This is a genomic window from Mesoterricola sp. JemC181, from assembly GCF_055384585.1.
Genome location: NZ_AP045076.1, coordinates 1901152 through 2014615, shown reverse-complemented (window position 1 = coordinate 2014615; position 113464 = coordinate 1901152). Strand labels below are relative to the sequence as shown.

The 113464-nt window shown below is 70.1% G+C and carries 96 protein-coding genes and 1 tRNA gene (2 of these 97 running past the window's edge); 63 read left to right on the top strand and 34 right to left on the bottom strand.

Annotated features, from left to right (window positions below):
* The 5 genes in view from ACZ5MC_RS08770 to ACZ5MC_RS08750 are tightly spaced (each overlapping or abutting the next) and all read left to right on the top strand, a layout consistent with a single transcriptional unit that may run on beyond the window.
* Positions 1 to 1166: the 3' portion of an amino acid permease gene (locus tag ACZ5MC_RS08770; protein WP_464517547.1), read on the top strand. The gene continues 406 nt to the left of window position 1, outside the view; only the last 1166 of its 1572 coding nucleotides appear in the window; its start codon lies off the left edge, out of view; its stop codon occupies positions 1164 to 1166.
* A complete protein-coding gene (locus ACZ5MC_RS08765; RefSeq protein ID WP_306599950.1) occupies positions 1159 to 1860 on the top strand; it encodes a 2OG-Fe dioxygenase family protein in 702 nt (233 codons plus the stop codon). The genes ACZ5MC_RS08770 and ACZ5MC_RS08765 overlap by 8 nt, the downstream gene beginning before the upstream one ends.
* Positions 1844 to 2905: an aminotransferase class I/II-fold pyridoxal phosphate-dependent enzyme gene (locus ACZ5MC_RS08760; protein WP_306599949.1), complete on the top strand. Its 1062-nt coding sequence runs from the start codon at positions 1844 to 1846 to the stop codon at positions 2903 to 2905. Before ACZ5MC_RS08765 ends, ACZ5MC_RS08760 begins: the two co-directional genes overlap by 17 nt.
* Entirely contained in the window at positions 2823 to 3593 is a 771-nt protein-coding gene (locus ACZ5MC_RS08755) for an AzlC family ABC transporter permease (protein ID WP_306599948.1), read from the top strand. The genes ACZ5MC_RS08760 and ACZ5MC_RS08755 overlap by 83 nt, the downstream gene beginning before the upstream one ends.
* On the top strand, positions 3581 to 3916 hold the full coding sequence (locus ACZ5MC_RS08750; RefSeq protein WP_306599947.1) for a branched-chain amino acid transporter permease: 336 nt from the start codon (positions 3581 to 3583) through the stop codon (positions 3914 to 3916). The genes ACZ5MC_RS08755 and ACZ5MC_RS08750 overlap by 13 nt, the downstream gene beginning before the upstream one ends.
* Positions 3917 to 3966: 50 nt before the next feature.
* Here ACZ5MC_RS08750 and ACZ5MC_RS08745 read toward each other — a convergent pair whose 3' ends face one another.
* Positions 3967 to 6033 carry a hypothetical protein gene (locus ACZ5MC_RS08745; RefSeq protein ID WP_464517546.1) on the bottom strand — a complete coding sequence of 689 codons (2067 nt, stop codon included), beginning with the start codon at positions 6031 to 6033 and terminating at the stop codon, positions 3967 to 3969.
* A 35-nt stretch (positions 6034 to 6068) separates the two neighbouring features.
* Positions 6069 to 6584, bottom strand: coding sequence for a hypothetical protein (locus ACZ5MC_RS08740; RefSeq protein ID WP_306599945.1), 516 nt, complete (start codon positions 6582 to 6584; stop codon positions 6069 to 6071).
* Positions 6585 to 6931: 347 nt separating this feature from the next.
* On the opposite strand from ACZ5MC_RS08740, the gene ACZ5MC_RS08735 reads away from it, so the two are divergent.
* Entirely contained in the window at positions 6932 to 7921 is a 990-nt protein-coding gene (locus tag ACZ5MC_RS08735; RefSeq protein WP_464517545.1) for a cation diffusion facilitator family transporter, read from the top strand.
* Here ACZ5MC_RS08735 and ACZ5MC_RS08730 read toward each other — a convergent pair.
* The gene (locus tag ACZ5MC_RS08730; protein ID WP_306599943.1) at positions 7918 to 8985 is read right to left on the bottom strand and encodes a hypothetical protein; all 1068 of its coding nucleotides are present in this window, start codon (positions 8983 to 8985) and stop codon (positions 7918 to 7920) included. The genes ACZ5MC_RS08735 and ACZ5MC_RS08730 overlap by 4 nt on opposite strands.
* 153 nt (positions 8986 to 9138) lie before the next feature.
* Between ACZ5MC_RS08730 and flhA the strand changes: the two genes are divergently transcribed.
* The 14 genes from flhA (at position 9139) to ACZ5MC_RS08660 (ending at position 27050) form a co-directional block, all read left to right on the top strand.
* Complete coding sequence (flhA, locus tag ACZ5MC_RS08725; protein WP_306599942.1) at positions 9139 to 11223, top strand: flagellar biosynthesis protein FlhA; 2085 nt, start codon at positions 9139 to 9141, stop codon at positions 11221 to 11223.
* A 31-nt stretch (positions 11224 to 11254) separates the two neighbouring features.
* On the top strand, positions 11255 to 12526 hold the full coding sequence (flhF, locus tag ACZ5MC_RS08720) for a flagellar biosynthesis protein FlhF (RefSeq protein ID WP_306599941.1): 1272 nt from the start codon (positions 11255 to 11257) through the stop codon (positions 12524 to 12526).
* A 25-nt stretch (positions 12527 to 12551) separates the two neighbouring features.
* Positions 12552 to 13415, top strand: a complete 864-nt coding sequence (locus tag ACZ5MC_RS08715; protein ID WP_306599940.1) for a MinD/ParA family protein — start codon at positions 12552 to 12554, stop codon at positions 13413 to 13415.
* A gap of 68 nt (positions 13416 to 13483) precedes the next feature.
* Complete coding sequence (locus tag ACZ5MC_RS08710; protein ID WP_306599939.1) at positions 13484 to 14260, top strand: FliA/WhiG family RNA polymerase sigma factor; 777 nt, start codon at positions 13484 to 13486, stop codon at positions 14258 to 14260.
* A gap of 12 nt (positions 14261 to 14272) precedes the next feature.
* A complete protein-coding gene (gene fliM, locus ACZ5MC_RS08705; RefSeq protein ID WP_306599938.1) occupies positions 14273 to 15298 on the top strand; it encodes a flagellar motor switch protein FliM in 1026 nt (341 codons plus the stop codon).
* Position 15299: 1 nt separating this feature from the next.
* Positions 15300 to 16274: a flagellar motor switch protein FliN gene (gene fliN, locus ACZ5MC_RS08700; RefSeq protein ID WP_306599937.1), complete on the top strand. Its 975-nt coding sequence runs from the start codon at positions 15300 to 15302 to the stop codon at positions 16272 to 16274.
* Between the two features lie 126 nt (positions 16275 to 16400).
* Complete coding sequence (gene glmS / locus ACZ5MC_RS08695; RefSeq protein WP_464517544.1) at positions 16401 to 18233, top strand: glutamine--fructose-6-phosphate transaminase (isomerizing); 1833 nt, start codon at positions 16401 to 16403, stop codon at positions 18231 to 18233.
* A gap of 19 nt (positions 18234 to 18252) precedes the next feature.
* Positions 18253 to 18801, top strand: a complete 549-nt coding sequence (locus ACZ5MC_RS08690) for a hypothetical protein (RefSeq protein ID WP_464517543.1) — start codon at positions 18253 to 18255, stop codon at positions 18799 to 18801.
* 13 nt (positions 18802 to 18814) lie between these two features.
* A tRNA-Val gene (locus ACZ5MC_RS08685) sits at positions 18815 to 18890 on the top strand.
* Between the two features lie 429 nt (positions 18891 to 19319).
* Positions 19320 to 20516 carry a diaminopropionate ammonia-lyase gene (locus tag ACZ5MC_RS08680; protein WP_306599933.1) on the top strand — a complete coding sequence of 399 codons (1197 nt, stop codon included), beginning with the start codon at positions 19320 to 19322 and terminating at the stop codon, positions 20514 to 20516.
* Between the two features lie 69 nt (positions 20517 to 20585).
* The gene (locus tag ACZ5MC_RS08675; RefSeq protein ID WP_464517542.1) at positions 20586 to 21074 is read left to right on the top strand and encodes a GreA/GreB family elongation factor; all 489 of its coding nucleotides are present in this window, start codon (positions 20586 to 20588) and stop codon (positions 21072 to 21074) included.
* A 238-nt stretch (positions 21075 to 21312) separates the two neighbouring features.
* Positions 21313 to 24378: a hypothetical protein gene (locus ACZ5MC_RS08670; protein WP_464517541.1), complete on the top strand. Its 3066-nt coding sequence runs from the start codon at positions 21313 to 21315 to the stop codon at positions 24376 to 24378.
* Positions 24379 to 24535: 157 nt separating this feature from the next.
* Positions 24536 to 25564, top strand: coding sequence for a ketopantoate reductase family protein (locus tag ACZ5MC_RS08665; RefSeq protein WP_306599930.1), 1029 nt, complete (start codon positions 24536 to 24538; stop codon positions 25562 to 25564).
* A 34-nt stretch (positions 25565 to 25598) separates the two neighbouring features.
* Entirely contained in the window at positions 25599 to 27050 is a 1452-nt protein-coding gene (locus ACZ5MC_RS08660; protein ID WP_306599929.1) for an NAD-dependent succinate-semialdehyde dehydrogenase, read from the top strand.
* Here ACZ5MC_RS08660 and ACZ5MC_RS08655 read toward each other — a convergent pair.
* Positions 27047 to 29638, bottom strand: coding sequence for a hypothetical protein (locus ACZ5MC_RS08655; protein WP_464517540.1), 2592 nt, complete (start codon positions 29636 to 29638; stop codon positions 27047 to 27049). The genes ACZ5MC_RS08660 and ACZ5MC_RS08655 overlap by 4 nt on opposite strands.
* Before the next feature lie 129 nt (positions 29639 to 29767).
* Between ACZ5MC_RS08655 and ACZ5MC_RS08650 the strand changes: the two genes are divergently transcribed.
* Positions 29768 to 30721: a sensor histidine kinase gene (locus tag ACZ5MC_RS08650; protein ID WP_464517539.1), complete on the top strand. Its 954-nt coding sequence runs from the start codon at positions 29768 to 29770 to the stop codon at positions 30719 to 30721.
* A 43-nt stretch (positions 30722 to 30764) separates the two neighbouring features.
* Here ACZ5MC_RS08650 and ACZ5MC_RS08645 read toward each other — a convergent pair whose 3' ends face one another.
* On the bottom strand, positions 30765 to 33137 hold the full coding sequence (locus tag ACZ5MC_RS08645; RefSeq protein ID WP_464517538.1) for a right-handed parallel beta-helix repeat-containing protein: 2373 nt from the start codon (positions 33135 to 33137) through the stop codon (positions 30765 to 30767).
* Positions 33138 to 33467: 330 nt separating this feature from the next.
* Between ACZ5MC_RS08645 and ACZ5MC_RS08640 the strand changes: the two genes are divergently transcribed.
* The 3 genes from ACZ5MC_RS08640 to ACZ5MC_RS08630 all read left to right on the top strand — a co-directional run bounded on the left by ACZ5MC_RS08640 (position 33468) and on the right by ACZ5MC_RS08630 (position 36156).
* Positions 33468 to 34046, top strand: coding sequence for a hypothetical protein (locus ACZ5MC_RS08640; protein WP_464517537.1), 579 nt, complete (start codon positions 33468 to 33470; stop codon positions 34044 to 34046).
* Between the two features lie 63 nt (positions 34047 to 34109).
* Positions 34110 to 34454: a cystatin family protein gene (locus ACZ5MC_RS08635; protein WP_464517536.1), complete on the top strand. Its 345-nt coding sequence runs from the start codon at positions 34110 to 34112 to the stop codon at positions 34452 to 34454.
* A gap of 277 nt (positions 34455 to 34731) precedes the next feature.
* Positions 34732 to 36156: a type II secretion system protein GspD gene (locus ACZ5MC_RS08630; RefSeq protein WP_464517535.1), complete on the top strand. Its 1425-nt coding sequence runs from the start codon at positions 34732 to 34734 to the stop codon at positions 36154 to 36156.
* Here ACZ5MC_RS08630 and ACZ5MC_RS08625 read toward each other — a convergent pair.
* Entirely contained in the window at positions 36143 to 38206 is a 2064-nt protein-coding gene (locus tag ACZ5MC_RS08625; RefSeq protein WP_464517534.1) for an ATP-binding protein, read from the bottom strand. The two genes, ACZ5MC_RS08630 and ACZ5MC_RS08625, sit on opposite strands and share 14 nt — an antisense overlap.
* 108 nt (positions 38207 to 38314) lie before the next feature.
* On the opposite strand from ACZ5MC_RS08625, the gene ACZ5MC_RS08620 reads away from it, so the two are divergent.
* The 3 genes from ACZ5MC_RS08620 (at position 38315) to ACZ5MC_RS08610 (ending at position 42421) form a co-directional block, all read left to right on the top strand.
* Positions 38315 to 40318, top strand: a complete 2004-nt coding sequence (locus ACZ5MC_RS08620) for a hybrid sensor histidine kinase/response regulator (protein ID WP_464517533.1) — start codon at positions 38315 to 38317, stop codon at positions 40316 to 40318.
* 163 nt (positions 40319 to 40481) lie between these two features.
* On the top strand, positions 40482 to 41531 hold the full coding sequence (locus ACZ5MC_RS08615; RefSeq protein ID WP_464517532.1) for a mechanosensitive ion channel family protein: 1050 nt from the start codon (positions 40482 to 40484) through the stop codon (positions 41529 to 41531).
* Positions 41532 to 41605: 74 nt separating this feature from the next.
* Positions 41606 to 42421 carry an NAD-dependent epimerase/dehydratase family protein gene (locus ACZ5MC_RS08610; RefSeq protein ID WP_464517531.1) on the top strand — a complete coding sequence of 272 codons (816 nt, stop codon included), beginning with the start codon at positions 41606 to 41608 and terminating at the stop codon, positions 42419 to 42421.
* A gap of 3 nt (positions 42422 to 42424) precedes the next feature.
* On the opposite strand, the gene ACZ5MC_RS08605 is transcribed toward ACZ5MC_RS08610, so the two are convergent.
* Positions 42425 to 43657 (bottom strand): hypothetical protein, encoded by a 1233-nt coding sequence (locus ACZ5MC_RS08605; RefSeq protein ID WP_464517530.1) that lies wholly within the window; start codon positions 43655 to 43657, stop codon positions 42425 to 42427.
* Between the two features lie 115 nt (positions 43658 to 43772).
* Between ACZ5MC_RS08605 and ACZ5MC_RS08600 the strand changes: the two genes are divergently transcribed.
* The 3 genes from ACZ5MC_RS08600 to ACZ5MC_RS08590 all read left to right on the top strand — a co-directional run bounded on the left by ACZ5MC_RS08600 (position 43773) and on the right by ACZ5MC_RS08590 (position 47859).
* Positions 43773 to 44198 (top strand): Rrf2 family transcriptional regulator, encoded by a 426-nt coding sequence (locus ACZ5MC_RS08600; protein ID WP_464517529.1) that lies wholly within the window; start codon positions 43773 to 43775, stop codon positions 44196 to 44198.
* Positions 44199 to 44247: 49 nt separating this feature from the next.
* A complete protein-coding gene (locus ACZ5MC_RS08595) occupies positions 44248 to 45093 on the top strand; it encodes an SDR family oxidoreductase (protein WP_464517528.1) in 846 nt (281 codons plus the stop codon).
* Between the two features lie 339 nt (positions 45094 to 45432).
* Positions 45433 to 47859, top strand: a complete 2427-nt coding sequence (locus tag ACZ5MC_RS08590) for a serine/threonine-protein kinase (protein WP_464517527.1) — start codon at positions 45433 to 45435, stop codon at positions 47857 to 47859.
* A gap of 177 nt (positions 47860 to 48036) precedes the next feature.
* On the opposite strand, the gene ACZ5MC_RS08585 is transcribed toward ACZ5MC_RS08590, so the two are convergent.
* The 4 genes from ACZ5MC_RS08585 to ACZ5MC_RS08570 all read right to left on the bottom strand — a co-directional run bounded on the left by ACZ5MC_RS08585 (position 48037) and on the right by ACZ5MC_RS08570 (position 52161).
* A complete protein-coding gene (locus ACZ5MC_RS08585; protein ID WP_464517526.1) occupies positions 48037 to 48828 on the bottom strand; it encodes a response regulator in 792 nt (263 codons plus the stop codon).
* Positions 48829 to 48875: 47 nt separating this feature from the next.
* Positions 48876 to 50537, bottom strand: coding sequence for a hybrid sensor histidine kinase/response regulator (locus tag ACZ5MC_RS08580; protein WP_464517525.1), 1662 nt, complete (start codon positions 50535 to 50537; stop codon positions 48876 to 48878).
* Positions 50537 to 51691 carry an alcohol dehydrogenase-like regulatory protein ErcA gene (gene ercA / locus ACZ5MC_RS08575; RefSeq protein WP_306599911.1) on the bottom strand — a complete coding sequence of 385 codons (1155 nt, stop codon included), beginning with the start codon at positions 51689 to 51691 and terminating at the stop codon, positions 50537 to 50539. Before ercA ends, ACZ5MC_RS08580 begins: the two co-directional genes overlap by 1 nt.
* A gap of 86 nt (positions 51692 to 51777) precedes the next feature.
* Positions 51778 to 52161, bottom strand: a complete 384-nt coding sequence (locus tag ACZ5MC_RS08570) for a hypothetical protein (protein ID WP_306599910.1) — start codon at positions 52159 to 52161, stop codon at positions 51778 to 51780.
* 73 nt (positions 52162 to 52234) lie between these two features.
* Between ACZ5MC_RS08570 and ACZ5MC_RS08565 the strand changes: the two genes are divergently transcribed.
* Positions 52235 to 52615, top strand: a complete 381-nt coding sequence (locus ACZ5MC_RS08565) for a response regulator (protein ID WP_306602320.1) — start codon at positions 52235 to 52237, stop codon at positions 52613 to 52615.
* Here the strand turns inward: ACZ5MC_RS08565 and ACZ5MC_RS08560 are convergent, their stop codons facing one another.
* Positions 52616 to 53671 carry an SEL1-like repeat protein gene (locus ACZ5MC_RS08560; protein ID WP_306599909.1) on the bottom strand — a complete coding sequence of 352 codons (1056 nt, stop codon included), beginning with the start codon at positions 53669 to 53671 and terminating at the stop codon, positions 52616 to 52618. It lies immediately after the preceding gene.
* Between the two features lie 117 nt (positions 53672 to 53788).
* Between ACZ5MC_RS08560 and ACZ5MC_RS08555 the strand changes: the two genes are divergently transcribed.
* From ACZ5MC_RS08555 to ACZ5MC_RS08540, 4 genes are all read left to right on the top strand, one after another.
* A complete protein-coding gene (locus ACZ5MC_RS08555; protein WP_464517524.1) occupies positions 53789 to 55669 on the top strand; it encodes an ATP-binding protein in 1881 nt (626 codons plus the stop codon).
* Positions 55670 to 55730: 61 nt separating this feature from the next.
* Entirely contained in the window at positions 55731 to 57782 is a 2052-nt protein-coding gene (locus ACZ5MC_RS08550) for a M3 family metallopeptidase (RefSeq protein ID WP_306599907.1), read from the top strand.
* Between the two features lie 25 nt (positions 57783 to 57807).
* Entirely contained in the window at positions 57808 to 58179 is a 372-nt protein-coding gene (locus tag ACZ5MC_RS08545; RefSeq protein ID WP_464517523.1) for a nucleotide pyrophosphohydrolase, read from the top strand.
* A gap of 40 nt (positions 58180 to 58219) precedes the next feature.
* Positions 58220 to 58597: a hypothetical protein gene (locus ACZ5MC_RS08540; protein ID WP_306599904.1), complete on the top strand. Its 378-nt coding sequence runs from the start codon at positions 58220 to 58222 to the stop codon at positions 58595 to 58597.
* On the opposite strand, the gene ACZ5MC_RS08535 is transcribed toward ACZ5MC_RS08540, so the two are convergent.
* The 8 genes from ACZ5MC_RS08535 to ACZ5MC_RS08500 form a co-directional block, all read right to left on the bottom strand.
* Positions 58554 to 60569, bottom strand: a complete 2016-nt coding sequence (locus ACZ5MC_RS08535) for a response regulator (protein ID WP_464517522.1) — start codon at positions 60567 to 60569, stop codon at positions 58554 to 58556. The two genes, ACZ5MC_RS08540 and ACZ5MC_RS08535, sit on opposite strands and share 44 nt — an antisense overlap.
* 23 nt (positions 60570 to 60592) lie before the next feature.
* Positions 60593 to 60952: a response regulator gene (locus ACZ5MC_RS08530; protein ID WP_306599902.1), complete on the bottom strand. Its 360-nt coding sequence runs from the start codon at positions 60950 to 60952 to the stop codon at positions 60593 to 60595.
* Between the two features lie 9 nt (positions 60953 to 60961).
* Positions 60962 to 63991 carry an MASE1 domain-containing protein gene (locus ACZ5MC_RS08525; protein ID WP_464517521.1) on the bottom strand — a complete coding sequence of 1010 codons (3030 nt, stop codon included), beginning with the start codon at positions 63989 to 63991 and terminating at the stop codon, positions 60962 to 60964.
* 68 nt (positions 63992 to 64059) lie between these two features.
* Complete coding sequence (locus ACZ5MC_RS08520; protein ID WP_464517520.1) at positions 64060 to 64626, bottom strand: HD domain-containing protein; 567 nt, start codon at positions 64624 to 64626, stop codon at positions 64060 to 64062.
* A gap of 19 nt (positions 64627 to 64645) precedes the next feature.
* Positions 64646 to 67057 (bottom strand): PAS domain S-box protein, encoded by a 2412-nt coding sequence (locus ACZ5MC_RS08515; RefSeq protein WP_464517519.1) that lies wholly within the window; start codon positions 67055 to 67057, stop codon positions 64646 to 64648.
* A gap of 58 nt (positions 67058 to 67115) precedes the next feature.
* Positions 67116 to 69854 (bottom strand): serine/threonine-protein kinase, encoded by a 2739-nt coding sequence (locus ACZ5MC_RS08510; RefSeq protein WP_306599898.1) that lies wholly within the window; start codon positions 69852 to 69854, stop codon positions 67116 to 67118.
* Between the two features lie 24 nt (positions 69855 to 69878).
* Positions 69879 to 70403: a helix-turn-helix domain-containing protein gene (locus tag ACZ5MC_RS08505; RefSeq protein ID WP_306599897.1), complete on the bottom strand. Its 525-nt coding sequence runs from the start codon at positions 70401 to 70403 to the stop codon at positions 69879 to 69881.
* Positions 70400 to 71308 carry a nucleotide-binding protein gene (locus tag ACZ5MC_RS08500; RefSeq protein WP_464517518.1) on the bottom strand — a complete coding sequence of 303 codons (909 nt, stop codon included), beginning with the start codon at positions 71306 to 71308 and terminating at the stop codon, positions 70400 to 70402. The genes ACZ5MC_RS08505 and ACZ5MC_RS08500 overlap by 4 nt, the downstream gene beginning before the upstream one ends.
* Before the next feature lie 156 nt (positions 71309 to 71464).
* Here ACZ5MC_RS08500 and ACZ5MC_RS08495 point away from each other — a divergent pair, with 156 nt between their 5' ends.
* From ACZ5MC_RS08495 to ACZ5MC_RS08485, 3 genes are all read left to right on the top strand, one after another.
* Positions 71465 to 72433 (top strand): sensor domain-containing protein, encoded by a 969-nt coding sequence (locus tag ACZ5MC_RS08495; RefSeq protein ID WP_464517517.1) that lies wholly within the window; start codon positions 71465 to 71467, stop codon positions 72431 to 72433.
* A gap of 102 nt (positions 72434 to 72535) precedes the next feature.
* Positions 72536 to 74881 carry an ATP-dependent DNA helicase gene (locus tag ACZ5MC_RS08490; protein WP_464517516.1) on the top strand — a complete coding sequence of 782 codons (2346 nt, stop codon included), beginning with the start codon at positions 72536 to 72538 and terminating at the stop codon, positions 74879 to 74881.
* A 3-nt stretch (positions 74882 to 74884) separates the two neighbouring features.
* The gene (locus tag ACZ5MC_RS08485; protein ID WP_464517515.1) at positions 74885 to 75916 is read left to right on the top strand and encodes a metallophosphoesterase; all 1032 of its coding nucleotides are present in this window, start codon (positions 74885 to 74887) and stop codon (positions 75914 to 75916) included.
* A 110-nt stretch (positions 75917 to 76026) separates the two neighbouring features.
* Here the strand turns inward: ACZ5MC_RS08485 and tnpA are convergent, their stop codons facing one another.
* On the bottom strand, positions 76027 to 76458 hold the full coding sequence (gene tnpA, locus ACZ5MC_RS08480) for an IS200/IS605 family transposase (protein WP_306600627.1): 432 nt from the start codon (positions 76456 to 76458) through the stop codon (positions 76027 to 76029).
* Between the two features lie 197 nt (positions 76459 to 76655).
* Between tnpA and ACZ5MC_RS08475 the strand changes: the two genes are divergently transcribed.
* Positions 76656 to 77126 carry an FKBP-type peptidyl-prolyl cis-trans isomerase gene (locus ACZ5MC_RS08475; RefSeq protein WP_306599892.1) on the top strand — a complete coding sequence of 157 codons (471 nt, stop codon included), beginning with the start codon at positions 76656 to 76658 and terminating at the stop codon, positions 77124 to 77126.
* On the opposite strand, the gene ACZ5MC_RS08470 is transcribed toward ACZ5MC_RS08475, so the two are convergent.
* Positions 77123 to 80179, bottom strand: coding sequence for a BamA/OMP85 family outer membrane protein (locus tag ACZ5MC_RS08470; RefSeq protein ID WP_464517514.1), 3057 nt, complete (start codon positions 80177 to 80179; stop codon positions 77123 to 77125). The two genes, ACZ5MC_RS08475 and ACZ5MC_RS08470, sit on opposite strands and share 4 nt — an antisense overlap.
* Before the next feature lie 9 nt (positions 80180 to 80188).
* On the bottom strand, positions 80189 to 80524 hold the full coding sequence (locus ACZ5MC_RS08465; RefSeq protein ID WP_306599890.1) for an STAS domain-containing protein: 336 nt from the start codon (positions 80522 to 80524) through the stop codon (positions 80189 to 80191).
* A gap of 145 nt (positions 80525 to 80669) precedes the next feature.
* Here ACZ5MC_RS08465 and flgB point away from each other — a divergent pair, with 145 nt between their 5' ends.
* The 18 genes from flgB (at position 80670) to ACZ5MC_RS08375 (ending at position 95857) form a co-directional block, all read left to right on the top strand.
* A complete protein-coding gene (flgB, locus tag ACZ5MC_RS08460; protein ID WP_306599889.1) occupies positions 80670 to 81080 on the top strand; it encodes a flagellar basal body rod protein FlgB in 411 nt (136 codons plus the stop codon).
* Positions 81080 to 81505 carry a flagellar basal body rod protein FlgC gene (gene flgC / locus ACZ5MC_RS08455; RefSeq protein ID WP_306599888.1) on the top strand — a complete coding sequence of 142 codons (426 nt, stop codon included), beginning with the start codon at positions 81080 to 81082 and terminating at the stop codon, positions 81503 to 81505. Before flgB ends, flgC begins: the two co-directional genes overlap by 1 nt.
* An 88-nt stretch (positions 81506 to 81593) precedes the next feature.
* Positions 81594 to 81908 carry a flagellar hook-basal body complex protein FliE gene (gene fliE / locus ACZ5MC_RS08450; protein WP_306599887.1) on the top strand — a complete coding sequence of 105 codons (315 nt, stop codon included), beginning with the start codon at positions 81594 to 81596 and terminating at the stop codon, positions 81906 to 81908.
* 31 nt (positions 81909 to 81939) lie between these two features.
* Positions 81940 to 83619 (top strand): flagellar basal-body MS-ring/collar protein FliF, encoded by a 1680-nt coding sequence (fliF, locus tag ACZ5MC_RS08445; protein ID WP_306599886.1) that lies wholly within the window; start codon positions 81940 to 81942, stop codon positions 83617 to 83619.
* A 1-nt stretch (position 83620) separates the two neighbouring features.
* Complete coding sequence (gene fliG / locus ACZ5MC_RS08440) at positions 83621 to 84625, top strand: flagellar motor switch protein FliG (RefSeq protein ID WP_306599885.1); 1005 nt, start codon at positions 83621 to 83623, stop codon at positions 84623 to 84625.
* Entirely contained in the window at positions 84615 to 85355 is a 741-nt protein-coding gene (locus ACZ5MC_RS08435; protein WP_306599884.1) for a FliH/SctL family protein, read from the top strand. The genes fliG and ACZ5MC_RS08435 overlap by 11 nt, the downstream gene beginning before the upstream one ends.
* The gene (locus ACZ5MC_RS08430) at positions 85355 to 86692 is read left to right on the top strand and encodes a FliI/YscN family ATPase (RefSeq protein WP_306599883.1); all 1338 of its coding nucleotides are present in this window, start codon (positions 85355 to 85357) and stop codon (positions 86690 to 86692) included. The genes ACZ5MC_RS08435 and ACZ5MC_RS08430 overlap by 1 nt, the downstream gene beginning before the upstream one ends.
* A gap of 1 nt (position 86693) precedes the next feature.
* Positions 86694 to 87158, top strand: coding sequence for a flagellar export protein FliJ (fliJ, locus tag ACZ5MC_RS08425; protein WP_464517513.1), 465 nt, complete (start codon positions 86694 to 86696; stop codon positions 87156 to 87158).
* Between the two features lie 7 nt (positions 87159 to 87165).
* On the top strand, positions 87166 to 87684 hold the full coding sequence (locus tag ACZ5MC_RS08420; RefSeq protein WP_306599881.1) for a MotE family protein: 519 nt from the start codon (positions 87166 to 87168) through the stop codon (positions 87682 to 87684).
* 190 nt (positions 87685 to 87874) lie between these two features.
* Complete coding sequence (locus ACZ5MC_RS08415; RefSeq protein ID WP_306599880.1) at positions 87875 to 88297, top strand: hypothetical protein; 423 nt, start codon at positions 87875 to 87877, stop codon at positions 88295 to 88297.
* Between the two features lie 90 nt (positions 88298 to 88387).
* Entirely contained in the window at positions 88388 to 90112 is a 1725-nt protein-coding gene (locus ACZ5MC_RS08410; RefSeq protein WP_464517512.1) for a flagellar hook-length control protein FliK, read from the top strand.
* A gap of 40 nt (positions 90113 to 90152) precedes the next feature.
* Positions 90153 to 90812: a flagellar hook assembly protein FlgD gene (locus ACZ5MC_RS08405; RefSeq protein ID WP_306599878.1), complete on the top strand. Its 660-nt coding sequence runs from the start codon at positions 90153 to 90155 to the stop codon at positions 90810 to 90812.
* A gap of 9 nt (positions 90813 to 90821) precedes the next feature.
* Positions 90822 to 92117 carry a flagellar hook protein FlgE gene (locus ACZ5MC_RS08400; protein WP_306599877.1) on the top strand — a complete coding sequence of 432 codons (1296 nt, stop codon included), beginning with the start codon at positions 90822 to 90824 and terminating at the stop codon, positions 92115 to 92117.
* Positions 92118 to 92173: 56 nt separating this feature from the next.
* A complete protein-coding gene (locus tag ACZ5MC_RS08395; protein ID WP_306599876.1) occupies positions 92174 to 92899 on the top strand; it encodes a response regulator in 726 nt (241 codons plus the stop codon).
* A gap of 39 nt (positions 92900 to 92938) precedes the next feature.
* Complete coding sequence (ispG, locus tag ACZ5MC_RS08390; RefSeq protein WP_306599875.1) at positions 92939 to 94039, top strand: flavodoxin-dependent (E)-4-hydroxy-3-methylbut-2-enyl-diphosphate synthase; 1101 nt, start codon at positions 92939 to 92941, stop codon at positions 94037 to 94039.
* On the top strand, positions 94036 to 94350 hold the full coding sequence (yidD, locus tag ACZ5MC_RS08385) for a membrane protein insertion efficiency factor YidD (RefSeq protein ID WP_306599874.1): 315 nt from the start codon (positions 94036 to 94038) through the stop codon (positions 94348 to 94350). Before ispG ends, yidD begins: the two co-directional genes overlap by 4 nt.
* A 35-nt stretch (positions 94351 to 94385) precedes the next feature.
* Positions 94386 to 95069, top strand: a complete 684-nt coding sequence (locus ACZ5MC_RS08380) for a hemerythrin domain-containing protein (RefSeq protein WP_306599873.1) — start codon at positions 94386 to 94388, stop codon at positions 95067 to 95069.
* 14 nt (positions 95070 to 95083) lie between these two features.
* Positions 95084 to 95857, top strand: a complete 774-nt coding sequence (locus ACZ5MC_RS08375; RefSeq protein WP_306599872.1) for a lysophospholipid acyltransferase family protein — start codon at positions 95084 to 95086, stop codon at positions 95855 to 95857.
* 33 nt (positions 95858 to 95890) lie between these two features.
* Here the strand turns inward: ACZ5MC_RS08375 and ACZ5MC_RS08370 are convergent, their stop codons facing one another.
* From ACZ5MC_RS08370 to ACZ5MC_RS08350, 5 genes are all read right to left on the bottom strand, one after another.
* On the bottom strand, positions 95891 to 97795 hold the full coding sequence (locus tag ACZ5MC_RS08370; RefSeq protein WP_464517511.1) for a HAMP domain-containing methyl-accepting chemotaxis protein: 1905 nt from the start codon (positions 97793 to 97795) through the stop codon (positions 95891 to 95893).
* 125 nt (positions 97796 to 97920) lie between these two features.
* Positions 97921 to 98796, bottom strand: coding sequence for a tRNA (adenosine(37)-N6)-dimethylallyltransferase MiaA (gene miaA, locus ACZ5MC_RS08365; protein WP_464517510.1), 876 nt, complete (start codon positions 98794 to 98796; stop codon positions 97921 to 97923).
* A complete protein-coding gene (locus ACZ5MC_RS08360) occupies positions 98789 to 99136 on the bottom strand; it encodes a hypothetical protein (RefSeq protein ID WP_306599869.1) in 348 nt (115 codons plus the stop codon). Before ACZ5MC_RS08360 ends, miaA begins: the two co-directional genes overlap by 8 nt.
* Positions 99133 to 100512 carry an amidophosphoribosyltransferase gene (gene purF / locus ACZ5MC_RS08355; protein ID WP_306599868.1) on the bottom strand — a complete coding sequence of 460 codons (1380 nt, stop codon included), beginning with the start codon at positions 100510 to 100512 and terminating at the stop codon, positions 99133 to 99135. Before purF ends, ACZ5MC_RS08360 begins: the two co-directional genes overlap by 4 nt.
* Positions 100513 to 100551: 39 nt before the next feature.
* On the bottom strand, positions 100552 to 101163 hold the full coding sequence (locus tag ACZ5MC_RS08350; protein ID WP_306599867.1) for a hypothetical protein: 612 nt from the start codon (positions 101161 to 101163) through the stop codon (positions 100552 to 100554).
* A gap of 60 nt (positions 101164 to 101223) precedes the next feature.
* Here ACZ5MC_RS08350 and ACZ5MC_RS08345 point away from each other — a divergent pair, with 60 nt between their 5' ends.
* Complete coding sequence (locus ACZ5MC_RS08345; RefSeq protein WP_464517509.1) at positions 101224 to 101874, top strand: HAD family hydrolase; 651 nt, start codon at positions 101224 to 101226, stop codon at positions 101872 to 101874.
* Positions 101875 to 102627: 753 nt separating this feature from the next.
* Here the strand turns inward: ACZ5MC_RS08345 and ACZ5MC_RS08340 are convergent.
* From ACZ5MC_RS08340 to ACZ5MC_RS08325, 4 genes are read right to left on the bottom strand one after another with little or no spacing between them, the layout of a single operon-like run.
* Positions 102628 to 102894 carry a GIY-YIG nuclease family protein gene (locus tag ACZ5MC_RS08340; RefSeq protein ID WP_306599865.1) on the bottom strand — a complete coding sequence of 89 codons (267 nt, stop codon included), beginning with the start codon at positions 102892 to 102894 and terminating at the stop codon, positions 102628 to 102630.
* The gene (locus ACZ5MC_RS08335) at positions 102891 to 104336 is read right to left on the bottom strand and encodes a methyltransferase (RefSeq protein WP_464517508.1); all 1446 of its coding nucleotides are present in this window, start codon (positions 104334 to 104336) and stop codon (positions 102891 to 102893) included. Before ACZ5MC_RS08335 ends, ACZ5MC_RS08340 begins: the two co-directional genes overlap by 4 nt.
* 21 nt (positions 104337 to 104357) lie before the next feature.
* Complete coding sequence (locus tag ACZ5MC_RS08330) at positions 104358 to 105500, bottom strand: hypothetical protein (protein ID WP_464517507.1); 1143 nt, start codon at positions 105498 to 105500, stop codon at positions 104358 to 104360.
* Position 105501: 1 nt separating this feature from the next.
* Complete coding sequence (locus ACZ5MC_RS08325; RefSeq protein WP_464517506.1) at positions 105502 to 107259, bottom strand: two-component system sensor histidine kinase NtrB; 1758 nt, start codon at positions 107257 to 107259, stop codon at positions 105502 to 105504.
* A gap of 122 nt (positions 107260 to 107381) precedes the next feature.
* On the opposite strand from ACZ5MC_RS08325, the gene ACZ5MC_RS08320 reads away from it, so the two are divergent.
* Together ACZ5MC_RS08320 and ACZ5MC_RS08315 are read left to right on the top strand one after the other, a co-directional pair.
* Complete coding sequence (locus tag ACZ5MC_RS08320; RefSeq protein ID WP_306599861.1) at positions 107382 to 108212, top strand: sulfurtransferase; 831 nt, start codon at positions 107382 to 107384, stop codon at positions 108210 to 108212.
* Positions 108213 to 108297: 85 nt separating this feature from the next.
* Positions 108298 to 109467, top strand: a complete 1170-nt coding sequence (locus ACZ5MC_RS08315) for a hypothetical protein (RefSeq protein WP_464517505.1) — start codon at positions 108298 to 108300, stop codon at positions 109465 to 109467.
* A gap of 1 nt (position 109468) precedes the next feature.
* On the opposite strand, the gene ACZ5MC_RS08310 is transcribed toward ACZ5MC_RS08315, so the two are convergent.
* Positions 109469 to 109855 carry a nuclear transport factor 2 family protein gene (locus tag ACZ5MC_RS08310; RefSeq protein WP_306599859.1) on the bottom strand — a complete coding sequence of 129 codons (387 nt, stop codon included), beginning with the start codon at positions 109853 to 109855 and terminating at the stop codon, positions 109469 to 109471.
* 200 nt (positions 109856 to 110055) lie between these two features.
* Here ACZ5MC_RS08310 and ACZ5MC_RS08305 point away from each other — a divergent pair, with 200 nt between their 5' ends.
* Entirely contained in the window at positions 110056 to 110565 is a 510-nt protein-coding gene (locus ACZ5MC_RS08305) for an Rrf2 family transcriptional regulator (protein ID WP_306599858.1), read from the top strand.
* A 6-nt stretch (positions 110566 to 110571) separates the two neighbouring features.
* On the top strand, positions 110572 to 111387 hold the full coding sequence (ttcA, locus tag ACZ5MC_RS08300) for a tRNA 2-thiocytidine(32) synthetase TtcA (RefSeq protein WP_306599857.1): 816 nt from the start codon (positions 110572 to 110574) through the stop codon (positions 111385 to 111387).
* Here the strand turns inward: ttcA and ACZ5MC_RS08295 are convergent.
* Positions 111384 to 112562: a class I SAM-dependent rRNA methyltransferase gene (locus tag ACZ5MC_RS08295; protein WP_464517504.1), complete on the bottom strand. Its 1179-nt coding sequence runs from the start codon at positions 112560 to 112562 to the stop codon at positions 111384 to 111386. The genes ttcA and ACZ5MC_RS08295 overlap by 4 nt on opposite strands.
* An 87-nt stretch (positions 112563 to 112649) precedes the next feature.
* On the opposite strand from ACZ5MC_RS08295, the gene ACZ5MC_RS08290 reads away from it, so the two are divergent.
* Positions 112650 to 113464 carry the 5' portion of a hypothetical protein gene (locus ACZ5MC_RS08290; RefSeq protein WP_464517503.1) on the top strand. Its footprint extends 1294 nt past the window's final position, so the window shows 815 of its 2109 coding nt (coding positions 1–815); its start codon is at positions 112650 to 112652; the stop codon falls past the right edge of the window.

The window sequence follows — 113464 nt, the reverse complement described above, 5'->3', positions numbered from 1 at the left end:
GGTATTTCTTGTCGCTCTTGGAAAAGCAATTCGCCGTGCACCTTTCGGACGGCCTGCTGGCCTTCACCAGGGGGCCCTGGGAGAGTCTCCTCCTTGCCGATGGCTCTACCCTGCACGGCATCTGGAATGCGCCCGGGTCGATCGTCGTCCTGATGGTGGGGGCTGTCGTCTATCGCGGCCTGAAGGAATCCACGTTTGCGAACAACCTGATGGTGTGTACCAAGATTGCGGTGATTCTAGGCTTCGTGTTGACCGGGTGGTCGGTGATGGACGCGACCCTCTGGAAGGCGAATCCCCAAGCGGTTGGCTTCCTCCAGTTCATCCCCCTTGAAGGCTCCATCCTGAAGAACGGCCGGGAAGTGAGCGGCTACGGATGGCCTGGAGTGCTTGCCGGAACGGGAGTCGTCTTCCTCGCATACATCGGCTTCGATATTGTCGCGACCTCCGCCCAGGAATGCAGAAACCCGTCCAGGGATATCCCCCGTGGAATCATCGCGTCCCTGGCCGTGTGCACCGGGCTCTATGTGCTGGTTTCCCTCGTTCTCACAGGCGTGGTGTCCTACAAGCTGCTGGGTATTTCCGACCCCATTGCCCTGGGCATCGACCGCATCGTGGCACTGCACGGCTGGTCCCCGGAGATGCGGAAACTCATCGGTGTCCTGGTGAAATTGGGCGCCCTTGCGGGCCTGACCTCCGTGCTGATCACGTTCATTTATGGACAGAGCCGGATCTTCTACGCGATGGGGAAGGACGGCCTGCTGCCCTGGTTCGACCGCCTTCACACCAGTCATGCAACCCCCCATGTGGCAATCTCCACCGCAACCCTGGCCATTGCTTTGGGAGCCGGCATCCTTCCACTGAGCCTGGTGGGGGAACTCGTTTCCATCGGCACCCTCCTGGCGTTCATGATCGTTTGCCTGGGCATTCCCGTCCTGAGGGTGACCAGCCCTCATGCAGCGCGGCCGTTCCGGACACCCCTGCCCTGGCTTGTGGGCCCCCTCGGGGCGCTGGCCTGCATCTGGGTCATGTCGGCCTTGCCCGTGGACGCCTGGATCCGTTTGGCTCTGTGGCTGGCAATCGGGATCGTCATCTATTTCAGATACGGAATGCGGAACAGCAAACTCCGGAATTCTTCCCGACCAAGCGCCGGAGGCGGCGATGACTGACTGGAACAACACGATATTGCAATGCCTCCAGCTGGATCCCGCAAAAACCCGCTTCCAGGTTTGGCCCGTGGGCGAGGTACCGGAGTCGGTCAAGCGCAGTTTCGACGAGCTTCCCGCGGACGCCTATCTGGATGCCCCGAGGGCTTACCGGTTCAGGAGCTACGGCTGCGGCGAAGTGGAGGATGGCCGGTTTTCATACCTCGGCGCGCCGCCATTCATCCAGGACCCGCGCTACAACGTATTCAAGGGCGGCGTGCACAGAACTTTCGGGCCGCTCTCAAGTCAGGTCAAACGATATTTGGAAACGACCCTGCTGAAGAAGATCTTCCTTCCCATTCTTCCTCCCGCCCCCGGGTACGACGTCGGCATCCATCAGATCAGGGTCATCGCCGGTCCGTCCCTGGTGGGCCTGCCTGCTCCCGAAGGCGTTCACCAGGACGGGTTCGACTTCGTTTCGATCCTGATGGTCGGCGTCGAGAACGGGATGGGCGCCAAATGCATGCTTTACGATCTGCAGGACAACGAGAGGATCGTTCTGGAAGCCACCATCCCGGAAAATACGCTTTTCATCTTCAACGACCGTACCTACAAACACTACACCACGGCCTTGACCCCCATGCGCTCGGGGCCGGCCAGGCGTGACGTGTTCATCTTCACCATTTCCCGAAGGATGCTCCATGGCCAAGCCGTCTGAGTACGCCATTCAGAGCTGGCTGTTTGAAGTGGCCCTGGGCAACTTCGACATCGACCTGGGCGAAAGCGGCATTCAATGTCGCCACCTTGAGGAACTGCGCCAAGCTCCGACGCAGGCCTTGGACTATGCCCCGGACCGGGGCCAGGCCACCTTGAGGGAGGAGGTTGCCCTCCTCTATTCGGTGGATCCGTCCCAGGTCCTCATCACCCACGGTGCCCAGGAGGGGCTCTTCCTTTTCTACTGCAGCCTGCTTGGCTCCGGCGACCACGTGGTGACCACGATGCCAGGTTGGCAGCAGTCCTGGGAAATCCCTCGCTGGCTCGGAGCGGACATCTCCACCCTTCGTTTCGGACGGGACCAGGGGTTCCGCTTCGATTTGGCTCAGCTGCGCAGGAGCATACGCAGGAACACGAATCTCCTCGTGCTGAATTTCCCCAATAACCCTATCGGTTGCGATCTTACGGAGGAGGAGTGGAAGGAGGTGGGAGCGTTGGCAGAGGAGCATGGGCTGAGCGTGATGAATGACGAGGAATACGCTAGCAATTATGCGAAATCCATCATTCACCGGATGCCCCGCGCTTCGGCGGTTTCAGGTCTTTCCAAGATATACGGCTTCCCTGGCCTTCGAATCGGGTGGCTCATTTCGGATTCTGCCACGATTCAGGCCGCCACCAATATGAAGCGGTACACCACGGTGTGCAATGCCTCCCTGTGCGAGCAGCTGGGACTTCAGGTGCTTAAGAAGAGGGCTATGTTTCTGGAGACCTACCAGACCTTGAACCGGGAGGGTCTGGCAATCCTGAAGGATTGGCTTGTGGACCACCCCAACCTCAGGCTTTCCGTTCCTCGAGGCACGCCCTTCGCTTACCTGACGGTCCCCCCGTCTGTGGACAGTGCCTGTCTGGCACGCAGACTCCTATACGAACAACGGACGTTGGTGATGCCAGGTGAAGTGTTCATGGATGAGCATGCCCTTCGCCTTACGTTCGGAAGATCGGCGGCCATTCTCAGGCGGGGGCTTCAGGCCCTGGCAAGGGTACTTTGACGCCATGTGCGGCCTTCGTCCTGTCCTCAAGACTGCTTTCCAGGATTCTGTTCCTGTCTTTTTCGGTTACGTTCCACTTGGCATCGTCTTCGGCCTCCTCCTGGTGGGCCACGGTCATCCCTGGGTGCTGGCCCCCTTGATGAGCACGTTCGCCTACGCTGGCACCACCCAACTCGTGGCCATCGGGATGATCGACCGGAATGCCTCACTATTGGCCCTTTTCTCGGCCATCGCCATCATCGACCTCCGCCATATCTTCTATTCCCTCTCAGTGGCGGAACGCTTTCCTGTCCGGTGGCGCAGAAAGTGGTATCTCACCCATGGCCTCACCGACGAGACCTATTCCATTCTTACCTCCCGTCCGCCTCTGCCCGAAAACGATGCGGAGTATTGCCTGTTCCTTACCCTCCTCAACCACCTCTACTGGATCGGCGGCACGACCCTGGGCGCGCTGTTCGGGACGCTGGTGAAGGTGGAGATCCCTGCCCTCCGGTTTGTGCTGACCGCCCTCTTCCTGGTTCTTACCCTGGAGCAGTGGCAGGCAAGCAGATCCCGGTATCCCTTCCTGGCCGCCCTCCTGGCGGGGGGCCTCGCCTTGGCCATGTGCAGAAAGCAGCTGCTTCTTCTTTCCCTGCTCATCGCGACAATCCTCCTGCTTATGGAAAGGGAAGAACCATGCGCTACCTGATCGGCGGCCTAGGTGTCATGTTCCTCACAACGGCGCTGACCCGGACCCTGCCTTTCCTCCTCGCTGCGCGCCTGGGAGCGAGGCCTCGGCTCAGAAACCTGGGCCGAAAACTCCCGGCGGCCATCATGGTGCTGTTGAGCCTGCAAAGCCTCAGCGAAGTGGACTATTTGAGGTATCCCCATGGGCTGCCCGAAATCCTGGCGTCGGGAGTCGTGCTGGCCGTCCATGGCCTGGGTAGGAACAGTCTCCTGAGTATTTCCGTGGGCACCCTCGCCTATGCCCTTTGTTCACAGTTTGTCTTCGTTCCGCCCATCGCCCCGTGATGACAGATTGAGGGGGTCATGGGCAAGGGCCCCGGAGGCCGCAGGGCCGTTTAGCGCCTGGAGACGGTTCCCGACGCGGTGTTGTTGGCGCACCAGATGTTGGCGCCGTCGAACGCGATGCCCGACACGCCCAGGCCCGCCGGGACGGTGGCCGCCAGACTGGCGTCGGCGACCTTGATCTTGCCCATGGTGTTGCCGCTTGCCACCCAGAGGTGGACGCCGTCGAAGGCCATCGAGGTGGGAGTGTTGATCCCGGTGCAGGTGGCGGCGACGGTGCCGTCGGCGACGTTGAGCTTCTTCACCGAACTCGGCACGGAGCCCGAGCCCAGGAGCGAAACCCAGATGTTGGAGCCGTCGAAGGCCACGGCGACCGGGAAGGCGCCGTTCTCCCAGTCCTGGTCCATGGAGCCCACCGTGTAGGTCGCCACGATGGCCGGATTGGCCACGTTGATCCGCGTGACGGTTATGTCGTTCGAATTGGCGGTCCAGATGCTGGTGCCGTCGAAGGCCATGGAGATGGGCCCCTGGCCCACCAGGTAGGCTCCAAGCTGGCTGCCGTTGGACACATCGACCCGGTAGACGTACCCGTCGATGCTGGCGACCCAAAGGACCGTCCCGTCGAAGGCCACCGCGAAGGCGTTGTCGGTCCCGATCTTGTAGGAGCCGAGCACGGTGCCGTCGACGCCGCTGAATTTCGTCAGGTTGGTGGTGGCGCTCCCCAGCAGGCTGCAGACCCAGACGTTGACGCCGTCGAAGGCCACGCCGGTGGGGCAGTTGCCCGGAATCGCATAGGTGCCGAGCACCGCCCCGGTGGCCGTCAGGATCCGGGTCACGTTGTTGCTGGAGTAGTTCCCGACCCACATGCTCCGGCCATCGAACGCCAGCGCCACGGGATGGGAGCCCACCGCGATCGCGGGAAAGGTGGTGTTGGCGCCGTACCAGGCGAGCGTGGCGATCTGCAGCGGCGACCGCGTGGCCGAGCTACCGCCACCGGAACTGCCCGCCGGCCCCGCAGGCCCCTGGATGCCCTGGGGCCCGGTCGCGCCCGTTGCGCCGGCCGGCCCGGTAAGCCCCTGGGGTCCGATGCTGCCAGGCGCACCGGCCGCACCGGCAGGTCCGGCAGGTCCCTGGAGTCCGGTCGCGCCGGCTGGGCCCGCGGGTCCGGCCGAGCCTGTCAGGCCGATGGGTCCCTGGGGTCCCATCGCCCCCGTCAGACCCGCTGCGCCCTGAGGACCGGCGGCACCGGTTGCGCCCGCGGGCCCGGCCGGACCCGTCAGACCGACGGGCCCCTGTGCGCCGACGGAACCGGTGGCGCCCGTCAGACCGATGGGTCCCTGTGGGCCGACGGAACCGGTGGCGCCCGGCAGGCCAATGGAACCCTGTGGGCCGACGGGACCGGTGGCGCCCGTCAGACCGATGGGCCCCTGCGTGCCGGCGGGGCCGGTGGCGCCCGTCGGACCGATGGGCCCCTGCGCGCCGGTGGGACCGGCGACGCCCGTCAGGCCGATGGGCCCCTGGAGGCCGGTGGGACCCGCCGTGCCCGCGGGGCCCTCGGGCCCCTGGGCTCCGGAGGGGCCGGCGATGCCCGCAAGGCTCGACGGAGCCCAACGGGTGCCGTCGAACACAAGCGACTGGCCGGGGACGGGGGCCGCCGTGGTCAGGTCCAGGGGGTAGCCCTGGAGGCCCGTCACCTGCGTCTGCCCCTGGGTTCCCGTGAGGTCCCCGGCAAAGGCGCCGGTGACTTCCCAGGCGCTGCGCGCCTGGAAGCCGGGGATGATGTCCACGTCGGGGGTGAGGGCCAGGCCGGAGAGGGTGACATGGAGCTTCAGGCCGGCCCGGCCCAGGATCTCGGCGGGCATGGGGGGCATGCCCGCGGAACCCAGCACCGCGGAATAGAGGCCGACGTTCACGGCGAGGGTCTGGGGGCCCGAATGCCACACCGGGCTTCCCGCCGCATCCAGGATGGTGAAGGTGAAGCTCCGGTCCCCGGTCACGGGCGCCGCGCCTTCCAGGAGCCGGCCCTGGTAGGCCAGGGTGGGCGGCGGGGCCGGATCGGCGGCGAGTGCGGGAGCGGCGAGGAGGATGGCGAGGAGGGGGGTTCGGAGGGCGTATCGCAAGGGGGGCACCTTCAAGGGGGAGGTCGGGACGACGTTCAAAGGCCGGGAGGCAGGAAACCGTGGCGCACCTGCACGGCCGGGTCGGCGCTGACGGCGTTGGTGACCGGAACGACTTCGCCCACCAGCGCGGCGTTGGCGGCGCCGGTGCCGGGCTGGGTCTGCCCCTGGCCCGAGGCCTGCTCCTGGCCCGGGGTGGAGGTGGCCGGAGCCGGGGGCGGGAGGATCGTCACGTTGGCCGTGGCGCGGTAGGGGGCCTCCAGGCCGTAGCTGACACGGACGGTGCACGCCCCGGGGGCGCCGGCGGCGGTGAAGGCGCCGGTGGGCGAGATGAGGCCGGCGGACGGAGGCTCCACGGACCAGGTGGCCACGGCTCCCGGCGGCAGGGCGGCGGAGAACTGCACCGACTGGCCCACGGCCAGGATGGGGGAAGACGGCGCCAGGACCAGGGCCGCCGGCGCCTGCGGGGAGCTCCTCCGGGAGCCTCCGCACCCCGCTGCGAGAAGGAGGGCCAGGGCCAGCCAGGAAAGGGAACGGGGACGGCAGGTGGACACGAGGGGGCTCCCTGTGGCTGATCACTCGGCTGACCACGCCGGGACTCCGGCGGGGATGGGGATCCGTCATTCGGGCCCACGAAGGCTGCCCTAGACCGAACCTTGAAAAGCGTATCGGCAATTGAGACTCATTACGTAATGTATTTTCAAAATTCCAGAGAGGCGCCGGAAGGCGGATCGGCCCCTTGAGAAAGGACGGGAAAACCCGTCGCGAGGAATGAGTCTCAACAAGGTTCAATCGCCTGGAAACGAAGCCGGAGCCCCGGCCTGCGGAGGAGACAGTTGCCCCCCCTTCCCCCTGGCTCCATCATGGGAACCAAGGCCCGTTCCAGGGCCGAGAGGCCCGCATGAACGAAGAAGCCCATTCCCAGAGAGCCCGGATCCGCGTCTCGACGCTGTCCATCACCGCGGGTCTCTTCATCCTCGGCCTGAAATACTACGCCTTCCACATCTCCCATTCCGCCGCCCTGAAGTCCGATGCCATCGAGAACGTGGTCAACGTGGTGGCCGCCGTGTTCGCCCTGGGCGCCATCATCTTCGCGGGCAAGCCGGCGGACAGGGAGCACCCCTACGGCCACGGCAAGATCGAGCACTTCTCCGCGGCCTTCGAGGGCGGCATGATCAGCCTCGCGGCGGTGCTCATCGGCTACGAGGCCGTGCACTCCCTGGTGGACCGCCCCCCCCTGGAGCACCTGGGCAAGGGCATGGCCATCAACTTCGCCGCCGGCGTGCTCAACGGGGCGCTGGGGCTGTACCTCATCCACTGCGGCAGGAAGCAGCGCTCCCTGGCCCTGGAGGCCGACGGCCACCACGTCCTTTCCGACTTCTACACCACCGTGGGCCTGGGCATCGGCCTGTTCCTGGTGGCCCTCACGGGCTGGCAGTGGCTGGACGCGGTCATCGCCCTGGGCGTGGGCGGGCTCCTGGCCTGGACCGGCTTCAAGCTGGTGCGCTCCTCCAGCGCGGCCCTGCTCGACACCGAGGACCCCGATCTCCTGGACAAGCTGGTGGCGGCCATCAACCGGATCCGCCCCGACGACATCCTGGCCATCCACGAGCTGCGCACCATGCGCTCGGGCCGCTACATCCACGTGGACATCCACATGGTGGTGCCCGAGTTCTACGGCATCGCCCAGAGCCACGACCTGGCCGACGCCTTCGCGAAGTCCGTGGTGCGCGAGGCTGGCATCGAGGGCGAGCTCCACACCCACGTGGACCCTTGCCAGCGGGCCCTGTGCGACCACTGCTCAGTGGAGCCCTGCCCCATCCGGCAGCACAGCCAGGAGCGGACCCTGCCCATCACGACGGAGGAGGCGGTCGCGGCGGGCCCCGTCTAGCTGACCGGCACCGTGAGCCTGGCCTGGAAGGAATCCCCCGCCTCGTTGGTGATCTCGCACACCAGCTCCAGCTTCGGCCCGTCCCCGGCCTCGAAGACCACCAGGGGCGCGTCGGCTCCCGAGGTGATGGTTCCGCCCGTGACCTTCCACGCATAGCGGCACCCGGCCTGCTCCACGACGCTGGCCCGAAGGGCCTTGGCGCCCGGAGCGACCTTGCCGGGGCCCTTCACGGCGCCTGCGGGGGCGGCCACGACCTTCACGGGCACGGTGGCCTTGATGGCGGGATCGTCCTTGGAGCGCACCTGGACCGTGTAGGCGCCGGGCTTGCCGGGGGCGCGGTACCTGCCCGAGGCGTCCACCGTGCCGCCGCCGGCCTCCAGCACCGACCACTGCACCTCCCCGGTGGCGCCGCCCTCCAGGGTGAACCCGAGCTTCGTGCTGGCCCCGGCGGTCACGGTGACGGAGGCGGGCGTGACCGACAGGTCCACCCCGGGCGACAGGGGCAGTTCCAGGGAGGCCGTGAGCCCCTGGCCGGCGGCGTTGACCACCCGGCAGGAAAGGACGGCCCTGGGCCCGGAGCCGGCGTCGAAGGCCACCGTGGCGCCGCGGGCGCCGCCCTTGAGGACCCCGCCCTCCACCTTCCATTCGTAGGTGGCCCCCTCCTGCGCCGGCACCGAGGCGCGCACGTCGCGGGCGCCGGCCATCACCCTCGCGGGGGCCGTCACGGGGCCCCGGGGGGGAGGCACCACCTTGACCGTGGCCGAGGCCGTGCGGCCCCCGTAGGCCCTGGCCACCACCGTGGCCGTGCCCGGCTCGGCGGGCGCCGTGAAGTGCCCGGAGGCGTCCACGGAGCCGCCCTGGGCCTCCCAGGCCACCGCGGGCCTGGAACCGTCCTGGGCCCGGGCTTTGAAGTCCGTCCCCTGACCCGCGGTCACCGCCACGGAGGCCGGTTCCACCACCAGGGGCGAGGGGGCCATGGGGGACACGGGCGCGATGGCCTTGGGCTCGACGCAGCCCAGGACCAGGAGGAGGCAGGCCGGGATCAGAAGGGTGGAATGAGCCATGTGCGTCTCCCCAGGAATGCCCCCAGTCTACCAAAGCCAAGGTTCCGCACCGGCCCCCGGGGGGCCCCGGGCCGCCCCTGAAGGTCAACACCTTCATTTTCCAACACTTGAACGGTTGGCATCCCTTTCGCTCCCCGGTATCCCGGTGTCAACATGCTGACCTTCCTGGACAGGCTCCTTCCGTATATCACCCGCCTCTCGAAGCGGGCGGACCTGGCCACGCCCGTTTTCGTCCTCATCGTCATGGTCGTCATGATCCTGCCCCTGCCGGCGTTCGTGATCGACATCCTGATCGTCTTCAACATCACCATGTCCCTCCTGATCCTCATGGTGGGCATGTATGTGGCCAAGCCCCAGGAATTCAACGCCTACCCCTCCATCCTGCTGATCATCACCCTGTTCCGGCTGGCCCTGAACGTGGCCACCACGCGGCGGATCCTCCTCTACGGCGGCGAGCAGGGGCCCGAAGCGGCCGGGCACATGGTGCAGGCCTTCGGCCAGTTCGTGGTGGGCGGCAGCTACATCATCGGCCTGGTGGTGTTCCTCATCCTCCTGGCCATCCAGTTCCTGGTCATCAACCACGGCTCCGGCCGCATCGCCGAAGTCACCGCCCGGTTCACCCTGGACGCCATGCCCGGCAAGCAGATGGCCATCGACGCCGACCTGAACGCCGGCTACATCGACGAGGTGGAGGCCCGCAAGCGCCGCAGGGAACTGGGCGAGGAGGCCAACTTCTACGGGGCCATGGACGGCGCCGTGAAGTTCACGCAGCGGGACGCCGTGGCGGCCCTGCTCATCCTGGCGGTGAACATCATCGCCGGCATCCTCATCGGCATCCTCAAGTACAACCTGCCCGTCCTGCAGTCCATGGAGACCTTCACCCTCCTGACCGTGGGCGACGGCCTGGTGACGGCGGTGCCCAGCCTCCTCATCTCCGTGGGCGGCGCCATCCTCACCACCCGCAGCGGCTCCCAGTCCCCCAACCTCGGCACCGAGGTCATGGGCCAGCTGGGCATGGACTACCGGCCCCTGGCCATCGCGGCGTCGGTGCTGTTCCTGTTCGGGGCGGTGCCGGGCCTGCCCCTGGTCCCCTTCTGGATCATGGGGATCATCTTCGGCATCATGGCCTACGCCACCCGGAAGTTCGCCGCCCAGCGCCTGGAGGCCAAGGCCGAACCCAAGGAGAAGGCCAAGGCCGAGGCCCCCGAGCGCGTGGAGTCCCTCCTCAAGGTGGACCCCCTGGGCCTGGAGGTGGGCTACGGCCTCATCAGCCTCCTGGACGTGAACCAGGGCGGCACGGTGCTCGAGCGCATCAAGGCCCTGCGCCGCCAGATGGCCCAGGAACTGGGCATCGTCGTGCCCCCCATCCGCATCCGGGACAACCTCCAGCTCCCCGCCAACACCTACCGGGTCCAGCTGCGGGGCGAGGAGATCGCCCGCAGCGAGGTCACCCCCGGGGCCTTCCTGGCCATGAACCCGGGCACCGCCACCGGCGACGTCCAGGGCACGGCCACCACCGAGCCCGCCTTCGGGCTCCCCGCCTTCTGGATCCAGGAGGCCCAGCGCGACCACGCCCAGCTCATGGGCTACACCGTGGTGGACCCGGCCACCGTCATCACCACCCACCTCTCCGAGCTCATCAAGCAGCAGGCCCCGGAACTGGTGGGACGCCCCGAACTGCAGCAGCTCCTGGACAACCTCAAGGAGACCACCCCCAAGCTCGTGGAGGAGCTGGTGCCCAACGTGGTGCCCGTGGGCGTGCTCCTGAAGGTCGTCCAGAACCTCCTGCGCGAGCGGGTCCCCGTGCGGGACCTGGGCCGGATCCTCGAGGCCTGCGCCGACGCCATCCCCATCACCCGCGACCCCCTGACGCTCACCGAGTACGTGCGCCAGCACCTGGGGCGCTCGCTCACCACGCCCCACATCTCCGAGAACAACGAGCTGGGCGTGCTGATGCTGGACCCCCAGCTGGAGCAGACCATCCAGTCCGGCATCGAGACCACGGACCGGGGCAGCTTCCTCGCCCTGGACCCCGGGCGGCTCCAGGAGATCCTCGGCCGCATCTCCACGGGCATCACCAACCTCCTGCCAGGAGCCCAGCCCGTGCTCCTCACCAATCCCGTCGTGCGGCCCCACCTGCGCCGCCTGCTGGAGCGGGCCCTGCCCCACCTGGTCGTCCTGAGCCACAGCGAGATCCCCATGGACGTGCGCGTGGTCAACCTCGGGACGGTCTCATGACGCCACCCACCCCCCCTCATCGGACGGACCCATGCGTGTGAAGACTTTCGAAGCCGCTTCCATGCAGGAGGCCCTCGCCGTCGTCAAGCGCGACATGGGCGAGGAGGCCTTCATCCTCTCCACCCGCACCAAGCGGCGGAAGTCGCTCATGGGCGAGGAGACTTACATCGAGGTCACCGCCGCCGTGGACGAGCAGCCCGCGGCCGCCAACGGCACCTACGGCCTCCGGGATCCCCTGGCCAGCCGTCCCGCGGAGGCTCCGAAACCCCTCCAGGTGAAGGCCCCGCCCCCCCCGGCCCCCGCGCCCGCCCCGGCCCCCCCGCCCCCCATGGACCTCCAGCCCCTGCGCCGGGAGCTCCTGGAGATCAAGGGCGCCGTGGAGGCCCTCAAGGACGTGGAGAACAGGAACACCTCCATCCTGCGCGAACTGGACCTCATGAAGGCCCAGCTCACCCGCATCCAGAAGCAGGGCATGCCCCAGTCCCAGCTGCAGCTCCCCCAGACCCTGCTGGAACTGTACGGGGACCTGGTGGCCAACGACGTGGACCCCTTCATCGCCCTGCGCCTTTGCGAATACACCCAGCGCACGCTCCTGGACCAGGACGGGGAGAACCCCCTGGACCCCGAGAAGGCGCGGATCTTCATGCGGCGGATCATTTCCGACTTCATCCCGGTGGCCCCGCCCATCCAGCTGGAATCCGGCAAGACCCGCGTGGTGGCCCTGGTGGGGCCCACCGGCGTGGGCAAGACCACCACCATCGCCAAGCTCGCCGCCTACGCCAAGCTCGAGCTCAAGCAGAAGGTGGCCCTGCTCACCCTGGACACCTTCCGCATCGCCGCCGTCGACCAGCTCCACCAGTACGCCGAGATCCTCCAGGTGCCGCTCCACGTGGCGCTCACGGTGGAGGACCTCAAGAGCGCCCTGCGCTTCTACCAGGACCGCACCCTGGTGCTCATCGACACCCCGGGCCACAGCCCCAAGGACGCCGAGATGATGGCCCAGCTGCGCCGCTTCCTGGACGAGCTCCCCGACGTGGAGGTGCACCTGGTCCTGTCGGCCACCACCAAGCCCCGGGACCTGGCCGACATCGCCCAGCGCTTCGAATCCCTCAAGCCCACGCGCCTCGTGTTCACCAAGCTGGACGAGACGAGCACCCTGGGGCCGCTGCTCAGCACCCTGGTGCGGGTCAAGCGCCCCCTGAGCTACCTGGGCACGGGCCAGGAGGTCCCCCAGGACCTCGAGATGGCCACCAGCCGCCGCCTGGCGGACCTGATCCTCCCCCTGCCCCAGCCGGCCTGCTAATCATGTTCGAAATCCTGGCGGTAAAATGAACGATCAAGCCAACCGACTTCGCGCCCTCTCCCGCAACCAGCCCGCAGCCGGCACCCTCTTCGGCTCAAGGGTGATGGCCATCGCCTCCGGCAAGGGCGGCGTGGGCAAGACCAACGTGGTCGCCGGCCTCGCCATGTCCCTGGCCCAGATGGGCCAGCGCGTGGTGGTGCTGGACGCCGACTTCGGCCTGGCCAACCTGGACATCCTGCTGGGGCTCAGTCCCCAGTGGACCCTGGAGCACGTGCTCCGCGGCGAAAAGATCCTGGAGGAGATCCTCCTGGACGGCCCCTTCGGCATCCGCATCATCCCGGCCTCCAGCGGCATCCAGGAACTCACCCGCCTGGACGCGGCGGCCGAGCTGCGCCTGGTGCAGGGCCTCCAGCGGGTGTCCCAGGGCATCGACTGGCTGCTCATCGACACCGCCGCCGGCATTCATGATTCAGTGATAAAGCTCCTCATGGCCGCCCAGGAGGTGCTCCTGGTGACCACCCCCGAACCCACCGCCCTGGTGGACGCCTACGCCATGGTCAAGACCGTCCACCTGCGCGACCCCCACAAGCCCCTCTGGCTCCTGGTGAACAACGCCCAGAACGCCGAGGAGGCCGAGGAAACGATCGAGCAGCTCCAGGCCGCCACCCGCCGTTTCCTGAGCCGGGACCTGCAGGTCCTGGGCATGGTGCCCACCGATCCCTTCATGCTCCAGTCCGTGCGCCAGCAGCGCTGCGTGGCCGACCTCTACCCCCAGGCCCCCTCTTCCCAGGCCTTCCTCGGCGCGGCACAGCAGTTGCAACAGAAGATCCCCTTACAAAAAGAGGGATTTGCTGCATTCTGGAAAGGCCTTAGCGCAGAGGAGCCATGACGGAGGGAAGCCAGGGAGGAAAGGGCCCCGAGGCCAGAAAGCCCCCATCGCCCGTAGCCCGGGCGGCCATGAACGCCTATGGCCGCAACACCCCGCCGCCGCCGCCCAAGCCCGAGCTCCCCGACGCCGAGCCGGACTTCCAGGACCGCGAGTTCCTCATCACGGAATGCCTGCCCCTGGTGAAGTTCGTGGCCCACCGCATCTCCAGCCGCCTGCCCTCCCACGTGGAGATGGACGACCTCATCCACTCCGGCATCCTGGGGCTCATGGACGCCGTGCGCAAGTTCGAGCCCGACCGCAACGTCAAGTTCAAGACCTACGCCGAGCAGCGCATCCGCGGCGCCATCCTGGACGGCCTGCGGGACCTGGACTGGGTTCCGCGCAGCCTTCGCCGGAAGAAGAAGGACATCGAGACCGCCTACCACCTCCTGGAGCAGCAGCACGGCAGGGCCGCCACCGACGAGGAGGTGGCCGCGCACCTGGGCCTGGCCCTGGAGGATCTCCACCACAGCCTGGACGAGCTCAAGGGCGTGACCCTGGGCGCCTTCGTGGACGCCGGCGAGAACGGCGAGGGCGAGAACCTCATCAGCTTCGTGCCCGACCCGGACGGGGAGAACCCCCACATCCTCCTGCAGGCCCGGGAGGTGAGACTGCTTCTCAAGTCCGCCGTGGACCGCCTTCCCACCAAGGAGCGGTTCGTGGTGCAGCTGTACTACTTCGAGGAACTGACGATGAAGGAAATCGGCACGCTCCTCAACATCACCGAGAGTCGGGTATCGCAATTGCATACCAAGTCCATGCTCCGGCTGCGGGGCAAGCTGAAAGAACGGCGCATCGATGGTTGAATGGACTGACAAATGGCCAAGATACTAAGCCAGGAAGAGGTAGATGCCCTCCTGAAGTCCCACGCCAAGGGGGCCAAGGCGCCTGCACCCGCTGCCGCGTCCGCGGAGCGTCCCTCGGCCGGACCCGCCCCCCAGAAGGCAAAAAAAGCCCAGCCCCAGAAGAAGGTCAGCCTCTACAACTTCCGCCGCCCCGACCGGGTGAGCCGGGAGCAGATGCGCAGCCTGCACTTCATGCACGACCGGTTCGCCCGGAACTTCTCCAGCTCCCTTTCCGCCTACCTGCGCACCATCACCGAAGTGAACCTGGTCTCCGTGGAGCAGCTGAGCTACCAGGAGTTCCTCCTCTCGGTGCCCGACCCCACCTGCTTCAACGCCATCTCCATCCGCCCCCTGGAGGGCGCCTTCGCGCTGGAGGTGAACCCCCAGCTGGTCTTCCCCATCATCGACAAGATGCTGGGCGGCCCCGGCGACCCCCTGAAGAACCTGCGCACCATGACCGACATCGAGCAGTCCATCTTCGACGGCGTGCTCAAGCTGGCCCTGGACGACCTGCGCGAGGCCTGGCGGGGCATCATCGACCTGGACTTCAAGATCCAGGCCCGGGAGACCAGCCCCCAGCTCATCCAGATCGTGGCCCCCAACGAGGTCGTGCTGCTGGTGGTCTTCGAGGTGAAGATGGGCACGGTGGTGGGCATGATCAACCTGGCCATCCCCTCCATCATCCTGGAGCCCGTGGCCAACAAGTTCGACCAGGAGATGTACACGGGCTACAAGAAGTCCGGCACCTTCGAGGAGGCCCGCCTCCTCATGGAGAGCATGAAGAAGTGCGACATGGCCGTGGCGGCCGAGATCCGCGGCACCAACCTGCGCCTCTCGGAGATCCTCGCCCTGCAGGAGGGCGACCTCATCCCCCTGACCAAGCGCTTCGACGCCATGCTCGACCTCACCGTGGACGGCATTCCCCGCTTCCACGGCTACGTGGCCCTGAACTCAAACCAGAAGCGGGTGTTCCAAGTGACCGCAAGCAAGGAGGGATGACATGGATCCCGTGATGTCCGACCTCGACCAGAAGATCGGCGGGTGCTTCTCCGAAAGCATGTCGAGCGTGTTCTCCATGCTCACGGGCCGGGAGTTCGCCATCAAGCCGCAGGACGGCAACACCCTGGACCACGTGGGCGTCTCGGTGCTCCACTCGGCCACGGTGGTGTACGTGAAGGCCCACTACACCAAGGGCATGACCGGCACCCTGCTCTTCGCCCTCCCCCTCAAGGAGGGCACCATGCTGGTGGACCTCATGCTGGGCGGGGACGGCACCCCTTCCACCGAGCTCGCCGGCGACAGCCGCGACGCCCTGGCCGAGACCTTCAACCAGATCATGGGCTCGGCCAACCAGGCCCTCTCCGACCTGGCCGGGGAGACGCTCTCCATCTCCAACGTCGAGATCTTCTCCGCCGAGGGCGGCGATTCCTCCGGCCTGGAGGAGATCATGGGCCCCGGCCCCTTCTACGACCTGCCCCTGGAGACGAGCCAGGAGAGCCTGGGCACCGTCATCCACCTCCTGATCCCCGACCTGCTCATCCAGCAGATCAAGCGCAAGCTGGGCATCGGCGAGGCCCCGGCGGCCCCGGCCCCGGCCGCCCCCGAAGCCCCCGCGCCCGCCGCGGCCGCCCCCGCCCCCCGGGCCACCGGCGGCACCGTCCCCGTCGCCGCCCCCGCCGCCGGCCCCCCCCAGCGCCAGGCCTCCACCGTCGACACCGGCAACCTGGACCTGCTCCTGGACATCGAACTGCCCCTCATGGTCCGCATGGGCCAGACCGAGATGCAGCTGGGAGAGCTCCTCAAGCTCACCCCCGGCTCCATCCTCGAGCTGAACCGCGCCGCCGACGCCCCCGTGGAGCTGCTGGTGAACAGCAAGCTCATCGCCCGGGGCGAGGTGGTGGTGGTGGATGGCAACTTCGCGTTCCGGATCACCGAGATCGAGAGCACGGACGCCCGGATCCGGAGCCTGGTCTAGGAAAGGCCGGGTGTGGCGATTCCGCCACACCCTCTGCCACACCCCCCGCCACGCCCTGTGGGCAAACGAACCACATTGGCAAATTCCCGCAAATGGTCTTTACTTGGGTCTGACCCAGGAGCTCCCATGTGCGGAATCGTCGGATACATCGGCAGCGAAGGCGCGGCGCCCATCCTCGTCGAGGGCCTCAAGAGCCTCGAATACCGCGGGTATGACAGCGCCGGCATCGCGCTCGCCCCCGGCGGCGGCGAGTTCCGCATCACCCGGGCCTCGGGCAAATTGCGCAACCTCCAGAACCGGGTCGACATGAAGGACCCCGCCACGACGGGCATCGGCCACACCCGCTGGGCCACCCACGGCCGGCCCACGGAGGAGAACGCCCATCCCCACCGCAGCGCCGACGGCCAGGTGGTGGCGGTGCACAACGGGATCTTCGAGAACTTCCTGGAACTGCGCGCCGAGCTGAAGGCCGCGGGCCAGACCTTCGTCACGGAGACCGACACGGAGTGCTTCCCCGTCATGGTCTCCCAGATCATGAAGACCCAGCCCGAATTCAAGGAGGCCTTCCGCCAGGCGGTGGGGCGCATGCACGGCATCTACGCCATCGCCTGCCTCCACGCCACCGAGCCCGGGCGCATCCTCGTGGCCCGCAGCGGCCCCCCCCTCGTCATCGGCCTGGCCGAGGGCGAGAACTTCATCGCCTCCGACGTCATCCCCCTGCTCCGCCACACCCGCCGGGTGATCTACCTGGAGGACGGCGACCTGGCCGAGGTCACCAAGGACGCCGTCACCGTCTTCCGCCTGGACGGGACCGCCGTGGAGCGCCCCGTCTTCGTGGTGCCCTACGACCCCGTGGCCGCCGAGAAGGGCGGATTCAAGCACTTCATGCAGAAGGAGATCTTCGAGCAGCCCCTGGCCATCTCCAACACCCTCCTGGACCGGCTGCCCCTGGACGGCGGCGGCGTGCCGCTGGACCTGCCCTACTCCGACGAGGAGCTGAAAGGCTTCCAGCGCATCACCATCCTCGCCTGCGGCACCAGCCGCCACGCGGGCCTGGTGGGGCAGTTCTACCTGGAGCAGCTGGCGCGCATCGGCGTCGAGGTGGACTACGGCTCCGAGTACCGCTACCGGGACCCCGTCGTCATGGCCAACACGCTGGCCATCGGCATCACGCAGAGCGGCGAGACCGCCGACACCCTGGCCGCCATGAAGGAGGCGGCCTCGCGCGGCGCCCGCGGCATGGCCATCTGCAACGTCCAGGGCTCCACCGCCGCGCGCCTGGCCGAGGCCACCCTCCTCACCCACGCCGGCCCCGAGATCGGCGTGGCCTCCACCAAGGCCTTCACCACCCAGCTGGTGGTCCTGCTCCTCCTGGCCCTGCGCCTGGGCGAGGCCCGGGGCACCCTGGACCCCGCGGTGCGCGCGGAAATCATCCAGGCCCTCCGCGAACTCCCCGCCCTGCTGGAGCGGGTGGCCTCCACGGAAAAGCAGATCCACCAGTGGGCCCAGAAGTGGCACGAGGCCACCGATTTCCTCTACCTGGGCCGGGGCCCCCTCTACCCCATCGCCCTGGAGGGCGCCCTGAAGCTCAAGGAGCTCTCCTACATCCATGCCGAGGGCTACCCCGCCGGCGAGATGAAGCACGGCCCCATCGCCCTCATCGACCGCCACCTGCCCATCGTGGCCCTCATGCCCCGGGACGCCCACCGGGAGAAGGTCCTCTCCAACCTGCAGGAGGCCGCCGCCCGCGACGGCCGCATCCTGGCCCTGGTGGAGGAGGGCGACACCGGCCTGGACCACATCGCCGAGGACGTGCTGCACCTCCCCAAGGTCAACCCCTGGCTCGCGCCCATCCTCTACGTGGTCCCGCTCCAGCTCCTCAGCTACCACATCGCCGTCATCCGCGGCTGCGACGTGGACCAGCCCCGCAACCTCGCCAAGAGCGTCACGGTGGAGTGATCACCGGGTATCCTGGATCATGCCCGCAGTATCCGCCCCCAAGCGCAACGTGGCCCTGGTCCTCCTCTGGACCGTGGTGCTCCTCATGGGCTGGCTCATGGCCGTGCAACTGGCCCTCATCGCCTTCGCCCACCAGGGCGAGTGGCAGTGGCCCGACGTCTACCAGGCCGAGGTGGTGGAAGTCTTCAAGGACACGTCCAACGCCTTCACCCGGGACGTCTACGTCACCATCGACGGCGAGCTGGAGACCATCACCCTCCCCAAGCCCGACGCCGCCCGCCTCCAGCCCCACGACACCATCCGGGTCCTGGACAACTTCTACGCCACCCCCCTGCGCCCCGCCCAGTTCATCCTCACCCCCGGCCGCGTCCTGAGCGAATACCCCGAGATCCTGCTCCTCCTGGCCCTCCTGGCCATCCAGCTCCTCCGCCGCTCCAAATGGGGCCTCATCCCCGACCCTCCCCCCGTCCCCGAAGCCGACAAGAAAGTCTTCCGCGACACCTTCCACCAGCGCGCCCAGCGCCACGGCGAGAACCCCTCGACAAAAGGCCCGGATGCGCTAGAATGAAGCTTCGTCATTTTGGCGCGTAGCTCAGGGGTTAGAGCACTACCTTGACACGGTAGGGGTCGGTGGTTCGATTCCACTCGCGCCAACCAGCTAACAGAACGACACAGGCCACTTCGGGTGGCCTGTGTTTTTGTCCGCCCCTCGGAAAGGGAATGTCTGCCTGACAGTCCGGCCCTGAAACCGGTCGATACTCCGCGCCGGATCAAGCCGTGGCGTGCCTCAACGGGAACCTGGCATCGGCAGACTCCTGACCGGGATCGAAGTTCCCAACCGGAGGAGCGGCACCTCGCGTGCCTTGTCCTCCTGCGAGCAAACGGACCTTGGGTCGAGGACGTCTGAAAAGGTAAGACCTGATCAAACGCTGGGATCCCCTGCCCCCTCCGGGTCATGCTAGTTCTATATCTAGAAATAATTTGAGTTAAAATTAATGATTAAAAATTTTTACACCTGTGAAATTTTTTGATGATCCTGCTATCCTCTATTGTGCAAACGGCCTTTCACCTTCCAGGGGAGTTCCCATGACGATCGACACCGCACTCGAGGCCACCCTCCTCCAGAACCCGATGTTCGATCCCGACAAGCGCTGGCCGGCGCCGGATCCGTCCGTCTGGGCCTTCCACCGCAGGATGCCGGCCTACATGGCCACGACCCTCTACGACTGTCCGCTGCTGGCGGCCAAGTACGGGGTCGGCCGGGTGCTGGTGAAGGCGGAATCCCACCGCCTCGGCCTCCCCAGCTTCAAGATCCTGGGCGCCTCCTGGGCGACGTACCGCGCCATCTGCGATCATCTCGGCTTCGAACCGGAACCCTGGCCGAACATCAACGATCTGGCCAGGCGGCTGGGCTACCTCAAGCCCTTCAGCCTGGCGGCGGCCACCGACGGCAACCATGGCCGGGCCGTGGCCTTCATGGCGCGCCTGCTGGGGTTCTCCTGCAGGATCTTCGTGCCGGAGGGCACGGTCCCGGCGCGCATCCACGCCATCCAGAACGAAGGCGCCGAGGTGATCGTGGTCCAGGGCGACTACGACGCGGCGGTGGCCCGTTCGGCGAAGGAGGCCTCCGCCAACTGCCTGGTCATTTCGGACACCTCCTGGCCCGGGTACGACACCACGCCCCGCCGGGTGGTGGACGGCTACACGACGATCTTCTCGGAGATCGACCGGACCCTCCTGGCCGCCGGCGCCAGGCAGCCCGACGTGGTCATCGTCCCCGTGGGCGTGGGAGCGTTCATGTCCGCCACGGTGAGCTGGTTCCGGAGCCGCGACTGGAAGGGCGCCATCGTGGGGGTGGAGCCCGCGGACGCCAACTGCGTGCAGGTTTCCGCCAGGGCCGGGAAGATGACGCCCGTCCCCGGACCGCACCGCTCCATCATGGTGGGCCTCAACTGCGGCCTGCCGTCCCAGGTGGCCTGGCCCCGGGTGTCCACGGGGGTGGACTGGATGGTCTCCATCGACGACGAACGCGCCCGCCAGGGCATGCGGGAACTGGCCGAAAGCGGCGTGGTGGCCGGCGAGACGGGCTCGGCCTCCCTGGGCGCCCTGGCGGCCCTCAGCGAGGACGCCTCCACCCAGGCCTTCCGCGCCGCGGGCCTGCTCGGCCCGGACGCCACGGTCCTGCTGCTGGTCACCGAAGGCGCCACGGACCGCGGCAACTACCAGTCCATCGTCGGCAAGGCCCCCGAGGAAGTGGGCACGATCCTTACCGTAGCCCGCTGACAGCGCCCATCAGGGGAACCTGCTTAAATGAATCCGCAGGGCTGGCGTCCCCGGTCCCGGAGGGTGGTTGTGAACCGAGCCTTCATGAAGGATCCCGACGACGCGGCCCGCCCGGAGGTGCTGCCCGAGCGGCCCCAGAGCCCCCACCCCAACTACGTCACGCCCGCGGGACTCCAGCGGCTGCAGGTCCAGGCGGCGGACTTGGCGGCCCGTCTGCAGGAGATCGGCCCTTCCGCGGATCCGCACGAACGGGCGCTCCTGCAGCGGGACCTGCGCTGGGTGGAGGGGCGTCTGCAGCGGGCCATCCTGGTGGATCCCGCGGTCCAGGCGCCGGACCGGGTCCGCTTCGGGATGACCGTGGAGGTCCGCCACGAGGATGGCAGCACCGAAGCGCTCACCATCGTGGGGGAGGACGAGGCCGAGCCGGGCACCGGCCGCATCAGCTGGTTGTCGCCGCTGGCGGTGGCGCTCCTGGATGCCGGGCCCGGCGACGAGGTGACCTGGCAGCGGCCTGCGGGGAGGACCCGCCTGGAGATCCTGGGCGTGCGAAGCTCCTGACCGGCCGTCACCCGCCGACGGCCATGATCCCGGTCGAACGGCCCGCCTGGAGACCACCTGGCCCCGGGCGGGAGGACCTTGAATACAAACCGGCTCCAGCCTGACGGCGGTGTCGGCGCCCCCACCCCATCCCGGTGGAGGACGGACCTATATTCCTTGAAACATCCCAAAAGCGGTCCTACAGTACCCCCGCCCCAACCTACAGTTCGTTGGCTTGCTTGCTTTCTGGGAGGTGCCCATGGCCCTTCAAAGGCTTGGACTCCGGACGCGGTTCGCCCTTCTCGCCCTCCTGACGGCCCTGGCCGCCGGCTGCGGAGGCGGCTCGGGGGGCGCCCCGGCGGCCCCCGCCGACCCCACGATCACGGCCTTCTCCGCCACCCCGGCCATCCTGACCCGGGGCGGCACGGTGGACCTGACCGCCGCCTACCGCGACGGCACCGGCACCGTGGACCACGGCGTGGGCGCCCTGGCCAGCGCCGCGGTGGCCCACGCGACCCCCCTGGAGGCCACCACCTACACGCTGACGGTCACGGGCAACGGCAAATCCGTGACCCGGACCGCGCAGGTGGACGTGGTCGCGCCACCGGTCCTGCCGGTGGTGCAGGCCACGGCCCAGGCCACCGAGGGCCAGACGGCCCTGGCCGCCTCCGTGCCGGCCCAGAGCGGGTGCACGTTCGCCTGGACCCTGACTTCGGGGACCCTCACGGCCGGCCAGGGCACCGCGCAGATCACCTTCACCGCCGGGGCCGCCGGCAGCCTGGGGATCTCCTGCGTGGCCACCAACGCCGCCGGCACCGCCTCCGAGGCGGGGACCGCCACCTGCACCGTGGTCGCCGCGCCCCGCGTGGCCTCCTTCGAGGCGACGCCGGCCATCCTGACCCTGGGCGACACCTGCAGCCTCACCGCCCGGTTCAGTGGCGGCACGGCCGTGCTGCAACCCGGGGCCGTCGCCCTGGTCAGCGGCCTGGCCATCCAGGTGGCACCCGCCGAGGCGACCCACTTCGTGGTCACCGTCACCAACCCGCTCGGCATCAGCACCTCCCTGGGACTGGACGTCCAGGTGGTGGCGCCGCCCGCGATCACCGCCTTCTCGGTGGAGGGGGACTGGCGCCCCATGGCCCAGGGCCTCACGCTCACCGCCACCTTCAGCGGCGGCGCGGGGGTGGTCCGGCCCGGGAACCGGCCGATCCTGAGCGGCACGCCCCTTGCCTGGACGGGCCCGATGCCCGATCGCTTCGAACTGGCCGTCACCAACGCCGCCGGCCGCACCGCAACCAACCGGGTGCAGGCCCGGCCGCGCCGGGCGGTGGCCCTGGCCCGGAACAGCTCCTGGATGCTCAAGGACGACGGGACCCTGTGGGTCTGCGGCCAGAACGCAGCCCAGATCCCCATGGGCTATCCGGACTGGACGCCGGACTCCTCGGTACCCACCCGGAACGCCGCCCTCAGCGGCGTGGTGAGCCTTGCCGGCAGCAGCACCGAGGCCCTGGCCCTGAAGGCCGACGGCACCGTCTGGCATCTTGCGGCCAACGCCACCTTCCCGGCGGCCCAGATCACGGGCCTGCCCTTCATCACCTCCATCGCCGGCTGCAACACGCACAGCCTCGCCCTGGCCGCCAACGGCACGCTCTGGGCATGGGGCTACAACTTCACCGGGCAGCTGGGGGATGGCACCACCACGGACCGCACCACGCCGGCCCAGGTGGCCGGCCTCCCCGCCATCGTGGGCTTCCACGCCGGGGACAACTGCAGCTTCGCCTTCGGGGCGGACGGGTCGGTCTGGGGCTGGGGCAGCAACTACAACGGGCAACTGGCCCGGAATTCGGCGGCCGACGTGCTCGCCCCGGTGCAGCTCCCGGGCCTGCCCTTTCCGGCCTCCCTGGCCTCCACCAGCCAGGGCACCTTCGCCCTGGACTTCGAGGGGCGCCTTTGGGCCTGGGGCAGCTTCCACGGAAACTCCAGCTATGCGACCGTCACCCGGCAGCCGGACCTTCCCGGCGCGGTGCGCCTGATCTCCGCGCCCGGCTCCGTCGCCGCCCTGGCGCTGGACGGCACCCTCTGGACCTGGGGCCGGAACGGCTCGGGCTGCCTCGGCACCGGGGACCTCCTGGAGCGGACGTCCGCGTTCAAGGTCCCTCTGGGTCCGGCGCTGGATCTGGCCACCGACGGCGGATCCACCCTCGCGCTCCTCCAGGACGGCACCTTCTGGACCTGGGGCTCCAACACCTCCGGCCAGCTGGGCGACGCCTTCCCCCTGGACCGCACCAGCCCGGCCGCCCTGGCCGTATCCAGCCCCCTGGTCGCCCTGGCTGCCTCCACCTACGCCACCGCCGCCGTGACGGCCGATGGGGGGCTCTGGCTCTGGGGCCAGGATTCCCGGACCACGGCCTATCCCTACCTGGCCACGCCCACCGCCGCTCCGGGTTTCGCGCCCCTGGCCAGGCTGGCCCTGGGCGATTTCCAGGGTCTGGCCCAGCGCGTGGACGGCAGCCTCTGGCGCTGGGGCTGGACCAATCCGGCCTCCTCGAGGGACGGCGCCTCCGCGCAGGCGCAGGTGACCGGCCTGGGGCCCGTGGCCGGGATCACGGCCGCCGGCTCGTCGGCGTTCTTCGTGCTCCAGGACGGCACCCTCTGGGCCCAGGGCTACAACGGCTCCGGAAACCTGGGCGACGGTTCCACCACCACCCGGGCCACGCCCGTCCAGGTGACGGGGGTGACCGATGTGCGCAAGGTCGCCGCGAGCCCCTGGCACACCCTCGCCCTCGACGGAGCCGGCCGGGTCTGGTCCTGGGGCGACAACAGCTACGCCCAGCTGGGGGACGGCACCCTCACCGGCCGGACCTCCCCGGTCCTCGTCCCCGGCCTCGCCGGGGTGACCGCCCTCGGCGCCGGGGCGACCTTTTCCGCGGCCCTGCTGGCCGACGGCACCGTTTCCACCTGGGGCTGGCTGCCCACCCAGGCCTACCGGGCCCCGCCCGGCGTGCTCCCGGGCTCGGCCAACACGACGGGCCTCGCCGCCGGTCACCAGCACCTGCTGACCCTGCAAAGCGACGGGAGCGTGCGTTCCATCGGGTACGCCACGTACGGACAGACCGGCCAGGGCAACCGCGACGACCTGGCCGTCCTGACCGCGATCCCGGGCCTCACCGGGGTTCAGGGCATCGCGGCCGGGGAGTTCTCCTCCTTCGCCTGGGGCGCCACCTTCGCCAAGGGCTGGGGCGAGGACAGCTGGGGCAACCTGGGCCTGGGCCGCATCGTCCTGAGGGCCACGCCTGCGCGCATCGAGGGACATACGGGCTGGTGATCGCGAGGATCCCGGCAACCGCGGGGGTTCCACCGGAGGGCCGATTTCTCCCTTCCGGCAGGCCAGAGGTCTGCGAAACGCCTCGAACCGGGTTGCCCGGTCCGGCCGGCCACCCCATGCTGGCCTGCCAAGCCCGTCCCGGGCACCGGAGGCATCCATGCGGATCCTGATCGTAGGCCTCGGCGCGCTGGGCGGGGTCATCGCCACGCGCCTGCAGGCCGCCGGAATTCCCGTCCATCTGGCGGTGCGCAGCGCCGAGTCGGCGGCCCGGGTGAAGGCCGCCGGGCTCAGGGTGACGGGCGCGGGCGGGGAGGCCTCGGCCGCCGCGGCGGACGTGGCGCCCCTGGACGCCTATGCCGGCGCCGCGCCCTTCGACCTGATCCTCCTGGCCACCAAGGCCCAGGACGCGCTGGCCGCGGCGCCGGCCCTGCCCGGGCTGCTCGCCGCGGACGGCGCGATCCTGCCCATCCAGAACGGCTTCGTGCCCCAGATGGTCGCGGACCGCCTCGGGGATTCCCGGGTGGTCGGCGGCCTCTCGAACCTCGGCGCCACCATGAGGTCGCCGGGCGTCTACGAGCAGCGCAATGCCGGGCATCTGCTCATCGGCGAACGGGCCGGAGGGGAGGGTGACCGCACCGCGAGGATCGCCAGGACGCTGGGCCCCGGGATCGAGGTCCGCGTGACCCGGAACCTCCGGGGCGCCGTCTGGTCCAAGCTGCTCCTGAACTGTTCCGTGACGACCCTCGGCGCCGTCGCCGGGCTCACGATGCGCCGGTACCTCGCCCTTCCCGGAGGCCGGGACCTGTTCATCCGGACCTACGACGAGGCCCTTTCGGTGGCCCTGGCCAGCGGGGACCGGCCGGAACCGATGGTGGTCGAGCCCGTGCCCCCCGGATGGGACGGACGCAGCCGGCCCGGCCCGGAGTTCGAGGCCTGGCTGGAAGGGATCCTGGGCTTCTACGGGGATATCAAGGCTTCCATGCTCCAGGACTTCGAGCAGGGCAGGCCCACCGAGATCGATTTCATCAACGGCCACGTCGTGGCCGCGGGCCGCCGGCTGGGGCTGGCGACGCCGGTCAACGCGGCGATCACGGAAACGGTCCGCGCCATCACGCGCGGGGAGGCCGTCCCGGGTCCCGGGCTGCTGGCCGGGATCCGGGTCCGGCCCATCGGGACGTTTCCGTGAAGGAACCTCCTAGACTGGAGGCCAGGAGCGCCCCATGATCCCCATCCAGGACCCCTCCCTGTTCCGCGAGACCTGCCTCATCGGCGGCGCCTGGACCGGAGCCGACGACCTCGCCTCCTTTCCGGTGGAGAACCCCGCCACGGGCGAGGTCCTGGGGACGGTGCCGCGCCTGGGCGCCGCCGAGACGCGGCGCGCGGTCCGGGCCGCGCAGGAGGCGCTGCCGGGCTGGAGGGCCCGGGCCGCGGGGGAGCGCGCCGCGCTGCTGCGGCGGTGGTTCGACCTCATCCTGGAGCACCGGGAGGACCTGGCGGCGATCATGACCCTGGAGCAGGGCAAGCCCCTGGCCGAGGCCCGCGGGGAGATCGCCTACGCGGCCTCCTTCATCGAGTGGTTCGCGGAGGAGGCCCGGCGCGTCTACGGGGACGTGATCCCCGGCCACGCCTGCGACCGGCGCATCGTGGTGCTCAAGGAGCCGGTGGGCGTGGTCGCGGCCATCACCCCCTGGAACTTCCCCTCGGCCATGCTCGCCCGCAAGGCCGGGGCGGCCCTGGCCGCGGGCTGCACGATGGTCGCCAAGCCCGCCGGCGCCACCCCCTATTCGGCCCTGGCCCTGGCGGTCCTGGCCGAGCGCGCCGGCATTCCCGCCGGCGTGCTCAACGTCGTCACCGGACCGGCCGCCGTCCTCGGCGGGGTGCTCACGTCCGACCCCGCCGTGCGCAAGCTGAGCTTCACGGGCTCCACCGAGGTGGGCAAGCAGCTCCTGGCGCAGTGCGCGGGCACGGTGAAGAAGGTGTCCATGGAGCTGGGGGGCAACGCGCCCTTCCTCGTCTTCGGCGATGCGGACCTGGACGCCGCGGTGGCGGGGGCCGTGGCCTCCAAGTTCCGGAACTCGGGCCAGACCTGCGTGTGCACCAACCGCTTCCTGGTGCAGGAGGGCGTCCATGACGCCTTCGCCGCGAAGCTCGCCGCGGCCGTTGCCCGGCTCAAGGTGGGGAACGGAATGGAGCCCGGGGTCGAGCAGGGCCCGCTCATCGACGCCGATGCCCTTGCGAAGGTGGAGGCCCACGTGGCCGACGCCCTGGCCAAGGGGGCCCGCGTGGTCCAGGGAGGGGCCCGCCACGCGCTGGGCGGCACCTTCTTCCAGCCCACGGTGCTCTGCGGCGCGACCCCGGAGATGGCCCTGGCCCGGGAGGAGACCTTCGGCCCCGTGGCGCCCGTCTTCCCCTTCCGCACGGAGGCGGAGGCCGTGGCCCTGGCAAACGACACGCCGTCGGGCCTGGCCTCCTACCTCTACACCCGCGACCTGGCGCGCTCCTGGCGCGTGGCGGAGGCGCTGGAGTACGGCATGGTGGGGATCAACACGGGCCTGATCTCGACCGCCGTGGCGCCCTTCGGGGGCGTGAAGGAGTCGGGGCTGGGCCGGGAAGGCTCGAAGTACGGCATCGAGGACTACCTGGAAGTGAAGTACCTCTGCATCGGACTCTAGGGCGCGGTCCAGGCCACCCGGGTGCGCAGGCCGTCCTCCTCGAAGGTCATGTCCACCCGCACCTCCCGGACGCCTTCGAACAGGCCGAAGTCCTCCCCGGGCTTGCGGACCGGGAGGAGGGGGCGCCACGGCGTGCCGTAGCGCAGGTTCCGGGGGGTGGAGCCGGGGCCCAGGTCGGCGGGGGAAAGGAGGGGTGCGCCGCCGAATACCAGGAGGCTGCGGGCCTTGGCGGCGTCCACGTCCAGGCCGGAGGCGAGCCAGGGGGAAAGCCAGCGTTGCTCGGCCCAGGCCCGGTCCGCCTGGCCCTCCACCGCCGCCTGCCAGGCGGCGGGAAGGCCCAGGTTCAGGTCGAAGGGGCGCAAGGACAGGGCTGCGTGGGAGGCCGGGCGGGGGGCGGAGCCGGAAACCAGGGGGGCGGGCTGGGAGGTGTCGTTGCACACCACCAGCCAGCCGTCCTCCAGGTCCAGGGAGAAGCGCATCGTCACCAGGCCCAGGAGGGAGGCGCTGAGGACCAGGCGCCGGTCCGTCTCCTGATGGACGCGCCATTCCAGTTCCCGCGGCAGGCCCTGGCGCAGCGCGGCGCTCTGGGCCAGACGCCGGAAGCCCTCCCGGGCCGCGGCCGGGTCCCCCACGGGGATGGCCAGCGCCACGGGACGGGTGAGGGGACCCAGGAGGAGCGGGGCCAGGAAGAGGAGGCCACCCTGGGCGAGGCGGTCCTGGGAGGCCAGGAGGCCCGCGGGGGAGCCGCCTCCCACCTGGAGCACGGGGGCCGCGTCCAGAAAGGCGAGGTGCGCCTCCCCGCCCAGGGCCCCCAGCAGCTCACCGGGCACGGGCACCGGGGACCTGCCCAGAAGGCCCGCCCAGTCCACGGGCAGGCTCAGGGTGGCCACCTGGGGCCGGGCCCAGCGGGGGGCGGAGGCCAGGGCCGGCACGGGCCCCGGCTTCAGGAACCGGCGGAGCTGGCGGTAGGCGCTCTGGTCCAGCAGGGGGAGGATGAAGGTGTCCAGGCCGTAGGCCCCGTCCCGGGCCTCCAGGCGCAGGGCGACGGGGTCGAAGTAGCGGCTCCAGTACTGGCTGTAGTTCGCCCGGAAGGCCTCGTAGGCCCGGGCCTCCCACGCCTCCACCTCGGCGGGGGGAGCCTGGGGGCGCATGCGGTCCAGCCGGCCCCACGCACGGCTGGCCACCACGCCGTCCTTCACGGTGAGCCCGGACAGGTCCAGGCCGGGCGCGAGGTAGCCCAGCTTGCGCAGCGTGGCGAGGTCCAGGGGACTGCCGGGAGCGTCCAGGCGGCGCAGCTCCACGGCGGCCGCCACGGCCTCCAGGTCGCGGCGGGCGGCGGCCTGGCGCAGCTGGCCGATGCGCTGGGCCGGGCCCACCAGGCGGCGGATGAAGGGGTCGGAAAGGTAGGCGTAGGCCCGGGTGGCGCCGGTGGGGGCCAGTTTCGTGAGCATCACCTTGAACTCGTCCGAGGCGCCCAGGGACCCCTGCCCTCCGGCCCGGTGGAGGGCCAGGGCCCGTTCCAGCTCGGGACGGGAGGTGGACAGGAACACCCGGCCGCCCTCCCGGGCCCGCCAGGCCTCGCCCCGGGGGGTGGCGACGGCCCGGGGCGCGCCGCTGCCGAACCGGGCGGCGGCCGCGGGGGTGAGCTCGGCCACGACGGTGAGGTCGGTGCCGCCCAGGAGGTTCAGGTCCGGCAGGAAGACCGCGGCCGCGGTGACCGCGCCCAGCAGGCTCCTGTCCACGCCCAGGTCCTCCAGGGCGCGGGCGATGAGGTCCCGGTCCAGGGTTCCCTGGCGGCCGAAGGCGCTCACCCGGGCCAGGAAGGCCGCGCCGCCCCCCGCCAGCCCATCCAGGGCGGCCGCGGGATCGGGCAGGTAGAGGAAGGCGCGGTCCGGGGGCACGCACAGGGCCAGGGCCGGGACGGCGGGCTGGCGTCCGCCCAGCATCTCGGCCCAGGGGTGCGCGGCCACGGTGACGCCCGGAAGGGAGGCCAGGGCGACCCGGGGCGCGGCGGCCCCGGGGCCGCCCTCCAGGCCGCGGTCCAGTTGCAGGGTCTCCTCCACGGCGGCGCGGCCCCCCAGGAGGCTGAGGAGGCTGGGGCCCTCGTCCCGGCGGCGGGGCGCCGCGGGCTCGGGCTCCCGCCCTCCGAAGAAGAGCCGGTTCTGGATGGCCCGGAAACCCGCCACCAGGGGCGAAGGTTCCCCGGCCCCCTGCTCCCAGGCCCGGGCACGGGCGCGGGCCCACTGCTCCAGTAGGGACCGGTCGCCGGCCGTCCCACCCTCCAGGTTCCAGCTCAGGGCGCCGGGGGCCCCCTCGAGACGGGCGACCTTGGCGCCGGCCACGCGCAGGGCCAGGACGGTGACGGACAGCGGACTGGGCGCCGCCTGGGCCGCGGGCACCAGGAAGACTTGCCGCACCCCCGCGGCCGCCACCAGCTGGGGCCAGGGCTGGCCGGGCGGAAGAACGAGCTCGGTCTTCACCACCTCCAGACCCAGGGCCGCATCGCGATAGCGGGCCACCGTGCGCAGCGGGGCCTGGGCCGCCAGGACCAGGGAAAGGAAGGGCACGGCCAGGCGCAGCGGGTTCATGGGATCTCCTCACCGCAACGCTACGCGAAAGCCCGTTTTTTGCCAATTCCTTCGTTCCCACGGCTGGACTTTCCGTTGCGCCGCCGGGACCTTCCTGCTCTCATGTTCACACAATCAAGCGTGAGCGCCATGTCCGATCCGTCAGCCATGCCCGGCCCGAACCTGCGGCTCCTCGCCCTGGCCCTGCTGGCCGCCGCGGGTCTGGGGGCCGCCGGCTGGGCCCTCGCCGCATGCCGACCCGCGCCCGGGTACCTGGGGCTGGGCCTGGCCTTGGCGGCCGGCCTGGGACTTGCGACCCGCCTGGCCGGAAGCCGCAGGGATCTGGTGGCCCGCCAGGACCGGCTGCAGGAACTGAACCGGAGCCTGGACGAGCAGGTGCAGGGCCGCACCGCGCGCCTCATGCAGACCATCGAGGACCTGGAGTCCTTCAACCGCATGGTCACCCACGACCTCAAGTCCCCTCTCACGGGACTGCTGCTGGGCATGGACAACCTGCAGGAACGCCTCGGCGAAGACCGGCCCGACCTCCTGCGCCACCTGGATCTCCTGCGCGCGGGGGCGGACCGCATGCAGCAGCTGTTGGAGGGGCTCCAGGAGCTGGCTCTGATCTCCGGGCGCCTGCCCACGGTGCAGCGGGTGGACGTTTCCCACCACGCGCGCCTGGTGTTGCTGAACCTCCAGGAGAAGGAACCGGAGCGCAGCGTGCGCTGGGAAATCGAGCCGGGGCTAACCGTGCTGGGCGACCCCAATCTCGTGCGCATCGCCCTGGAGAACCTCCTGGGCAACGCCTGGAAGTACACCCTGGGCCGCTCGCCCGCGGAGATCACGGTGCGCGGCGGCGCGGGCCCCGCCGCCGCCATCGAGATCCGGGACAACGGCATCGGCTTCCCCATGGCCCAGGCCGAAGCCATGTTCCGGCCCTTCCAGCGGCTCCATTCGGATCCGCGGATTCCGGGCCACGGCATCGGCCTGTCCATCGTCAAGCGGGTGATGAGCAAGCACGGCGGCACGGTCACGGCCCAGGGCTGGCCCGGGGAGGGCGCCCTGTTCCGCCTGGACTTCAAGGCCCAGAGCCCCGCGTAGGCGGAAGGCGAAGGTCCTCCGCGCGCGACCCCAGGACTTCCGGTCAAGGGGTATTGCCGGACTGGGTCACCCCCGTCGACCTCACGATGGCGAGGCCAGCCGTTCCGTTGCCGGTCAGGACATTGTTGGTGAGGATGGGGTTGGTGCTCTGGTAGACGAACAGGCCGTACTTGGAGTTGCCGGTGGAGGTGTTGGCATTCACCGTGGTGGCGGTGTCGTTGTAGATCTCGATGCCGGCGCCGTCGCCGCCGGTGCCCGTCCCGGATACGGTGTTGCCCTGCACCAGCGTCCCGTTCATGCCGTCGTGGATGTAGATCCCGAACGCGGATTCCGTGGAGACGGTGTTGTTCAGCACCCAGGAACGGGTGGTGTTCTCGCCGTTCAGGCCCGACTGATTGCCCGAAACCGTGTTGCCGATGACGAACACATCGCTCGTGCTGGAATTCGCCACCCCGAGGATGCCCCAGGCGAAGCCCGCGGCCCGGTTGCCGGTGAACCGGTTGTTGGCGGCCAGCACGGTCCGGACGGACTCGTTGGCGTTGGCCTCCACGTCCACGCCGATTCCGTTGACCATGGGCCCCCCGGCGGTTTCCACCGAACCGATGGCCCCGTGGAACGTGCTGTTGATGAGGTAGAACCCCTGGCCGTAGGTGATCGCCATGCCGTGGCGCCGGTTGAACTGGCTCGTGATGCCGCAGACCGTGACGTTGGTGGAGTTTCCGCCGACGTAGATGCCGTCGTTGAAGGCGTCCTGGACCACGCTCCCTTCCACGACCACGTTGCGGGACTGGACGATGTGGATGCAGTCGCCGGCTTCCACCTTGGTGGGGGTGGCGATGGAATTATTGAGGTTGTTGCCTTTGAACGTGCCTCCGCTGATATTGACATTGGAACAGCCCGAGACCGTGACCATCGCGTAGTTCTGCGTGGAAGTGGGCCTGGCCTGGAGGATGGCCTGCGGGTCCAGGAGCAGGGTCATGTTGCTGCCCAGCCGGATTCCTCCGTTCTGGTTGGAGGTGGGGTCCATGAGGTAGGTGCCTGCCGGCAGGTAGACCGCCTTGCCGGTGCCGGCGACCGCCTTGACCGCGGCCGAGATGGCCGCGGTGTCGTCCGTGACACCGTCGCCCGCGGCGTTGTACGGGGAGCTCCGGACATTGGCTCCGATGGGAATGCTGCCTGCCTGGACGAGGGTCGCGGTGACCGGGATCGTGATGGACGCGCTCTGGGTGGGCGCGGCGGCGCTGGTGGCCGTCACCCGGTGGGAACCGGTGGTGGCCGGAGCCGTGTAGACGACGGTTCCGCCCGTTGCCGGCACGAACAGGGTGCCGACGGAGGCGTTCCCGTCGGGCACGCCATCCACGGCCCAGGTGACCGAGGCGTCCGAGGCGCCTGAAACGCCTGCCGTGATGAGCATGGAACCGGACGGCACGACGTTGGCCGGGCCGGCCACGGCGAGGGTCACCACCACGCCGGAGGGGGCCAGGACCGACACGGAAACGGAGGCGGTCCTGGAGGTGTCCGCCGAGCTGGTGGCGGTGACCGTGTGGGTCCCGGCGCTGGCCGGGGCGTTGTAGGCCACGCTGAGGCCGCTGCCGGCGATGGTCCCCGCCGAGGCGGAACCGCCCTGGATTCCGTCCACCGACCAGATCACCGCCGTGTTGGAGGTGCCCGCCACCGACGCCGTGAAGGAGAGGGTGCCCGAGGTGTTGACCTGCGCGGATCCTGATGGGGTCAGGGCGATTTCGACTGCGGGGACCGTGACCGTCACGGTCGCCGAGGCGCTCTTCACGGTATCCGCGGCCGCGAAGGCGGTCACGGTGTGCGAACCGGCGGTGGCGGGCGCCGAGTAGGTCGCGCTGGCCCCGGTGCCGACCAGGGTGCCCACGGCGGCGCTGCCGTTGCTGACGCCGTCCACGAGCCAGCCCACCGACGTGTTGCTGGATCCGGTCACGGTGGCGGTGAACACCTGGGTGCCCCCCGGACCGAGGTTGACCGTGCCCGAGGGGCTGAGGGTCAGGACCACCGCGGTCGGCGCGGCCACGACGACCGTGGCCGAGGCGCTCCTGGACGGGTCGGCCACGCTGGTGGCCGTCACGGCATGGCTGCCCGCGGCCATGGGGGCCGTGTAGGTTGCGGTCGCTCCGGTGCCGCTGACCGTACCGGAAGTGGAACTGCCGCCGGGAGTCCCGTCCACCGCCCAGACCAGGGCCGGCATGGGGCTGCCCGTCACCTGGGCTGTGAGGGTCAGGCGCCCGCCTGCCTGAAGGGAGGCGTCGGCGGGCGTGATCTGAAGGGTGACGGGCTGGACCACCGACGTTTGAACCAGGGCGGCCTTGCCGCCGCAGGAAAGGAGCGAACCGGCGACAAGGAGCCCCGCCCATGCAAGGCTGCTCGACAAGGCGGTCCTGATAGCCATGGGATCCTCCTCAGGTGCCTGACGCTTGGGTGCGTATTCCGGGATGCAGCTGGTCTGGTAGGCCCATTGTAGCCCTACGCCGGCGAACCGGATAGCCTTGACCTGCAAGGATGGCCGACGGAAAAAAACAATCAGGAACTCATGATTCTGCTCCTTTTAAATCAGTCCGACCCCCAACGGCGAGACAAGGCTGGCTGCGACGGTGCCCGGCTGTCCGCACGCACCCTCCGGCAAGGGGACGGTCCAGGCGGCGCCGACCCGGGAACCCTTCCGGGGCTCGCGCCACGTTGACTGGCGTGGCGGCCATCGCCCGTCTTTCTTGAGGTTGCCATGTTCCCCTTCCGTCCCGCCCTTGCCGCCCTGCTCCTCCTGGGCGGCCCTCCCGGTGCGGCCGACATCACGCTGACCAACCGGACCCGGGCCACCGTGCGGGTGGAGCTGACGGAAGTCAGCACCGGCGATGGCGAACTGTCCGTGCTCGTGGACCCTCCCTTCGTTTCCAGCACCCCCCGGGCTGCCTGGTCGGAGGATCCGGCCCCGGAATCCGGCTCGATTCTCCACGGCATCTACGGCCACGACGGGACCTTCTCCGCGAACCGGCTGGCCCTCGTCCCCGGCGCCACCCTCGTGATCCGGTCCCGGCCCGTGGCGGCGGGCGCCGGGCCGTTCCAGCTCCTCTCCTTCAAGGTGTCCAGGCTCGGCCGCAAAGGCGCGGGCACGCCCCAGGAGGTGCACTACCTCAGGCTCCCCTCCGAGGATCCGGAGAACCGGGAGCAGCTGATCCTCCCTCCCGATCTCAAGGCCCCCCTCGCCTCGTCCTCTGGGCCGCTGAGCATTTCGCCCCGGCCGGCCGGGAGCGGCGACCATGATCTCAAGGAGCTCCCCGGAAGCTCCTGCGTGATCCTGTAGACCCGGGGATCTTGCCGAGCTATTAAATATTTATTACATTGGCCACCGGACGGGAGCATTTCGATGAAGGGGTTGGGAATCTACATGCTCACCTGGCCCCTCCTGGCCGGAACCGGCGGCGGGTTGATGGGCGGCTACCGACCCTCCCCTTTGGACGCCCCCCCGGTCCTGGAGGCCCGGGCCTTCGTCCAGACGCATTTCGCCCGGCTGCGCCTGGGGGAGGTGCGGAAGGCCGGAACCCAGGTGGTGGCAGGCACCAACGTCAAGCTGGTCTGCCGGGTCACCGGCGAAGGCGCGCCGGCCCGCTGGGAATTCGTGGCCTGGAGAAGGCTGGACGGCACCTGGGAGCTGATTTCGGCGCGGCGCCTGAACCCCGCCGGAACCAGGCGGATCCTGCGGGCGCCGTAGTCCAGGGACTCCTTGGCGGTCCTGCCCCGGGCCTCGGCGGCGGTCCCGGGGTGGATCCCCCGGTGGCGATGCGCCTCCCGCACCTCGACCTACATCCGGAGATGGAAGCGTTCGGGCAGATCCGGCCTGGTTCGGGGCACCGGGCTCTCCTCGGCAGAAGCCTTGCGGAGGGGCCTTGCGAAGGGTCCGCAGGGGGCTTACTATTTATTGTTTATTAATAAACACCCCTTGGAGCGATCCCATGTTCAGGCCCTGGCCACCGAGTGCCCTGCTTTTCATGCTTCTGGTCCAGGGCCCGGCCGGGACCCCCCAGGCTCCCCCGGTGCCGGCCCCGCTCGGCAACCATTACGATGTTTCGGCAGGCAATGCCCCGGTCGGGCCCTTCCTGGCCGAACTGGCCGCCAAGGAGGGGGTGTCGCTGCGCTACCCGCCCGAGCTGGACATGCGCTTCAGCCTGGACGTGTCCGGAGCGAGCTTCCAGGAGGTGCTGGACCGCGTCTGCGAGGCACAGGGCCTGCGGCAGCGAACGGCCCGGGACGGCAGCCGCCTGGTGGGACTGATCGAAGACTTCCAGGCCGGGTTTCCCGGCGAAGAGACGGCGGAACGGACCCAGGTCGCCTACCCCTGCCGGAATCTCGGCCCCGAGACCTTGGCGGAAAGCCTCAACCAGGCGTTTCCGGACCTGAAATGCATTCCGGGACCGAAGGTGCGGACCCCGGGGGCGGACCCGGCGGCGGGCGGCTTCGGCCCGGTCCAGGGCGGCACCGGCGGCACCGGCTACGGGGGCGGAATGATCCCTTCCGGCATGCCCGTGGGCACGAGCTACGGGGGAGGCGGACCCGTCATGGGAGGGGCGCCGGGCAGCTACCGCGCCGGCGCGGAATCCCTTCGGCTGGACCTGATCCTCACCGGGCCGGCCGCCGTCGTCCGCCAGGCCCTGGCCTTCGCCCGGACCCTGGACCGGCCCCGCCAACAGGTCCGGGTCAATGTCAGCATCACCGAGCTCACCTCTTCCGCCAGCAGGGACCTGGGCATCGATTGGACGTTTTCCGGGGAATCGGGCGGGCCTCCCGCCGTCCAGTTCACCGAAGGGGCCGGCAACAGCCGCCTGAAGCTGGGCAGCTTCACCCACACCCCGGCCCAGGTCAACCTCAGCCTCCAGGCCCTGGAGACCCGCGGCCTCGTGAAGACCCTGGCCAACCCCAGCCTGCTGGTGATGGATGGCGAGAAGTGCTCCATCCTCATCGGCGAACGCCGGCTGTACCCCAAACAGACCGGAACCAACGCCCAGGGCAGTGCCACCTTCGACGTGGCCGAGCTCAAGACCGGCGTGATGCTCCAATTGGCGGTGCAGATCGGCCAGAACAACGAGGTGACCTTCTTCATCTACCCCCAGGATTCCATCCAGGCCGGCGTGGACACCATCCTGGGCTCCACCTACCCGGTCATCTCCACCCGGGAGATCCAGACGACGGTGCACCTGAAGAGCGGGACGCTGCTGGTGGTCGGCGGTCTCAAGGTGGACCAGAACCTGCGCACCTCCCAGGGCATCCCGGTGCTGTCCCGCATCCCGCTGGTCGGATCCCTGTTCGGATCGCGCAGCAAATACAACGGCACCAAGGAACTGGTGATCATGGTCCAGCCGGAGATCCTGCCGCAGGAGGCTCCCGGGCGGAGCCGGATCTCAATCAATCCCTCCTGAGGAACATCGCCAGTTCCATATCCTCGGCCTGGAGGTGGTTGAGGATCGCGTCCTCCATGGCGTCCAGGAGGGCCGGCGTGAGGTCCGCCTCCCCCGCGTGGAGGCGGGACTCCAGGGCCCGGAAGGCCTTCATCAGGCGGGCGTGCGCGGCGGCGTGGGGCCGGCGGAACGGGAAGTCCGAGGCGGTCATGATCTCCTCCTCGCTGCGGTAGTGGCGTTCCATGGCCTCCACGAACCGGGCCAGGCCCTCGCCGCCCATGCCGGGGGACAGCTGGTCGAAGGCCAGCGCCAGGTCCCGGTGATGGGCGTCCAGGGAATCCAGCCCGGTCTTGAGGGTCCCGACCCAGCTGGCGAGTTCCCTGGAGGGCGGGCGCCGGGCCTGGCCGGGGTCCCCCTCCAGGGCATCCCGCACGGACGCCACCAGGGCCTCCAGGCGGTAGGGCTTCTGCAGGAACCCGGCCAGGGCCGTGCCGGTTAGGCGATGGCGCGCCTCCTCGGGACTGAAGCCGCTGGTGAGGATGATGGGGGTGATGGACCCGGCCCGCCGCAGGCCCCGGCAGGCCTCCTCGCCCCCCATGTGGGGCATGGTGAGGTCCATGAGGACGAGGCGGATCCGCGGCCCGTCGGCCTCGGCGAGCAGGAGGGCCTCCAGGCCGTCCCGGGCCTCGAGGGTCGCGAAGCCCAGGCGCTGGAGGGCGCGCGCGGCGACTGTGCGGATGGCGTCCTCGTCGTCCACCACCAGGATGAGCCCTGAGCCCCGGTAGGCATCCGTACGGGCGACAGGCCGGGCCGCTTCCGGCGCCCGCCCGGGCAGGGCCGGGAACACCAGCCGGAACGTGGAGCCGCTGCCCGTCTCCGTAAGCACCTGGATTCCCCCCTGGTGGCTCCGGAGGATCCCCTGGACCGCCGACAGGCCGAGACCCCGGCCGGCGAACTTGGTGGTGAAGAAGGGCTCGAATATCCGCTCCTTGAGTTCGGGCGCCATGCCCTGGCCGTTGTCGGCCACCTCCAGGACCACGTAGGGGCCCGGGTCGAGGGCCTCGCCCGGGAAGTGGCGGTCGAGGGCGGCGCGGGTGAGCTCCTCCTGGGCGGTGCGGATGGTGATGACGCCCCCGTGCGGTTCCATGCCCTCGGCGGCGTTCATGACGAGGTTGATGATCACCTGCTGCACCTGGCCCACGTCGCCGTGCAAGGGCGGCAGGCCGGGCTGCGGGATCCAGCGCAGGTGGGCCCGGGCCTGGAGCGGCGTGCGCAGGATGCCCAGGACCTCCTCCACGCGGTGGTTGAGATCGAGCGCCTGGGGGTGGAACTTCCCCTTGCCCGCGTAGGCCAGGATCTGGGAAACCAGGCCGGAGGCCCGCGCGATGAGGTCCTCCAGGGCCCGGAGATGGTCCAGGGGGCCCTGCTCCATGGCCGCCAGTTCCACGATGCCCAGCATGGCGCCCAGGAGGTTGTTGAAGTCGTGGGCGATGCCTCCGGCCAGGAGGTTGAGGGACTCCTGTTTCCGGTTCTGGAAATGGGCCCGCTCGCCGTTCCTGCGCCCGGTGATGTCCGTGGCGATGATCCCCAGGCCCCAGCCGTGGTCCTGCGCGTCCACGATGGGGAACTTCTCGATGAGGAAGGCCCCGGGCTGGCCGCCCGGGAGGGTGACGGTCTCCTCCGCCTGCACCACCTCCTGGAGGCGCAGCACCCGCTCGTCCTGGGCGGCGCCCTGGGCCACCTCCCCGGCCGGGAAGAGCTGCCCGGCGGCTTCGGCCGGGGTGACGGCAAGGCAGACGCCGATGAGGGCCTCGGCCCGCTTGTTGATCGCCACCATGCGCCCCTCGGCGTCCTTGACCGCCATGGCGGCCGGGGCGTGCCGGAAGACCGCCTCCAGCCGGGCCCGGCTCTCCCGCAACTCCGCGGTGAGCGCGGCCACCCGCGCCTCCCGCTCCCGTTCCCGGGCCCCGCTCCTGCGGCGGAGGAAGGCCCAGGCCAGAACGAGAACGCCCAAGGCGGCCAAGGTGCCGAGGGCCAGAGCGCCGACCTGGAGACGAGCGAGGATGGGCATGGTGAAGGGCTCCCGGACCTCCAACCCTGGGTGTCGCCAGGGGCCTCCCGGTTCACGGGAAACGCCCCCCGGGTCCGAGGCATCTTTGTCCCGACAGGGGGAAGCGCCATGAGGGATTTCCTGGAGAACCTGTTGTCCTCCGACCTGATGCCCCACGGCCAGTGCTGGTCCTGGGAGCCGTGGGTGGTGTGGACCAACGTCGGTGCCGACGCCGTCATCGCCGTCACCTACGCGGTCATCGCCTGCAAACTCATCCTCCTGGTCGCGCGGCGAAAGGACGTGACCTTCGACTGGGTGGTGGCGATGTTCGGCGCGTTCACCTTCGCCTGCGGCTGCACCCACGCCATGGAGGTGTACAACACCTGGCACGGCTTCTTCCGCCTGGCGGGCGTCATCAAGCTCGTCACGGCCGCCGCCAGCGTGATGACCATGGCCTTCCTGCTGCGGATCACCCCCAAGCTCCTGGTGGCCCCCACCCTCGACCAGACCCTGGCCATGATCGCCGGACAGAAGGCATCCCAGGCCGCGCTCCGCGACCTGGCCGCCAACCTCGAGGACAAGGTGCGGGCCCGGACCCAGGAGCTGCGGGAGAGCGAGGCCCGGCTCCAGGGCTTCATCCGCCACTCCCCGGCGGGGATCGCCTTCAAGGGCCTGGATGGGCGGTACCTGCTCATCAATCCGAGCATGGAGGCGCTGGTCGGGCGCCCCTCCGGGGAGATCCTCGGGCACACCACCGCGGAGCTCTTCGCATCGCCCGACTGCATCCCCCTGCTGGAACTGGAGCAGAGGGTGCTGCTCCAGGGACGGGACCTCCAGACGGAGCAGGCGTGGACCGACCGCCACGGCGTGGCCCGGCAGGCCCTCACCCACGTGTTCCCCCTGGTGGACACCACGGGGCGGTGCTGGGGCGTGGGCGTCATGGCCACCGACATCACCGAGCGCAAGGAGGCGGACCGGGCCCTCCTCCAGAGCCAGAAGCTGGAGTCCATGGGCGTCCTGGCCGGGGGCATCGCCCACGACTTCAACAACCTCCTGGGCGCCATGCAGGGCAACGTTGAACTGGCCCTCACCGAGGCGACCCTGGGCGCCGTCCGGACGCACCTGGAAACCCTCAGGGGCCTCATGGCCAAGGGCTCCGACCTGCTCAGGCAGATGCTGACCTATGCCGGGCGCGGCAAGGCGGTGCTGGAGACCGTGGACCTGAACGCCCTGGTGAAGGAGATGCTCCAGCTGCTGCGGGCCTCCATTTCCAAGAAGGCCCAGATCCGCGAGGACCTCCATCCCGGGCCGCTGTCCCTGCTGGCCGACCCTTCCCAGATCCAGCAGGTGATCATGAACCTGGTGATCAACGCCTCGGAGGCCCTGGGCGAACGCACCGGCGCCATCACCCTGCGCACCCGCATGGAGGAGGTGGGTCCGGACGTGCCCGCCGCCGGGGACGACGGCCAGCCCCTGCGGCCCGGGCCCTTCGTGACGCTGCAGGTGCTGGACGAGGGTTCGGGCATGACCCCCGAGGTCCTCAAGCGGATCTTCGATCCCTTCTTCACCACCAAGTTCACCGGGAGGGGCCTGGGGCTGGCCGCCATCCACGGCATCGTCCGGGGGCACCGGGGCGGGATCCGGGTCACCAGCGAGCCCGGCAGGGGCACGTGCTTCAAGCTCCTCTTTCCGGCCGCGCCCGGCCCGCCGGTCCCCCTCCAGCCCGTTCCCAGCCTGGTGCCGGCCGGCACCGGGGGCCCTGCCCTCCAGGGCACCGTCCTGGTGGTGGACGACGAGGACGCCATGCGCGACGTGGCGGCCAAGGCCCTGGGCCGCCTGGGCCTCGCCGTGCTCCAGGCCCGGGACGGGCGGGAGGCCCTGGACCTCTACCAGGGCCACCGGGAGCGCATCCGCCTGGTGGTCATGGACCTCACCATGCCCCGCATGGACGGGGAGGAGAGCTGCCGCGAGCTGCGCCGCCTGGGGGCCGACGTGCCCGTCATCCTCACCAGCGGCTTCAACGAGGCCGAGGCCATGGCCCGCTTCGAGGGCCTGGGCCTGGCGGGGTTCATGAAGAAGCCGTTCAGCCTGGGGACCTTCGCCGAGCTGGTGAGGAGCCTCCTCGCGGCCTGAGCGCCTCCGGCACCTGCCCCACCAGAACGGCGTGCCGTCCTTGAGCAGCCGCCAGCCGGACACCCTGCCGGGCCCCCGGGAAAAGCCGGGAGAGGCGCTGGAACGGGGCTGGTCCCCGGGAATTCCCGCCCCCGCCGGGGCACCCTCCCTCCGGAGGCCCCCCATGGATGCACCCACGCCCTTCTGGCCCGGAAACATGGCCGTCGACTGGGTGAAGGCCCTGCTGGCGGCGACGGCGTCCCTGGGGCTCCTCTACGGCCTCAAGGCCCTGGCCACCCGCAGACGCCGGAGCGAAGAACCGCCCGGCAGCCCTCGCGTATGTCTGGCCGAAGCCATGGACGCCACCCGGTTCCCGCTGCTGCTCGCCCTGGCCCTCTGGGCGGGCTCCCGCTTCCTGGAGCTGCCCCGTGCCCTGGAGGAGGCCCTCCTACACGTGACCCTGCTGGCGATGCTGCTCCAGGCCGGGCTCTGGGCCAACCGCGTGGTGGGCTGCTTCCTGCGGGACTTCCTGGAGCGCCGGGAAGCCCACGGGGAAGTCACGGCCATGGCCGCCCCCGTGCTGGGCCTCATGGCGCGCACCGCGCTCTGGTCCCTGGTCCTGCTCCTCGTGCTGGACAGCTTCGACGTCAACCTCTCCACCCTCGTGGCCGGCGTGGGCGTGGGCGGCGTGGCGGTGGCCTTGGCGGTGCAGAACATCCTGGGGGACATCTTCGCGTCGCTCTCCATCGCCCTGGACAAGCCCTTCGCGCTGGGCGACTTCATCATCGTGGACGAGGTCCTCGGCACCGTGGACCGCATCGGCCTGAAGTCCACGCGCATTCAGAGCCTGTCGGGCGAGCAGATCATCCTCGCCAACGCCGACCTGCTCAAGAGCCGCATCCGCAATTTCAAGCGCATGCGCGAACGCCGCGTGCTCTTCACCTTCGCCGTGACCTACCAGACCGCCGCCGATGCCCTCGCCGCCCTGCCCTGCCACCTGCGCGACATCATCCAGGCCCAGCCCGGCACCCGCTTCGACCGGGCGCACCTCCGGGAATTCGGGGACTCGGGGCTCATCTTCGAAGTGGTGTACTACGTGCTGGACGTGGACTACAACGTCTACATGGACACGCAGCAGGCCATCAACCTCGCGCTGCTGAAGGCGCTGCGGGCGCAGGGGGTGGGGTTCGCGCATCCCGTGCGGGTGATGTTCCCGAGGCCGGAGGCGGTGTGAGTCGGGGGGCATCCCGACGATCGCGGGTTTCCCCGGCGCACCGGGGCTGTAGGATGGTCCCCTGGGAGGGAGCCATGCACGTCCTCATCGCCGGATGCGGTTGGCTGGGCCTGGCGGCGGCGCGGGCGCTGGCGGCCCGGGGGGACCGGGTCACGGGGGTGCGGTCCTCGCCCGCGGGCGCCGAGCAGCTGCGCGCCGCCGGCGTGGAGCCCCTGGTGCTCGACCTGGCCGACCCGGCCTCCGCGGAGCGCCTCCCCGCGGACCTCGACGCCATCCTGGCCCTGCAGGCCGCCCGCGGCGGAGGCGAGCCCGCCTACCACCGGGCCTACCTGGACGCCAACGCCACCCTGCTGGCGGCGCGCCCCCGGGTCCGGGCCTTCGTGTACACCGGATCCACGGGGCTCTTCGGCCAGCGGGACGGGTCCGACGTGGACGAGGCCACGCCGCCCGCGCCCACGACCCCCGAAGGCCTCGTGCTCGCCGAGGCCGAACGCAGGCTCCTGGCCGCGGACGCGCGCGTGCTGCGCCTCTCCGGGCTCTACGGCCCGGGCCGGCTGTGGGTGCTGGATGGCGTGGCCTCCGGGCGCATGGGCCTGGGGCCCGGGGACGGCGCATGGATGAACTCCTGCCACCAGGACGACGCGGTGACCGCGCTCCTGGCGGTGCTGGACCGGGGACGGGACGGCGCGGTCTACCACGGCACGGACGCCTGGCCCCTGCGCCGCCGCGAAGTCGTCGCCTTCGTGGCCGCGCGCCGGGGCCTGGAACCCGCGGCCGTCGCCGCCGCCCCCGGCCCGGACCGCCGCGTCCTGGCGGCACGCACCCGGGAGGAGCTGGGGTTCAACCTGCACTGGCCTTCGCTGCTGGAAGGGCTGGAGCCGTTCCTCTGAGGCCTACCCCGGCCGGTCCCCGCCCAGGCCCAGCCGCTGCTCCACCACGGGCCGCAGGTCCTCGTAGGACTCCCGCCGCTCGTGGATGTGGCAGGCCCCCAGGGCCTCCGCCACGTCCCAGGCGTAGGTGTTGCGGTACTCCGCCACCAGGATGACCGGCGCGTCCAGCAGCAGGCCCTGGCCGTGCAGCAGCCGCATCATGTCCTTGGCCCAGTGCCCGCCCATGGTGTTGTCCAGGAGCACCAGGTCGACGTGCAGGGTGGCGGCCAGGTTGCGGACCTCCGCGAAGGACCGCGCTTCGGAGACCTGGCGGAAGCCGTCCTGCCGGAAGGCCCCGGCCAGGGCCTGGGTGGAGCCGCCGGCGGAAAGGAACAGGATCCGCTTCGAGGCCTTTCGCAACCGGGCCGCGGCGCTGGTGGGGGGCGGGGGCGGCGGTTCGGGAGCGGGCCGCTCCAGGGGGCGCTCCACGACCTCGGCGGGCCTGGGCTTGACGCGGGTGGGGGTGGGGACGCCGGGGCGGTCGGCGGGATCCGTCCTGGGCTTGCGGTCGGGGAAGCCCGGGCCGAAGCTGGGCGGAAGGCGCGGCGCGAGGATCCGCTCGAGGTTCTTCCGGTCGGTCTCGGCCAGCCCTTCCAGGACCATGCCCCCCGCGCGGCCTGTGAGGTGCGCCAGGGTGCCGCGGCACTGGATGGCCGGCATGTGGGGCAGGCCCGCGACCCGCACGCCCTGGAAGCGGTCCCCCGGCCGGAGTTCCACCACGGGGCCGCTGAGGGCGTCGAACTCGTCCAGGGTAAGCCGCAGGCCCCTTTCGCTGAGATCCTGGAGCCGGCCCTGGAGGGTCCTCCCGCCCGGGAAGGTCCCGTCGAGCCGCTCGACCGCGAAGACCTCCGCCGCGTCGCCGCGCCCGAAGGCCGCGCGGGGTGCGGCCCTGCGCTCGCCGTGCGCGATGCTGGACGGAAGGCGGAAGACCCCCGTGCCCTCGGCCCGGGTCAGCGCGGTGAAGCGCCGGGCGTCCAGCATGAAGGCCATGCGCAGGGTCCGGCCGGGCTCCAGCGCGGGCGTGGTGGTGGTGGAGAAGGTGTCCCGCCCCACCTGCTCGAGCGACGTTTCGAAGGGCAGCGCGCCGGCCACGGGGAGCCACAGCTGCACCGGCGCCTTCAGGCGCGCCAACTCCTCCAGGTAGGCCCGGATGGTCCCTTCGTCGCGCAGCTCTGGGCGGTGGTCGTGTGCGGTCAATCCGGATCCGTTATCCCCTCAAAGGAGGGAACTTCCAGTATATGGGGAATCCCGGCCGGAAGTCCCTTGACAGCTTCGGCATTCGCAACCATGATGGTTACAGAACGGACCCCCGATGACCGCCAGTTCCCGCACCACCATCGCCATCCACATCCTCACCCTCCTGGCCTTCTGCGGCCCGGAGCCCCTGACGTCCGGGTTCATCGCCGGCAGCGTCAACACCAACCCCGTGGTCATCCGGCGCCTCCTGGCCCGGCTGCGGGGGGCCGGGCTGGTGGGCTCCCAGGGCGGGCCCGGGGGCGGCTGGCAGCTGCTGCGGGCACCCGGGAAGGTGACCCTCCGGGACATCCACCTCGCCGTCGAAGGCACCCCGCCCTTCGCCCTGCACAGCGCGGACCCCAACCCGCGCTGCCCCGTCGGCAGGAACATCCAGGCCGCCCTGGAGGGCGTCTACGCCTCCGCCCAGGCGGCCCTGGAGGCCGATCTGGCCCGCACCACCCTCTCCCACCTGGTGAAGGACGTCAAAGGCCGGGCGTCCTGACCCTTTTTTTACCCAAATTCGTAACCTTTTTGGTTACAAGGAGAATTCCATGATCGCCATCACCGGTGCCTCCGGCCAACTCGGCCGCCTCGTCATCCAGGACCTCCTCCGGAGGGCCCCCGCCTCCCGGATCCTCGCCCTTGCCCGCAAGCCCGCGTCCGTCCAGGACCTGGGCGTCCAGTCCCGCCCGGCCGACTACGAGCGGCCGGAGACCCTGGCCGCCGCCCTGGCGGGGGTCGACAAGCTCCTCCTCATCTCCTCCAACGAGATGGGCCGCAGGGCGGCCCAGCACAAGGCCGTCATCGACGCGGCCCGTGAGGCCGGCGTGAAGCTGCTGGTCTACACCAGCGTGCTGCGCGCCGACACGTCGCCCCTGGGCCTGGCCCCCGAGCACGCCGAGACCGAGGCCTACCTGAAGGCCTCGGGCATCCCCTTCGTGATCCTGCGCAACGGCTGGTACACCGAAAACTACACGGCGAGCATCCCCTCGGCCCTGGCCCACGGCGCCTTCCTGGGCAGCGCGGGCGGTGGGCGCATCGCCTCGGCGGCCCGGGCCGACTATGCGGCGGCCGCCGCGGCCGTCCTGCTGCTGGACGGCCAGGCCGGCAAGACGTATGAGCTGGCGGGCGACACCTCGTACACCCTCACGGACCTGGCGGCCGAGATCGCCCGGCAGTCCGGCAAACCGGTGGTCTACAAGGACCTGCCCGAGGCCGAGTTCAAGGGCGTGCTGGTGGGCGTGGGCCTCCCCGAGGGCCTGGCCGCCCTGCTGTCGGACTCCGACGCGGGGGTGGCCAAGGGTGCCCTGCAGGACGAGGGGAGGCAGCTGAGCCGGCTCATCGGCCGGGCGACCACTCCCATGGCCGTGTCGGTGGCGGCCGCCCTCAAGGGATGAGGCGCGGAATGGCCCCGGTTCGCCGGTTCGCCCGAATCACCCGGCGCCCGCGGAAAAATAAATAGCTCGTTCCAAACCGGAGCTGGGCGGGTGCCCAAAAGCCGCCAGCCGGGTTCCGGGACCAGCAGCCCCTCCAGGCTTGTTTCAACCTCCACCAGGAACCGGAACCCCCGGCCGGGAAGGGGCGCGGGGAGCCAGGTACATGGGTCGCCTCCCGACGGGTACTGAACGTTCATCTTGGCGCTCCCAACATAGGCCCAAACCAACCCATCGTGGAGCCTCAAGGTGCTGCTACCCTGGCCTATCCCCCCAACCTTCAAAGCAGTGGAGTTGCCTTCCATGACCAGCCTCTCTGGAGAAAAAATCGGCGCCTTCCGGGTTCTCGAACTGCTGGGCCAGGGCGGGATGGGCGATGTGTACGTGGGAGTGGATGAACGGCTGGACCGGCGGGTGGCTCTGAAGGTCCTGAGGTCCGACCTCCATCCCGGGCCGGAGACCCAGCAGCGCTTCCTGCGGGAAGCCAGGGTCCTTTCCCAGGTGGCCCACCCCAACATCTGCCAGATCTTCGACTACCTCTCCTCCGGCGGGCTGGAGGTGCTGGTGCTGGAGTTCATCGAGGGCCAGAGCCTGGGCAGGGCCATGAAGCAGGGCCTGACCCGCCGGCAGCGGCTCTCCATCGCCCTGCAGGTGGCCGAAGCCCTGCTGGCCGCCCACGAGAAGGGCATCATCCACCGCGACCTCAAGCCCGACAACATCCTCATCACGCCCGGGGACCAGGTGAAGGTCCTGGACTTCGGCATCTCCCGGCTGCGGTCGGACGAACCCGACCTGCCCCGCCCCGCCGCGGGCGTCCAGCCGCCCCTGCCCGGACTGGAGGACGGCGTCACCCGGCCGGCCTCGGAGCCCGGCCAGGATGCGGACGAGATCACCGCCGCCACCGGGTCCCATCCCAGCCGTTCCACCAGCTTGACCTCCCAGGGATCGATCATCGGAACCCTCGCCTACATGAGTCCCGAGCAGGCCCGGGGCGAGCAGGCCCAGGCCGCCAGCGACCTCTATTCGCTGGGCCTGCTGCTGCAGGAGCTCTTCACCGGCCGGAGGCCCTATCCCAAGGGCCTGGATTCCGCCGAGCTGCTCGAGCTGGCCCGGCAGGGGAAGACGCGCCCGGTGGAAGGGATCGACGCGGACGTGGCCGCGCTCATCCGGCGCCTGACCGCTCTCGCGCCAGCCGCCCGGCCCTCCTCCGCGGACACGGTGGAGCGGCTCCTCTGGATCCTGGCCAAGCCCAGACGGCGGCGGCAGAAGGCGTTCCTGGCCGCTTCGCTGGCGGTGATGGCCCTCTTCAGCGCGGGCATGACCGTGCAGACGGTGCGTGCCCGGCGGGCGGAACGGAGCACCCGGGAGGAGGCCGAGGCCGCCCGCCGGGTATCGGCCTTCCTCACGGGGCTCTTCAAGGTCTCGGATCCCGGGGAGGCCCGGGGGAACTCCGTGACCGCGCGGGAGCTGCTGGACAAGGGCGCGCAGACCATCGGCAGGGAGCTCCGGGACCAGCCCCAGGTCCGCGCCCAGCTCATGGACACCATGGGCATGGTGTACTACGAGATGGGCCTGTACCCCCAGGCGCGGCCCCTCCTCCAGGAGGCCCTGGCCATCCGGGAGGGCACCCTGGGCCCCGTCCACCTGAAGGTGGCCGAAAGCCTGAACGACCTGGCCATGCTGGACCTCAAGGAGGGCCGCTACGACGAGGGCGGGGCGCGCTTCCAGCGGAGCCTGGACCTGCGCATCCGGCTGCACGGGGAAGGCTCCGCGGAGGTGGCCGCCACCCGGGGCAACCTTGGCGGCATCTACTACAACCAGGGAAAGTACGCCCTGGCCGAGCCGCTGTTCCGCCAGAGCCTCCAGACCCGCGAGCGCCTGCTGGGCCCCGACCATGAGGACGTGGCCGTGAGCCTCAACAACCTTGCCAGCCTGTACTGGCAGCAGGGCAAGTATGCGGAGGCCGAGCCGGTCTTCCGGCGCAGTCTGGCGATCAAGGAGGCCAAGCTGGGCCCCGACCACCCGGACGTGGCCCTGGCTCTCACGAACCTGGGCATCCTCTGCCGGAAGCAGCGGAAGTACCAGGAGGCCGAGACGTACTTCCGCCGGAGCCTCGCGGTGGGCGAGAAGGTCCAGGGTCCCGGCCACCCCAGCGTCGCAGCCACCCTCTCAAACCTCGGGACCACCCTGCTGGAGGCGGGCCGGAACGCCGAGGCCGAACCGCTCATGCTGCGCGCCCTGGCCATCGAGGAGAAGAGCCTCGGCCCCGCCCACCCCGAGGTGGCCCGCACGCTCAGCGGCCTGGGCACCCTCTACCACGCCATGGGCCGGGATTCCGAGGCCATCGCCCGGTACCGCAGCAGCATCGCCCTGGGGGAGAAGACCCTGGGCCCGGCCCACCCCAGCATCGCCGGCCCGCTCACCCACCTGGGAGAGCTGTACATGGACCGGGGCGACTTCGCCGCGGCCGAACCGCTGTTCCTGCGGGGCCTGGGCAACACGGAACCGGTCCTGGGCGGCAGGCATCCCGGGGTCGCGGGAATCCTGTACGGCCTGGCCTGCATCGAAGCGGAACTGGGCAAGCGGCGCGAAGCGTTGGGCTACCTGGCGCGGGCCGTCCAAGTGGACGGCAAGCCGTCCTGGCTGGGCACGCTGCGGCAGGAGAAACAGCTCCGGTCCCTCAGGGGCAACGCGGATTTCGAACGCATCGCCACGGCGGGCGAGAGGTAGCCAGAGACCCGGGACCTCGGCAGTTCGCGGCGGTTGCCATTGCCGGGGACGAACGGGGCTGCAAATAAGGATGAAAGACGTTCCACCCTCTCGGGCCCTGCCCACCCGAAATGGCGAGGAACCGAAGGAGGGAAGGTCCAGCCCGGGATCCTCGATCAAGGTCCTTGCGGGATCCGGCTACTGCATCGCCCGTCCGTACCGCAGCGACATGGTGATCCGGCGCCTGGCCTCACGGCCGTCGAGCGGCTTGGTGACCCAGTCGTTGATGGGGATTTCCGCCCCGGGTTCCTCGCCCTTGCCCGCCACCACCAGGATCGGCACGGCCGCCCAGGTGGGCTGGCTGCGCACGCTTGCGGCGACGTCCTTGAGGAGGCCGTTGGCCATGGACGCGTCCAGCACCAGCAGGGCCGGTGGAGGGCCGTCCAGGTGGTCGAGGATTTCGCCCGCTCCGGCGCAGGTGTCCACCTGGATGCCGGCGGGGGCCAGCTGCAGGGAGAGCTGGGACAGCAGGAGCGCCGAGGCGGAAGCGGCAAGGACGCGCGAGCCGGCGAAGGACTCCAGGGGCTCGCCGATGCTGACGCCCCGGGTGGCGATGTCCAGCAGCATCCGCACCCGCAGGCGCAGGAGATCCTCGCTGGCCCGCTTCAGGAAGAAGTCGTCGGCGCCCACCTGCAGGCTTCGCTCGCCCACGTTCTGGGAGAGGGAGGTGATGATGGCGAACGGCAGGTCCCGGGTGGCCGGATCGTCCTTGATCTGCTTGCAGAACTGGAAGCCGTCGGTCACGGGCATGACGGCGTCGCAGAGGATGAGATCGGGGCGGCGGTCCGAGATGATGTCCAGGGCGTTCTCGGCGTTGGCGGCGGTGAGGATCTCCACGCCCAGAGGCTGGAGGACCTCAGGGAAGAGTTTCCGCTGGAGCCGGTCGTCGTCGATGAAGAGCAGGAAGGCCTTGGATAAATCCGTGTGCAATGAACAGTCCTCTGAGAAATGATACATGGAGCGTAATCAAGCGTAGCTTATTTTCCCCCGTCGAGGGCCGCCCGCAGGTTTTCCAGCAGGTCGCGCCGGCTGAACGGTTTCTGGAGGAATCTCGCCGAGGGAGGCAGGGTGTCGCGGCCGTCATGGGTTTCCAGGGGGTAGCCGGACATGAACAGCACCTTGACCCCGGGCCGGTGGCGCAGCACGATCCGGCTCAAGGCCACGCCACCCATGCCGGGCATCACCAGGTCCGTGACCAGGGCGTGGATGCCGCGGTCCTCCCGGGCCAGACAGGCAAGGGCCTGGGCGGGCCGGGGGAAGGCGAGCACCTGGTAGCCCGCGTCCTCCAGCACGGTCCGGCCCAGGTCCAGGAGGGCCTCCTCGTCCTCCACCAGCAGGATGGTCTCCCAGCCGCCGGGGGCGGGCGCTTCGGAGGCTTCCGGCTGCGGGCCGCCCCCCGGAAACTGGAAGCGCGGCAGGTGCAGGCGGAAGGTGGAGCCCTGGCCGGGGGTGGAGTCCACCGAGACGAAGCCGCCGTTCTGGCGGAGGATCCCGTACACCATGGCCAGTCCCAGTCCGGTGCCCTTTCCCACCTCCTTGGTGGTGAAGAAGGGCTCGAAGATGTGGCTGAGGATCTCCGGATCCATGCCCTGCCCGGTGTCCGTGACCGAGAGCACCACGTAGTCCCCGGGCCGGGCGTCCAGGTGCCTCTGGGCGAAGGCCTCGTCCACCACCTGGTTGCCGGTCTCCAGGAGGATGGTGCCGGCGTCGAGGATGGCGTCCCGGGCGTTCACGACGAGGTTCACCAGCACCTGGCCCACCTGGGAGGGGTCGATCCACACCGTCCACAGGGTGGTGGCGGGCTTCCACACCAGGGCGTGGTTCTCCCCGATGAGGCGGCGGAGCATGGCCTGGGTCTCGTCCACCAGGGCGTTCATGTCCACGGGCCGGGGCTCGATGGTCTGCTTGCGCGCGAAGGCCAGCAGCTGGCGCGTGAGGTCGCTGGAGTGGGTGGCCGCCTTGCGGATCTGGTTCAGGTGCTGGCGGACCGGGCCCTCCGCGAAGGCCGGATCCTCCAGGAGCAGGTCCGAGTAGCCGATGATGACGCTCAGCATGTTGTTGGTGTCGTGGGCCACGCCCCCCGCCAGCTGGCCCAGGGAGTCCAGCTTCTGGGCCTGGCGGAGGATCCCCTCCGCCTGCTTGCGCCCGGTGATGTCGCGGACCACGGCGGCCAGGACGTCCTGGCCGTACCAGGTGGCCGGCTTGACCGCCACCTCCACGTCGAAGGGCGGACTGCCGTCGGGTTTCACGGCCCGAAGCTCGAAGACCGCGAACCCCTCCTGGTCCAGGTGGGCCAGAAGGCCTTGCATGGCGGCCTCGGGCGCGCCCCGTTCCGGATCGGGGATGCTCAGGCCGTACACGCTCTGGCCCAGCAGCGCCTCCCGGGGGAGGCCGAACATGAGGGTGGCGGACTGGTTGGCCTCCAGCACGATCCCCTGGCGGTCGTGGATGAGGATGGCGTCGTGGATGCTGTTGAACACCGACAGGAGGTTCTCCTGGGACACCCGCAGCCGTTCCCGCACCTCCTCGAGCTGCTGGAGGCGCTGCTGCAGCTCGGGGTAGAAGCTCTTGCGGCCGGACTCCTCGCCCAGACCGATGATCCGCTCCCGCATCGCCTCGCGGCCGATCCGGGCGGGCATCAGAGGGCTTCCAGGTAGAGGACCTCGAGGTCGGCCAGGGAAGGCTCCCGGGGGTTGGTGGCGTTGCAGGGGTCGTCGTAGGCCTTGGCCGCCAGGCGGCCCGCGTCCGCGGCGGCGATCCCCCGGTAGGCCAGGCCGCCGGTGATGCCGCAGGCGCTGCGCAGGGCCACCGCCTGGTCGACGAGGCCGCTGCGTACCTGCGCGTCCGTCAAGCCCGCCGGATGTCCGCCCATGGCTTCCGCCACCCGCCGGTAGCGCTCGGGCGCCGCCGGGAAATTGAAGTCGAGGACGTGGGGCAGGAGCAGGGCGTTGCACTCCCCGTGGGGCAGGTCCTTGAAGCCGCCCAGGCTGTGGGCCATGGCGTGCACGGCCCCCAGGCTCGCGTTGGAGAAGGCCAGGCCCGCGTGGAGGCTGGCCTGCATGATCCGCCCGCGCAGCTCCAGGTCGCCCGGGTCGCGCACCGACGCGGGCAGGTTGCCGGCCACGAGGCGGATGGCCTCCAGGGCGTGCACGTCCGTGACGGCGGAGTGGGCGTTGGAGACGTAGGCCTCCACCGCGTGGACCAGCGCGTCCAGGCCCGTGCAGGCGGTGAGGAAGGGCCCCAGGGTCACGAGCGTGCCGGGGTCGATGAGCGCCACGTCGGGCACCACGGCCTTGCTGATGATGGCGATCTTCACCTGGGCGGCCACGTCGTTGATGATGGCGAACTGGGACACGTCCGCGGAGGAGCCGGCGGTGGTGGGCACGCAGATGAGGGGCGGCATGGGCGTGCGCACCTCGTCCACGCCCTCGTAGTCGAGGATGGACCCGCCGTTGGTGGCCACGATGCCGATGCCCTTGGCGCAGTCCATGACGCTGCCGCCGCCCACGGCCACGATGAGGTCGCTGCCGCTCGAACGGTACACCCGGACGCCTTCGGCCACTTCCCCGGACCGGGGATTGGGGGAGACGCCCAGGAAGCGCGTGACCTCCAGGCCCTCCTCCTGGAGGAACAGGGCGGCCTCGTTCGTCCACCCCGCCGCGTCCACCCCGGGGTCCGACACCAGGAGGACCCGGCGGGCTCCGAGGTTCCGCGCATAGCGCCCCAGGAGCCTGCGGGCGTCCAGCCCGAACAGGAACTCGGGCGCGACGAATTTGCGCAGTTCAGACAGCACCGGATTGCCCAAAAATCATCCCTTTCCCACGGATGCTGCAACCCTACCACGGCCCCCGCCGGGCCATGCCCGGAGATTTCTTTTTTTCAGGGCTCCGGAGGCGGCGCCGGCCCCAAGGCGTCCAGTCGCTCGTCAGCCTCTTCCCGCGACCCGGCGGTGCCGAACTCCCAGCCGGTATCCTTGGCGATCCGCTCCAGCTGGAGCCGGGCCAGGGGAATCCGGGCGATGCGGATGACCGACCGAAGGCCCTTGATCTTCGCGGCGGACTGGACCCGCACCAGGTCCCGCAGGCCGTCGGCGTCCGTGGGATGGAGCCCGGCCAGGTCATGGACGATATCGAACCCGGGCCCGAGCTGCCCCACCCCGGCGATGACGGCCTTGGCCGCCTCCTTTCGTTCGGCCGCTTCCAGGTGGCCCCCGAGGGTCACGTACAGGCGGTTCTTCTCAACGTTGACAGTCACTTCGAACATGCGCGGGCCTCGGGCGGGTCCTCCCATTATCCATGGATGTGCCCACCCATCAGGGAGGCGTGTATCCTTGTACGTGGCCAAAATCCTCGTGATCGACGACAGCCGGATGATGCGGCTCTACCTGCGGCGCTGCCTGGAGAGGGCCGGGCACGGGGTGGAGGAGTGGGTGCCCCTGTCGGCCATGGACGTCCCCGACTACGTCACCACCAGCGCCCCGGACCTGATCATCAGCGACTTCCAGATGCCCGGCTGCAACGGCTCCTCCCTTGCCCGCATGGCCCGCAAGGCCCGCCCGGACTGTCCCATCCTGATCCTCACCGCATTCCGGGACGACGAGATGGAGGCCGGGCTCCTCAAGATGGGCGTCACCCGGGTCCTCGCCAAGCCCATCGAGGAGACCGCGCTGGTCGCCGCGGTCACGGGCACCCTGGCCGCGCCCGGCGACTCCGAGTGATCAGACCAGGCGCCTGAGGGCCCGGATCTCGTCCTTCACCAGGATCAGCCGCTCATGGGCCAGTTCCACCTCCTCCACCGAGAGGTGCCTGGCGACCAGGTCCTTGTGCTCGGCCGCGAAGCGCGCTCCGTTCTCCGCCGCGAGCGATATCCACACATAGGCCTCGGCCTGGTCCTGGGGGATGCGCTCGTCCTCGTCGAAGCAGAGGCCGTGGTGGTGGCTGTAGCCCAGATGGAACTGGGCCTCGGGATCCCCCCACAGGGCCGCCCGGCGGTACCAGGTGGCGGACCCGGGCGCGTCCCCCCCCGTGTAGTGGTCGCCCCAGGGGTTCTGGATGTCCAGGATGACCTGGGCCGCGCTGCAGCCCCCGTGGGCCGACAGGAGGAAGAGCTCCTGGGCCGCCGCCTCGTCCAGGGGCATGCCCAGGCCGCGCAGGTAGCAGACGCCCAGGTAGTAGGTGGCCAGGGGATCCCCCGCGTCGGAAGCGGCCCGGAAGCGCAGGGCGGCCTCCTTCTCGTCCCTCGGCAGGCCGATGCCGTTCTTGAAGTTGAAGCCGGTCACGAGCTGGGCCCGCCGGCTGCCCCAGTCCGCGGCGATGCGGTACCAGCGCACGGACTCCCCCAGGTCCCGGGGGACGAGATCCCCCTCCTCGTACAGCCGGGCCAGACGGAGCTGGGTGCGCTCATCCCCGTTCTCCCCGGCCTTGCGCAGCCAATGGAGGGCCTGGGCGAAATCCCGGGGCACGCCGTCGCCGTCCTCGAAGATCCGGGCCAGCTGCAGCTGGGCCTCCGTGCTCCCATGCTCGGCGGCCTTGCGGAACCAGGCCACCGCCTGGACGGGATCCCGGGGCCCGAACTCCCCCAGGCTGGCGCAGTGTCCGAGGAGGTACTGGGCCTCCTGGGAGCCGAGTTCCGCGGCCCTGCGCCACCAGCGCAACGCCTCGGCCCCGTCCCGGGGCACCCCGGTGCCCGTGGCGTAGTGCCGGCCGAGGGTAACCTGGGCGCTGGCGAGCCCCCGTTCGGCCTCGGCCCTCAGATCCGGTGTCGGTTCGGTCATGGACGTCCCTTTGGGGAGGAATTGGTTTATTGGGCTGATCCGCCCCGATTCTAATATTTATTTCCAATAATCAATCATGCAAATTGGGTTAAAATTTTCAAATTCTACGGATCCAACATGGCCCTTCTCATGAGGCAGCTGTTCGCCGACCGCCGGCTGCGCAGCCAGATCGTCCGCCGCGCGGTCCTGTGGACCCTGGTGGTGGCGGTCATCATCGGGACCGGAGCGGTCTTCTCCCACCGGGAGACCCGCGCCATCGCCCTCGGCAGGGCCCGGGACAGCTTCCAGAAGGACGTGACCACGCGCCAGTGGGTCACCCAGCGGGGCGGCGTGTACGTGCCCCTGGACGAGCGGACCGCCCCCAATCCCCACCTGGCCCACGTGCGGGACCGGGAGATCATCACGACCTCGGGCAAGGTCCTCACGCTCGTGAACCCCGCCTACCTGACCCGGATGCTCCACGAGCTGGGCCGGGAGAAGTATGGCCTGCAGGGGCACATCACCAGCCTCAAGCCCATCCGCGCCGCCAACGCGGCCGATCCCTGGGAGGTCCGGGCCCTCCGGGCCCTGGAGACCGGTGCCGCCGAGTTCCACGAGGAATCGCCCGTCGACGGGCGGCCCACCCTGCGGTTCATGGGCGCCCTGGTCACCCAGGAGGGCTGCCTGCGGTGCCATGCCTCCCAGGGCTACCAGGTGGGCGACGTGCGGGGCGGGATCAGCGTCACGGTGCCCATGCCCCGGGGTTCCGCCCTCGTCGGCGGGCTGGGCAACCTGCCGACCCTGATCGTCATGGGCGCGGTCTGGAGCGTGGGCCTGATCGTCATCCTCCTGGCGGGCCGGTGGAACCTGGCCCGCCTCCAGGACCGCCAGCGGAGCGAGACCGAGCGCGACCTTCTCCAGGCGCAGCTTGCCCAGGCCCAGAAGATGGAAAGCCTGGGCGCCCTGGCGGGCGGCGTCGCCCACGACATGAACAATGTGCTCGGGGCCATCCTGGGCCTGGCCTCGGCCACGGTGGACCGCCATGCTCCCGGCGATCCGACCCGCCGGGCCCTGGAGACCATCATCAAGGCCGCCGAGCGGGGCGGGAAGACCGTGCGCGGCCTCCTGAGCTTCGCCCGCCAGAGCCCCGCCGAGGAACGGGACCTGGACCTCAACGGCATCCTCCAGGAGGAGGCCCGGCTCCTCGAGCACACCACCCTGGCGAGGGTCGCGCTCACCCTGGACCTGGCCCCGGACCTGCGGCCCATCCGAGGCGACGCCAGCGCCCTGTCGCACGCGCTCATGAACCTCTGCGTCAACGCCGTGGACGCCATGCCCCAGGGCGGGACGCTGGCCCTGCGCACCCGGAACGTGGACGGCGACTGGATCGAGCTCTCGGTGGAGGACACCGGGGAAGGCATGCCGCCGGCGGTCCTGGAGCGGGCCCTGGACCCCTTCTTCACCACCAAGGACGTGGGCAGGGGCACCGGCCTGGGCCTCTCCCTGGTCTACAGCACCGTGAAGGCCCACCTGGGGCAGCTGGAGATCCAGAGCGAGCCCGGCCGCGGCACCCGGGTGCGCATGCGCTTCCCCGTGAGCGAGAGCGCCGCCCAGCAGGCCCTGGAGGCGCAGGAGGCCCGGGAGGCCGCCCAGCCCGGGGCGTTGCGGGTGCTCCTGGTGGACGACGACGAACTGATCCAGTATTCCATCCGCACCGTCCTGGAGGTGCTGGGCCACGCCGCCACCGCCGTCTCCAGCGGGGAGGAGGCCCTGCGGCTGCTGGAGGGAGGCTTCCAGCCCCAGGTGGTGATCCTCGACATGAACATGCCGGGCCTGGGCGGCCCGGGCACCCTGCCCCGCCTGCGGGCCCTGCGCCCGGACCTGCCGGTGCTCCTGGCCACCGGACGCGCCGACCCGACGGCCATGGACCTGGCGGAGGCCCACCCGCAGGTGAAGCTGCTGTCCAAGCCGTTCACCATGGAAGATTTGCGCAGAGAGCTGCAGCGGCTGAGGGGCTGAAGATCCGGCTTCCATCCCGGGATAACCTCGTAATATGATGGCTTACTTCCCGAGGCCCCCCATGCGCACCCCCCTGCTCCTCGCCGCCGTGTCCCTCTGCGCCCAGGCCCAGACGGCCAACCCCTTCTTCGCCGAGTGGAAGACGCCCTTCGGCGTCCCGCCCTTCGCCGAGATCAAGGAGGAGCACTTCCTGCCGGCCTTCAAGGAGGGCATGGCCCGCCACAAGGCCGAAGTCGCCGCCATCGCGGATTCCGCCGAGGCGCCTACGTTCGCGAACACGGTGGAGGCCCTGGAGCTGTCGGGCCAGTTCCTGGAGCGGGTGTCCCTGGTGTTCGGCGCGCTCTCGGGCGCCGAGACCAACCCCAGGCTGCAGGCCGTCAACCGAGAGCTTGCGCCGCTGCGCGCCGCGCACTACGACGAGATCAACCTCAACGGAAAGCTCTGGCTCCGGGTGAAGGCGGTGTGGGCGAAGCGCCAGGGGCTGGATCCCGAGCAGCTGCGGCTGCTGGAGGACCGGCGCCGCGGATTCCTGCGCGCCGGCGCGGACCTGGACGAGGCGGGCAAGACCCGCATGCGCGCCCTCAACGCCGAGCTCTCCCGCCTGGGCGTGCAGTTCGGCGACCGCATGCTGAAGGCCACCAAGGACTTCAAGCTGACCCTGGACAAGCCCGCGGACCTGGCGGGGCTGCCCCAGGCCGTGCGGGACGCCGCGGCCAGGGACGGCGCCTGGGTGTTCACGCTGGACGGGCCCAGCATCTGGCCCTTCCTGCAGTATGCCGACAACCGCGACCTGCGCCGCCGGCTCCTCGAAGGCTACCTGGAGCGCTGCCGCGCCGGGGAGACCGACACCCGCGGGCTGGTGAGCCGGGTGGCCGCGCTGCGCGTGCAGAAGGCCAGGCTCCTGGGCTACGCCACCTGGGCCGACTACATCCTCGAGGAGAACATGGCGAAGACGCCCGCGGGCGCCTACGGCCTCATGAAGCCCGTGTGGACCGCGGCCCTGGCCAAGGCCAAGGAGGAGCGCGCCGAGCTGCAGGCCGCCATGGCCAAGGACCGCCCGGGCGCCAGGCTCGAGGCCTGGGACTGGCGGTACTACCAGGAGAAGGTGCGCCGCGCGAAGTACGACCTGGACGAGTCCGCCCTGAAGCCCTACTTCAGCCTGGACAGCGTGCGCGGGGGCGCCTTCGGGCTGGCCACGCGGCTCTACGGCGTGACCTTCACCGAAGCGAAGGACGTCCCCGTCTACCATCCGGAGGTGCGGGTCTTCGAGGTGAAGGAACAGGACGGCCGCCACCTGGGCCTGCTCTACACCGACTACCACCCTCGCCCCGGCAAGCGCGGCGGCGCCTGGTGCGGCAGCCTGCGCCCGGGGCGGGACAACCACCGGGTCCACGCCGTCGCCACCAACGTGGCCAACCTCTCCCGGCCCTCCGGGGACGCCCCCGCCCTGCTCACGCCCGACGAGGTCCGCACCCTCTTCCACGAGTTCGGCCACGCCCTGCACGGGCTGTTCTACGCGGGCCGGTACCGGGGCCTGGGCGGGGCGCCGCGGGACTTCGTCGAGCTGCCCAGCCAGATCATGGAGAACTGGGCCATGGAGCCCGAGGTGCTCAAGACCTACGCGCGCCACTGGAAGACCGGGGAGCTGATCCCCGCCGCCCTGGGCGACCGCATCAAGAAGTCCCGCACCTTCGGCGAAGGCTTCGCCACCACGGAGTACATGGCCGCGGCCCTGCTGGACATGGACTGGCACACGCTCGCCGACGACGCGCCCCGGGACGCCGACGCGTTCGAGAAGGCCAGCATGGAGAAGTGGGGGCTGCCGCCGGAGATCCCGCTGCGGTACCGCACGGCCTTCTTCAACCACATCTGGGGCGGGGGCAACGGGTACAGCGCCGGGTACTACGCCTACATCTGGAGCGCCGTGCTGGACAGCGACGCGTTCCTCGCGTTCAAGGAGAAGGGGAACCTCTACGACCCCGCCACGGCGAGGGCCTTCCGCGCCAAGGTGCTGGACAGGGGCCAGACCGCGGACCCGGCCCAGCTCTACCGGGACTTCCGGGGCCGGGATCCCAGGGTGGACGCCCTGCTGGAAAAGCGCGGGCTCAAATAGGACCCGTCCATGGGATCCTGGTCCCATGGACGCCGACTCCCTGTCCCTCCTCACCCAGCGCCTGCGGGCCTTCGCCGCGGAAAGGGAGTGGGACGCCTTCCATTCCCCCAAGAACCTGGCCATGGCCCTGACCGGCGAGGCCGGGGAATTGGCGGCCGAGTTCCAGTGGCTCACGGAGCCTGAGAGCCGCGCCCTGGACCCCGAGCGCATGCGGCGCGTGCAGGAGGAGGCGGCGGACGTGCTGCTGTACCTGGTGCGCCTGGCCGACAAGCTGCAGTTCGACCTGCTGGAGGCCGCCGACCGGAAGATCGAGCTCAACGCCCGGCGCTACCCCGCGGACCGGGTCCGGGGCAGCGCGAAAAAATACGACGAATACAAGGAACCTGGGGGGGCGTAGAAGCCATTAATATCCTACGGCGGACTGCCGAGGAGCGCCCATGACCCAGCGAGACACCGCCCCCGCGGCGCGTCCGATCCTTGTCCTCAAGGGGCCGGCCAGCGCCGTCCAGGGCACGAGCGCCGTGGTGCGGGTGGAGGTCCGCGGCGCCGCCCCGGGCCAGCCGGTGTCCGTGCGCGGCTGGGTCAAGGGGGAGAAGGTGTTCGAAACCTTCCGCACCCTCGAGGGGGCCTCCGCCTTCGAGGCCGCCATCCCGGTCCCGCTTCTCGGGGAGGTCCAGACCCTGGTGGTGCAGGCCCACTGCCAGGGGGCCCGGTCCCCTGCCCACGCGGTGCCCCTGCGCCTGGCGCCCCTTGCCGGCCGCCGATCGGACCTCAGGACTCAAGCACTTCCCGCACCTTCCCCAGGAGAGCCTTGATCCGGAAGGGCTTCTGCAGGAAGTGGGTCTCCTCGCGCATCAGGCCCCGCTTGGCGAGGATATCCCCGGTGTAGCCGGAGATGAAGAGGACCTTGAAACCGGTCCGGGCCTCGAGGATGCGCTGCTGGAGCTCCTTCCCGTTCATTCCGGGCATGACCACGTCCGTGATCAGGAGATGGATCGGCCCCTCGTGGCGGGAAGCGAGCAGGACGGTGTCGAGGGGGTTCGAGGCGGCGAGCACCTTGTAGCCCTTCTCCTCCAGGACCAGCCTCATGACGTCCAGCATCGGCTTCTCGTCCTCGGCGATGAGGATGGTCTCGTCGCCCCCGCGGACCGATTCCTCGGCGGCCGCATCCGTGAACGCGTCCTCCGGATCGTAGGCCGGCAGGTAGATCTTGAAGGAGGTCCCCAGGCCCGGGTTGCTGTAGACCGAAACCGCCCCGCCGTTCTGCTTGATGATGCCGTACACCATCGAAAGCCCGAGGCCTGTGCCCTTCCCTTCGCCCTTGGTGGTGAAGAAGGGTTCGAAGATGTGCCTGAGGGTGAAGGGGTCCATGCCGCAGCCCGTGTCGCTGACGGTCAGCTGCACGTAGTTCCCGGGCGCCAGGCCCCCGAAGATCAGGGCCGAGGAGTCCTCCACCTGGACGTTGCAGGTCTCGATGCTGATGGACCCGGCGCCCGGCAGCGCGTCCCGGGAATTGACCACCAGGTTCGTGAGCATCTGGCTCACCTGGGACGGGTCGATGAAGACCGCCCGCAGATCCGGGCCGGGGTGCAGGATCAGTTCGATGTCCCGCTCGATCATCCGGTTCAGCATCTTCCGGTTCTCCTCCACGGCCTCGTTGAGGTCCAGCCGCCTGGGCTGTGCGGCCTGCTTGCGGGAGAAGGCCAGGAGCTGCCGGGTGAGATCCGCGGAGCGTTCCGCGGCGTGCTTGATCTCCAGGATGCGCCTGCGGGCGGGTTCCGGGAGGGCCTGGGTCTCGAGCGAGATCTCGGAATTGATCAGGATGACGTTGAGCATGTTGTTGAAATCGTGGGCGACCCCTCCCGCCAGCCTGCCGAGGGCTTCCATCTTCTGGGACTGGAGCAGCTCGGACTCGATGCGCCGCTGCTCGGTGACGTCCTGGAGGATGCCGATGAAATGGGTGACGGCGCCGCCGTCCCCCCGCACCGGCGAGAGGGCCGTCTGGAAGAGCCTGGGCATTCCGCTCTTGTGCCGGTCCTGGATCTCCCCCCGCCACACCTGGCCGGAGGACAGGGTGGTCCACATCATCTCCTGGCCGTCGGCGCCCTGGCTTCCGGATTCCAGGAAGCGGGGCCTGGACCCGAGGATCTCGCGGCTTTCGAAGCCCGTGATCTCCAGGTAGGCCAGGTTGGCCCATTCGATGACACCCTGCCGGTCCATGATCAGGATGCCGTTGGCGGCCGCATCCAGCGCGATGCTCCTGAGCCGGAGCCGGGCCTCGGCCTGCTGCAGTTCCTCCACCTGCCGGGCCAGGCTCTGGGAGCGCTGGTCGAGTTTCTGCACCAGGCGCTCGTTGTAGAGCTTCAGGAAGGAGCCCTCGTCGGTGGGGGCGGGGTCCTGCGGCCGGATTTCCCCGATCTGGGTGCGCGCCACCACATCCTGCACCTGGAGCAGGAAGGCGTCCGGCTCCATGGGCTTGCGCAGGAAGGCGGCGGCCCCCAGGGAAAGGGCGAAGGCTTCGTCCTCGTCGGACTGGTAGGTGGCGGTGTAGAAGATGAAGGGGATCCGGGCCAGGACCGCGTCCTCCATCCAGGCGCGGCACAGGGAGTAGCCGTCCATCACGGGCATCAGGATGTCGGAGATGATGAGGTCCGGCGGTTCCCGGCGGGCCGTCTCCAGCGCCTCCCGGCCGTTCACGGCCTCCCGGATGGCATGGCCCTGGCTCCCCAGGAGCAGGTCCAGGAGCTTGAGGTTGGTAGGGATGTCATCGACCAGCAGGATCTTCATGCTCGGCTCCCCCGGATGGCGGGTCAAATGAACGAGGCGACGGTGCCCGTGAAGGTCTCGGGGTTGATGGGCTTCTCGATGTATTCCGTGAAGCCTTCCAGCAGGGCCCGCTCGCGGTCCCCGGCCATGGCGTAGCTGGTGATGGCCATGATGGGGGTCCCGGCCGTCCCGGGCAGGGCCCGCAGGGCCTTGACGACCTGGTACCCGTCCATGCCCGGGAGCTGGATGTCCAGGAGGATGAGATCGAAGGGCTCCGCCTGGGCGATGGCGATGCCCGAAGGCCCGTCGGTCGCCTCGACCAGGTGCACCTTCAGGGGGCTCAGGAGCATCCGCACGAGAAGGAGGTTGTCCGGGTTGTCTTCGATGACCAGGATGCGTTTCATGGTTCTCCTCTAGAGCGGCAGCGACAGCGTGAAGGTGGCGCCCCTGCCCGCCTCGCTTTCGGCCAGGATATCGCCGTTCATGAGACGGGCCAGTCGCCTGCTGAGCGCCAGGCCCAGGCCGGTGCCCTCGTTGCGGCGGGCGAGTCCCTCGTCCAGCTGCTCGAATTCCCGGAACAGCCGGTGAAGGTCCTGGGCGGCGATGCCGGGCCCGGTGTCCTGCACCTCCACATCCACCCGGGCCTCCCGGAGGCGGATGCGGACCGTGACGCGTCCGGTGTCCGTGAATTTCACCGCGTTCGAAAGGAGGTTCAGGAAGATCTGGGACACCCGCCGGCGGTCGCCGGTCATGGGGAGCGCCTCCGGGAAGGCGTCCCGGAGCAGGTCCAGGCCCTTGGACGCCGCGGCGGGCGCCAGGGTCTCCATGGACTCCCGCAGCGTCTGCACCAGGTCGTAGGGCTGGGCGGCCAGCCGCATTTCCGAGGCCTCGATCTTGGAGAGATCCAGGACGTCGTTGATCAGGTCCAGCAGGTGGCGGCCGTTCCGCTGCACGATCCGCAGGGGCTCCTCCTGCTGGGCCTGCAGGGGGCCGGCCATGCCGCCCAGCAGGACGCCCGTGAATCCGATGACCGAATTGAGCGGCGTGCGCAGTTCATGGGACATGGCCGACAGGAAGGCGGATTTGGCGCGGTCGGCGGCCTGGGCCCGTTCCACGGCCAGGGCCAGGTCCTCGTTCGCCTCCCTCAGGAGGGCCGTGCGTTCCTCGACGCTGCGTTCCAGTCCGGCGGCATGGGCCTTCAGGCGCTCGTGGAGGAGGGCGTTCTGGAGGCCCGTGGAGACCTGGCCCGCCAGGGTCTCCAGAAACGTGGCCTCCGCCCCGTACGCCCGCGGCCGGCCCGAACCCAGAACGAGCCGTCCGATGTCCTGGCCCGCCTTCCTGAGGGGGAGGATCGCGAAGGACACCACGCCGGGGGCCCCGAAGCGCGGGTCCGCCGCCGCATCCTCAACATAGACGGCCCGGCCGTCCAAGGGACCCAGGGCGTCGACGCGCAGGTCCCCCTCCTCGTCCCGCGCGGCCCCGGCAGGTGCCCGGACGCTGTCCAGGAGCCGGAGCTCCGCGCCCTCCTGGAGGTAGAGCGCCGCAAGGTCCGATCCCGTGGCGGAAAGGGTTCCCAGCAGGGCGGCCTGGGAGCAGGCGGCAACGTCCAGGGTCGTCGTGAGGCGGTTGCCCAGCTCGTTCATGGCCGAAAGCTGGGCGGCCCGCCGGAGGAGGGCCGCCTCCGCCAGCTTCTGGTCCGTGATGTCCTCGCCCAGGCCGATGGTGCCGATGATGGCTCCGGCCCGGTCCCGGAGGACCGTGTTGTTCCACCGGATGAGCCGGCGCCCGCCGCCGCGGGTGAGGATCTCGTTCTCGTTGTGGACCTGGATCTCCCCCTTGTTCATGGACGCGTCGAGGGCCGCCTCGACCCGCGGGCGGTCCTCCGGGGGCACGAACATGTCGAACCAGTTGCGGCCCAGGACCTCCTCCCGGGACCGGCCCGTCAGCTGGAGCAGGTGGTCGTTGCAGAAGGTGATGGTGGCCTGGGCGTCCAGGGACACGGCCACGAGCTTCACCGTTTCCAGGGTCGCCCGGAACCGGCGCTCGGATTCGGCCAGGTCCATGCGGGTCTCCATGGCCGCCAGCGCGTAGCCCATGTCCCCCGCCAGCTCGCCCAGGAGCCGGCCTTCTTCGGTGCCGAGGAGGTCCGGCTCCCCGTAGCAGGCCATGAGGGCGCCCACCGCCTTCCCGGCCTGGAGGATCGGAAAGGCGCACTGGGCCTGGTAGCCCAGGGTCAGGGCCCGGGCCCGCCAGGGGGCGAAGGCCGGATCGTTCAGGCAGGCCGGAAAGACCACGGCCTGGCCGGCGAGGGTTTCGTTGTCCGGGAGGGCGAGGCCGCCCAGGTGGCCGAAGGAGGCCCCCGGGACCAGGCACCCCGTGGCTTCGTCCTTGAACCCCAGCCAGGCCATCTGGAAGCCGCCCATTTCCACCAGGAGGCGGCTGGCTTCCCGCAGCAGCGTGGGGCGGTCCTCGGAATGGACGATCGCCTGGTTCACCTCGGACAGGGTCCGGTAGAGCCGGTTCTGGAGGCGCAGCCGGTCCTCGAGGCGCTCCCGTTCCTGCAGCGCGGAACCCAGCACGAGGGTGGTGATGGCCAGCGTGCAGATGAAGCCCTGCTGCAGGAGGAGGGACCCGTTCAAGGGGCCGGGAAGCAGGAAGGGGCCCGCGCCGAGCACGGTGGAGGTGGTGGCGAGGAGGGCCAGCAGGGCGACCAGGGCCGACGCATGGAAGGGACCGAGCCGGGAGGTGCTCAGGACCAGCAGCGGAAAGAAGAAGAAGGCGAGGGGCGGAAGGAAGGGGCAGACCCCGAACCAGAAGACGAGGATCAAACCGGCGGCCAGCAGCGCATCCCGGTGGACCTTCCGGGGCAGGGCGGCCAGCTGCCGCCTCCGGAACGTCAGCAGCATGGGCGTCAGGACCAGGGCGCCGGCGGCATCGCCCAGCCACCACGAGGCGCCCACGGCCTGGAAGAGGTGCCAGCGGCCCGTCGCCGAGCAGAACGCCAGGGTCCCCACCAGGGCGCTGGCGAAGGTCGCCACGACCGCCCCGCCCAGGATGAACTGGAGGACGTGGGCCACCCGGTTGAAGGGATGGCGGGTGCCCGTGAACCGCTCGATGAGATACCCGGCCAGGAGGGCCTCCGCGGCGTTGCCCAGGGCCGTGGCCAGGGAGGCGGCCGCCAGGTTGACGGGGGGCAGGCCGAGGCGGGCGAGGACCAGCGCGTTGGCCAGGAAGGCCCCGAGGAGGACGGCCGGCCAGATGCCGGGGCCGTACCGCAGGCAGGCGGCGATGGCCAGGCCCGTGGGAATCCACACGGCCGTGGCGTTGGAGCCCGGCACCGCCAGGGCGAGCCCGAGGGCGGCCAGGACGGAATAGGCCGCCGCGAGGCCCGCCAGGTGGCGGACGGGAAGGCGTTTCCAAGGGAAGTGCCAGTGGGGCTTCATGAGTGGCCGCCGGGGTTGAAGGGATGCTTTGTTCCTTTATACCCCGGAAGGGCTCCCGGCCGCAGCGTTCACTGGGGCAGCAGCCCCAGCTCCTCCGCGTTGGCGTGCAGGACGTCCACCACGCGCTGGAAGTGCTCGTCCTCGGTCCCTCCGACGAGTTCGGACAGCCTCCGGAACCCTTCGATCATCTCCTCCCGGTTCACCCCCGCCGCGAAGGCGGGGGTCTTCATCTTCTTGCGGATGCTTTTGGGCTCGAGACCCTCCGTGCGCTGGGGACGCACCAGGGCGCAGGCGGTGACGAAGCCGGTGACCTCGTCCGAGGCCACCAGGGCGCGCTCCAGGAGGTCCTCGGGGCGGATGCCGGTGCGCTCCCAGGCGTGGGCGGCCACGGCCCGGGCCAGGGCGGGTTCGGAACGCTCCTCCAGCCACGCGACCACGCGCGCGGGGTGCTCCCCGGGCCAGCGGTCGTAGTCGGCGTCGTGGAGCAGGCCGGCCAGGGCGAAGGGCCGCGGGTCCTCCCCCAGGCGCCGGGCCAGGTCCTCCATCACCAGCTCCACGCCCCGCGCGTGGATGCGCAGGCGCTCCGAGGGCGTCCACTCGCAAACCAGGGTCCAGGCCTCTTCGCGCGTCAGCATGCGGTCCTCCACGCCAATTCTAGGCCAGTTCGCGGATCTTCCGGGCCAGTTCCTGGACGGAGAAGGGCTTGTGCAGGAGCCCCACCGAGGGCCGGCCCTCCACCATGGCCCGGGCGGCGGCGTCCACGTAGCCCGAGGACACCAGGACCTTCTGGCCGGGCCTGAGCTCCAGGATCCGCGGCAGGGCCTCGTTGCCGGTCATGCCGGGCATGTTCAGGTCGAGGATCACCAGGTCGAAGGCCGCGGGGCCGGCCAGCGCCTCCAGGGCCCCCGCGCCGCTGTCCGCGCACGTCACCTGGTGGCCCTGCCAGTGCAGCACGTCGGTCACGGACTCGCGCAGGAGTTCGTCGTCGTCCACCACCAGGATCTCCAGGCCGCGCACCGCGGGACCCTCGCGCACCGGCGCGGGTTCCACGGGCCGGGCCTCGGAACCCGGGAAGGCCCGGCGCACCTGCGTGCCCTCCCCGGGGCGGCTGGCGATGGAGAGGGTGCCCCTGTGGGCCTGCACGGTGCCGTAGACCATGGCCAGGCCCAGGCCCGTGCCCTTGCCGGCGGGCTTGGTGGAGAAGAACGGCTCCGTGGCGCGCAGGACGACCTCCTCGGTCATGCCCGCGCCGGTGTCCTCCACGTCCAGCAGCACCTCGCCGCCGGGGCCGTTGGCGGTGCGCAGGGTGATGGTCCCGCCCTGGGGCATCGCGTCCACGCTGTTGACGCAGATGTTCATGACGGCGTGGTTCAGGGCGCCGGGGTCGCCTTCCACGGCGCGCAGGTCCGGGGCGAGCTCGGTGACGAACCGGACCCTCTGGAGCGTGGTCCGGCTCAGGAGGCCGACGACCTCCTCCACCTGCCGGTTGAGATCCACCGGCAGGATCTCCCCCAGGTCCCGCCGGGCGAAGCACAGCAGGCCCTGGACCACTCCGCGCCCGCGCACGCAGGCCTGGCGGATGGTCTCCATGGACCGGTTCCCCGGGTCCCGCTCCATCTCGAGCGAGGCCAGGCCCAGGATGGCGCCCAGGACGTTGTTCAGGTCGTGGGCGACGCCGCCGGCGAGGTTGCCCAGGCTCTCGAGCTTCTGGGATTGCTGAAGGCGCAGCTCGAGGTCGCGCTGCTCGGCTTCGGCGCGCTTGCGGCGCTCCTCCTTGTCCATGTCCTCCAGGGCGTACGTGAGGTCCTGGCAGACCTCCTCGAGGAGGGCGATCTCCTGGGGGCCGAAGAACCCCGCCTCCTCCGCGTAGATGGCCAGGACGCCGAAGACCGTCCCGTCGCCCCTGCGCAGGGGGAAGGAACCCGCGGCCTTGAACCCCAGGGATCTTCCGGTGTCCCGCCAGGGCGCGGTGCGCGGGTCCTCGGTGAAGTCGTAGGCGAGGACGGGGCTCCCCTCCCGGAAGGCCCGGCCCATGGTGCCCCGGCCCTCGGGCCGGTCGTCGGTGGCGTAGACCACCAGGGACTCCACCCAGCCCTCGGGGCCCCCGTGGAAGGCCAGGGGCTTGAACCGGCCGGTCTCCGGCTCGGGCGCCGCGATCCACGCCCCCCAGAAGCCGCCGCCCACCACCAGGTCCCGGCAGATGCACCGGAAGAGCTCCTCCGGGGACTGGACCCGGACGATGGACTGGTTCACCTGGCTCAGGGCCGCGTAGAGCCGCGAAGCCCGGGTCAGGGCCTCCTCGTCGGCCTTCCGGGCGGTGATGTCCTCGATCACGGTGAGGATCCGGAGGCCGCCGTCCAGCTCGAGGAGGTCGCCCGAGACCCGGCCCACCATCACGACTCCGGCCTTGGTGCGGAAGAGGGCCTCCATGCCCTCCACCCGGCCCGCGGCCCGCAGCTGCTCGAGGTACGTCTTCCGGGCCTCCGGGGACACCCAGAAGCCCGCAACCGAGCGCCCGGCCAACTCCTCCCGGGTGTAGCCCGTGAGCCGGAGCATGGTGTCGTTGACCTCCTCCACTTCGCCGCCGGGGTACCTCGCCAGGATGATGCTGGAGGGGTTCGACCGGAAGATCCGCTCGAACTTGTCTTCGGCCAGCTTCAGGGCCTCCTCGGCCTGGGCCGCGGAGGTGACGTCCCGCACCACGGCGATCACGCGGCCGCCGGCCCGGGTGAGCCGCACTTCGCTCCAAAAGAGGGAGCCGTCGGCCCGGCGGGAGCGCCAGGGGAACTCCACGCTTCCCCGGGCGCTGGATTCCCGGATCCGGACCTGGGCCACCGCCAGGGTATAGCCCTCGGCGCTGGCGCTGAGCAGTTCCAGGTCCAGCCGGGCCAGGGCCTCGGCGGTGTACCCGAACATCTCCAGGCCGGCCTGGTTCACTTCCAGGATCTGGCCGGTGACCGCGTCGTGGACGAAGACGGCATCGGGCAGGGCATCCAGGATGAGCGAATAGTCGAGGGGCAGGCTCCCGGGGCCGGATACCAATGCTTGTGGCCCAATGGGATACATGGGTCTCCTCGCCTGGGGTGCTTCAGGATCGACGGGCTGTTGGGTGACTCATTATGCCCTACCGGGAAAGGCCATCCACCTCGAACAGTTCGCTGAGCTTGCGGTCATAGGTGTAGGCAACCGTCCGGGCGTCCGGCGTCATGAACACGCTCCGGATCTGCAGGTGGCCGGCGGGGTCCGGCGGCGAGAAGCTGCGCACCACCGTGCCGGCGCCGGTGACGGGGTCCAGGCGCCGCAGGACCACGGGCAGGGCGGCCAGTTCGCTGCGGACGTGGATGCCCCGGCCGTCGCCCGTCCAGCCCACGACCCGCTCGCCCTTGGCCAGTCCCCGGATGGGCTGGGGCGCCGCGTCCCCGTGCACGGGCACGATGAACCATTCTTTCGCGTTGCCCGTGGCGATGAAGCGGCTGCCGTCGGGGGAGAGCGGCGTGAGGCCGGCCACCATGGCGCCCAGCCCCTCGGGAGTGAAGAGCCGCGGCTCCCCCTTGCCGGGGACCCAGCTGTACCAGCCCATCCGGTCCTTCTCCTGCCCCTGGAAGACCAGCTCGGCCCCGCGCTGGTAGGCGGTGCCCAGGCCCTGGAACCGCTTGGGCATGGGCAGCACCTGGGACCTCCCGGCGCCCGTGGGCATGAAGAAGAAGTAGCCCACCGGGTTGCCCTGGGCGTCCTTGACGGCCCCGGGGGTGAGGCCGGCCTGCTGGAAGGCCGCGGCGGCCCCGCGGTCCAGGTCCCCGGCCCCCAGGAAGTCGATGGAGAGCTGCAGCGAGGAGCCGTCGGGGGCCAGGGTCATGGGGTTGCCCCGGGCCAGCTTCACGGGGGAGGCCTCGTCCAGGCGGTACACGTAGGCCTGGTCCCGGGAGGTTCCGCCGTCCAGCGCGGGGGACTCCAGCAGCAGCAGGGTGCGCCCGTCGGCGCTCAGGCCCGCGGCCTGGGTGCCCTCCAGGATGGAGATCTCCCGGGTGGCGCCGCCCTGCTGCACGAAGACGCCCCGGCGCACCCGCTGGCTGGCGAGGAGGGCCCGCCCCTGGGGCGAGACGTCCATCAGCTGCTTGGCCCCCTCGCCGCGCCAGACCAGGCGCCTGGCGCCGCGGGAGGAGAGGGCCCACAGGGAGGTCTGGTCCCCTTCCCATTCCGTGAACCACAGCTCCCCCGACGGGCCCCAGGCCATCCCCGTCAGGGTCTGGGCCAGGGAGTCCCCGGCCTTGGTGAAGAGCACCTTCAGGCCCCCCTTGCGGTCGAACACGCCGATCTCGGACACGCCGCGGTTGCTGTCGCTGTGGATGACGGCCAGGCGTCCCCCGCCGGGGGCCAGGCGCAGGCACTTGATGCCCGTGGCGCCTCCGTCCTCCGTGAAGACCGTGCGCCCCGAGGGGAACTCCACGCGGATGACGCCCTTGTCGTCCATGGCCAGGAGGGCCATGCTCTGGCCGTCCCAGGCGGCGTCGCTGACGTCCTCCAGGATGTCCTTGACGCTGCCGCCCCCGCCCGGGGCCTGGGCCAGGAGCCCGCTGAAGCGGCCCCCGAAACGGCGCACCGGGTTGCGCAGGAGGGCCAGCTCGCCCTGGCTCGAGACGCCCAGGAGCAGGGCGTCGGAGATGCCCAGGGCCTTGGGGCCCTCGGTGCCGGGATAGAGCGCGAAGAGGCCGGGCGCGCCGCCCTGGACGCGGGCGGAGTAGAAGATGGTCGTGCCGTCGGGCCCGAAGAAGGCCGATTCCAGGGTGCCCGGGGCGGTGTTCACCCGGTGGAAGACCGGCGCGGGCGCGGCGGGCGCCGGGCGCAGGACGGCCGCCGCCAGGGCCAGGGCCGCCACGGCCCCGAAGGCCCAGGCGGGCACCTTCCGGCGGGGCTTGTGGGGCGCCATGGGACCGCCCAGCGAGATGGTGTCCAGATGCTGGAGGGCGAAGGCGATGTCCCGCATGGACTGGAACCGCGCCTCGGGGCGCTTTTCCAGGCAGTGGGCCACGATGCTCTCCAGGACGGGGGAGAAGGGGCCCCGGGAGCCCTTGAGGTCGGGGGGGTCCTGGTTGAGGATGGCCTCGAAGGTCAGGGCCGCCGTGTCCCGCCGGAAGGCGCGCTGGCCGCTGAGAAGCTCGTAGAGCAGGACCCCGAAGCTGAAGATGTCGCTGCGGGCGTCCAGGTCCTCGCCCCGCACCTGCTCGGGGCTCATGTAGCCCAGGGTGCCCACCACCATGCCGGCCTGGGTGCCCGGGCCGGAGGGTTCCGGGGCCGGAAAGGGCGCCTGGGCCACCGCGGTGGCGGAGGGCGGAGCCGAGGCGGTGAGGGTCTCGTCCAGCGGCCCCGGGGCCGGGGTCCAGCGGGGCATGGGCTTGGCCAGCCCGAAGTCCAGGAGCTTCACCTGCCCGTCCTTGCACAGGAAGATGTTCTCGGGCTTGATGTCCCGGTGGAGGATCCCCTTGTCGTGGGCCGCCGCCAGCCCCAGGGCCACCTGGGAGGCGATGTCCAGGGCCTTGCGGGGCGCCAGGGCCCCGGGCCTCAGGCGCTCCCGCAGGTTCTCGCCCTCCAGCAGCTCCATCGCCGCGTAGCAGATGCCGTCCTGGCGGCCGAAATCGAAGATGCCCATGACGTTGGGGTGGGAGAGGGCCGCGACGGCCTTGGCCTCCCGCTCGAACCGCGCCACCCGGACCGGGTCGTCGGCCATGGAGGGCGGCAGGACCTTGATGGCCACGAGGCGGTCCAGCTTGGAGTCCTTCGCCTTGTACACGACGCCCATGCCGCCCATGCCGATCTGGGACAGGATCACGTAGGGCCCGAGGAGGGCGCCGGCTTCCAGGGTCATTCGGGGCTCCTGCCGATCAGCTTACTATGCCTTGCCCTGCCAGCGCTGGAAGCGAAGGGCGTAGTCGGCGACCGTGGCCCCGGCGCCCAGGCCCAGGGCGGCGAGGTAGGCGGTGAGGTAGCCCCGCACGATCACCGCGGCCGAGGGCAGGTCCCGGAACCGCTCCTCCTCCAGGGCCTCCAGGTAGGCGAGGCGGACGTTGGTCTCGGCCGCCATGCGGTCCAGGGTGACGCCCGCGGCCTCGCGGGTGCGCTTCAGGGCGGGACCGTCCAGGATCCGGTCCGGCTCCCGCGCCGGGGCGGGCAGCGGCCGCGGCGGGGGATGGGGCGCGTCCAGGATGCCGCAGAGCTCGGCGTAGGCGGCCTCCACCTCGGCCAGGACCCGGGCCTGGGCCGCCGGGCCGAACTCGTCCATGGAGGGCAGTCCCGAGCCGGAATAGAGCCCCTTGAGGAACGTGTGGGCGCGGCGGATCTCGTCCAGGCCGGCGCCGGCGTCCACTTCCAGGAGCTCGCGGCAGCGCGCCTCCCCCATGGCCCCGGATCCGGTCATGGCGTCGCCTCCCCGCGGGCCCGGGTCTTCAGGATCCCGTCCAGGATCGATTCCAGGTCGTTGCGCAGGGCGAAGGAGGCGCCCTTGAGCACCAGGGTGGATCCCTGCCCGAACTGGTTCCACAGGTCCTTGTCGTGGTGGATGAATCCCGCGAGCTCCGTGGGCACCTGGAAGAACTTGACCACGGCGCTGCGGGCGGCGCGCCCCTGGTCCACCTGCCGGAACTCGCGCACCTCGTTGAGCACCAGGTGGAGCGCCAGCCTCGCGTGCTCGCGTCCGTAGGCCTCCTTGAAGGTCTCCGAGAGGCCCGAGAGGTGCCGGGCCAGATCCTGGACGGTGACGATGCCGTGGGCGGCGCGATCCTTCCAGATGGCCCGGGCGGGGTCGCGCAGGCGGGCTTCGGTCAGGACCCCGCTGAGCAGCCGGAACTGGAGGTTCTTCACGAAGAGGTAGAAGTTCTCGATGGAGAGCGGCTCGGGGGTGATGACGGCCACCTTCACGTCGGCCAGGAGGAAGGCGTCCAGGGTGTCGTACTGGGTGCCCGCCCCCAGGTCCAGGATCACGTGGTCCGCCTCCAGGCGCCGGAGGTGCCGGAAGAACTTCTGCTTCTGGGCCGAATTCATGCCATCGGTGTTGGCGGAGTTGAGGTTGCCCGGCACCAGCTGGAGGCCGGGGACCCGGGTGTCCAGGGCCAGCTCCTCCAGGGTGGCCTTGCCGTCCAGGAACCGGCCCAGGTTCGCCGGGGGGTTCCGCAGGCCGCAGTAGGTGTGCTGGTTGGCGCCGCCGAAGTCGGCGTCCACCAGGACCACCCGCCGGGAGCGCTCCGCGAGCCGGATGGCGAGGCCGTTGGACACGAGGCTCTTGCCCGTGCCGCCCTTGCCTCCCCCCACTGCCCAAATCAGCATGAAAGCCCTATAGAAACATCCGAGTCCACCCTAACAGAATCGGACCAGTAAGGTTAGGCGGGCGAATGACCCTATTGCCAGAACGGATCGTATTGAGATTTTTATATAGTGGGTTGGGTTTGTTGACATATTCTAGGAAATAACACTGGAAGGCTCATGGATCCTATCAACCCAGCGGCTGGCCCCTCACCCTTCCTCAACTGGAAGGAACCCCGGGAAGTTGCCAAACGACTTAAAGTCCTCATCAAGGCCATCGAGCAGAGCCCGGTCTCCGTCATCATCACGGACCCCAAGGGCGTCATCCAGTACGTGAACCCCAAGTTCACGCAGCTCATGGGCTTCTCGCTGGAGGAGGCGGTGGGCCAGACCCCCCGCATCCTCAAGGGCGGGTTCCTCACCCGGGACTTCTACAAGAACATGTGGGACACGATCCAGGAAGGCCGCGAGTGGCACGGGCTCTTCCACAACCGCACCAAGGGCGGCGACCTGGTGTGGGAGCTGGCCTCCATCTCGCCGATCCGGGACGACTTCGGGACCATCACCCACTTCGTGGGGGTGAAGGAGGACATCACCGAGCTCAAGCGCCTCCAGGACCAGATGGCCCACATGGCGCACCACGACCAGCTCACGGGCCTGCCCAACCGGTTCCTGTTCCTGGACCGCCTGGGCCAGATGCTCGCCCAGGCCAAGCGCCGGGACACCACCTTCGCCGTGCTCTACCTGGACCTGGACGACTTCAAGGCCGTCAACGACACCCGGGGCCACGCCGCCGGCGACAGCCTCCTGACCGCGGTGGCCCAGCGCCTCATGGGCTGCGTGCGGGAGACCGACACCGTCAGCCGCATGGGCGGGGACGAGTTCACCATCCTCCTGGCGGACATCCACGACATGGCGGACGTGGAGCGCATCGTGGGCATGATCCTCAAGGCGATCTCGAACCCCTTCACCATCGGGGCCGGGGAGTGCAACGTGGGCATCTCCATCGGCGTGGCCATCTACCCCCTGGACGGCCTGGACACGGACCCCCTGCTGTCGGCGGCCGACAGCGCGCTCTACAAGGTCAAGGCCGACGGCAGGGGCGGCTACTGCTTCCCCTCCCGCAACCTGGGGCTGCCGCCGGCCTGAGGGGAATCAGCAATCCTTTCCCGGCGAACCTCGGCTCCTGTCCCGGACCCAGGCCCGGAAATCATGAGGGCTTTCCTTTTTGACACCTTCTAGAATCGAACGATGAGCCTGGGTCTTTCCGTTCGCGAGTTCGTCGCCCCCCTGGAGCCTTCGGGAAGCCTGGACGCCAGGCGCTCCCTGCCCGCCGAGGAGGACCCCATGGCCCTGGGGGCGCGGCTCCACGCGCGGGTGCAGAAGCGCCTGGTGCAGGAGGACGCCCGGACCCGGCCGGAGGTGGCCGTGCAGGCCGCGCTGGCCCACGAGGGCTTCGAGGTGCTGGTGCGGGGCCGGGTGGACGTGCTTTTGGGCTCCAGCCCGCCGGTGGTGGAGGAGATCAAGACCAGCTTCCGCCCCGGGGCCGTTCTCGCGGAGCTGGACGCGGAGCACCCCTTCGCCCTTCAGGCGCTCATGTACGCATGGATCGTCTGGAAGGACGCGGGGGAGGTCCCCCTCTGCCGCATCCGGGTCATCAGCCTCCTGGACGAGAGCGAGACCCTGGTGGAGCTGCCCTTCGACCCCGGGGCCTTCTCGGCCTGGGTGGAGACGCGGCTCCGGGACCTGCACGCGGCCTGGGACCGGGCCCAGGCCCGGCGCGCGGAGCGCCGGGAGCTGGCCGGGAGCCTCGCCTTCCCCTTCCCGGAACCCCGGCCCGGGCAGGCCCGGCTGGTGGAGCTGGTGGCCTCCACCCTGGCCTCGGGCCGGCGCATGCTCCTGCAGGCCCCCACGGGCCTGGGCAAGACCGCCGCGGTGCTCTTCCCCGCCCTGGCCCGGGCCCTGGCCGACGATCTGCGGGTCTTCTACTGCACGCCCCGCAACAGCCAGCACGAGGTGGCCGAGGACTGCGTGCGGCGCATCCGCGCCAGCGGCCACCCGGTGCGCTCGGTGACCATCAAGGCCAAGGAGAAGGTCTGCCCCCAGGCCGAGGTGGACTGCCGGCCCGAGGTGTGCCCCCGGGCGGACCTCTACTTCGACCGCCTCAAGGCCTCGGGCGCCGTGGACGCGCTCATGGCCTCGGGCTGCGCCGACGCCGCGGCCGTGAAGGCCGCCGCGGACGAGCACCTGCTCTGCCCCTTCGAACTCTCCCTGGACGCCGCGCGGAGCGCCGACGTGGTCATCGGGGACTACAACTACGCCTTCGCTCCCAATGCCACCCTGGTGCGGTTCTTCGGTTCCCCCGAGGAGGCCGCGCGCAACGTCGTGCTGGTGGACGAGGCCCACAACCTGCCGGTGCGCGCCGCGGACTGGTTCAGCCCCGCCCTGGAGATCGCCTTCCTGGAGGAGCTGCGCAAGCGGCGCACCGTGCCCAGGGACCGCGCGCTGCGCACCCGGCTCACCGCCCAGATCAGGCGCTGCGTGGCGCTCCTGCAGGCCCAGGAGGGCGACCACCGCGTCGTGGAGCTGGATCCCCAGCCCTTCCTGGGGGAGGAGTTCCGCATCACCCGGCTCGTCGCCGAGACCGCGGCGCGGGGCGTGGAGCTGCGCCCCTCCCATCCGCTGGTGGAGCTGCAGCGGGCCTGGGGGGCCTTCTGCGCCGTGCTGCGCATCCTGGCCGCGCCCCACATCGTCACCTGGGTCCCCCCCGGGCGCCTCCAGATCACCTGCGCCGACGCCTCGGCCCACCTGCAGGAGCGCATGGCCGGGTTCCATTCCGCCGTGCTCTTCTCGGCCACCCTCAAGCCCTTCCTCTACCACCGGCGCCTGGCGGGCCTGGCCTCCCTGGACGTCGTGGAGGCCGAGATCCCCTCGCCCTTCCCGCCCGCGAACCGCAAGATCCTCGTGGTGCCGCAGATCTCCACCCTGTACCGGCTGCGGGACCGGGAGGTGCCCCGCATCGCCCACTTCCTGGGCCGCGTCCTGCCCCTGCGCCCCGGCAACTACTTCGTCTTCTTCCCGAGCTTCGAGATGCTGGAGAAGACCCTGCCCCACCTGGACCTGCCCGGCTTCCAGGTGCTCGCCCAGCCCCGCAGGGCCGGCGCCGCCCGCATCGCCGAACTGGTCCAGGCCCTGCGCGCCGGCACCGGCACCGTGGTGCTGGCCGTGCAGGGCGGCTCCCTCTCCGAGGGCATCGACCTGCCCGGGGAGGCCCTGATCGGGTGCGTGGTGGCCGGCCCCCCCCTGCCCCCCTTCGACCTGGAGCGGGACCGCGTGCGGGCCTACTTCCAGGCGGCCTACGGCTGCGGCCAGGCCTACGCCTACACCTACCCCGCGGCCGCCAAGGCCGTGCAGGCCGCGGGGCGGGTGATCCGCACCCCCGAGGACCGCGGCCTCCTGGTGTTCCTGGACGGCCGGTTCCTGGAGGCCGACTATGCCGCCTGTTTCCCCGAGGGCTGGTTCCGGGAGTCCCCCGCCGAGCTGGTGTCCGCATCGATCCTGGGGGACATCGCGGACTTCTGGACTGTGCCATCCTGAGGTATGCGCCTTTTCGCCCCGTTCCTCGCCATCCTCCTCCTGGCCCCGCTCCAGGCCCAGGCCCCGCCGCTCCTGGCGGCCTCGGCCCAGGTGGACGACGGCCCGCACGTCGTGTGGGAGGGCCGCAAGGCCCGGGTGCTCCGGTGGCGCCAGGGCAAGCCCGAGGAGACCCCCCTCCCCGCGAGCGGCCTGCTGGCCCTGGACGGCCTGCCGCCCCTCCAGCTGGATCCGGAACCGGCCCCCCAGCAGCCCGCCGTCTTCCCCCTGCCCGCGAAGATCGCCGCCATCAGCGACATCCACGGCAACTACGCCGCCATGACCACCCTCCTGGTGAACCAGGGCATCCTCGCCAAGGACCTCACCTGGGCCTTCGGCAAGGGCCACCTGCTGGTCCTGGGCGACACCGTGGACCGGGGTGCCCAGGTGACCGAGATCTTCTGGCTCCTGCGCTCCCTGGAGCGGCAGGCCCGGGACGCCGGCGGCAGGGTCCACATGCTCCTGGGCAACCATGAGGTGATGAACATGAAAGGGGATATCCGGTACCTGAACGCCAAGTACCGCGCCCTGCCCCTGACCGCCCCCTACCTCCTGGGCCCGGACACCGAGGCCGGCCGCTGGGTGCGCTCCCACCCGGTCATGGTGCGCCTGGGCGACGTGCTCTTCGTGCACGGCGGCGTGTCGCCCCACCTGGCGGAGGCCTTCCCGACCCTGGAAGCCGTGAACGCCGCGGCCAGGGACGCCCTTCCGGCCATCAAGAAGACCCTCCTGGGGGGCGCCGGCCCCTTGTGGTACCGCGGCATGGTCATGGATCCCCTGGACCCGGCGGCGGTGGTGGAGGCCAGCCTCCGCCCCTACCAGGCCCGGACCGTGGTGGTGGGCCACACGACCGTCAAGCAGGTGACGGCCATCCGTCCCGGGCAGGTCTACCTCATCGACGCCGGCCTGAGCGAGGGGCGGCCTGGCGAGCTCTGGCTCCAGACGGACGGCAAGCGGTGGCGGGGGCTGGCCGACGGGACGCGGCTGCCGCTGGACTAAGACATCCCCCGGCAGAGCCGGGGGGTTTAAAACGTGAGCCGCTCAAAGCGGCTGGTCGGGGTCGCTAACGCGGCCCCGAATCATAGGATGGGCACCTTGGAGGTGCCTGGTCAGCGAAACAGGGACAGTTGCTCAAATCGCTCGTCCTCCTTTTCCTGTTTTCGGATGTATTCGCGCACGACCGTCTCATCTCGGCCCACTGTCGATACGAAGTAGCCGCGCGCCCAGAAGTTCTGGCCTACAAAGTTGCGCTTCCTCTCCCCATACACGCGGGCGAGGTGAATCGCGCTCTTACCCTTGATGAACCCGATCACCTGCGCCACGGCATACTTTGGCGGAATCGAAATCAGAATATGGACGTGATCGGCCATGAGGTGCCCCTCCTCGATCCGGCATTCCTTCTGCGCGGCCAGTTGCCGGAACACCTCACCCAGATGTGGTCGTAACTTCTCGTAGAGCGTCTTTCTTCGACATTTTGGGATAAACACCACGTGGTACTTACACTCCCACCGGGAGTGGCTTAGACTTTCCGACGAGTCCATCTTGGACCTCCTTTCGTGTGCTTGGCGGCTCACAATCGGAGATTCCAGGATGGACTCCCTGAAATGTCAAACTTCTACTGCCACCCCGGCAGAGCCGGGGGGTCTCCTGGTTTTGCTAGGCGGGCGATCCAGGACGACGCGCACCCGGGGGTTCCACCCGGCACCGGGGACGCTACACTCTTCCCTTTGGGGGACCCTTGAACCGCGCTTTCCTCCTTTGCCTCCCGCTCGCCCTGCTGGCCTCCTCGGCAGCCGCGCAACCCCCCACCCGCGCCAAGAAGAAGACCCCGGCGCCCGTCACCAAAAAAGGACCCGTCATGATCACCACCCCCAGCGGCCTCAGCTACCTCGAAACCAACGAAGGAACGGGCGAGTCCCCGAAGAAGGGCCAGACCTGCGTCATGCACTACACCGGCTGGCTCTCCGACGGCGGCAAGCCCGGCAAGAAGTTCGACAGCTCCGTGGACCGGGGCCAGCCCTTCTCCTTCAGCGTGGGCGTCGGCCAGGTCATCAAGGGCTGGGACGAGGGCGTGATCACCATGAAGAAGGGCGGCAAGCGCACCCTCCACATCCCCGCCGCCCTGGGCTACGGCTCCCGCGGCGCGGGCGGCGTGATCCCCCCCAACGCGGACCTGATCTTCGACGTGGAGCTGATCGACTTCCGCTAGAACTGGAAGCCCGCCGAGATCGTGACGTTCCTCAGCTGCGTGCTCCGGTCCCCGGCGGACCGGGGCCGGCCGAGGATCCTGTCCACGTCCGCGGCGTACTCCAGCTTCAGCGGGATGCCCAGCTTCACGATGATGCCCAGGCCCAGCGCGGTGCGCAGGGGCAGGTTGGTGCGGTTGCCCTTGGCGTCCTCGGACCAGGCGCGGCCGGGCTTCTGGTAGACCTGGCCGGTGTCCACGAAGACCTCGCCCCACAGGGTCGGGCCGAGGATGGGGAAGCGGTACTCCAGGTTCGCGATGAAGAGGGCCTGGCCGCCCAGGGGGATCTGCTCGGTGGCTTCCACCGGAAGGCCGTCGGGGCCGGTGATCATCTTGATTTTGCCGTCGGCGTTCAAGATGGGGATGCGGCCCAGGGGGCCCAGGAAGTCGGGCTCCACGCCGCGCATGGTGCCCGAACCGCCCGCGAAGAACCGCTCCGAAAGCGGCAGGTCCTCGGCGGTCTTGGCGGTGGGAACGGCCAGGCCCAGGCGGACCCCGAAGGCCACCACGCCGGCCGAGGCCTTGTAGCCCACGGGCCAGGTCCACTGGTTGCGCAGGTCCAGCTTCATGAAGCTGCTGTTCTTGCTGGTGAGGAAGAACTGGCTGGCGGCCTCGAATCGGGCCAGGGAGTAGGTTCCGGTGGTGGGGTCGAAGGCGCTGTCGCGGGTGTCCCGCACCACCTGGACGTAGGGGGAGGAGATGATGGCCCGGTCGGGGTACTTGGCGATCTTGGTCAGGTCGTCGCTGTTGATGTTGTCGTTGCTGGCCGCCACCTCGACCCGCTCGAACCGGTACCCGGCCTCCACGGCCACCCGGGAAGGCAGCGCCCACCGCAGCGAGGCGAGGAACCGGCGCCGGCGCACCTGGTAGATGTAGCGCTGCTCCTGGATGTACGCCCCCTCCGTGCGGAAGGTGGTGCGGTCCGGCAGCGCCTCGCCCAGTTTGCCGGGTTCGAACCAGGGGTCGGTGTAGCCCAGGGAGACGGAGTTCAGTGACCTCGTGTACTGGCCCGTGGGGAACGTCTCGCGCAGGGTGCGGTTGTTCAGGAACCCGTCGCCGGCGCGGGCGTTGAAGTCCACGGTGCGGCCCATGCCTCCGACGTTCAGGCGCTGGACGCCCGTGCCCAGGTAGTAGCCCTGGGTGCGGTCGTAGCCGAAGGAGTTGGTGATCACCCAGGGGGAGCGCTCCTCGGCGCGGAACAGCAGGTCGCCGGCCTTCCACGGGGAGGGCGGGCCCGCCTCGGCGCCTTCGGCGAGGTTGGACACCTCCACCCGCTGGAAGGCCCCGAGGCCGCCCAGGCGCCCCTGGGCCCGGCCCAGCTTGTCCTGGTCGAGGGGATCGCCGGGGTTCAGGTTGATCTCGCGCAGCACAGCCCTGGCGCGGGTCCTCCCGGCGCCCCGCACCACCACGCGGTCCACCTTCTCCATGGGCTGGTCGGGCACCTCGAAGAGGATGCCGCAGGCGCCGCTCTCCTCCACCACCACCTGGGAGCGCACGGTGGGGCGCAGGACGCCCAGCGCGACCAGATGCTGCTGGCGGACCGAGGTGTAGGCCCGGAAGAGGTCCGCCTTGAGGAGCGGGATGGGCCTGGAGAAGGTGAGCGTGACCTGCAGCCTCCCCTCCACGGGGTGGAGGGCCAGGGCGGCTTCGCAGCCCGCCATCTCGCGGCGGTCGCTGCGGTAGATCCGCGCCCCGTCCCGGTCGGCGACGAACACCGGCTTGTCGGCGAACAGCAGGGCCAGGCCGGACCCCAGGCCCCAGGGATCGCCGAAGCCCTCGGGGGGCAGGTCCAGCCGCGCCCAGTTCACGAGCCGCTGGCGCCCTTCGCGGATGCGGAACACCAGGTCGGCCTTGCCGTTCCTGAGCTCCACGGAGCGCCGGACCTTGGCGTCGGTGAACCCGCGGCTCTCGTACAGCGCCTGGATGTGGTTCTCGGCGGCGTCCAGGAGCTCGGGCCGGGCCTTGGCGCCCAGGAAGCCCCCCACGTCGGCGGCCTTGCGCAGGTCCTTCTCGCTCACGGCCTGGTTGCCCTCGAACGTGAAGGCGCCCAGCTTCGAGACGGGGCCGGGGGCCAGGTGGTAGGTCACGACCACCTCTTCCGGCCCCTCGGGGCCGGTCTTCGTCACGGTCCGGCTGTAGGTCACCTGGGGGTCCAGGTGCCCGCGGGACCGGAACAGGCGCACGATGCGCCGCTCCCCCTCGTCCAGGAGCTCCGGGGTGTAATGGTCCGCCCGGGCGAGGGGGACCAGGTCCTTCAGGGTGGTGGTCCAGCCCAGCCCGGCGCCGTCGGACGTGAGGATCACCTTCGGCCCCACGTCCAGGGTGATGCGCAGCAGGCCGCCGGTATCCCAGTCGAGGTCGACGTGGCTCTCAAAGCGCTTGGCGCCCACCAGCTTCTTCCGCAGGCGCCGCAGGCACTCCAGCTCCACCTCCCGGTTCCACAGGGTGACGCCCGGCACCACCTTGGTCTCCCGGACGAGGGACGCCGTTGAAAACGGGCCGACCTTGCCCACCACCTCCACGCCCCGGATGAGGTTGGGCCTGCCAAGGGCCAGGTCCATCACGATCCGGGTGTCCCCTTCGGCCCTGGACACGGCGACCCGGGCGGCGGGGTAGCCCGCGGCGACCAGGTGCTCCTGGGCCTGGGCCCGCTGGGCCTCCAGGCGGGTGGCCCCGACCCGGTCGCCCTTCCGGAGGCCCGGGAAGAGGTTCCTGCGCAGGGAGGAGGGCGCATCGCCCCGCACCTGGATGGCGGCCACCCGGGGCCAGGGATCCAGGCGCACCACGCCCTGGCCGCCCTCCACGGCCCGGAAGCGGTCCGTGGCCCGGATGGCCTCGAGGGCAAGCTGGAACTCCGGCCCCGACAGGGCGTGGCCAGGGCGGACCCCGGCTGCCGCCCGTGCGAACGCCTGATCGTCCACGCTTCCGCCCACGAACTCCAGCCGGTCCGCCGGCGCCTGCCCCAGGCCCAGGGCAGGAACTGCCAGGAGGAGCAGGGGCGGGCCGAAGCGGTTCATCGGCTTGGGTTAGAAGCCGGCGAGGGACTCTTCCTCGGTTTCCTTCACGTCGAAGACGGAGTGGAGGCTGGTCATGGTGATCAGATTGAAGATGCGGGAGTTCATGCCGCAGATGCGCAGCTCTCCGCCCTTGTTCTTGATGGAGGTGTAGCAGCCCACCAGCTCGCCCACGCCCGAGGAATCGAGGTAGCTGACTTTGCTCAGGTTAAGAATGATGCGGCGGCTGCCGGCCTCCAGGACGGTGCGCACGGCCTCGCCGAGTTCCTGGTCCCCGTCCCCCAGCGTGATCTTGCCCTCGGGGTAGAGGATGGTGATGCCCTGGTGGTCGCGTTGGGTGATCTTCATATGCATTCCTCACGGTATTCCAGGAGTCTACCAAGGCGGGTGGCCAAACCCAACCCACGATTGCGGTGCGGGGCGATGCGGCATGAACCATGCAATGAGGGGGGGGTCCGGATGGCTTTCCGGACACCTTCACCTAGGTGTCCCCATGTTCGACCTGGTTTCCCAGAACCCCATGATCGCGCTCGCCGACAAGGGCATGTCCCTGGCCACCCAGCGCATCTCCCTCATCGCCTCGAATCTGGCCAACATCGATACGCCCGGCTACCGCACCAAGGACTTCGACTTCGCGGCGGCCTTCAAGACCGAGATGGAGAAGCTGGATAGGCAGTTCTCGCCCACCCCGGGCGCCCCATCCTCCTTCGACAAGGGGATCACGCCCCCGGCCATCATCCACCCGGTCGACATCACCTCGGAACGCAACGACGGCAACGACGTGCACCTGGACCGGGAGAACATGCTGCTCAACCAGACCCAGACCATCTTCACCATGAGTTCCAACCTGGCCCAGGGCGAGCTCAAGCTCGTGCTGGGCGCCATCCGGGATGCGGCCAAATAATGAGCACCTTCGACGCCATCAACAACATCGCCGCCTCCGGCATGGCCGCCCAGCGCCTCCGGGCCCAGCTGGTGGCCTCCAACATCGCCAACGCCGAGACCACGCGGACCCCCCAGGGGGGCCCCTTCCGCCGCAAGGACGCCGTGTTCTCGGTGGACACCCTGGACATGGGCCCCAACGGCGTGCCCGTGACCGGGGTCAAGGTGGCCGAGATCCGCGCCTCCCAGGACCCCTTCCTCACCAAGTACGACCCGGGCCATCCGGACGCCGACGCCTCGGGGATCGTGCAGTACCCCAACGTCAACCCCGTGGAGGAGATGGTCAACCTCACCGAGGCCAGCCGGGGCTTCGACGCCAACGCCTCGGTGGTGCGGGCGGTGCGGACCATGACGCTTTCGGCCCAGGATTTGCTCCGGGTTACCTGATGGGCGGATTTCGCCCGGTGACGGATTTCTGACTGGCCCCCCGGCCAGGAACACCCCATCCTGAAGCAGTTCCATCGCAAGGTTCGCCATGAACCCCATTCTCCCCAGCCAGCTCCCCTCCCTCGACGCCCTCGCCCAGGCCGCCCAGAAGCCTGCCGCCAGCGGCCAGGCCGGGTCGGAAGCCACGCCGTTCGCCGACATCCTGAAGCAGGCCCTGGCCGAAGTGAACGACTCCCACGCCAACGCCGAGCAAGAGGCACGGAACTTGATAAGTGGAAACTCCACTGACATGCACACGGCGATTCTGGCGGTCCAGAAGGCCGATGTCAGCTTCCAGATGATGATGGCCGTCCGTTCCAAGCTGGTGGACGCATACCGCGAAGTGATGCGAATGCAGATGTGACGCATAGCTTTCCGGCCATCGAAAGGACCCAATGGCCGACGAGAACAGCGTCACCAAGCAATTCACCCAGGCACTGGAGAACATGACGGCCACCCAGAAGGGGATGGTCGCCGCCATGACCTTGACGGTGCTCCTGGTCCTCATCGGCTTCGGCCTGTGGGCCGGGCAGGAGAACATGGGGGTGCTCTTCAGCAACCTGCCCCCCCTGGACGCCAACCGCATCGTCGAAGAGCTGAAGAAGCAGAATATTAAATACGAATTGAGCACGGACCAGCGCACGGTGTCCGTGCCCGAGAAGCGCGTGGGCGACCTGCGCCTGAAGTTCGCCGGGGACGGCCTGCCCCAGGGCGAGGGCATCGGCTTCGACAAGCTGGAGAACCCCGGCCTCACCACCACCGACTTCACCCAGAAGATCATGTACCGCCGGGCCCTGGAGGCCAACCTGGCCAAGACCATCATGGCGCTCCAGCAGGTGGCGGGCGCCACGGTGCACATCACCCCCCAGAACGACAGCCCCTTCGCCACGGAGAAGGAGGAGGCCAAGGCCTCCGTGCTCCTCAAGCTCAAGGGCGGCCGGGCCCTGCCCGACGAGAACACCCAGGCCATCGTGAACCTGGTGGCCGCCAGCGTGGAGGGCCTCAAGCCCGACCAGGTGGTGGTCATCGACCAGTTCAGCCGGATCCTCAGCCGCACCGGGCGCGACCCCGCGGTGGGGGCCTCGGACGTGCAGAAGAAGGCCCAGCGCGAGGAGGAGGACCACCTGGTGAGGATGGTCACCGAGCTGCTGGAGCCGGTGGTGGGCATCGGCAAGGTGCGGGCCACCGCGCGGGTGGACCTGGACTTCGACAAGGTGAAGGTCAATTCCGAGACCTTCGACCCCGCCGGCCAGGTGGAGCGGGACCTCAAGGTCCTGAAGGAGGAGGGCCAGAAGCGCGACGGCGTGGCCGGCGTGCCCGGCACCCCCTCCAACGTGCCCCCCATCAACCAGCCCGCTCCCGGCACGCCGGGCACCGACAGCCACAAGAAGGAGGAGACCACCACCCACTACGAGATCTCCAAGACCCTCAAGTCCGTGGAGCAGGCCCCCGGCAACGTGCGGCGCCTGTCCCTGGCCGTCATCGTGGACGACGGCAGCAAGTGGGAGAAGGACGCCAAGGGCAATCCCGTGGAGAAGGTCACGCCCCGCACCGCCGACGAGCTGAAGAAGATCCGGGAGCAGGTGGCCTCGGCCATCGGCTTCCAGCAGAAGCGCGGTGATGAATTGACAGTGGAAAACATGGCCTTCGCCCCCACCAGCAACCCCAAGGAGGAGCAGGAGGCCAGGCAGCAGAGGTGGATCAATCTCGGCTGGGAACTGGCGCCCAAGGTCCTGTGGATCATCCTTGGGTTGGTCGTCTTCTTCCTGATCATCCTGCCCATGCTCAAGCGCCTCTCCTCAGCCCTCAACCGTCCCGCCCCCCTCCGGGTGCGCGTGGGCGCCGAAGGCGGAGCGCCGGGCGAACCCGGGGCCCCCCGGAAGTTCACGCCGCTCAAATCCATGGCCGAGATGGAATCCGAGATCGAGGCCGAGCTCAACGCCGAGGGGGCCTCCTCGGCGCCCGAAGCCCAGCGCCGCTCCCTGATCAAGAAGCGCATCCAGGAGAGCACGCTCAGCGACGCCGAGACCGTGGCCTCCCTGGTGAGATCCTGGATGATCGAGGACGGGAGATAGCATGGCCAAGCTTTCCGGCGCGCAAAAAGCCGCGGTCCTCATGGTCGCCCTGGGCGACGAGACCGCCTCCAGCATCTTCAAGTTCCTGGAAGAAGACGAGATCCAGAACATCTCCAAGGAGATCGCCCTCACCAAGCACGTGCAGCCCGAAACGGCCGACGAGGTGCTGGAAGAGTTCCACACCATGACCCTGGCCAAGACCTACATCGCCCAGGGCGGCATCGAGTATGCCAAGAAGCTGCTCATCAAGTCCGTGGGCCCCGAGGCCGCGCGCAAGATCATCGACCGGCTCACCAAGGCCCTGGAATCCTCCGCGGGCTTCTCGAGCATCGAGCGGGCCAACCCCCAGCAGCTCTCGAAGTTCATCCAGAACGAGCACCCCCAGACCATCGCCCTGATCCTGGCCCACCTCAACGCCTCCCAGGCCGGGGACCTCATCGCCAGCCTCCCCGAGGCCCTGCGGGCCGACGTGGCCATGCGCATGGCCAACCTCCAGGAGATCAGCCCCGAGGTGGTGCGCCGCATCTCGCTCATCCTCGAACAGAAGCTGGAGGCCCTGGGATCGTTCGCCACCGAGGCCTACGGCGGGGTGCGCGCCGTGGCCGAGCTCTTCAACCGCATGGACCGCACCACGGGCCGCGTGGTGCTGGAGAAGATCGAGAACGAGAACCCGCAGCTGGCCGCGAGCATCCGCGACCTCATGTTCGTCTTCGACGACATCCTGCTCATCGACGACCTGGGCATCGCCGAGATCCTCAAGCGCGTGGACAAGAAGTCCCTCACCACGGCCCTCAAGGGCACCTCCGAGGAGCTGCGCAACCAGTTCTTCCGCAACATGTCCTCCCGGGCCGTGGAGCTCATGAAGGAGGAGATGGAGTTCATGGGCCCGGTCAAGCTCAAGGACGTGGAGAAGGCCCAGCACGAGATCGTGGAGATCGTGCGCCAGCTGGAGGAGGAAGGCGTCATCAGCATCGGCGGCGGCGGCGGGGACGACTATGTCAGCTGAACGGGTCATTCCCGCCCGGCACGTGGACCTGGACGCCATCGAGGCCTTCCCCTACTTCGCCGCGGACTTCTCCGGGCCCATGGAGGGCGGGGAGAGCCTGGACGACGAGCCCCTGTCCTCGGAGCTCACCACGCCCGAGGAGGACGCCCGGCGCCTGGCCTCGGTGGACCAGATCATCTACGAGAAGCTCCAGCAGGCCGAGCGGGACGCCCACGACGTGGCCCGCAAGGCCTACGAGGAGGGGTTCCAGGCCGGCGAGGCCGAGGGCCGCACCTTCGGCGAGAGCCAGTACAAGGCCCAGATCCAGCGCCTGGACGCCGCGCTGGGCGACCTTTCCGCCTCCCTCGACCTCAACGCCAAGGTCACCCAGGAGGAGCTCCTGGCCCTCACCCTGGCCATGGCCGAGTACCTGGCGGCCCGCGAAGTGCAGGAGGGCGCCTCGACCATCGCGCCCCTCCTGGCCCGGGTGCTGGAGTCCCACCCCTTCCCCGAGGGCGACGCCGATCTCCAGGGCCGCCCCGGCCTCACCGTGCTCATGAACCCCCGCGACCTGGACCTGCTGGGGCCTTCCGCCCGGAACCACCCCGGCGTGGGCGTGCGGGAGGACGATGCCCTCAGCCGCGGCAGCCTGCGGGTGGAAAGCGTCGCGGGCGTGCTGGACGCCACCCTCGAGCGCCGCCGGGTCCGTCTCCTGGAGCTCCTGCAGAGGACCCGGGAGCAGGAGGGCTGATGGACTTCGCCGCCCTGACCCGCGAGGTCAAGCTGCTGCCCCCCGGCGACGTGCTGGGACGGGTGAGCAAGGTCGTGGGCCTGGTGGTGGAGTCCCGGGGTCCCGAGGGCTCCGTGGGCGAGCAGATGATCATCCACATGCAGGACGGGCGCCAGGTCATCGCCGAGGTGGTGGGCTTCCAGGGCCAGCAGGTGCTCCTCATGCCCGTGGAGAACATCGAGGGCATCCGCCCCGGCCTCATGGTGGAGGCCAGGGGGCACCAGCCCGAGCTGCCCGTGTCCAACGCCCTGCTGGGCCGGGTCATCGACCCCCTGGGCCGGCCCCTGGACGGCGGCCCCCCGCTCGACGCCCAGGACCGGGTCCCCATCCACGGGCGCCCCCCCAATCCCATGCAGCGCCGCATGATCAAGGAGGTCCTGGCCACCGGCGTGCGCGCCATCGACGGGCTCCTCACCCTGGGCAAGGGCCAGCGCATCGGCATCTTCTCGGGCTCGGGGGTGGGCAAGTCCACCCTCATGGGCATGATCGCCCGGAACACCTCGGCCCAGGTGAACGTCATCGCCCTGGTGGGGGAGCGGGGCCGCGAGCTGAAGGAATTCATCGAGAACGATCTGGGCCCCGAGGGCCTGGCCCGCAGCGTGGTGGTGGTGGCCACCAGCGACCAGACCCCCCTCCTGCGCCTGCGCTGCGCCCTGGCGGGCATGGCCGTGTCCGAGTACTTCATGCGCCAGGGCAAGGACGTCCTCATGATGATGGACAGCGTCACCCGCTTCGCCATGGCCCAGCGGGAAGTGGGGCTGTCGGCGGGGGAGCCGCCCTCCTCCCGGGGCTACACGCCGTCGGTCTTCGCCCTGCTGCCCCGGCTCATGGAGCGGGCCGGCACCTTCGAGGGCCAGGGGTCCATCACCGGAATCTTCACGGTGCTCGTGGAAGGCGACGACATGAACGAGCCCATCTCGGACGCCGTGCGCGGCATCCTGGACGGCCACGTGATCCTCTCCCGCAAGCTGGCCTCCAAGAACCACTTCCCCGCCATCGACGTGCTCCCGAGCATCTCGCGCCTGTTCTCGGCCCTGGCCGTCCCGGAGCAGAAGCAGCTCTGCGCCAAGATGCGGGACCTCATGGCCACCTACGCCGACGCCGAGGACCTCATCCAGATCGGCGCCTACACCAAGGGCGCCAGCCCCAACATCGACCAGGCCATCCAGTTCCAGCCGGTCATCCAGGCCTTCCTGCGCCAGGCCGTGGCGGAGGGCTCCGACTACCGGTCCACCCTCCTGGCCATGGGCCAGATATTCGGTATCGACCTGGCCCCCTTCCTGAAGCCGGCGGTGTGACGTGCCGGCCCGGTTCCGGTTCCGCCTCGAGTCCCTCCTGCGGGTGCGCGTCGCCCTGGAGGAGGAGGCCAAGCGCCGCCTGGCGGTGGCCATCCTCGCCCGGGACCGGGCCGCGGCCCGGGTCGCCGAGCTCCGGGAGGCCCAGCGGGTGGCCCTGGAGAGCCGGCGCACCGGCCTGAACGAGGCCGTCGACCTGGACCGGTGGCGGGCCACGGAGCGCTTCCTCCTCGTGGTGGAACGGCGCATCGCGGAGGCCGAGGAGGCCGTGGCCCAGGCCGAGGCCCGGGTCGCCGAGGCCCGGCAGGCCCTGCTCAAGGCCCACCAGGACCAGCTGGTCCTCCAGCGCCTCAAGGAGCGCCGCCAGGAACAGCACGCCCTGGAGCTCCTCCACGAGGAAACCCGGGAAATGGATGAAATCGCCGTTCTCCGGTACCACTTTACGCATTCGCAGGCATCCAATCGGTGAGGCAGCCATGAACGTCAAGAACCTCGCATGGGTCGTCGCCCCCCTCGCACTGTCCGCCGGGGTCATCTGGCTCTCCGCCCAGGCCCCCCAGACCACCGAGGGCGTGAAGATGGGCGAACTGGCCGAGAAGGTCCAGGCCCGGGAGAAGGCCGTGAACCAGAAGGAGGCCGAGCTGCGCCAGATGGAGGAGCGCCTGACCACCCTCCAGGGCTCCCTGGAGAAGGACCGCGCCGACCTCCAGAACCGGGAGAAGGCCCTCCAGGAGGCCAACCTGAAGCTCACGGCCCTGAAGACCCGCCCGCCCATCGACATCCAGATCATCCGCACCTACGAGAACATGGACCCCGTCGCCGCGGCGCCGGCGGTGAAGGAGCTGGCCGGCCTGAACCAGGAGGTGTGCGTGAGCCTGCTGGGCGGAATGCAGGCCAAGAAGGCCGCCCACATCCTCGATCAGCTGGCTCCCAGGGACGCTAAACTTGCGGCGCTGCTGTCTGAAAAAGTAGGGTTGACACGCCCCAAGGAGTGATAAGGTACCTCTTAGTTTTTTTGGGAAGGAGTTTATGAACGGATAAAAACAATTAATTACCCTATGAACACTTTTAATAAATATTTTTTAGATCTTATCAAAGCCGTCGAGGAAACTTTTTCCCGTCCGGCCCCAGAACAATGGAGAAGTGGAGGACATCATGGCAGCCAACAACGATGAAAATATCCAAATGAACGCGCAGGAAGCCGCACCTGCCACCCGGGACCACATGGCCGAGATCGGCCGCAAGGGTGGCCAGTCCGTGAGCCAGAACCGCGCCCACATGGCGGAGATCGGCCGCAAGGGCGGCCAGTCCGTGAGCCAGAACCGGGCCCACATGGCCGAAATCGGCCGAAAGGGCGGCGAGGCCGTGAGCCAGGACCGGTCCCACATGTCCCAGATCGGCCGCAAGGGCGGCGAGGCCGTGAGCCAGGACCGGTCCCACATGGAGGAGATCGGCCGCAAGGGCGGCACCTCCGTGAGCCAGGACCGGAGCCACATGGCCCAGATCGGCCGCAAGGGCGGCGAGGCCGTGAGCCAGGACCGGTCCCACATGGAGGAGATCGGCCGCAAGGGCGGGGAAGCCTCCCGCACCCGGAAGCCCCAGGAATGAGCCGGGCCACCCGGCGAAATCCGCCGGGTGGTTCCGGCACGGCCTGTGCGATGGAAGGTCACCCGGTCCAGTCTCCCGGGTGGAGGTCCGATGCTTCAAGCCGTCACCAGCCACGGGGAGTCCGCCGCGGGAGTCCAGGGGAAGGAACCCGCCCAGGGTTCCGGCTCCCGGTTCTCGGGCATCATCAATAATCTGGTGTCCGACACCCGGGACGCAGCCCCCGCTCCCCGGCCGGAGCAGGCTCCCGAGGGCCCGGAATCCGCCCAGGCGGCCGTGAACAGGCGCCAGGACGCGGCTCCGCGGGCGCCCGTCAAGCGCCAGGATCCCGCCCCCAAGCCGGCCGCGGATCCCGCCCCGAAGCCGGCCGCCGCACCTGCGGCGGATGCCGCCCCGGCCAATCCCGCCGCCCCCGAGGGCGGACCGGACCCCAAAACGGCCGGAACCAGCCCGGCAGCCACCCTCGACCCCCAGGCAACGGATGCCGCCACGAAACCCGCCGATGCGCCCGTGGTCATCCCCGATCCGGGGGCGGCCATGGCGGCCCTCCTGGCGGCCATGGCCCAGCCCGCACCGGATCCGAAGGCCGCAGCGCCCCTGGCGCCGGTGCCGGCCGATTCGGCTCCCCTGGCGGTGGAGGCCCCGGCCGTCGGGGCAGCGTCCGGGTCCTCCCTGGCAGGGGCCAAGCCTGCCGGGCAAGCGGTTCCCGCCCCAGCCCCTTCGGTCCCTGTGGACCCTTCGGTCCCTGTGGCCCGTTCAGTCCCCGCGGCCCCTTCAGCCCCGGTGGCCCCTGCGAGCGCCGCGGGGACCGCAACCGCCGCTGCCCCCGCCGCGCCGGTGGCCCCCTCGTCCAGCACCCAGCCACCCGTATCCCCGGATGGGACGGGGGCCGGGGCGGGGGTTGCGCCCCCCCCGGTCCCCGTGGAGAATCCGCAGACCGCCCAGGACCCGGCGCCCAAGCCTGGAACCGAGCACCTCCAGGCGGATCCCGGCGTCGAACCCGCCCCTGCCCGGCCGGTTGCCGACCCCCAGGCCGCCGCCCCCGCGCTCTCCCTGCCCCAGGCCAAGGCGGCCCTCGACCTGGCGGTCCCCGGCGTAAAGCTCCAGGTGAAGGCGGCGGCCCCCGCCGAGGCGCCCGCCGCCGCCAAGCCCGCCCTCACCGAGCTGCTCCACCAGCCCAGGCCGGCGGTGGAGACGCCCGCCATCCTGGGCCAGGCCGCGCAGCAGGACCCCGCGGCCCCGGCGGTGGCCCCGACCCAGGTGGCCCAGCTGGCCCAGCCGGCGCCTGCCGCGCCGCGCGCGGCCGCGACCCCGGGGCCCGAGGCGGCCCTGGCGGCCCTCGCGCCCGGAGCCACGGCCGCGGTGCGGGTCGCGGCCACCACGGCCGCGGCGGAGACGCCCCTGCCGGCGGCCCATCCCAGCCTCGTGACCCAGGTGGACGGCAGCATCCGCTGGCTCCTGAAGAACCATGAGACCGGCGCCGAGCTCCAGCTCCACCCCGAGTCGCTGGGCACGGTGCAGATCAAGCTCCGCGTCGAGGGCACCGACGTCCACGCCCGCGTCTGGGCCTCGGACGCCTCGGCCCTGCCCGTCCTCCAGGAGCACCGCGCCTTCCTGGAAGCCTCCCTGCGCGAGCAGGGCCTCAACCTCGGCAGCTTCGATCTCCACCAGGGCCGGCAGGGCGGTGAGACGCCTTTGCCCACCGAGCCCTCCCAGGCCGCCGCCGCCTTCCGGGGCGGCCCGGAAATCGGGCAGGAAACGCCCATCCCCGCGGGCCCAGTCCCCCTGAACCCGCACCGGATCGAGATCGTCGCCTGACGGCACGACTCCTGCCTATAGCCTCCCGGAGGAATCCAGCATGCAATCCCCGACCGTCTCCACGACCAGCTCCACGACGGCCAACACCGCCGCCACGACCAAGGCCTCGAACACCCTGTCCAAGGATGCGTTCCTGAAGCTCCTGGTCGCCCAGCTCCAGCACCAGGACCCCACCAACACCCAGGACCCCAACCAGATGGTGGCCCAGATGGCCACGTTCTCCTCGCTGGAGGCCCAGCAGAACACCAACACCCTGCTGGCCAGCATCCAGACCCAGAACGCCGCGCTGTACCAGGCCCAGAGCGCCGACCTCATCGGCAAGAAGATCCAGATCACCTCGAGCAACGTCGCCCTCTCGGGCGGCGCCGCCGCGATCGGGGTGAGCATGGGCGCCGACGGCAACGCCACGCTGACCATCAAGGACGCCAACGGCAAGATCGTCAGGACCCTGGGCCCCGGCGCCCTGGGCGCGGGCGACAGCACCCTGAACTGGAACGGCAAGGACGACAACGGCGTCCAGCTGCCCGACGGGAACTACACGGTCGCCGTCTCCGCCAAGACCGCCAACGGGGCCCCCGTCACCGCCTCCACCACCACCAGCGCCGTGGTCTCCGCGGTCTCCTTCGTGAACAACGAAGTGAAGGTCACCGCCGGCGGCAGCCAGTATTCCCTGTCCAACATCACCCGGATTTCCAGCTAGGAGCGAACCATGGGCCTCTACTCTTCCTTCTACGCCAGCCTCTCCGGGCTCTCCACCAACGCCTCCGCCTTGAGCGTGATCGGAAACAACCTGGCCAACCTCAACACGGCCGGGTTCAAGGGGTCCAGCTCCCAGTTCCAGGACCTCTTCAACGCCGCCATCGCCAACCAGGGCACCCAGGGCAACGGCAACCCGATGCAGGTGGGCCTCGGCGCCTCGCTGGGCTCGGTGGCCCAGGACTTCGCCCAGGGCTCCTTCCAGCAGACCGGCAGCGTCACCGACATGGCCATGCAGGGCAACGGCTTCTTCACCCTGCAGAACAAGACCGGCAGCGCGGTCTACACCCGCAACGGCAACTTCACCATCGACAAGACCGGATACCTGGTCGATTCCCAGGGCGACAAGGTCATGGGCTGGAACGCCAACGCCGGCGTGGTGAACCCGGGCGGCCTGCCCGCGCCCATCCTGCTGAACATGGCCGGCACGTCGGGCGGCGTGCCCACCTCCAACCTGGAGATCATCGCCAACCTGGATTCCACGGCGGCGGTGGGCTCCACGCCCTTCACCTCCACCGTGCAGGTCTACGACAGCCTGGGCGCCACCCACAGCGTGACCTTCACGTTCACGCCCACCGCCACGGTCGGCCAGTGGAACGTGGCCGCCACGGCCACCGACGGCGGCACCGTCGCCGGCATGCCCACTTCCGTCCAGTTCAACAGCAGCGGCGTCCTCACCAGCTACACGCTGGGCGGCGTCGTCATCACGCCCACGGCGGCCGCCCCCAACAACCCGGTGCTGACCATCAGCGGCTGGACCAACGGCGCCGCGGCCAACACCACCAACTGGCTCCTCACCACGCCCACCAGTTCCGGCGGCCTCACCAAGTTCCTCACCAGCTACGCGGCGGCGTCGACCACCTCCGGCAGCAGCCAGGACGGCTTCGGGGCCGGCACCGTGAGCAGCCTGACCGTGGACCAGGACGGCATGATCATCGGCAACTACACCAACGGCCAGACCATCGCCATGGGCCAGGTGGCCATCAGCACCTTCCTCAACGAGAACGGCCTCTCCAAGCAGGGCGGCAACAATTACATCGCCACGGTGGCCAGCGGCTCGGCCGCGGTGGGCGCGGCGAACCAGGGCGGCCGGGGCGGCGTGCTGGGTTCCAACCTCGAACTGTCCAACGTGGACGTGGCCACCGAGCTCACCCGGATGATCATCAACCAGAACGGATATCAGGCGAACAGCCGGGTCGTCACCACCGCCAACAACCTGCTCCAGGAAGTCCTCAACCTCGTGCGCTGATTTTTTACCTCTGACAACATGGGGCTTCCGGCGTTAATCTGCTATCCGGGAGCCCCATGATCGATTCCTATATTCCGACGCCTGCGAACCCCGGACGCATCCTCATCGTCGACGACCTCATCGGGAACCTCAAGGTCCACGAACGGGAGCTGCGCAACCTCCCCTTCAACCTGACCCTGGTGCAGAGCGGGGACGAGGCCCTGGAGGTCTGCTCCCGGCTGGTGTTCGAGGGCATCCTCATGGACGTCAGCCTGCCCGGCATGGACGGCATCGAGGCCTGCCGGCAGATCCGCAGGTCCCAGCTCAACGCCACCACCCCGCTCATCTTCATCAGCGCGGTGCGCATCGGGGAGGACTGGGTGAAGGAGGGCATCGATTCCGGGGGCATCGACTACCTGGTCAAGCCCTACGTGTTCAGCGAACTCCTGGTGAAGCTGCGCATGATGGTGCGCCTTTCCCGCCAGCGGGACGCGGCCCTGGCCGGGGAGCGCAACCGGGCCCTCCTGGAGGTCGCCGGCGGCACGGCCCACGAGCTGGCCCAGCCCCTGGCTTCCGCCCAGATCCTGCTGGACCGCTTCATCAAGTCCAGCACGCCCCCCACCCCCTCCGAGCTCCGGGACCTGAGGGACTGCCTCGAAAGCACCAACAAGGTGCTGAACCAGATCCAGAACCTGCACACGTACATCACAAAGCCTTACGCATCGGGGCGGATCCTGGATCTGGCCCTCAGCAGCCGGCAACCGTTCCAGTCCCCCATTACCGACCCGGCGGATCAGGATTAGACTGGGGAGATCCAGCGCGGAGCTGGCCGAGGTCCACCTATGTCCGAACTTGCTTCCCGATCCCTCGCGCCCCGGCGCAAGACCCGCCAGATCCTGGTGGGTGGCGTGCCCGTGGGAGGGGATGCCCCGATCACCGTGCAGAGCATGACCAAGACCGACACCCGGGACGTGGAGGCCACCGTCAAGCAGATCTACGCGTACGCGGCCGCCGGCTGCGAGATCGTGCGGGTCTCGGTGCCCACCAAGAAGGCCGGGGAGGTGTTCCACGAGATCACCGCCCGCAGTCCCATCCCCGTGGTGGCCGACATCCACTTCGACTACCGCCTGGCCCTGGTGGCCGCCGACGGCGGCGCCGCCTGCCTGCGCATCAACCCGGGCAACATCGGGGGGCAGGACCGGGTGCGGGCCGTGGTGGAGAAGGCCGGCGGCCTGGGCATCCCCATCCGCATCGGCGTCAACGCCGGCAGCCTCGAGAAGGACCTGGTGGAGAAGTTCGGCGGCACGGCCACCCCCGAGGCCATGGTGGAGAGCGCCCTGCGGCACCTGGAGATGCTGGAGAAGGAACAGTTCTTCAACACCAAGATCAGCCTCAAGGCCTCGGACGTGGTGCGCACCGTGCAGGCCTACCGGCTGCTGGCCAAGCAGGTGGACTACCCCTTCCACCTGGGCATCACCGAGGCCGGCACCCCCTGGGGCGCCACCATCCGCAGCAGCGCCGGCCTGGGCATCCTCCTGGCCGAGGGCCTGGGCGACACCATCCGGGTCTCGCTCACCGGCGACGGCGAGGAGGAGTGCAAGATCGGCCACGAGCTGCTCCGGGCCCTGGAGCTGCGCACGGGGGGCTTCCACATGGTCAGCTGCCCTTCCTGCGGCCGGGTGCAGATCGACCTGAACACCGTCGCCCACCAGATCGAGGAGGGCCTGCGGGAGATCAACCACGAGGACGTCACGTACGCCGTCATGGGCTGCGTGGTCAACGGTCCCGGCGAGGCCCGGGACGCGGACCTGGGCGTGGCCGGCGGCGCCGGCGAGGGCCTCATCTACCGCAAGGGCATCCTCATCCGCAAGGTCAAGGAGGCCGACCTGGTCCCCGCCTTTCTGGAGGAGGCGCGCCGGTTCAAGGCAGAGAAGGACGCGTGACGGGAGTCCGGCGGGTGATCGACGCGCTGTTTGCCCATCCCCTGCTGGCCTGCGGGATCTACCTGATCCTGGAGGCCTTCCTGCCCGTGCCCTTCCAGCCCACGGCCTGGGTGGCCCGGGGGGCCATCCGGGCCTACCAGGCCACCCTGGGCCCCGCCCTGCCCTCCCAGTGCAAGTTCACCCCCACCTGCAGCCACTACGGCCTGGGCTGCGTGCGGAAGTACGGGACCCTCCGGGGAGGGGCCCTCACCACCTGGCGGATCCTCCGATGCAACCCCTTCGGCCACGGCGGCCACGACCCGGTGCCGTGATAAGGTACTAGCTCGCGTCAATCCAGGACTCCCGCATGCCCATCGACACCTCCAGCCCCATCGAACAGCTGGCCGCCTCCAGCCAGGCCGTGACCCGCCACCTCTGCCGCCTCGGCATCGACGTGCACGGCCAGGGGGGCCTGACCCTCGCCGAGGCCTGCAAGGTCCAGGGCCTGGCGCCGGACAAGGTCGCCCAGGAGCTGGACGCCCTCAAGCCCCAGGCGCCGCGCGACTGGATGATGGCGACCATCCCCGAACTGGTCCACCACATCGTGCACCATCACCACGCCTTCACCCGGGAGGAGCTGGTGCGCATCCAGAAGCTCCTGGACGCGGGCCTGGCCATCCCCGGCCCCGCCCAGGCCGTCCTCATCCGCATCAAGGTCCACTTCGCCAGCCTCGCCAGGGACCTGGTGGCCCACTTCCAGATGGAGGAGCGCAACCTCTTCCCGGCCATCTGCGCCGCCGAAAACGGAGGCGTGACGCCCATCTCGCTCAGCACCCCCTCGGAACAGGCCCGCACCATCTCCGCCGAGCACCAGGCCGCCGAGGAGCTCCTCCACAACATCCGGCTCATCACCTCCGACTACGAGATCACCCCGGACTCCCCGGCGCACCTGAGAGCCATCTACCTGGGCCTGCGGAATCTGGAGGACGACCTGCACCTCCACCTCTTCCTCGAGAACCACATCCTCTTCCCCAGGGCCCTCCCGGCCTGATCATGGAGCCCATCGTGGGAGGTTGGAAGAGCACCTGGCCGTGGAGGGCGACGGTCACCGCCTGGGGGCTGGTGAGCCTTCCGCTCACGGCCGTCACCATCATCCTGGGGGCGCCCTTCCTGGGGCCCAAGCGGAGCTTCTGGACCTTCGGGCCGCTGTGGAGCCGGTCCATCTTCCGGTTCTTCGGCATGCACAACGAGCTCATCGGGTGGGAGGACCTGCCCGAGGACATCCGGGAGCGCCGCCAGCCGGTGATCTTCATGGCCAACCACGAAAGCCTCCTGGACCCGCCCGTGCTCATGGGCACCCTGCCCATCCCGGCCGTGTACCTGGCCAAGAAGGAGCTGAAGTGGATGGTCCCGGTGGGCTGGGCCGCCATGATGGCCGGCACCATCTTCATCGACCGCAGCAACCGCGAGAAGGCCGTGGCCAGCATCGCCGAGGCCGCCCGCCAGATACGGGGCGGCAAGAGCGTCGTCCTCTTCCCCGAGGGCACCCGCACCCGCACCGGGGAGCTGCTCCCCTTCAAGAAGGGCGGCTTCGCCCTGGCCGTGGACGCCGACACCCCCATCCTCCCCCTGGGCATCGGCGGCGCCTACCACATGCTGCCCCCCGGCAAGCTCCTGGTGCGGCCGTGGAAGTACGTCATCACCGTGGGCCAGCCCATCCACCCCAGGGACTTCGAGACGAAGGAGGACCTCATGGCCGAGGTGCGGGCCCGCATCGTGGACCTGAGGGAACGGGCCAAGGTCCCCGCGGCATCGCCTGCTCCCGCCAGGGAAGGGTGAGACGGGGCGGCGGATACGGCCGTACGGCCCGGGTCAGAACCTCGTGAAGTCCTGCTCGGCGTGGGCCTCCTTGGAGCCCATCCGCGCCGGCGCGCCGCCCTTCCTGGGCGGGGGCCGCACCCCGCGGCGCCCCCGCGAGGGACGGGCCTCTTCGCCCAGGCTGAAGAAGTCCATGGCGGCCTGGAGCTCCAGGGCCTGGGCGTTGACCTCCTCCGAGGTGGAGGCCAGTTCCTCGGAGGCTGCGGCGTTCTGGGCCACGGCCTGGCTGATCTGGCCGATGGCGGCGTTGATCTGGCCCACGCCGGAGTTCTGTTCGCTGGATGCCGCGGCGATCTCCTGCACCAGGTCGGCGGTCTTCTGGATGGAGGGCACGATGGTCTCCAGGAGGTTCCCGGCCTTCCCGGCCAGCTCCACGCTGCCCGAGGCCAGGGCGCTGATCTCCTCGGCCGCGATCTGGCTGCGCTCGGCCAGCTTGCGCACCTCGGCGGCCACCACGGCGAAGCCTTTGCCGTGCTCCCCGGCCCGCCCCGCCTCGATGGCGGCGTTCAGGGCCAGCAGGTTGGTCTGGTAGGCGATGTCGTCGATGATGGCGATCTTCCGGGCGATCTGCTTCATGGCGTCCACGGTCTCCCGCACGGCCGCGCCGCCCTCCACGGTCTCGCGGGCGGTCTTGATGGCGAGGTCCCCGGTGACCTTGGCGTTCTCGTTGTTCTGGGCGATGGAGGCGCTCATCTCCTCCATGGACGCGCTGGTCTCCTCCACGCTGGCGGCCTGTTCCGAGGCGCCCTGGCTCAGGGCCTGGGCCGTGGAGCTGAGCTGTTCGGACGCCTCCACGAGGCTGCTGCAGGCTTCCAGCACGCCGCCGATGGTCTCGGACAGCTTCTCGACGGTGGCGTTGGAGGCATCCTTGAGGCGCAGGAACTCCCCCTCGTAGGCCACCGTGATCCGCTCCGACAGGTCGCCCTTGGCCGCGGCCTCCATGACCCGCCGCACGTCGCTGAGCCCCTTCTGGCAGGTCTCGGAGAGCGTGTTGAGGGACGTGCCCAGGGCCAGGATGTAGCCCCGGCTCCCCTCCACGGCGATGCGCTGGTGGAAGTCGCCCCGGCCCGCGGCCTCCACGACCTTCTGGGTCTCGGCCAGGACCCGCGAGAGGGTGGCGACCATGGTCCTCATGGCGGCCATCATGCTGGTGGCGTCGCCCTCGGCGACCGGGACCTCCATGGTGATGTCGCCCTGGGCCACGCGCTGGGCGATGGAGGCGGCAAGGGCGGGTTCGCCCCCCACCTGGCCCTTGATGATCCGGGTCACCAGGCCCCCCAGCAGGATGGAGAGCACGAAGCAGGCGGCGACGAGCGTCCCGGCCTGCCAGCGGACCTTTTCGTACACGGCCTGGCCGGCCTTGTTGGCGGCCTCGGCGTTCAGCCGGTTGATCTCCACCACCTCGGCCAGGAGCTTCTCCACGGCGCCGTACGTGGGGCGCACGTCCCCGACCAGCCACTTCTCCGCCTCGGCGCGCTTGCCGGCCTCGGCCAGGACGACGAGCTTGCGGGTGGATGTGACGTAGGGCTCCCACAACTGGTCGTAGAGCTTCCACTGGGCCACCTCGGCCTCGCCCATCATGGTCTTCCGCTCCCGGGCGACCCAGTCGGCGACGGAGGCGCGGTACTTGCCCATGTGATCGATCTGGGCCGTGCGGTAGGCGGTGTCCTGGGCCAGGACGATGTTGCCCAGGGCCCTCTGGCAGTTGGCCAGGGCCAAGGTGGCGTTGCTGGTGTTGATCACCGCCAGGGTGCAGTTGGAGTAGGCGTCCTCCATCATCCGGTGGAGGTCGAAGGACGCGCGGATGCCGAAGATCCCCACGACGACGGTGATGAGGGCCACGGCCACGAAGGCCGTGATGAGCTGGGTGGCCAGCCGGAGGGACTTGAACCACGTCATGGGGCCTCCAGGCGCAAAGGGTTCCGATGGCACAATACCTCAGGAACTATAGCCATGGATTCCAGCGGCGCCAGGAGGCGCCTGGAATAATTTAATGCTGACCCGGAGCTCCGGAAGGCCCGGGCTCAGAGGCCCAGCTTGGCGAACGCGGCCTCCACCGGTTCGGCGTCGGGATCCCAGACCGGCACGTCCGGCCACTGGTTGCGGAAGTAGGTCCCCTGCCGCTTGGCGTAGGCGCGGGTGTCCAGGATGATGCGGGCGCCCGCGCCCCGGGGCTCGTCCATCCAGACGTCGTAGCCCAGGGGGCGCAGGCGGCGCAGCGCGGCCTCCGCCGGGGTGCCCTGGAGGGCGGCCACCTCCTTCTGCCAGCCGGCGCGGATCATCTGGCGAACCCGGGCGGCCACCCGTTCCCGCTGGCGCTCCCGGGAAGGCAGCACGAGGATGGCCAGCCAGCCCTCGGGCACGCCCCGGTCCACGCCGTCCAGGAAGAGCGAGGCGCGGCTCCCGGTGGCCAGGTGGAGGCCCAGGGCCCGCTGCACCCGGGAGCGGTCGTTGGGATGGAGCTGGGCGGCGCGCGCGGGGTCCACCGCGGCCAGGTAGCGGTGCAGGGCCGGGGAGCCCAGCAGGTCCACCCACCGGCGCAGCTTGGCGGTGATCGCCTCGGGCACGTCGGGCAGCTGCGTGAGCTGGTCCCAGACGCCCCGGAGGTAGAGGCCGGACCCGGTGACGAGCACCGGGTTGGCGCAGGCGCCGATCCAGCCCCGGGCCAGCTCCCCGAAGGAGGCCGGATTCACGGCGGTCTCCAGGGGCAGGACGCCGTAGCCGTGGTGGGGGATGCCCTCCCGCTCGGCCTCGCTGGGCTGGCCCGTGCCCACGGGCAGGTCCCGGTAGGCCTGGAAGGGGTCGCCGTTGACCACCTCGCCGCCGATGCGCCGGGCCAGGGCGAGGGCCAGGGCCGACTTGCCCGAGGCCGTGGGGCCGAGCACCGCGATCCTAGTCATGGCTCACCGCCAGCAGCGCGATGACGCGGGCCGCCTCGTCCCGGGCGAGCCGCGCGGCCTCCAGGGTGTGGTCCAGCGCGGAGGCGGGGTCCTGGCGCAGGGTGAGGAGGGCGCCGCACTGGGCCCTGAGCCGCTCGACGTTGCCGCCGGGGTCCGGGAGGCGGCGCGCGGCGCCGGCCTCGAGGATCTTCAGGAAGCGCTGGATGGCCGAGCACGCGGCGGTGGTGGCGGCGGGGGCGCTGCGGCTGTCGCCCTTGAGGGCCAGGGCCGCTGCCAGAAGGCGCAGGCCGTCCTCGAACTGGGATGGGAGGGGCCCGCCCGGCCCGGCCGGGCCGGTCATCCGCAGCGGCTCGCGGCGCCCAGGGGGAGCACGGGGTAGTCCCCCGTGAAGCACGCGTAGCAGAAGTGGCCCCCGTCGAGGTCCTGGACGGTGGACTGGAGGTCCTCCAGGGTCAGGTAGCCGATGGTGTCCGCGCCGATGAAGGTCCGGATCTCCTCCAGGTTCCGGGTGGCCGCGAGCAGGTGCTCCCGGTCCGGCGTGTCGATGCCGTAGAAGCAGGGGTGGGTGGTGGGCGGGCTGGAGATGCGCATGTGCACCTCCGCGGCCCCCGCGGCGCGCACCATGGAGACGATCTTGCGGCTGGTGGTGCCCCGCACCACGCTGTCGTCCACCAGCACCACGCGCTTGCCCCGGAGGAGTTCGCGCACGGGGTTGAGCTTCACCTTCACCCCGAAGGAGCGGATGCTCTGCTTGGGCTCGATGAAGGTGCGTCCCACGTAGTGGTTGCGGATGAGGCCGAAGTCGAAGGGGATCCCGGATTCCTCGGAGTAGCCCAGGGCCGCCGAGACGCCCGAGTCGGGCACGGGCACCACCAGGTCGGCCGCGACGCCGTGGCGCCTGGCCAGGAGGCGCCCCATCTCCCGGCGGGTGGCCATGACGGAGAGGCCGTACACGAAGGAGTCGGGCCGGGCGAAGTACACGTGCTCGAACACGCAGGGCCGGGCCTGGATCCGCTCCCTGGGGAACACCGACGTGAGCCCTTCCCGGTCCAGCACCACCAGCTCGCCGGCCTCCACCTCGCGCACGTACTCGGCCCCCAGCAGGTCGAAGGCGCAGGTCTCGCTGGAAAAGGCCGTGGCCTCCCCCAGGCGCCCGATGGACAGGGGCCGGAAGCCCCGGGGGTCCCGGGCCGCCATGAACTTGTCCTTGGTGATGATCAGCACCGAGAACGCCCCCTCCACCTGCCGGAGCGCCTCCACCACCGCGTCCACGACGCTGGCGGCCCGGGCCCGGTTGATGAGGGCGAGGATCACTTCGGAATCCGAGGGGCTGGAGAAGACCTGGCCCTCCTGGATGAGGCGGTTCCGCAGCTCCTCGGTGTTGGTCAGGTTGCCGTTGTGGCACAGGGCGATCTGCCCGAACCGGCCCTCCACCAGGAAGGGGTGGGCCGCCGAGGCCACGTTGCCGCCCGTGGTGGAATACCGGGTGTGCCCGATGGCGCCGTCCCCGGGGAGGCGGTCCAGGGTGGCCTCCGTGAAGACGTCGGCCACGTAGCCCTGGCCCTTGTGCAGGTGGAGCCGGCCCTGGTCGCGCGAGCAGATGCCCGCGGCCTCCTGGCCCCGGTGCTGCAGGGCATAGAGCCCCAGGTAGGTCTGGCGCGAGGCTTCCAGCTCAGGCCAGATCCCGAATACGCCGCACTCGTCCTTGAAAGCCATGATCCCCCCGGTCCATCAGGATAACCGACCCCGGAGGGGTCACTGTATCTGCTCTGTAACCATTACTTGCTGATCGTCGTCCAGCAGGGCGCCCCACTTGCGCAGGGTGCGCAGGAGCACCGTCCCGTCCTCGGCCGGGGCCGGGGCGGGTCCCAGGCTGACCCCTTCCAGGTGGAGTTCGATGGAGGCCAGGTCCCCTTCCGGAAGGCTGGCGCTCAGGTAGGAGAGGGCCAGGAGGTTCGGGGAGACCTCGGCCAGGTACACGAACGCCCCCACGGAGGAGGGCGTCAGGGCCTGCCAGAGCCGGCAGAACCGTTTGCCGAAACGCATCCCCCCCTCCCTGGGCACCACGCCCGACGTGGGGCCTTCAAGGTACAGGAGGCTCTCCACCCGGGTCAGCACCGACGCGGGGGGCAGCCCCCCCTTGCCCGGGAAGGCCCGGATCCTCCAGCCCACGAACCGGGGGCGCTTGACCCTGTTGTGCGTGGCCACGGGCGCCGTGGTGACCACCTGCAGGCGGCTCTCGAGGGGGGCGCCCCCGTCCCGCATGCGCACCACGACCTTGTAGTCCAGGACGGTCCCCCCGGATCCGGCCGCATCGACAGAAAGGGCCATGAGGGCCGACGCCAGGATCACTGAGAAATACCGCATGAATTCAGGGTAGCCTCCGGATCCCCGCCCAGCCACGCCTTTTTGCCCCAGAATGGAGGCATGCCACTCTGCTTCGACCTCGACGGCACACTCGGACAGTTCGGCGGCGGCTACGTGCTGCTCAGGAAGGCCCTGGGCGACCTCTGGGGCGCCGAACCCACCGTGGAGCAGCTGCGCCGCTGCACCGGCTCCACCGACTGGGAGATCATGGGCGAGCTCCACGCCATGCGCTTCGGAGTCCCCATGTCCGAGGCCCACTACGCCGCCTACGAGGCCGCGTGCCTCGCCCGGTTCGAGGACGCCTTCCACCCCCAGGGCCACGCCCCCACCGCCTTCCGGGGGCTCATCGACGGCATGGCCCGCCTGGTGGACGCCGGCCGCGCCGTCTGGCTGGTTTCCGGGAATGTCCCGAGGGTCCTCGCCTTCAAGGCCGGCCTCCTGGGCGTGGATCCGCGCATCCCCCGGCTGGGGAGCCTGCCCCGGCTGGACCGCGCCGGCCTCATCCGCATGGCCATGGCCGGCTGCAAGGGCCCGCACCTCTACGTGGGCGACCGTCCCCATGACCGCCATGCCGCCGAACTGGCGGGCATCCCGTTCCTGGGGGTCGGGGACCTGGTGCCGGGCGATCATCCGATCCTGCCGCCGGAAGCCGAGGCGGAGCACCTGGTGAGCGCGGTGGGGAAGCTGCTGGGCACCGGGAAGGGGAACTGACGCGCCTGGCCTCCTGCCCGTGTGGCCCGAGGTTTGGGTGCGTCCGCCCCAGAGCACCTGCCGGGTCTCGGCATCCGCGGAAGGAAGGCCGTCCTGACCCCCTTCATTCAGACAACTTGAAACGAAAAGCCCATCTCAAGGCGCCGAGGGGCCGAGGTTCGCCGGGAAAAGATCTTTTTTTATTCTTCGGCGATCCTCGGCTGCCTCGGCGACTCGGCGATAGGCTCTTCGTTGGGGTTCTCCGGATTCATCGGGAAACAGGTCGGCACCCGTGAACTCGTGGCATCTTGGGTTTGTCGAGAACAAGTAATCCGTGCAGAACCCAAAATGGAAACCGCGGACAAATCCGTCTCAGTGGATCTCAGGCTGAGGTCCGTGCTTAATCCCGGCGGAACCCGGACGGAAGTCGCCGCCGCCCTGGCCTGGAAAGCGGCCCGGCCCATCCTGAGGTCCAGAGCCCTCCATGGAGGCCCCATGCGTCCCCTCCGCGAATCCGAAGCCCTCTCGATCACCGGCGGCTCCCCCGGCCCCATCCGGGAATTCCCCCATCTGGACCCCTTCCCTCCCCGCCCCTGCCCGCCACCGGTGCTCCGTCCCTGGCCGGTTCCACGGCCGCCTTTCCCGCCGCCCTTCCAGCCGCCCCGGAGCCCAATCCGGTGAATATCCGAGTAATGCTGCATCCGGTGGACATCCTGGAATATGGTCCAGAACCAGACATCCCATCTTTTCCAGTTTCCTCGATGACCCGTCCCCTCACTCCACCTCGGGCAGGGGCTCCCGGCCTTCGGCCAGGTCCAGCTTCCCCTGGTGGGAGAGGCGCTTGACGGCCCGCTCCATGCGGGTGGCCTGGCTGCGGGTGCCGACGGGGGCCTGGAAGAGGAGCTTCTGGCCCGCGCGGCCCCGGGTGAACTTGGCGCCCTTGCCGGCGGCGTGGGCCGCGCACCGGGCCTCCACGTCGGTGGTGATGCCGGTGTAGATGGACCGGCCGCACTGGAGGAGGTAGAGGTGCCAGGTGGTCATGCGGGGCGGGCCAGGCCCTTGTGCACCAGGGCCACCAGGGCGTCCATCACGGCCTGGGCGGGGATGCCGGCGGAGGCGGCCGCGGCCAGGAGGTCCGCCACGGCGGCGCCGGGGTCCAGGCGCTCCAGCAGGTCCCGCTCCAGGGGCGCCAGGATGTGCTCCACGGGCATGGCCTGGGCGGCGAGGCGGGCCTGGGTGGTGGGGGGCACCCGCATGCCCAGGGCCCGGGCCTCCAGGAGGGCCACGGGACCCGCCAGGACGACGCGCCCCCGCTGCAGGCGGTCCCGGAGGGACGGGTCCCGGGCGAGGCGCTCGGCCGAGAACAGGGCCTCCACCTCCGCGCCGGCGTCGCGCGAGGGGGCCACGGCCTCGTCCACGCGGGTCCACGGATCGTCGCTCCACTGGAAGGCCAGCAGCACGGAGACCACCCGGTCGTACCCCTGGGCCTGCAGGTTCGCGTGCCAGCGGCCCACGGAGGCGAGGAAGGCGGCGTTGTCGTCGCCCACGGCGTGGCCGATCGCGTACACCTGGGCGGGGTGGACGCGCAGGCGGAGGATGTGGACGTCCATGGGGGCGCCGCCGAGCCAGAGGCGCAGCCTGTCCTCCAGGGGCTCACCCTCCCGCTCTCCGAGCTCCGTCACGATCTGGGCCAGGCCGCCCGGGGCCAGGTGGCGGGGCAGACCTTCGACGATGCGCCGCTGGACGTCCTCGCCGCTGGGCCCGCCGTCCCGGTAGTCCACCTCCTGGGCGGGGGCGGGCACGAAGGGGGGGTTGGCGGTGATCAGCCCGAAGCGCCGGTCCCCCACCGGGGCGTACAGGTCGCCCTGGAGGGCCTCCAGGTTGGCCAGGCGCAGGGCCCGGGCGTTGAAGGCGGTGCAGGCCACGGCTCGGGCGTTGATGTCCACCGCGGTGGCGGTCCCGGCGTGGGAGGCCGCCAGGAGGGCGTGGATGCCCGACCCGCAGCAGAGGTCCAGGGACGCCGCCACGGGCCGGCGCACCGTGGCGCGCGCCAGCCAGCGGCTGTCGGTGCCCACGTACATGACCTGGTCGCGGGGGACGGCGCCGCCGTCGACCCACGCGTGGTCCGAGACGACGAGGCGGGACCCCACGGGGTACACGGAGGCCCGGGCCCGCACCTGGGCTCCGGCGCGCGCCAGGAGCCCCGCGCGCACCAGGGCGCCCTGCGCCTCCGGGTCGAAGAGCCGGCCCAGTTCCCGGGCCTCCAGGGCGCCCTGGAGGACGAAGAGGTCGATAGCCGAGGCCAGGGGATCCCGCTCCGCCAGGCGCGCCTGCCGATAGATGGGCGCCGCCTTCCACTGGAGGTCGTTCAGGTCCTCCAGGCCGAGCCGCTCCGCCACGGCGGCCTCGGTGAACCCGATGGCGCCCAGCCGCGCCAGGGCGCCCGAGCAGTCCGCGGATTCAGGGTCGAAGGTGAAGGTCATGGGAAGACGCTACCCTGCCTTTCATTTTTCAGCCAGGGCCCCCTTGATGGCCTCCTCCGTGATGGCTTCGCTGAAGCCCGTCCAGCGCTGGCGGATCCGCCCCTGGCGGTCGATGACGAAGTTGGCCGGGAAGATCGACACCGTGCCCAGGGGCCGCACCGCCTTGGCGTTGGGGGCCACGGCGGGGGCGATCTCCAGGGCCCACTGGATGGCGAAGTGGACGTCCTTGACCCGCTCCACGGCGGGGATGTAGAGGATGAAGGACTCGAAATCGGGACTGCGGCGCCCGTCCAGCGCGCGCAGGCAGGGCACGGCCTCGTGCACCGTGGGGTGGTGGCCGTCCACCACGTGGAGGTACACGACCTTGCCCCGGAAGTCGCCCAGCCGGTAGGAGCCGGACCGCTCGTGGATGACGTCGGCCACGTCGAAGGTGACGCTGCGCGCGTCGGGCCGGAGCCAGCCCGGCAGCACCCGGCCCACGCCGCTGCTCCTGGGCGGGTGGATCTTGCCGAAGAGGCCCCACACCACGCGGCCGGGATCCGGCCTCCAGGCGCCCATGCCGAAGAAGTAGATGTCCAGGGCGAGGTAGCCGAGGAGGGCCAGGGCGATGCCCAGCACGGCCACCGCGCCGCGGTGCCCCACGCCTTCCCGGCGCAGCTCCCGGGCGCCTTCCGCCAGGGACCGGGCGCGCCGCCGGCCCCGGTCCGGGGCGTAGGTGGCCTTGAGCAGGGCCTGGCGGCCGAAAGCCTCGAAGGACGCGTCCTCCACCGGCTCCCCGTCCTGGAGCTTGCGGAGCCGCGCCGCGGCCTCCGGGTGGCCCAGGTCCGCGGCCATCCGGTAGTGCTCGAGGGCCTTCCAGTGGTTCCGGGGCCGGCCGAAGCCGGTCCTGTGGGCCTCGGCCACCTGGTAGGCGGCGTCCGGGTCGCCCCGGTCCGCGAGGACCGCGAAGCGGTCCAGGGCCTCCACGGCCGCCTCCGGGGCCTCTCCGCCTCCCGTGAGGCGCTCGACGTGGGCCCGTTCCAGGAGGCGCAGGGCGTTCTCCCGCACCAGGGGCTCGTAGCCGCGGCGTTCCGCGTGCCGGTAGAGGGGATCCAGGAACCGGTGCAGGAGCCAGTGGCGGGAGCAGAGCCGGGTCATCCGGCCCGTGAGGCGGAAGGTGTCCAAATCAGGCCCCGGCGCGGGCCGCGGCCAGGGCCCGGCTCACCACCGCCAGGGCCTCCTTGATGCTGCAGGGCTTGGACAGGAAGCCCGCGAGGCCTCGGCCGGCGAGGGCGGTCGTGGCCTCCTCCTGGCTGTAGCCGCTCATGAGCACGACGGGCACTTCCGGGGCCAGCTTGTGGATCTCCTCGAACACCTCGTCGCCGCCCATGCGGGGCATGGTGAGGTCCAGGAGCACGGCGTTGATGGAGGAGCGGTGGCGGACGAAGGAGGCGAAGCCGTCCACCCCGTCCACGCCCTCGATGACCTTGAAGCCGGCGTTCTCGAAGCCCTGGCGGAGGATGGCGCGGATGGTGGGCTCGTCGTCCACCAGCAGGAGCACGCCGGAGGCGCCCACCAGGGGGGTTCCCTCGTCGCCCTCGTCGATCTCGGGGTTCTTCTCGGCCAGGTGGAAGTAGAGTACGGTGGAGTCGCCCAGGCCGGGCTCGCCCTTGGCGTGCACGGCGCCCTGGTGCTCCCTGAGGATGTCCTCCACGGTGGACAGGCCCAGGCCGTGGCCCGGGTGCAGGGTGCTGAAGAGGGGGTCGAAGACCTTGCCCAGGATCTCGGGAGGCGTGCCGGGACCGGTGTCGGCCACCTCCAGGCAGACGAAGTCGCCGCGGAGGCCCTGGCCCCCGGTCTCGTTGCCGCCCAGGCTGCGCATGAAGGTGCGGATGGTGATCTCGCCGCCCCGGATCCCAAGGGACTCGCAGGCGTTGAAGACCAGGTTGAGCAGGGCGTGGCGGGCCTGGGTCAGGTCCACGCTGGCCAGGGGCAGGTCGTTCTGGAGGTCCAAAACCAGGTGGGCGCCGTCGGGCACGAGGGTCTCGATGGCGGAAAGGCTCTCCCGCACCGCGTCGTTGAGCTGGTGGGGCGAGATCTGGATGCGGCCCTGCCCGGTGTAGGAGAGGATCTGCTTGCAGAGGCCCGTGGCGCGCCCGATGCTGGCCTGCACGCTCTCGAGGCTGGCGCGCAGGATCGCCGGGCCCTGCTCGCCTTCGAGGGCGATCTCGGCGTAGCCCTGGATTCCCATGAGGGTGTTGTTCAGGTCGTTGACGGTGCCCCGCACCAGCGCGCCCAGGCTCTCCACCTTGTGGGCCTGCACCAGGGCGGACTCGAAGGAGCGCTGCTGGGTGATGTCCTGGATCACCGCCAGGGTCTCGGCGGGGCGGCCGTCGCCGTAGCGGACGAAGACCGTCCGGCGGCTCTTGAACCAGCGCCAGGCCCCATGGTGGTTGCGGATGCGGTAGATCTCCTCCAGGATGGGCTCCTCCCCGCCCTCCGGCGGGGGCGGCGCGGGGGCCTCCCGGTGCTTGCGGAGGATGGGCAGGTCGTCGGGATGGACCAGCGAGTAGAAGTAGTCCCGCCCGCCCTTCATGAAGGCCTCGGTGGGGTAGCCCAGCAGGTCTTCCACCGCGGGATTCAGGTACAGGAAGGCGCCCGATTCGGCGTCCATGATGGCGTGGATGTCCTGGCTGAGCTCGGCCACCTTCTCGATGTAGCGCTCACCCTCCCCCAGGGCCAGTTCGGCCTCCCGGGCGCGCACCGCCGTGGAGCGGATCCCCATGGTGCCCACGATGGCCATGCCCGTCAGGGACAGCGCCAGGACGGGCGAGTGGGTGCCGGCCGTGAAGACCAGGCTCACCGCGGCCGCAGCGAAGAGCAGGAAGAACAGCCCCAGCATGGCCGGCGGCGTCACAAGCTTGCGCATCGAAGGTGCGGTCATGGATCGTCTCGCGGGAATGGGGGCGGGAGGGAGGGCGGCGGTTATTATATTCCCCCAGGTGCCTCCCCCGCGGGAGCCCTATTTCAGCAAAGGTAAAATTCAGAGCCCTCCAGGAGTCCCAGATGCCCGCAGTCCCCGTGGTGGCGCCCGCCGATCTCGTTCCGCCCTATCTCCTCCTGGATGCCCGGCCCGGGGCCGAGGCCTTCGCCAGGGAGCACCTGCCCGGGGCCGTCCACGCGGACCTGGACGCGTTCCTCAGCGCCCGGAACGCCCCGGGGTTCGATCCGGCCCGCGGGGGCCGCCACCCCCTGCCCACCCCCGAGGCGTGGGCGCGCCAGCTGGGCGACTGGGGCGTCACGCCGGAAACGAGCGTGGTGGCCTACGACGACGCCTGCGGGGGCTCCGGCGCCGCCAGGCTCTGGTGGATGCTCCGCGCCTTCGGGCACGAGCGGGTCGCGGTGCTGGACGGCGGGATCCAGGCCGGCCGCGAGGAGGGCCTTCCTGCCCCGGGCGCGATGCCCGTTCCGGCCAGGCCGTATCCCGAGGACCGGTGGCTCCTGCCCATGGCGGACCTCCCCATGGTGGACCGGCTCCGCTCCGACCCGGACTGGAAGGTGCTGGACGTGCGCGCCGCCCCGCGATACCGGGGCGAGAGCGAGCCCTTCGACCCCGTCGCCGGCCACATCCCCGGCGCGGTGAACCTGCCCTGGCAGGAGAACCTCGACGGCAGGGGACGCATGAAACCCGCCCAGGAGCTCCGGCGCATGTACGCGGAGCTGCTCGGGGAGACGCCCCGGGGCCGCCTGGTCGTGCACTGCGGCAGCGGCGTCACGGCCTGCCACACCCTCCTGGCCATGGAGGCCGCGGGACTGGGCGGCGCGGCGCTCTATGTCGGCTCCTGGAGCGAGTGGTGCAGAAATCCGTTGCCGGTCGCCACGGGGGCCGCCCGGTAAAAAAACGGCGGGCGTCCGGATTTGGACGCTTGCCGGGGTCTGGACCCCCTTGCTATCCTCATCGGTGAACCCAGAGGAAAATCCGATGCGCATCCCCAAGCTGTGCTTTTGCCTCGCCACGCCCCTCCTCTGCCTTGGCCTCGCAGGCGCGGAGACGCTCACCCTCAAGGTTCTGCCCCTGGACGCCCGGGGCATCGCCGAGGGCCTGAAGCCCGCCGACTGGAAGGTCCAGATCGCCGGCAAGGGCGCGGATGTCCTCAGCCTGCGAACCCCCGCGGACGTGGGCAAGGAAGGCCAGAGGTGGGCCATCGTCCTCCTGCCCGTGCGCGACCCGGACTTCCGCCAGGTGGTGCTCCAGTCCATCGCCACCTTCATGGCCTCCCTGCCCCCCTCCGATTCCGCGCTGGTGGTCATGCGCACCGCCAAGGGCCTGGAGTGCCTCACCCCCGGCTTCACCACGCGCCCCTCCCTGTGGGGCAAGGCGCTGACGCTGGCCGCCGGCACCTGGTCCGGCAAGCTCGAGGGGAACCCGAACGCCGCCTTCAGCCTCCCGCCGACCCCCGCCAACGAGCCCCAGGAAGGCATGGAGGCCGTCAACGCGCTCCTCGCCGGCGGCCTGGGCCGGGCCATGGCCCGCGAGGCCCAGGACTCCAACTCCCGCCGCAAGAGCGTGATCGGCGACTATGCCGCCGAGGAGCTGGGGAGCATGACCAGGACCGTGACGGCCGCCATGGAGGAAATGGAGAAGATGGCCCGGACCCTGGCGAAGGACGCCCCCGGCACGCAGGTGGTGGTCGTCAGCCGCAACGAGATCGACGACCTGGCCAACCCCATCTGGGCCCAGAAGGTCGCCCGCATGAGCGCGGGGGGCATGAAGGCCCTGGGGCGCAACGAGGTCCTGGGCGGACGCGACGTCATGAACAGCCGCCTGCAGACCGAGCTGATGATCCGCGACGTCACCCTGGCCAGGACGGCCGTGAAGAACACCTTCGCCGGCCTCGGCCTCACCCTCCACAGCGTGGGCGGCATCGGCGAATCCAATACCGGCCCCTTCGGGGAGGCCGCCACCGCCTCGGGCGGCAACACGTTCCGCCTCGAGAACGAGCTTCCCGCCCGCCTCACCCAGGCCCTCAACCTCTGGGCCACCCGGTACGAACTCAAGGTCGCCGTCCCCGCCGGCATCTCCCGCCCCGCCGCCATCAAGGTGGAGACGGGCCGCAAGGACCTGAAGCTGTTCTCGCCCACCCTCCAGTAGCTCAGGCGGTCCGGGACTCCCACATCGCGTTCACGATCTTCCAGGGTCCCGCGGACCGGGCCAGGTGCAGGTGGATGACCCATCCGCACAGCTCGGCCACCGCGCTTGCGGAGGCCTTGCGCACCTCCAGGATGCGCACCTCCACCGTGCGGCGGTCGGGGGGGGTCTGGCTGCCCAGGCTGCCCTGCACGCCCAGGGGACGCGACTGCGTGCCCAGGGTCACGAGGCGGTTGACGTAGTCGGGGTGCAGGGTCCGAAGCATCTCGTCGGTGTCCCCCCAATACCAGGCCTGGGCGAACTCCTGCACGGCCCGGCGGATGGCCGGAGACGGATCCTCGGAAGCGTTCAGCCCGACAGGCGGGAAGGCCATCCCCAGTGAACGCTGCATGATTCCCATATGTCGTGAGTCGCCTCTGGGCATCGGTGCCCCCTTTTCGAAGGTGTTCTGCACCATGAGTGCGTCCAGGACGCCCAGGGTTTACACCCTCTGACGAATTTCCTTCTTCGTGACATTCGGCCACTTGTCGAAAAACTTGACCAAATCAATCAGGAACAGTATATTAGGTCGGTCTGGACAGGATGGCCCCTTTGAAGATCTCAGCCCGCGGCAGGTATTCCATGCAAGCGCTGTTCGACCTGGCCCACCACAGCCACGGACAGCCGGTTCCCCTCCACCTCATCGCCCAGAGGCAGGAACTCAGTCTGCCCTTCCTGGAGCAGATCTTCAACCGCCTGAAGAAGGCGGGGATCGTCGCCAGCGTGCGCGGCCCCAAGGGCGGCTACATCATCACGCGCCCCTGCAACATGGTGACGGTGGGCGATGTGCTGCGCCTCACGGACACCAGCTTCTACGCCTCCGCCAAGGAGGACCCCGTCACGGCGAAGTCCGCCCTTCGCGCCGACGTGAAGATGAACGAGCTGCTGTGGAAGCAGCTCTCCAGCCAGATCACCAACTTCATGGACACCATCTCGCTGGCCGACCTCTGCGTCGAAAGCCACAGCAACACCTGCCCCGACTGCACGTGCCCCGCCTACACCAAGGGCGTGCAGGACCAGCTGGACAGCGGGGCCCGGCCCCGGTGCGCCGCCCTGGGCTGATCCGAATTGAGCAATCCCTGCGCCCTCCCCAGCATCGCCCTGCCCCCCACCGAAGCGGACCTCAAGACCCTCCCCAAGCTGGAGGAGCGCATCCGCCGGCGCGTGGGCATGGCCATCCACGAATTCGGCCTCATCCAGGAAGGTGACCGCATCCTGGTTGGCCTCAGCGGCGGCAAGGACTCCTGGGCCCTGCTGGACGTGCTGGAGTCCCTGCGCAGGCGCGCCCCCATCCGGTTCGAGGTGCACGGCGCCACCATCGACCCCGGCTTTCCCGGCTACAACCCCGACCGCATCGCGGAGGTGTGCGAGGCCAAGGGCATCCCCCACGTGATCCTGGGCGCGCCCATCGACACGCTGGTGCGCCGCAAGCCCGACATCACCCCCTGCGCCATCTGCTCCAGGCTGCGCCGGGGCGTGCTCTACTCCTACGCCAAGGAGCACCGCTTCAACAAGCTGGCCCTGGGCCACCACCTGGACGACCTCATCGAGACGCTGCTCATCAACCAGTTCTTCGAGGGGCGCCTGTCCACCATGCCCCTGAAGCTGGTGAGCGACGACGGCGGCAACACCGTCATCCGTCCCCTGGGCACCTGCGAGGAGGAGGACCTGCGCCGCTTCGCGTGGCTGAAGGGCTACCCCTTCGTGCCCTGCGGCTGCCCCCTGTGCGGGGCGTCCGTGCTGGAATCCAGGAGGGCCCAGATCAAGGACCTGGTGGCCACGCTCAAGGAGAGCATCCCGGACCTGAAGTTCTCGATGCTCAAGGCCATGAAGAACGTCAAGCCCTCGCACCTCCTGGACGCGCGGCTGCCTCCGGAGGTCTAGAAGACCCGCAGCCAGAGGCCCTTCAGATAGAACCCCTCGGGATGGTTCAGCGCGTAGGGGTGATCCATCGGCTGCCCGAGATGGGCCAGCACCTGGGCCTCGCGGCCGGCCTCCAGCAGCGCGGTCCACGCCGCCTCCTGGAAGCGTCCCCGCTCCAGGTGCTGGGAGCAGGAGAAGACCCCGAGCACCCCTCCGGGGGCGGTGGCGCGGGCCCCCAGCCGGAATACGTCCTTGTAGGCCTTGAAGGCCTTGTCCACGTCCTTGCGCTGCTTGGCGAAGGCGGGGGGATCCACCACCACCCGGTCGAAGCCCGCGGGCGGAAGGGCGCGCATCAGCTCGAAGGCGTCCCCTTCCATCCGTTCGTGGGCTTCGGGGGGAAGGCCGTTGGCGGCCCAGTCCCGCTCGGCCAGGTCCAGGGCCTGGGCGGAGATGTCCAGGGTGGCCACGCGCGCGGCCCCCCCCAGCCCGGCGTGGATGGAGAAGCCGCCGGTGTAGCCGAAGGCGTTGAGCACGGTGGCGCCCCTGGAGATCCGCCCCAGGAACAGGCGGTGCTCCCGCTGGTCCAGGAAGAAGCCGGTCTTCTGGCCCTTGAGCAGGTCCACGGCGAGGCGGGCCGGGCCTTCGCGGACCGTGACGGGGCCCGCCAGGGAGCCCTTGAGCAGGCGGTTCACGGGGGCCAGGCCCTCCTCCTTGCGGCCGCCCTGGCTGCGCTCCACGAAGACGGTGATGCCTTCGGCCTTGGCCAGCTCCACCAGGACGGGCCACCAGATGTCGCGCAGGGCCTCCAGGCCGGCGGTGCCCACCTGGATGACCAGGGCGTGGGCATAGCGGTCGACCACGAGGCCGGGCAGGAGGTCCCCTTCCCCGAACACCCACCGGCACCCGGCCTCGGGGCCGTCCAGGCCCAGCAGCCGCCGCCCCTCCAGGGCCCGGCCCAGGCGCTCACGGAAGAAGGCCGCGTCCAGGGGCCCGTCATCGAAACGGAAGATGCGCACGGCCAGGGGATTCGTCGCGGAGGCGGTGCCCACGGCCAGCACGTTGCCCGAGGCGTCCGCCAGGCGCACCAGGTGCGAGGCGGGCGGTTCGGCCAGGGCGCCGGAGTACACCCAGGGGTGCAGCTTGGACAGGAGGGCTTCCTTGCCGGGCTTCAGACGGAGGAGGGAATATTTTTCCATTGCACCAGCTTACTTCCCCCGGGAGGTTTTGCAGGCGTCCAGGAATCATGAGAAGCTGGGGCGTTCACCCCAACCCAAGGAAAATACATGCGCCCAGCGGCCCTCCTGCTGTTAATTCCCGCGCTCGTCTCGCCCCTCCAGGGCGCGAAATGGCCGCCGATCCCCAAGGAGGTGTGGGCCATGAGCGGGGACCCCGCCCTGGTGGCCAAGGGCGCGGTGATCCTGGAGCGCAAGCTGGACTTCCAGCCGGACTGGTTCGAGCAGACCTTGCGCGTGCGCATCCTGGGCCAGGCGGGGCTCGCCGCCGCCGAGCTCACGGACCTGCCCGCCACCCTCGTCTCCCTGGAGGGCCAGGTGACCTTCCCGGACGGCCGGGTCGTGCCCATCGGCCGACGCGAGGACTTCCTGCCCTGCAAGGCGGTCTCCCCCGACGACGGCACGACGGTCGACACCGGGCTGGTCCCGCCCGGGCTTACCGGCGACTGCGTGGTCGAGCTGCGCTGGCGCGAGCTCACCGAAGTGGGCGCGGCGGTGTTCCGGCGCATGCCCACGGTCGGCAAGGGCCATCTGCCGGAGCGTTTCGGCGCGTTCAAGTACTGGACCCTGGGCTCCCCCTATCCCACCAAGGTCACGGTGGTTCAGCGGGCCAAGGAAATGTACTGGCCCCTCATCTTCTCGGCCACCGCGGGCTTCGACGTGGTGGAGGGATCCACGTCCATGGGGACCACCTACACGATCCGCGAGATCCCGGGCCACCCCCGCGCGCCCTTCTCCAACGAGCTGATCCGGCCGGTCCCCAAGGTGGTGGTCTTCAAGCCCATCGCCTCCGTGGGCAACCTCCTCACCAAGGCGCCCGCCATGGACTACTGGCAGAAGGTGGTGGAGTTCTTCTACAAGGACTG

Excerpts from the sequence above, each read along its gene's own strand:
- ACZ5MC_RS08765 (WP_306599950.1), top strand. The coding sequence starts at position 1,159 with ATGACTGACTGGAACAACACGATATTGCAATGCCTCCAGCTGGATCCC.
- ACZ5MC_RS08755 (WP_306599948.1), top strand. The coding sequence starts at position 2,823 with ATGAGCATGCCCTTCGCCTTACGTTCGGAAGATCGGCGGCCATTCTCA.
- ACZ5MC_RS08620 (WP_464517533.1), top strand. The coding sequence starts at position 38,315 with ATGAGGGATTTCCTGGAGAACCTGTTGTCCTCCGACCTGATGCCCCAC.
- ACZ5MC_RS08540 (WP_306599904.1), top strand. The coding sequence starts at position 58,220 with ATGACCCAGCGAGACACCGCCCCCGCGGCGCGTCCGATCCTTGTCCTC.
- ACZ5MC_RS08395 (WP_306599876.1), top strand. The coding sequence starts at position 92,174 with ATGATCGATTCCTATATTCCGACGCCTGCGAACCCCGGACGCATCCTC.
- ACZ5MC_RS08555 (WP_464517524.1), top strand. The coding sequence starts at position 53,789 with ATGGCCCTTCTCATGAGGCAGCTGTTCGCCGACCGCCGGCTGCGCAGC.
- flhF (WP_306599941.1), top strand. The coding sequence starts at position 11,255 with ATGCGTGTGAAGACTTTCGAAGCCGCTTCCATGCAGGAGGCCCTCGCC.
- ACZ5MC_RS08315 (WP_464517505.1), top strand. The coding sequence starts at position 108,298 with ATGCGCATCCCCAAGCTGTGCTTTTGCCTCGCCACGCCCCTCCTCTGC.
- ACZ5MC_RS08435 (WP_306599884.1), top strand. The coding sequence starts at position 84,615 with ATGTCAGCTGAACGGGTCATTCCCGCCCGGCACGTGGACCTGGACGCC.
- ACZ5MC_RS08405 (WP_306599878.1), top strand. The coding sequence starts at position 90,153 with ATGCAATCCCCGACCGTCTCCACGACCAGCTCCACGACGGCCAACACC.
- ACZ5MC_RS08650 (WP_464517539.1), top strand. The coding sequence starts at position 29,768 with ATGTCCGATCCGTCAGCCATGCCCGGCCCGAACCTGCGGCTCCTCGCC.
- ACZ5MC_RS08420 (WP_306599881.1), top strand. The coding sequence starts at position 87,166 with ATGAACGTCAAGAACCTCGCATGGGTCGTCGCCCCCCTCGCACTGTCC.
- ACZ5MC_RS08340 (WP_306599865.1), bottom strand. The coding sequence starts at position 102,894 with ATGACCACCTGGCACCTCTACCTCCTCCAGTGCGGCCGGTCCATCTAC.
- ACZ5MC_RS08505 (WP_306599897.1), bottom strand. The coding sequence starts at position 70,403 with ATGACCGGATCCGGGGCCATGGGGGAGGCGCGCTGCCGCGAGCTCCTG.
- flhA (WP_306599942.1), top strand. The coding sequence starts at position 9,139 with ATGCTGACCTTCCTGGACAGGCTCCTTCCGTATATCACCCGCCTCTCG.
- ACZ5MC_RS08715 (WP_306599940.1), top strand. The coding sequence starts at position 12,552 with ATGAACGATCAAGCCAACCGACTTCGCGCCCTCTCCCGCAACCAGCCC.
- ACZ5MC_RS08500 (WP_464517518.1), bottom strand. The coding sequence starts at position 71,308 with ATGCTGATTTGGGCAGTGGGGGGAGGCAAGGGCGGCACGGGCAAGAGC.
- ACZ5MC_RS08610 (WP_464517531.1), top strand. The coding sequence starts at position 41,606 with ATGCACGTCCTCATCGCCGGATGCGGTTGGCTGGGCCTGGCGGCGGCG.
- ACZ5MC_RS08680 (WP_306599933.1), top strand. The coding sequence starts at position 19,320 with ATGACGATCGACACCGCACTCGAGGCCACCCTCCTCCAGAACCCGATG.
- ACZ5MC_RS08690 (WP_464517543.1), top strand. The coding sequence starts at position 18,253 with ATGCCCGCAGTATCCGCCCCCAAGCGCAACGTGGCCCTGGTCCTCCTC.
- ACZ5MC_RS08525 (WP_464517521.1), bottom strand. The coding sequence starts at position 63,991 with ATGAAGCCCCACTGGCACTTCCCTTGGAAACGCCTTCCCGTCCGCCAC.
- fliN (WP_306599937.1), top strand. The coding sequence starts at position 15,300 with ATGGATCCCGTGATGTCCGACCTCGACCAGAAGATCGGCGGGTGCTTC.
- fliM (WP_306599938.1), top strand. The coding sequence starts at position 14,273 with ATGGCCAAGATACTAAGCCAGGAAGAGGTAGATGCCCTCCTGAAGTCC.
- ACZ5MC_RS08530 (WP_306599902.1), bottom strand. The coding sequence starts at position 60,952 with ATGAAACGCATCCTGGTCATCGAAGACAACCCGGACAACCTCCTTCTC.
- ACZ5MC_RS08670 (WP_464517541.1), top strand. The coding sequence starts at position 21,313 with ATGGCCCTTCAAAGGCTTGGACTCCGGACGCGGTTCGCCCTTCTCGCC.
- tnpA (WP_306600627.1), bottom strand. The coding sequence starts at position 76,458 with ATGGACTCGTCGGAAAGTCTAAGCCACTCCCGGTGGGAGTGTAAGTAC.
- ACZ5MC_RS08485 (WP_464517515.1), top strand. The coding sequence starts at position 74,885 with ATGCGCCTTTTCGCCCCGTTCCTCGCCATCCTCCTCCTGGCCCCGCTC.
- flgC (WP_306599888.1), top strand. The coding sequence starts at position 81,080 with ATGAGCACCTTCGACGCCATCAACAACATCGCCGCCTCCGGCATGGCC.
- ACZ5MC_RS08360 (WP_306599869.1), bottom strand. The coding sequence starts at position 99,136 with ATGACCGGCCCGGCCGGGCCGGGCGGGCCCCTCCCATCCCAGTTCGAG.
- ACZ5MC_RS08760 (WP_306599949.1), top strand. The coding sequence starts at position 1,844 with ATGGCCAAGCCGTCTGAGTACGCCATTCAGAGCTGGCTGTTTGAAGTG.
- ACZ5MC_RS08600 (WP_464517529.1), top strand. The coding sequence starts at position 43,773 with ATGACCGCCAGTTCCCGCACCACCATCGCCATCCACATCCTCACCCTC.
- ACZ5MC_RS08465 (WP_306599890.1), bottom strand. The coding sequence starts at position 80,524 with ATGAAGATCACCCAACGCGACCACCAGGGCATCACCATCCTCTACCCC.
- miaA (WP_464517510.1), bottom strand. The coding sequence starts at position 98,796 with ATGACTAGGATCGCGGTGCTCGGCCCCACGGCCTCGGGCAAGTCGGCC.
- fliE (WP_306599887.1), top strand. The coding sequence starts at position 81,594 with ATGAACCCCATTCTCCCCAGCCAGCTCCCCTCCCTCGACGCCCTCGCC.
- ACZ5MC_RS08560 (WP_306599909.1), bottom strand. The coding sequence starts at position 53,671 with ATGACCGAACCGACACCGGATCTGAGGGCCGAGGCCGAACGGGGGCTC.
- ispG (WP_306599875.1), top strand. The coding sequence starts at position 92,939 with ATGTCCGAACTTGCTTCCCGATCCCTCGCGCCCCGGCGCAAGACCCGC.
- ACZ5MC_RS08325 (WP_464517506.1), bottom strand. The coding sequence starts at position 107,259 with ATGACCGCACCTTCGATGCGCAAGCTTGTGACGCCGCCGGCCATGCTG.
- ACZ5MC_RS08615 (WP_464517532.1), top strand. The coding sequence starts at position 40,482 with ATGGATGCACCCACGCCCTTCTGGCCCGGAAACATGGCCGTCGACTGG.
- ACZ5MC_RS08660 (WP_306599929.1), top strand. The coding sequence starts at position 25,599 with ATGATCCCCATCCAGGACCCCTCCCTGTTCCGCGAGACCTGCCTCATC.
- ACZ5MC_RS08730 (WP_306599943.1), bottom strand. The coding sequence starts at position 8,985 with ATGGCTCATTCCACCCTTCTGATCCCGGCCTGCCTCCTCCTGGTCCTG.
- ACZ5MC_RS08350 (WP_306599867.1), bottom strand. The coding sequence starts at position 101,163 with ATGCGGTATTTCTCAGTGATCCTGGCGTCGGCCCTCATGGCCCTTTCT.
- ACZ5MC_RS08380 (WP_306599873.1), top strand. The coding sequence starts at position 94,386 with ATGCCCATCGACACCTCCAGCCCCATCGAACAGCTGGCCGCCTCCAGC.
- ACZ5MC_RS08520 (WP_464517520.1), bottom strand. The coding sequence starts at position 64,626 with ATGCTGACGCGCGAAGAGGCCTGGACCCTGGTTTGCGAGTGGACGCCC.
- ACZ5MC_RS08370 (WP_464517511.1), bottom strand. The coding sequence starts at position 97,795 with ATGACGTGGTTCAAGTCCCTCCGGCTGGCCACCCAGCTCATCACGGCC.
- ACZ5MC_RS08410 (WP_464517512.1), top strand. The coding sequence starts at position 88,388 with ATGCTTCAAGCCGTCACCAGCCACGGGGAGTCCGCCGCGGGAGTCCAG.
- fliF (WP_306599886.1), top strand. The coding sequence starts at position 81,940 with ATGGCCGACGAGAACAGCGTCACCAAGCAATTCACCCAGGCACTGGAG.
- ACZ5MC_RS08495 (WP_464517517.1), top strand. The coding sequence starts at position 71,465 with ATGGATCCTATCAACCCAGCGGCTGGCCCCTCACCCTTCCTCAACTGG.
- ACZ5MC_RS08625 (WP_464517534.1), bottom strand. The coding sequence starts at position 38,206 with ATGCCCATCCTCGCTCGTCTCCAGGTCGGCGCTCTGGCCCTCGGCACC.
- ACZ5MC_RS08645 (WP_464517538.1), bottom strand. The coding sequence starts at position 33,137 with ATGGCTATCAGGACCGCCTTGTCGAGCAGCCTTGCATGGGCGGGGCTC.
- ACZ5MC_RS08640 (WP_464517537.1), top strand. The coding sequence starts at position 33,468 with ATGTTCCCCTTCCGTCCCGCCCTTGCCGCCCTGCTCCTCCTGGGCGGC.
- ACZ5MC_RS08545 (WP_464517523.1), top strand. The coding sequence starts at position 57,808 with ATGGACGCCGACTCCCTGTCCCTCCTCACCCAGCGCCTGCGGGCCTTC.
- ACZ5MC_RS08470 (WP_464517514.1), bottom strand. The coding sequence starts at position 80,179 with ATGAACCGCTTCGGCCCGCCCCTGCTCCTCCTGGCAGTTCCTGCCCTG.
- ACZ5MC_RS08655 (WP_464517540.1), bottom strand. The coding sequence starts at position 29,638 with ATGAACCCGCTGCGCCTGGCCGTGCCCTTCCTTTCCCTGGTCCTGGCG.
- ACZ5MC_RS08570 (WP_306599910.1), bottom strand. The coding sequence starts at position 52,161 with ATGTTCGAAGTGACTGTCAACGTTGAGAAGAACCGCCTGTACGTGACC.
- ACZ5MC_RS08400 (WP_306599877.1), top strand. The coding sequence starts at position 90,822 with ATGGGCCTCTACTCTTCCTTCTACGCCAGCCTCTCCGGGCTCTCCACC.
- purF (WP_306599868.1), bottom strand. The coding sequence starts at position 100,512 with ATGGCTTTCAAGGACGAGTGCGGCGTATTCGGGATCTGGCCTGAGCTG.
- ACZ5MC_RS08750 (WP_306599947.1), top strand. The coding sequence starts at position 3,581 with ATGCGCTACCTGATCGGCGGCCTAGGTGTCATGTTCCTCACAACGGCG.
- ACZ5MC_RS08335 (WP_464517508.1), bottom strand. The coding sequence starts at position 104,336 with ATGACCTTCACCTTCGACCCTGAATCCGCGGACTGCTCGGGCGCCCTG.
- ACZ5MC_RS08430 (WP_306599883.1), top strand. The coding sequence starts at position 85,355 with ATGGACTTCGCCGCCCTGACCCGCGAGGTCAAGCTGCTGCCCCCCGGC.
- ACZ5MC_RS08710 (WP_306599939.1), top strand. The coding sequence starts at position 13,484 with ATGAACGCCTATGGCCGCAACACCCCGCCGCCGCCGCCCAAGCCCGAG.
- ACZ5MC_RS08735 (WP_464517545.1), top strand. The coding sequence starts at position 6,932 with ATGAACGAAGAAGCCCATTCCCAGAGAGCCCGGATCCGCGTCTCGACG.
- ACZ5MC_RS08535 (WP_464517522.1), bottom strand. The coding sequence starts at position 60,569 with ATGAAGATCCTGCTGGTCGATGACATCCCTACCAACCTCAAGCTCCTG.
- ACZ5MC_RS08515 (WP_464517519.1), bottom strand. The coding sequence starts at position 67,057 with ATGTATCCCATTGGGCCACAAGCATTGGTATCCGGCCCCGGGAGCCTG.
- ACZ5MC_RS08295 (WP_464517504.1), bottom strand. The coding sequence starts at position 112,562 with ATGGAAAAATATTCCCTCCTCCGTCTGAAGCCCGGCAAGGAAGCCCTC.
- ACZ5MC_RS08665 (WP_306599930.1), top strand. The coding sequence starts at position 24,536 with ATGCGGATCCTGATCGTAGGCCTCGGCGCGCTGGGCGGGGTCATCGCC.
- ACZ5MC_RS08635 (WP_464517536.1), top strand. The coding sequence starts at position 34,110 with ATGAAGGGGTTGGGAATCTACATGCTCACCTGGCCCCTCCTGGCCGGA.
- ACZ5MC_RS08580 (WP_464517525.1), bottom strand. The coding sequence starts at position 50,537 with ATGCCCGCCCGGATCGGCCGCGAGGCGATGCGGGAGCGGATCATCGGT.
- ACZ5MC_RS08345 (WP_464517509.1), top strand. The coding sequence starts at position 101,224 with ATGCCACTCTGCTTCGACCTCGACGGCACACTCGGACAGTTCGGCGGC.
- fliG (WP_306599885.1), top strand. The coding sequence starts at position 83,621 with ATGGCCAAGCTTTCCGGCGCGCAAAAAGCCGCGGTCCTCATGGTCGCC.
- ACZ5MC_RS08415 (WP_306599880.1), top strand. The coding sequence starts at position 87,875 with ATGAACGCGCAGGAAGCCGCACCTGCCACCCGGGACCACATGGCCGAG.
- ACZ5MC_RS08550 (WP_306599907.1), top strand. The coding sequence starts at position 55,731 with ATGCGCACCCCCCTGCTCCTCGCCGCCGTGTCCCTCTGCGCCCAGGCC.
- glmS (WP_464517544.1), top strand. The coding sequence starts at position 16,401 with ATGTGCGGAATCGTCGGATACATCGGCAGCGAAGGCGCGGCGCCCATC.
- ACZ5MC_RS08310 (WP_306599859.1), bottom strand. The coding sequence starts at position 109,855 with ATGCAGCGTTCACTGGGGATGGCCTTCCCGCCTGTCGGGCTGAACGCT.
- ACZ5MC_RS08490 (WP_464517516.1), top strand. The coding sequence starts at position 72,536 with ATGAGCCTGGGTCTTTCCGTTCGCGAGTTCGTCGCCCCCCTGGAGCCT.
- flgB (WP_306599889.1), top strand. The coding sequence starts at position 80,670 with ATGTTCGACCTGGTTTCCCAGAACCCCATGATCGCGCTCGCCGACAAG.
- ACZ5MC_RS08595 (WP_464517528.1), top strand. The coding sequence starts at position 44,248 with ATGATCGCCATCACCGGTGCCTCCGGCCAACTCGGCCGCCTCGTCATC.
- ACZ5MC_RS08510 (WP_306599898.1), bottom strand. The coding sequence starts at position 69,854 with ATGACCCTGGAAGCCGGCGCCCTCCTCGGGCCCTACGTGATCCTGTCC.
- ACZ5MC_RS08630 (WP_464517535.1), top strand. The coding sequence starts at position 34,732 with ATGCTTCTGGTCCAGGGCCCGGCCGGGACCCCCCAGGCTCCCCCGGTG.
- ACZ5MC_RS08320 (WP_306599861.1), top strand. The coding sequence starts at position 107,382 with ATGCCCGCAGTCCCCGTGGTGGCGCCCGCCGATCTCGTTCCGCCCTAT.
- ACZ5MC_RS08590 (WP_464517527.1), top strand. The coding sequence starts at position 45,433 with ATGACCAGCCTCTCTGGAGAAAAAATCGGCGCCTTCCGGGTTCTCGAA.